The organism is Streptomyces sp. NPDC054783, from assembly GCF_053611725.1.
Window position 1 is genome coordinate 57,672 of the sequence record NZ_JBSHAY010000004.1, and the last position, 115,343, is coordinate 173,014.

Annotated in this window: 94 protein-coding genes, 3 tRNA genes and 1 pseudogene (2 of these 98 cut by a window edge); 50 read left to right on the forward strand and 48 right to left on the reverse strand. The window is 71.3% G+C overall.

Annotated features, from left to right (window positions below; translation table 11 throughout):
- The 3 genes in view from ACWGJ5_RS09835 to ACWGJ5_RS09845 are tightly spaced (at most 57 nt apart) and all read right to left on the reverse strand, a layout consistent with a single transcriptional unit that may run on beyond the window.
- Positions 1–1,282, reverse strand: partial view of a GH1 family beta-glucosidase gene (locus tag ACWGJ5_RS09835; protein WP_453309221.1) — the 5' portion only. It extends 41 nt beyond the left edge of the window; 1,282 of the gene's 1,323 nt are visible here — the first part of the coding sequence; its start codon is at positions 1,280–1,282; the stop codon falls past the left edge of the window.
- A gap of 57 nt (positions 1,283–1,339) precedes the next feature.
- On the reverse strand, positions 1,340–1,606 hold the full coding sequence (locus tag ACWGJ5_RS09840) for a protealysin inhibitor emfourin (protein WP_453309222.1): 267 nt from the start codon (positions 1,604–1,606) through the stop codon (positions 1,340–1,342).
- A gap of 36 nt (positions 1,607–1,642) precedes the next feature.
- Positions 1,643–2,713 carry a M4 family metallopeptidase gene (locus ACWGJ5_RS09845; RefSeq protein WP_453309223.1) on the reverse strand — a complete coding sequence of 357 codons (1,071 nt, stop codon included), beginning with the start codon at positions 2,711–2,713 and terminating at the stop codon, positions 1,643–1,645.
- A 358-nt stretch (positions 2,714–3,071) separates the two neighbouring features.
- Here ACWGJ5_RS09845 and leuA point away from each other — a divergent pair, with 358 nt between their 5' ends.
- From leuA to ACWGJ5_RS09875, 6 genes are all read left to right on the forward strand, one after another.
- Positions 3,072–4,793 carry a 2-isopropylmalate synthase gene (leuA, locus tag ACWGJ5_RS09850; protein ID WP_453309224.1) on the forward strand — a complete coding sequence of 574 codons (1,722 nt, stop codon included), beginning with the start codon at positions 3,072–3,074 and terminating at the stop codon, positions 4,791–4,793.
- 185 nt (positions 4,794–4,978) lie between these two features.
- The gene (locus ACWGJ5_RS09855; RefSeq protein ID WP_453309225.1) at positions 4,979–5,674 is read left to right on the forward strand and encodes a TerB family tellurite resistance protein; all 696 of its coding nucleotides are present in this window, start codon (positions 4,979–4,981) and stop codon (positions 5,672–5,674) included.
- A gap of 649 nt (positions 5,675–6,323) precedes the next feature.
- On the forward strand, positions 6,324–8,393 hold the full coding sequence (locus tag ACWGJ5_RS09860) for an MMPL family transporter (RefSeq protein ID WP_453309226.1): 2,070 nt from the start codon (positions 6,324–6,326) through the stop codon (positions 8,391–8,393).
- Positions 8,394–8,432: 39 nt separating this feature from the next.
- A complete protein-coding gene (locus tag ACWGJ5_RS09865; protein ID WP_453309548.1) occupies positions 8,433–9,626 on the forward strand; it encodes a sensor histidine kinase in 1,194 nt (397 codons plus the stop codon).
- On the forward strand, positions 9,623–10,288 hold the full coding sequence (locus ACWGJ5_RS09870) for a response regulator (protein ID WP_453309227.1): 666 nt from the start codon (positions 9,623–9,625) through the stop codon (positions 10,286–10,288). Before ACWGJ5_RS09865 ends, ACWGJ5_RS09870 begins: the two co-directional genes overlap by 4 nt.
- A complete protein-coding gene (locus ACWGJ5_RS09875; RefSeq protein ID WP_453309228.1) occupies positions 10,285–11,532 on the forward strand; it encodes a sialidase family protein in 1,248 nt (415 codons plus the stop codon). The genes ACWGJ5_RS09870 and ACWGJ5_RS09875 overlap by 4 nt, the downstream gene beginning before the upstream one ends.
- Positions 11,533–11,543: 11 nt before the next feature.
- Here the strand turns inward: ACWGJ5_RS09875 and ACWGJ5_RS09880 are convergent, their stop codons facing one another.
- From ACWGJ5_RS09880 to ACWGJ5_RS09900, 5 genes are read right to left on the reverse strand one after another with little or no spacing between them, the layout of a single operon-like run.
- The gene (locus ACWGJ5_RS09880) at positions 11,544–12,470 is read right to left on the reverse strand and encodes a dihydrodipicolinate synthase family protein (protein ID WP_453309229.1); all 927 of its coding nucleotides are present in this window, start codon (positions 12,468–12,470) and stop codon (positions 11,544–11,546) included.
- A gap of 1 nt (position 12,471) precedes the next feature.
- Positions 12,472–13,476 (reverse strand): oligopeptide/dipeptide ABC transporter ATP-binding protein, encoded by a 1,005-nt coding sequence (locus ACWGJ5_RS09885; RefSeq protein ID WP_453309230.1) that lies wholly within the window; start codon positions 13,474–13,476, stop codon positions 12,472–12,474.
- On the reverse strand, positions 13,473–15,431 hold the full coding sequence (locus ACWGJ5_RS09890; protein WP_453309231.1) for a dipeptide/oligopeptide/nickel ABC transporter permease/ATP-binding protein: 1,959 nt from the start codon (positions 15,429–15,431) through the stop codon (positions 13,473–13,475). Before ACWGJ5_RS09890 ends, ACWGJ5_RS09885 begins: the two co-directional genes overlap by 4 nt.
- Positions 15,431–16,387: an ABC transporter permease gene (locus ACWGJ5_RS09895; protein ID WP_453309232.1), complete on the reverse strand. Its 957-nt coding sequence runs from the start codon at positions 16,385–16,387 to the stop codon at positions 15,431–15,433. Before ACWGJ5_RS09895 ends, ACWGJ5_RS09890 begins: the two co-directional genes overlap by 1 nt.
- 4 nt (positions 16,388–16,391) lie before the next feature.
- Positions 16,392–18,026: an ABC transporter substrate-binding protein gene (locus tag ACWGJ5_RS09900; protein WP_453309233.1), complete on the reverse strand. Its 1,635-nt coding sequence runs from the start codon at positions 18,024–18,026 to the stop codon at positions 16,392–16,394.
- A 454-nt stretch (positions 18,027–18,480) separates the two neighbouring features.
- Between ACWGJ5_RS09900 and ACWGJ5_RS09905 the strand changes: the two genes are divergently transcribed.
- The gene (locus ACWGJ5_RS09905; RefSeq protein ID WP_453309234.1) at positions 18,481–18,669 is read left to right on the forward strand and encodes a hypothetical protein; all 189 of its coding nucleotides are present in this window, start codon (positions 18,481–18,483) and stop codon (positions 18,667–18,669) included.
- Here ACWGJ5_RS09905 and ACWGJ5_RS09910 read toward each other — a convergent pair.
- Positions 18,666–20,000 carry an AMP-binding protein gene (locus tag ACWGJ5_RS09910; protein ID WP_453309235.1) on the reverse strand — a complete coding sequence of 445 codons (1,335 nt, stop codon included), beginning with the start codon at positions 19,998–20,000 and terminating at the stop codon, positions 18,666–18,668. The genes ACWGJ5_RS09905 and ACWGJ5_RS09910 overlap by 4 nt on opposite strands.
- A 75-nt stretch (positions 20,001–20,075) precedes the next feature.
- Between ACWGJ5_RS09910 and recO the strand changes: the two genes are divergently transcribed.
- Genes recO through ACWGJ5_RS09930 form a run of 4 tightly spaced genes read left to right on the forward strand, consistent with a single transcriptional unit; the run spans position 20,076 to position 23,662 of the window.
- Complete coding sequence (recO, locus tag ACWGJ5_RS09915; protein ID WP_228620341.1) at positions 20,076–20,822, forward strand: DNA repair protein RecO; 747 nt, start codon at positions 20,076–20,078, stop codon at positions 20,820–20,822.
- Positions 20,823–20,863: 41 nt separating this feature from the next.
- A complete protein-coding gene (locus tag ACWGJ5_RS09920) occupies positions 20,864–21,712 on the forward strand; it encodes an isoprenyl transferase (protein WP_453309236.1) in 849 nt (282 codons plus the stop codon).
- A 40-nt stretch (positions 21,713–21,752) separates the two neighbouring features.
- Positions 21,753–23,084, forward strand: a complete 1,332-nt coding sequence (locus ACWGJ5_RS09925) for a histidine-type phosphatase (RefSeq protein WP_453309237.1) — start codon at positions 21,753–21,755, stop codon at positions 23,082–23,084.
- A 41-nt stretch (positions 23,085–23,125) separates the two neighbouring features.
- Positions 23,126–23,662 carry a YcxB family protein gene (locus tag ACWGJ5_RS09930; protein WP_453309238.1) on the forward strand — a complete coding sequence of 179 codons (537 nt, stop codon included), beginning with the start codon at positions 23,126–23,128 and terminating at the stop codon, positions 23,660–23,662.
- Between the two features lie 5 nt (positions 23,663–23,667).
- Here the strand turns inward: ACWGJ5_RS09930 and ACWGJ5_RS09935 are convergent, their stop codons facing one another.
- The 4 genes from ACWGJ5_RS09935 to ACWGJ5_RS09950 form a co-directional block, all read right to left on the reverse strand.
- On the reverse strand, positions 23,668–24,084 hold the full coding sequence (locus ACWGJ5_RS09935; RefSeq protein WP_453309239.1) for a Fur family transcriptional regulator: 417 nt from the start codon (positions 24,082–24,084) through the stop codon (positions 23,668–23,670).
- Between the two features lie 61 nt (positions 24,085–24,145).
- Entirely contained in the window at positions 24,146–25,048 is a 903-nt protein-coding gene (locus tag ACWGJ5_RS09940) for a metal ABC transporter permease (RefSeq protein WP_453309240.1), read from the reverse strand.
- Positions 25,048–25,818 carry a metal ABC transporter ATP-binding protein gene (locus ACWGJ5_RS09945; protein ID WP_453309241.1) on the reverse strand — a complete coding sequence of 257 codons (771 nt, stop codon included), beginning with the start codon at positions 25,816–25,818 and terminating at the stop codon, positions 25,048–25,050. Before ACWGJ5_RS09945 ends, ACWGJ5_RS09940 begins: the two co-directional genes overlap by 1 nt.
- An 11-nt stretch (positions 25,819–25,829) precedes the next feature.
- Positions 25,830–26,789: a metal ABC transporter substrate-binding protein gene (locus ACWGJ5_RS09950; RefSeq protein WP_453309242.1), complete on the reverse strand. Its 960-nt coding sequence runs from the start codon at positions 26,787–26,789 to the stop codon at positions 25,830–25,832.
- Between the two features lie 184 nt (positions 26,790–26,973).
- On the opposite strand from ACWGJ5_RS09950, the gene ACWGJ5_RS09955 reads away from it, so the two are divergent.
- Complete coding sequence (locus tag ACWGJ5_RS09955; protein WP_453309243.1) at positions 26,974–28,356, forward strand: glycine--tRNA ligase; 1,383 nt, start codon at positions 26,974–26,976, stop codon at positions 28,354–28,356.
- 67 nt (positions 28,357–28,423) lie between these two features.
- On the opposite strand, the gene ACWGJ5_RS09960 is transcribed toward ACWGJ5_RS09955, so the two are convergent.
- Together ACWGJ5_RS09960 and ACWGJ5_RS09965 are read right to left on the reverse strand one after the other, a co-directional pair.
- On the reverse strand, positions 28,424–29,539 hold the full coding sequence (locus ACWGJ5_RS09960) for an endonuclease/exonuclease/phosphatase family protein (RefSeq protein WP_453309244.1): 1,116 nt from the start codon (positions 29,537–29,539) through the stop codon (positions 28,424–28,426).
- 174 nt (positions 29,540–29,713) lie between these two features.
- Positions 29,714–30,757, reverse strand: coding sequence for a chitinase (locus ACWGJ5_RS09965; RefSeq protein WP_453309245.1), 1,044 nt, complete (start codon positions 30,755–30,757; stop codon positions 29,714–29,716).
- 168 nt (positions 30,758–30,925) lie between these two features.
- Here ACWGJ5_RS09965 and ACWGJ5_RS09970 point away from each other — a divergent pair, with 168 nt between their 5' ends.
- Complete coding sequence (locus ACWGJ5_RS09970; RefSeq protein ID WP_453309246.1) at positions 30,926–31,936, forward strand: aldo/keto reductase; 1,011 nt, start codon at positions 30,926–30,928, stop codon at positions 31,934–31,936.
- 26 nt (positions 31,937–31,962) lie between these two features.
- Positions 31,963–32,559 (forward strand): TetR family transcriptional regulator, encoded by a 597-nt coding sequence (locus tag ACWGJ5_RS09975; protein WP_453309247.1) that lies wholly within the window; start codon positions 31,963–31,965, stop codon positions 32,557–32,559.
- Here the strand turns inward: ACWGJ5_RS09975 and ACWGJ5_RS09980 are convergent.
- Positions 32,540–32,737: a hypothetical protein gene (locus tag ACWGJ5_RS09980; RefSeq protein WP_453309248.1), complete on the reverse strand. Its 198-nt coding sequence runs from the start codon at positions 32,735–32,737 to the stop codon at positions 32,540–32,542. The two genes, ACWGJ5_RS09975 and ACWGJ5_RS09980, sit on opposite strands and share 20 nt — an antisense overlap.
- On the opposite strand from ACWGJ5_RS09980, the gene ACWGJ5_RS09985 reads away from it, so the two are divergent.
- The gene (locus ACWGJ5_RS09985; RefSeq protein ID WP_453309249.1) at positions 32,736–33,086 is read left to right on the forward strand and encodes a hypothetical protein; all 351 of its coding nucleotides are present in this window, start codon (positions 32,736–32,738) and stop codon (positions 33,084–33,086) included. The two genes, ACWGJ5_RS09980 and ACWGJ5_RS09985, sit on opposite strands and share 2 nt — an antisense overlap.
- A 173-nt stretch (positions 33,087–33,259) precedes the next feature.
- Here ACWGJ5_RS09985 and ACWGJ5_RS09990 read toward each other — a convergent pair whose 3' ends face one another.
- Both ACWGJ5_RS09990 and ACWGJ5_RS09995 read right to left on the reverse strand, forming a co-directional pair.
- Positions 33,260–33,484: a hypothetical protein gene (locus ACWGJ5_RS09990; protein WP_228620312.1), complete on the reverse strand. Its 225-nt coding sequence runs from the start codon at positions 33,482–33,484 to the stop codon at positions 33,260–33,262.
- A gap of 125 nt (positions 33,485–33,609) precedes the next feature.
- Positions 33,610–35,037 (reverse strand): MFS transporter, encoded by a 1,428-nt coding sequence (locus ACWGJ5_RS09995; RefSeq protein ID WP_453309250.1) that lies wholly within the window; start codon positions 35,035–35,037, stop codon positions 33,610–33,612.
- A 101-nt stretch (positions 35,038–35,138) separates the two neighbouring features.
- Between ACWGJ5_RS09995 and ACWGJ5_RS10000 the strand changes: the two genes are divergently transcribed.
- Positions 35,139–36,035: a helix-turn-helix transcriptional regulator gene (locus ACWGJ5_RS10000; RefSeq protein WP_453309251.1), complete on the forward strand. Its 897-nt coding sequence runs from the start codon at positions 35,139–35,141 to the stop codon at positions 36,033–36,035.
- Between the two features lie 112 nt (positions 36,036–36,147).
- Here ACWGJ5_RS10000 and ACWGJ5_RS10005 read toward each other — a convergent pair whose 3' ends face one another.
- A complete protein-coding gene (locus ACWGJ5_RS10005) occupies positions 36,148–37,599 on the reverse strand; it encodes an MFS transporter (protein WP_453309252.1) in 1,452 nt (483 codons plus the stop codon).
- A gap of 160 nt (positions 37,600–37,759) precedes the next feature.
- Between ACWGJ5_RS10005 and dusB the strand changes: the two genes are divergently transcribed.
- Positions 37,760–38,893, forward strand: a complete 1,134-nt coding sequence (gene dusB / locus ACWGJ5_RS10010) for a tRNA dihydrouridine synthase DusB (protein WP_453309253.1) — start codon at positions 37,760–37,762, stop codon at positions 38,891–38,893.
- Positions 38,894–38,911: 18 nt separating this feature from the next.
- On the opposite strand, the gene ACWGJ5_RS10015 is transcribed toward dusB, so the two are convergent.
- The 3 genes from ACWGJ5_RS10015 to ACWGJ5_RS10025 all read right to left on the reverse strand — a co-directional run bounded on the left by ACWGJ5_RS10015 (position 38,912) and on the right by ACWGJ5_RS10025 (position 44,489).
- Positions 38,912–40,717: a CDP-alcohol phosphatidyltransferase gene (locus ACWGJ5_RS10015; protein WP_453309254.1), complete on the reverse strand. Its 1,806-nt coding sequence runs from the start codon at positions 40,715–40,717 to the stop codon at positions 38,912–38,914.
- A 134-nt stretch (positions 40,718–40,851) separates the two neighbouring features.
- Complete coding sequence (locus ACWGJ5_RS10020; RefSeq protein WP_453309255.1) at positions 40,852–42,789, reverse strand: amylo-alpha-1,6-glucosidase; 1,938 nt, start codon at positions 42,787–42,789, stop codon at positions 40,852–40,854.
- Entirely contained in the window at positions 42,786–44,489 is a 1,704-nt protein-coding gene (locus ACWGJ5_RS10025) for an MGH1-like glycoside hydrolase domain-containing protein (protein ID WP_453309256.1), read from the reverse strand. Before ACWGJ5_RS10025 ends, ACWGJ5_RS10020 begins: the two co-directional genes overlap by 4 nt.
- 131 nt (positions 44,490–44,620) lie before the next feature.
- On the opposite strand from ACWGJ5_RS10025, the gene ACWGJ5_RS10030 reads away from it, so the two are divergent.
- Together ACWGJ5_RS10030 and ppdK are read left to right on the forward strand one after the other, a co-directional pair.
- Positions 44,621–45,841, forward strand: coding sequence for an ROK family protein (locus ACWGJ5_RS10030; RefSeq protein WP_453309257.1), 1,221 nt, complete (start codon positions 44,621–44,623; stop codon positions 45,839–45,841).
- Positions 45,842–46,263: 422 nt separating this feature from the next.
- Positions 46,264–48,984 (forward strand): pyruvate, phosphate dikinase, encoded by a 2,721-nt coding sequence (gene ppdK / locus ACWGJ5_RS10035; protein ID WP_453309258.1) that lies wholly within the window; start codon positions 46,264–46,266, stop codon positions 48,982–48,984.
- A 330-nt stretch (positions 48,985–49,314) separates the two neighbouring features.
- Here ppdK and ACWGJ5_RS10040 read toward each other — a convergent pair whose 3' ends face one another.
- The 9 genes from ACWGJ5_RS10040 to ACWGJ5_RS10080 form a co-directional block, all read right to left on the reverse strand.
- The gene (locus ACWGJ5_RS10040) at positions 49,315–49,863 is read right to left on the reverse strand and encodes a DUF4232 domain-containing protein (protein WP_453309259.1); all 549 of its coding nucleotides are present in this window, start codon (positions 49,861–49,863) and stop codon (positions 49,315–49,317) included.
- 373 nt (positions 49,864–50,236) lie between these two features.
- Entirely contained in the window at positions 50,237–50,998 is a 762-nt protein-coding gene (locus ACWGJ5_RS10045; RefSeq protein WP_453309260.1) for an SDR family NAD(P)-dependent oxidoreductase, read from the reverse strand.
- Between the two features lie 73 nt (positions 50,999–51,071).
- Positions 51,072–51,656: a TetR/AcrR family transcriptional regulator gene (locus ACWGJ5_RS10050; RefSeq protein WP_453309261.1), complete on the reverse strand. Its 585-nt coding sequence runs from the start codon at positions 51,654–51,656 to the stop codon at positions 51,072–51,074.
- 53 nt (positions 51,657–51,709) lie between these two features.
- Positions 51,710–52,063: a nitrite reductase small subunit NirD gene (gene nirD / locus ACWGJ5_RS10055; RefSeq protein WP_453309262.1), complete on the reverse strand. Its 354-nt coding sequence runs from the start codon at positions 52,061–52,063 to the stop codon at positions 51,710–51,712.
- The gene (gene nirB / locus ACWGJ5_RS10060) at positions 52,060–54,666 is read right to left on the reverse strand and encodes a nitrite reductase large subunit NirB (RefSeq protein ID WP_453309263.1); all 2,607 of its coding nucleotides are present in this window, start codon (positions 54,664–54,666) and stop codon (positions 52,060–52,062) included. Before nirB ends, nirD begins: the two co-directional genes overlap by 4 nt.
- A complete protein-coding gene (locus ACWGJ5_RS10065) occupies positions 54,666–55,883 on the reverse strand; it encodes an NAD(P)/FAD-dependent oxidoreductase (protein WP_453309264.1) in 1,218 nt (405 codons plus the stop codon). Before ACWGJ5_RS10065 ends, nirB begins: the two co-directional genes overlap by 1 nt.
- Positions 55,884–56,021: 138 nt before the next feature.
- Complete coding sequence (locus tag ACWGJ5_RS10070; RefSeq protein WP_453309265.1) at positions 56,022–56,660, reverse strand: class F sortase; 639 nt, start codon at positions 56,658–56,660, stop codon at positions 56,022–56,024.
- A 186-nt stretch (positions 56,661–56,846) separates the two neighbouring features.
- Positions 56,847–57,353 carry a hypothetical protein gene (locus ACWGJ5_RS10075; protein ID WP_453309266.1) on the reverse strand — a complete coding sequence of 169 codons (507 nt, stop codon included), beginning with the start codon at positions 57,351–57,353 and terminating at the stop codon, positions 56,847–56,849.
- A gap of 311 nt (positions 57,354–57,664) precedes the next feature.
- Positions 57,665–59,317: a M4 family metallopeptidase gene (locus ACWGJ5_RS10080; RefSeq protein WP_453309267.1), complete on the reverse strand. Its 1,653-nt coding sequence runs from the start codon at positions 59,315–59,317 to the stop codon at positions 57,665–57,667.
- Between the two features lie 139 nt (positions 59,318–59,456).
- On the opposite strand from ACWGJ5_RS10080, the gene ACWGJ5_RS10085 reads away from it, so the two are divergent.
- Complete coding sequence (locus ACWGJ5_RS10085) at positions 59,457–59,906, forward strand: gamma-glutamylcyclotransferase family protein (RefSeq protein ID WP_453309268.1); 450 nt, start codon at positions 59,457–59,459, stop codon at positions 59,904–59,906.
- Between the two features lie 164 nt (positions 59,907–60,070).
- On the opposite strand, the gene ACWGJ5_RS10090 is transcribed toward ACWGJ5_RS10085, so the two are convergent.
- From ACWGJ5_RS10090 to ACWGJ5_RS10100, 3 genes are all read right to left on the reverse strand, one after another.
- On the reverse strand, positions 60,071–62,167 hold the full coding sequence (locus ACWGJ5_RS10090; protein WP_453309269.1) for a molybdopterin oxidoreductase family protein: 2,097 nt from the start codon (positions 62,165–62,167) through the stop codon (positions 60,071–60,073).
- Positions 62,168–62,265: 98 nt separating this feature from the next.
- Positions 62,266–63,735 carry a membrane-associated oxidoreductase gene (locus tag ACWGJ5_RS10095; RefSeq protein ID WP_453309270.1) on the reverse strand — a complete coding sequence of 490 codons (1,470 nt, stop codon included), beginning with the start codon at positions 63,733–63,735 and terminating at the stop codon, positions 62,266–62,268.
- Position 63,736: 1 nt separating this feature from the next.
- Positions 63,737–64,417 carry a SanA/YdcF family protein gene (locus tag ACWGJ5_RS10100; RefSeq protein ID WP_453309271.1) on the reverse strand — a complete coding sequence of 227 codons (681 nt, stop codon included), beginning with the start codon at positions 64,415–64,417 and terminating at the stop codon, positions 63,737–63,739.
- Positions 64,418–64,580: 163 nt separating this feature from the next.
- On the opposite strand from ACWGJ5_RS10100, the gene ACWGJ5_RS10105 reads away from it, so the two are divergent.
- From ACWGJ5_RS10105 to dnaG, 4 genes are all read left to right on the forward strand, one after another.
- Entirely contained in the window at positions 64,581–65,441 is an 861-nt protein-coding gene (locus ACWGJ5_RS10105) for a sirohydrochlorin chelatase (protein ID WP_453309272.1), read from the forward strand.
- 107 nt (positions 65,442–65,548) lie between these two features.
- Positions 65,549–66,823, forward strand: coding sequence for a deoxyguanosinetriphosphate triphosphohydrolase (locus ACWGJ5_RS10110; protein WP_453309273.1), 1,275 nt, complete (start codon positions 65,549–65,551; stop codon positions 66,821–66,823).
- Positions 66,824–66,927: 104 nt separating this feature from the next.
- Positions 66,928–68,193 (forward strand): NAD(P)/FAD-dependent oxidoreductase, encoded by a 1,266-nt coding sequence (locus ACWGJ5_RS10115; RefSeq protein ID WP_453309274.1) that lies wholly within the window; start codon positions 66,928–66,930, stop codon positions 68,191–68,193.
- 56 nt (positions 68,194–68,249) lie between these two features.
- Entirely contained in the window at positions 68,250–70,157 is a 1,908-nt protein-coding gene (dnaG, locus tag ACWGJ5_RS10120; RefSeq protein WP_453309275.1) for a DNA primase, read from the forward strand.
- Here dnaG and ACWGJ5_RS10125 read toward each other — a convergent pair.
- Entirely contained in the window at positions 70,154–71,023 is an 870-nt protein-coding gene (locus tag ACWGJ5_RS10125) for a nucleotidyl transferase AbiEii/AbiGii toxin family protein (protein WP_453309276.1), read from the reverse strand. The genes dnaG and ACWGJ5_RS10125 overlap by 4 nt on opposite strands.
- 68 nt (positions 71,024–71,091) lie before the next feature.
- Positions 71,092–71,718: a hypothetical protein gene (locus tag ACWGJ5_RS10130; protein WP_453309277.1), complete on the reverse strand. Its 627-nt coding sequence runs from the start codon at positions 71,716–71,718 to the stop codon at positions 71,092–71,094.
- Between the two features lie 128 nt (positions 71,719–71,846).
- Between ACWGJ5_RS10130 and ACWGJ5_RS10135 the strand changes: the two are divergent.
- Positions 71,847–73,125: pseudogene (locus tag ACWGJ5_RS10135) on the forward strand (RNA polymerase sigma factor).
- A 32-nt stretch (positions 73,126–73,157) separates the two neighbouring features.
- On the opposite strand, the gene ACWGJ5_RS10140 reads toward ACWGJ5_RS10135, so the two are convergent.
- The 4 genes from ACWGJ5_RS10140 to ACWGJ5_RS10155 form a co-directional block, all read right to left on the reverse strand.
- The gene (locus ACWGJ5_RS10140) at positions 73,158–75,086 is read right to left on the reverse strand and encodes an ABC transporter ATP-binding protein (RefSeq protein ID WP_453309278.1); all 1,929 of its coding nucleotides are present in this window, start codon (positions 75,084–75,086) and stop codon (positions 73,158–73,160) included.
- Positions 75,086–76,819, reverse strand: a complete 1,734-nt coding sequence (locus ACWGJ5_RS10145) for an ABC transporter ATP-binding protein (RefSeq protein ID WP_453309279.1) — start codon at positions 76,817–76,819, stop codon at positions 75,086–75,088. The genes ACWGJ5_RS10140 and ACWGJ5_RS10145 overlap by 1 nt, the downstream gene beginning before the upstream one ends.
- Positions 76,820–76,934: 115 nt before the next feature.
- A complete protein-coding gene (locus tag ACWGJ5_RS10150; RefSeq protein ID WP_453309280.1) occupies positions 76,935–78,374 on the reverse strand; it encodes an FGGY family carbohydrate kinase in 1,440 nt (479 codons plus the stop codon).
- A gap of 72 nt (positions 78,375–78,446) precedes the next feature.
- Positions 78,447–78,752 carry a YtxH domain-containing protein gene (locus ACWGJ5_RS10155; protein WP_351798025.1) on the reverse strand — a complete coding sequence of 102 codons (306 nt, stop codon included), beginning with the start codon at positions 78,750–78,752 and terminating at the stop codon, positions 78,447–78,449.
- Positions 78,753–78,912: 160 nt separating this feature from the next.
- On the opposite strand from ACWGJ5_RS10155, the gene ACWGJ5_RS10160 reads away from it, so the two are divergent.
- From ACWGJ5_RS10160 to ACWGJ5_RS10170, 3 genes are all read left to right on the forward strand, one after another.
- Positions 78,913–78,985: transfer RNA gene (locus tag ACWGJ5_RS10160), tRNA-Asn, on the forward strand.
- A gap of 6 nt (positions 78,986–78,991) precedes the next feature.
- A tRNA-Asn gene (locus tag ACWGJ5_RS10165) sits at positions 78,992–79,064 on the forward strand.
- Between the two features lie 177 nt (positions 79,065–79,241).
- Positions 79,242–79,318 (forward strand) — tRNA-Ile (locus ACWGJ5_RS10170).
- A gap of 147 nt (positions 79,319–79,465) precedes the next feature.
- Here the strand turns inward: ACWGJ5_RS10170 and ACWGJ5_RS10175 are convergent.
- Positions 79,466–80,404 (reverse strand): tyrosine-type recombinase/integrase, encoded by a 939-nt coding sequence (locus tag ACWGJ5_RS10175; RefSeq protein WP_453309281.1) that lies wholly within the window; start codon positions 80,402–80,404, stop codon positions 79,466–79,468.
- Positions 80,405–80,533: 129 nt separating this feature from the next.
- Positions 80,534–81,049 (reverse strand): hypothetical protein, encoded by a 516-nt coding sequence (locus tag ACWGJ5_RS10180; RefSeq protein WP_453309282.1) that lies wholly within the window; start codon positions 81,047–81,049, stop codon positions 80,534–80,536.
- 1,412 nt (positions 81,050–82,461) lie between these two features.
- On the opposite strand from ACWGJ5_RS10180, the gene ACWGJ5_RS10185 reads away from it, so the two are divergent.
- The 4 genes from ACWGJ5_RS10185 to ACWGJ5_RS10200 all read left to right on the forward strand — a co-directional run bounded on the left by ACWGJ5_RS10185 (position 82,462) and on the right by ACWGJ5_RS10200 (position 89,073).
- The gene (locus ACWGJ5_RS10185) at positions 82,462–83,010 is read left to right on the forward strand and encodes a hypothetical protein (RefSeq protein WP_453309283.1); all 549 of its coding nucleotides are present in this window, start codon (positions 82,462–82,464) and stop codon (positions 83,008–83,010) included.
- Positions 83,011–83,318: 308 nt separating this feature from the next.
- Positions 83,319–83,654: a hypothetical protein gene (locus ACWGJ5_RS10190; RefSeq protein WP_453309284.1), complete on the forward strand. Its 336-nt coding sequence runs from the start codon at positions 83,319–83,321 to the stop codon at positions 83,652–83,654.
- Between the two features lie 465 nt (positions 83,655–84,119).
- Positions 84,120–88,205 carry an SGNH/GDSL hydrolase family protein gene (locus ACWGJ5_RS10195; RefSeq protein ID WP_453309285.1) on the forward strand — a complete coding sequence of 1,362 codons (4,086 nt, stop codon included), beginning with the start codon at positions 84,120–84,122 and terminating at the stop codon, positions 88,203–88,205.
- 91 nt (positions 88,206–88,296) lie between these two features.
- Positions 88,297–89,073, forward strand: a complete 777-nt coding sequence (locus ACWGJ5_RS10200) for a hypothetical protein (RefSeq protein WP_453309286.1) — start codon at positions 88,297–88,299, stop codon at positions 89,071–89,073.
- A gap of 157 nt (positions 89,074–89,230) precedes the next feature.
- On the opposite strand, the gene ACWGJ5_RS10205 is transcribed toward ACWGJ5_RS10200, so the two are convergent.
- Positions 89,231–89,578 (reverse strand): hypothetical protein, encoded by a 348-nt coding sequence (locus ACWGJ5_RS10205; RefSeq protein ID WP_453309287.1) that lies wholly within the window; start codon positions 89,576–89,578, stop codon positions 89,231–89,233.
- 960 nt (positions 89,579–90,538) lie between these two features.
- Here ACWGJ5_RS10205 and ACWGJ5_RS10210 point away from each other — a divergent pair.
- From ACWGJ5_RS10210 to ACWGJ5_RS10290, 17 genes are all read left to right on the forward strand, one after another.
- Positions 90,539–90,709, forward strand: coding sequence for a hypothetical protein (locus ACWGJ5_RS10210; protein WP_453309288.1), 171 nt, complete (start codon positions 90,539–90,541; stop codon positions 90,707–90,709).
- A 302-nt stretch (positions 90,710–91,011) separates the two neighbouring features.
- Positions 91,012–91,941: a PqqD family protein gene (locus ACWGJ5_RS10215; RefSeq protein ID WP_453309289.1), complete on the forward strand. Its 930-nt coding sequence runs from the start codon at positions 91,012–91,014 to the stop codon at positions 91,939–91,941.
- A 16-nt stretch (positions 91,942–91,957) separates the two neighbouring features.
- Complete coding sequence (locus ACWGJ5_RS10220; RefSeq protein WP_453309290.1) at positions 91,958–93,325, forward strand: TldD/PmbA family protein; 1,368 nt, start codon at positions 91,958–91,960, stop codon at positions 93,323–93,325.
- The gene (locus ACWGJ5_RS10225; RefSeq protein ID WP_453309291.1) at positions 93,322–94,674 is read left to right on the forward strand and encodes a metallopeptidase TldD-related protein; all 1,353 of its coding nucleotides are present in this window, start codon (positions 93,322–93,324) and stop codon (positions 94,672–94,674) included. The genes ACWGJ5_RS10220 and ACWGJ5_RS10225 overlap by 4 nt, the downstream gene beginning before the upstream one ends.
- Positions 94,671–95,618, forward strand: a complete 948-nt coding sequence (locus tag ACWGJ5_RS10230) for an ATP-binding cassette domain-containing protein (protein ID WP_453309292.1) — start codon at positions 94,671–94,673, stop codon at positions 95,616–95,618. The genes ACWGJ5_RS10225 and ACWGJ5_RS10230 overlap by 4 nt, the downstream gene beginning before the upstream one ends.
- Entirely contained in the window at positions 95,615–96,412 is a 798-nt protein-coding gene (locus ACWGJ5_RS10235) for a hypothetical protein (protein ID WP_453309293.1), read from the forward strand. Before ACWGJ5_RS10230 ends, ACWGJ5_RS10235 begins: the two co-directional genes overlap by 4 nt.
- A gap of 3 nt (positions 96,413–96,415) precedes the next feature.
- On the forward strand, positions 96,416–97,210 hold the full coding sequence (locus ACWGJ5_RS10240) for an ABC transporter permease (RefSeq protein ID WP_453309294.1): 795 nt from the start codon (positions 96,416–96,418) through the stop codon (positions 97,208–97,210).
- Between the two features lie 26 nt (positions 97,211–97,236).
- On the forward strand, positions 97,237–98,517 hold the full coding sequence (locus ACWGJ5_RS10245) for a hypothetical protein (protein WP_453309295.1): 1,281 nt from the start codon (positions 97,237–97,239) through the stop codon (positions 98,515–98,517).
- Positions 98,518–98,561: 44 nt separating this feature from the next.
- Positions 98,562–99,503, forward strand: a complete 942-nt coding sequence (locus ACWGJ5_RS10250) for a hypothetical protein (protein WP_453309296.1) — start codon at positions 98,562–98,564, stop codon at positions 99,501–99,503.
- Positions 99,500–99,718 carry a (2Fe-2S)-binding protein gene (locus tag ACWGJ5_RS10255; RefSeq protein WP_453309297.1) on the forward strand — a complete coding sequence of 73 codons (219 nt, stop codon included), beginning with the start codon at positions 99,500–99,502 and terminating at the stop codon, positions 99,716–99,718. Before ACWGJ5_RS10250 ends, ACWGJ5_RS10255 begins: the two co-directional genes overlap by 4 nt.
- Positions 99,705–100,682: an acetylxylan esterase gene (locus ACWGJ5_RS10260; RefSeq protein ID WP_453309298.1), complete on the forward strand. Its 978-nt coding sequence runs from the start codon at positions 99,705–99,707 to the stop codon at positions 100,680–100,682. The genes ACWGJ5_RS10255 and ACWGJ5_RS10260 overlap by 14 nt, the downstream gene beginning before the upstream one ends.
- A complete protein-coding gene (locus ACWGJ5_RS10265) occupies positions 100,679–101,635 on the forward strand; it encodes a hypothetical protein (protein WP_453309299.1) in 957 nt (318 codons plus the stop codon). Before ACWGJ5_RS10260 ends, ACWGJ5_RS10265 begins: the two co-directional genes overlap by 4 nt.
- The gene (locus tag ACWGJ5_RS10270; RefSeq protein ID WP_453309300.1) at positions 101,632–102,285 is read left to right on the forward strand and encodes an MOSC domain-containing protein; all 654 of its coding nucleotides are present in this window, start codon (positions 101,632–101,634) and stop codon (positions 102,283–102,285) included. The genes ACWGJ5_RS10265 and ACWGJ5_RS10270 overlap by 4 nt, the downstream gene beginning before the upstream one ends.
- Entirely contained in the window at positions 102,282–102,947 is a 666-nt protein-coding gene (locus ACWGJ5_RS10275; RefSeq protein ID WP_453309301.1) for a hypothetical protein, read from the forward strand. The genes ACWGJ5_RS10270 and ACWGJ5_RS10275 overlap by 4 nt, the downstream gene beginning before the upstream one ends.
- Positions 102,944–103,663, forward strand: a complete 720-nt coding sequence (locus tag ACWGJ5_RS10280) for an HAD family hydrolase (RefSeq protein ID WP_453309302.1) — start codon at positions 102,944–102,946, stop codon at positions 103,661–103,663. Before ACWGJ5_RS10275 ends, ACWGJ5_RS10280 begins: the two co-directional genes overlap by 4 nt.
- Positions 103,647–104,123, forward strand: coding sequence for a CYTH domain-containing protein (locus tag ACWGJ5_RS10285; protein WP_453309303.1), 477 nt, complete (start codon positions 103,647–103,649; stop codon positions 104,121–104,123). The genes ACWGJ5_RS10280 and ACWGJ5_RS10285 overlap by 17 nt, the downstream gene beginning before the upstream one ends.
- A 546-nt stretch (positions 104,124–104,669) precedes the next feature.
- Positions 104,670–104,897 (forward strand): hypothetical protein, encoded by a 228-nt coding sequence (locus tag ACWGJ5_RS10290; protein ID WP_453309304.1) that lies wholly within the window; start codon positions 104,670–104,672, stop codon positions 104,895–104,897.
- A gap of 429 nt (positions 104,898–105,326) precedes the next feature.
- On the opposite strand, the gene ACWGJ5_RS10295 is transcribed toward ACWGJ5_RS10290, so the two are convergent.
- The 5 genes from ACWGJ5_RS10295 to ACWGJ5_RS10315 form a co-directional block, all read right to left on the reverse strand.
- Positions 105,327–106,364 carry a rod shape-determining protein gene (locus tag ACWGJ5_RS10295; RefSeq protein ID WP_453309305.1) on the reverse strand — a complete coding sequence of 346 codons (1,038 nt, stop codon included), beginning with the start codon at positions 106,362–106,364 and terminating at the stop codon, positions 105,327–105,329.
- A 163-nt stretch (positions 106,365–106,527) separates the two neighbouring features.
- Entirely contained in the window at positions 106,528–110,802 is a 4,275-nt protein-coding gene (locus ACWGJ5_RS10300; RefSeq protein WP_453309306.1) for an SAV_2336 N-terminal domain-related protein, read from the reverse strand.
- Entirely contained in the window at positions 110,792–111,826 is a 1,035-nt protein-coding gene (locus tag ACWGJ5_RS10305; protein ID WP_453309307.1) for an AAA family ATPase, read from the reverse strand. The genes ACWGJ5_RS10300 and ACWGJ5_RS10305 overlap by 11 nt, the downstream gene beginning before the upstream one ends.
- 35 nt (positions 111,827–111,861) lie before the next feature.
- Positions 111,862–113,523 carry a VMAP-C domain-containing protein gene (locus ACWGJ5_RS10310; RefSeq protein WP_453309308.1) on the reverse strand — a complete coding sequence of 554 codons (1,662 nt, stop codon included), beginning with the start codon at positions 113,521–113,523 and terminating at the stop codon, positions 111,862–111,864.
- On the reverse strand, positions 113,520–113,912 hold the full coding sequence (locus ACWGJ5_RS10315) for a CU044_2847 family protein (protein ID WP_453309309.1): 393 nt from the start codon (positions 113,910–113,912) through the stop codon (positions 113,520–113,522). Before ACWGJ5_RS10315 ends, ACWGJ5_RS10310 begins: the two co-directional genes overlap by 4 nt.
- Before the next feature lie 225 nt (positions 113,913–114,137).
- Between ACWGJ5_RS10315 and ACWGJ5_RS10320 the strand changes: the two genes are divergently transcribed.
- Positions 114,138–115,343 carry the start of a S8 family serine peptidase gene (locus ACWGJ5_RS10320; RefSeq protein WP_453309310.1) on the forward strand. Its footprint extends 2,463 nt past the window's final position, so 1,206 of the gene's 3,669 nt are visible here — the first part of the coding sequence; it begins with the start codon at positions 114,138–114,140; its stop codon lies off the right edge, out of view.

The window sequence follows — 115,343 nt, forward strand, 5'->3', positions numbered from 1 at the left end:
AGGCCTTGGGCGTGCGCTGCAGCGTCTCGTGGTCGACGTGCACCAGGCCGAAGCGCCGCTGATAGCCCTCGGCCCACTCGAAGTTGTCCATCAGGGACCACACGAAGTAGCCGCGCACGTCGACGCCCGCCTCCAGCGCCGTGTGCAGGGCGCGGATGTGCGAGTCCAGGTAGGCGATGCGGTCCTGGTCGTCGAGGCCGTCGTAGGAGCAGCCGTTCTCGGTGATGACGACCGGCGGGAGCCTGTCGCCGTAGGTCTCGCGGAAGCCGCACAGCAGCTCGGTGAGGCCCTCCGGGACGACCGGCCAGCCGAAGTCGGTCACTGGGCGGCCCTCGATCTCCCGGACGGAGAAGGGAAGTTCGGCGGGCAGCGCCAGACCGCCGTACTCGCTGTCGGTGCCGCCGGGTGCCCCCACCCGGGTCGGCGCGTAGTAGTTGATCCCGTACCAGTCGACCGGTTCGGCGATGACCTTCAGGTCCGCCGCGACGTCCCCCGGCATCAACTCGCCCATCCCGTCCGGGTATTCACCGAGGATGACCGGCTCGGCGAAGAGGCGGTTGAGCAGGACGTCGTAGAAGCCGGCCGCCTCCACGTCGGCCGGTTCGGCGGAGGCGGGCCAGGTGGGGCCGTGGGAGTTGGCGATGCCGATGTCCGTCGCCCCGGCCGCGCGCAGGGCCCGTACCGCGAGACCGTGGGCGAGGAGCTGGTGGTGGGCGACCGGGAGCGCGTCGAAGAGGAGCTGCCTGCCGGGGGCGTGGGCGCCGATGGCGTGGCCCAGGAGGGTGTGCTCGGCGGGTTCGTTGAGGGTGATCCACTTGGTGACGCGGTCGCCGAGCCGCTCGGCCACCACGGAGACGTACTCGGCGAACCGTTCCGCCGTGTCCCGCTGCAGCCAGTCCAGGGAGGCGGGCAGGTCCCAGTGGAAGAGGGTGGGCACGGGGCGTACGCCCGCCGCGCACAGCTCGTCCACCAGGCGGTCGTAGAAGTCCAGGCCGCCGGGTGAGTCGACCCGGGGCCAGGAGACGGAGAAGCGGTACGCGTCCACGCCGAGGCCGGCGAGGAGGGCGACGTCCTCCTGGTGGCGGTGGTAGTGGTCGCAGGCCACCGCCGCCGTCGAACCGTCCTTCACCCGCCCGGGTTCGGCCGTGAACACGTCCCACACGGATTGCTCGCGCTCCTCGGCCGCCCCCTCGATCTGATGGGCCGAGGTCGAGACACCCCACAGGAAGCCGTCCGGGAAGCGGGGTGTCGGGGGCGTCGGGTCGCCTGCGTCAGTCGCCATGCCCGGATCATCCTTACCCCCGGTAACGTAAGTCAACGCCCCCGCGGGAACCGGCGCTCACGCCCCTTCGTTCAGCACCCGGGACACCAACTCCCGGATTTCCTCGGTGAGTCGGGGGTCGGCCGCGTAGACCGTGCGGCCGTCCACGGTGATCTCGTACCGGAAGCCGTCGGGCACGCCGGCCGGCGGGGTCCCCCGGCCGGACGCGAGGACGCGTTCGGCCAGGGCGTGCCACACAGGGGCGTCGGACCGGCCCGAGGTGTCCACCTCGGCCCGGCGCTCGATGCCCGCGAACCCGCCCGTGCGCCTCACCTGAATCCGCATGGGCTCAGTGTCGCAGTACGACAGCGCGTCGCAGTGCTAGAGCGTCCGCACCCCGACCTGTTCCCACGCCTTCTGCACGGCCTGGAGCTCGTCCCCGGCGCCGTACCGCTCCCGCGCCGCCTTCACCGTCAGCGTGGCGAAGTCGGCGAACTGCGCGTCCTGCTTCAGCTCGCCGCCGGTGAGCACGTCGTACCAGACCTGCCCGGCCTTCTCCCAGGAGTGCCCGCCGATCGCCGTGGCGACCAGGCAGAAGGCGTGGTTGGGGATGCCCGAGTTGATGTGCACGCCGCCGTTGTCGCGGCCGGTGCGGACATAGTGGTCCATGGTCGCCGGCTGCGGGTCCTTGCCGAGGTTCGGGTCGTCGTACGCCGTGCCCGGGGCCTTCATCGAGCGCAGCGCGGTGCCGTGGACGTGCGGGGCGAGCAGGCCGGCGCCGATCAGCCAGTCTGCCTCGGCGGCGGTCTGGCCGAGGGTGTACTGCTTGATCAGCGAGCCGAAGACGTCCGAGACCGACTCGTTGAGCGCGCCGGACTGCCCGAAGTACTCCAGGTTCGCGGTGTGCTGGGTGACGCCGTGGGTCAGCTCGTGGCCGATGACGTCGACCGGGATGGTGAAGTCCAGGAAGATCTGGCCGTCGCCGTCGCCGAACACCATCTGCTCGCCGTTCCAGAAGGCGTTGTCGTAGTTCTGGTCGTAGTGGACGGTGGCGTCCAGCGGCAGCCCGTTGTCGTCGATGGAGTGCCGGCCGTACGCCTTCAGGTACAGCTCGAAGGTGGCTCCGAGGCCCGCGTAGGCGCGGTTGACGGTGGCGTCCGAGACCGGGTCGGAACCCTCCGCGCGGACCTTGGTGCCGGGCAGGTCCTGGGTGTGGTGGGCATCGCAGATCGTGCGGTGCGGCTGGTCGGCGGCGGCGCCCGCGGGCGGGGCGACGGAGGGCGCACCGATGACCGTGGTCAGGCGGCGCTTGGTGCGCTGGAAGGCGTCGTGCTCCAGGGACCGGCGGGCCGGGCCGGAGAGCGCGGAGTCCTCGGCCTGCGCGAGCCTGTCGAGGATGTGCGGCGGCACGATCGTGCAGAAGACGGGCTGGAAGCCCCCGTTGGTCGTCATGCCCCGCACCATCGCACTCTGTGACGTCCGTGTCACTAGCAGCCACCATGATTGGTGAAATACCGGGACAGCAAGGCAATGCTTCGTGACGCTGTGGTACGGATGCTGTGGTGCGACGCACTATTTATCCACTTTCTAGTGGGTTTATAGGTGCGGTCCCGCATACTGGGACACGCCCCCCGCGCCGGGGCGGCTCGGCTAGGCTGCGGAGCATCATGCGTTTCGGGCTGCTTCTCCTTAGCTGCCGCGGCGAGGGCCTGTAGACAAGGCCGACTCCCTCCCCGCGGAGCTTGGTGTTGCGTCGTCGGCCGTCCACCGGACCCGCCCACCCGCGGAACCCTCGAGGAGCCACGCAGACATGGCCAACCGCCAGCAGCCCAGTTCCATGCCGATCCACAAGTACGGTCGCTACGAACAGGTGGACATCCCGGACCGCACCTGGCCGGAGCAGCGCATCACCGTCGCCCCCCGCTGGCTCTCCACCGACCTGCGCGACGGCAACCAGGCCCTGATCGACCCGATGTCGCCCGAGCGCAAGCGCCGGATGTTCGACCAGCTGGTGAAGATGGGCTACAAGGAGATCGAGGTCGGCTTCCCCGCCTCCGGCCAGACCGACTTCGACTTCGTGCGCTCGATCATCGAGGAAGAGGGCGCGATCCCCGACGACGTCACGATCTCCGTGCTGACCCAGGCCCGCGAGGACCTGATCGAGCGGACCGTGGAGTCCCTGAAGGGTGCCAAGCGCGCCACCGTCCACCTGTACAACGCGACGGCTCCCGTGTTCCGCCGGGTCGTGTTCCGCGGCTCCAAGGACGACATCAAGCAGATCGCCGTCGACGGCACCCGCCTGGTGACGGAGTACGCCGAGAAGCTGCTGGGCCCGGAGACCGAGTTCGGCTACCAGTACAGCCCGGAGATCTTCACCGACACCGAGCTGGACTTCGCGCTGGAGGTCTGCGAGGCGGTCATGGACGTCTGGCAGCCCGGCCCGGGCCGCGAGATCATCCTCAACCTGCCCGCCACGGTGGAGCGTTCGACCCCGTCCACGCACGCGGACCGCTTCGAGTGGATGAGCCGCAACATCTCCCGCCGCGAGCACGTCTGCATCTCCGTCCACCCGCACAACGACCGCGGTACGGCCGTGGCGGCGGCCGAGCTGGCGCTGATGGCCGGCGCCGACCGCGTCGAGGGCTGTCTGTTCGGGCAGGGCGAGCGCACCGGCAACGTCGACCTGGTCACCCTCGGCATGAACCTGTTCTCCCAGGGCGTCGACCCGCAGATCGACTTCTCCGACATCGACGAGATCCGTCGTACGTGGGAGTACTGCAACCAGATGGAGGTCCACCCGCGCCACCCGTACGTGGGCGACCTGGTCTACACGTCCTTCTCCGGCTCCCACCAGGACGCCATCAAGAAGGGCTTCGACGCCATGGAGGCCGACGCGGCGGCTCGCGGGGTCACGGTCGACGACATCGAGTGGGCGGTGCCGTACCTGCCGATCGACCCCAAGGACGTCGGCCGCTCCTACGAGGCCGTCATCCGCGTCAACTCGCAGTCCGGCAAGGGCGGTATCTCCTACGTCCTGAAGAACGACCACAAGCTGGACCTGCCACGCCGGATGCAGATCGAGTTCTCGAAGCTGATCCAGGCCAAGACGGACGCCGAGGGCGGCGAGATCACGCCGAAGGAGATCTGGGCGGTCTTCCAGGACGAGTACCTGCCGAACCCGGAGAACCCGTGGGGCCGCATCCAGGTCAGGACGGGCCAGTCGACCACGGACACCGACGGCGTGGACACGCTCACGGTCGAGGCGACGGTAGACGGCGAGGACACCGTCCTGACCGGCTCCGGCAACGGTCCGATCTCGGCCTTCTTCGACGCCCTGGAGTCCGTCGGCGTCGACGTACGCCTGCTGGACTACCAGGAGCACACGATGAGCGAGGGCGCCTCCGCGCAGGCCGCCTCCTACATCGAATGCGCGATCGACGGCAAGGTCCTGTGGGGGATCGGCATCGACGCGAACACGACGCGTGCCTCGCTGAAGGCGGTCGTCTCGGCGGTCAACCGCGCCGCCCGCTGACCCGCTCTGACCGGGAGTTTCGGGGCCCCGGCCGCTGTATGCGGCGGCCGGGGCCCCGGCTGTTCTCGGCCATGGGGCCGGTCAGGTCACAGAAAGGTCTCTCACGGGGTACTGACTCAGCCTTGGTGATGTGGCTAACATCACGCCAGCGCCGCGATGTTGCGGCGTCGTTACGGAGGTGCGACGTGCTGCCAGTACGGGGACGAGACGGCCGTGCCACCAGAGCTGTGCGCATTCTGGGCAGCCGCACCGCATGGACACCCGTCGGGGACGGCGAGTTCTTCTGCCCCGGCTGCGGGGGCGACCGCAACTACCAACGGCTCACCGGGCGCCGCAGGCTCACCCTGCTCGGGGTGCCCCTGCTGCCGCGCGGGACGGCCGGGCCGGTCGTGGAGTGCGCCGCGTGCCGCCACCACTACGGCACCGACGTCCTCGACCACCCCACCACGCGCCGCTTCTCCGCGATGCTCCGCGACGCCGTGCACACCGTCGCCCTCGCCGTGCTCGCCGCGGGCGGCACCTCCTCCCGTGCGGCTCTGGAGGCGGCCGCCGGTGCCGTGCGCGCGGCCGGCTTCGACGGCTGCACCGAGGAACAGCTGTCCGCCCTGGTCGAGGCCCTCGAAGCCGACACCGGCCGGGTCCTCGGCGCCGAGTGCGGCACCAGCCTGACCATAGAGCTGCACGAGGCCCTGGACCCCCTCGCCCCGCACCTCGCCCCCGCCGGCCGTGAGTCCCTCCTCCTCCAGGCCGCCCGCATCGCCCTCGCCGACGGCCCCTACACCCCCGCCGAACGCGACGCCCTCACCACGGTCGGCGCGGCCCTGACGATCCGCGCCGACGACGTGACCCGCCTTCTGGCGGCGGCGCGCACACCGTCCTGACGACGCGGGGTGCGAACCGGCCCGGCGTGCGAGAAGGCCGCTGGATCTGAGAAGAGGTCACGGGACCGCGCGGCGCGGGGCTCATGGAGCCGAGGGCCGCGAGGCATGCGGGGGTGCGGGTCGCGAGGCCCACGGGGCACGAGGCGCACGGGGCCGGGGTGCGCGGGTCGCAGGGCGTGTGGGGCTGGGGTGCCTTGGCCAGCGGGGTCGGGGGCCGCAGGGCGTGCGTGACGGGATGCCTCGGCATGCCTGGGCCGGGGTGCGGGGCCGTGAGGGTGCGGGGGCCGGGGGCGCCGACACGCCGGGCCACGGCTGCCTGGAACTTAAGACGCGGGGCCGGAATCTGCGGGCCGGGGTGCGCGGGTCGTAAGGCGTGCGTGGGCCGGGGTGCCTCGGCGTGCGAGGTGGGGGCGCAGGGCGTGGGTGCGCCGATGGCTCGCGGGTGCGCCGGGACAGGTGCGCGGTACTCGAGGCGTGCGGGGGCGGGAGGTGTGGTGCGGGTGGGTACTCCCCGGGGAGTAGTCGGGCCCCCCGGTCACCTTGCGCAGTACCGTCGAACTCGCTCCCGCGCCCGACGATCGGCGTCCCTTTCGCCGGAAGTCTGGAAGCCGTATCCAGACATCCACTGCGGAGGGGAGGCCCGATTTCCATGGGGGCCGCGAAGACACGGAGGACCAGGGGGCTGCCCTGGCTGGTGGTCGGGCTGTGGGCGGTGCTGCTGGCCGTCGCCGGGCCGTTCGCCGTCAAGCTGGCCGACGTCCAGCACGACCGGGCCACCGACTACCTGCCGGCGTCCGCCGACTCCACCCAGGTCGCCAAGCTGCAGGACCGGCTGCCCGGCGGCGAGACCACCGAACTGGTCCTCGTCTACCACCGGGCCACCGGTCTCACCGCCGCCGACCGGACCACGGCAGGGACCCAGGTCGCCGGGATCGCCCACCGGCACCATCTGACCGGAGGCACCCCGCACGGCATTCCGTCCGCCGACGGCACCACCCTGATCTACCCGGTCACCAGCAACGAGCCCGGCACGGACGAGAAGAAGCGGAACACCTTCGTCGACGACGTCCGCCAAGTCGCCCGCGACCAGGGCGGGTTGAGAGTGAAGGTGGGCGGCCCGGCCGCGCTCGCCACCGACGCCTCCGGGGTGTACGCCTCGCTCGGCGGCCCCCTGCTCTACACCACGGTCGCCGTCGTCGCGCTCCTGCTCATCCTCATCTACCGCAGCCCCCTGCTGTGGCTCGTCCCCCTCCTCGTCGCCGGCCTCGCCGACTTCCTCGCCCGCGCCGCCGCCTACGGCCTCAACCAGGCCTTCGGCACCACCGTCTCCGGTCAGAGCGCCGGCATCATGACCATCCTCGTCTTCGGCGCCGGCACCGACTACGCCCTCCTGCTCGTCTCCCGCCACCGCGAGGAACTCCGCCGGCACGAGCGCCCGTACGACGCGATGCGCGCCGCCCTGCGCGGCTGCGGGCCCGCCGTCCTCGCCTCCTCCGGCACGGTCGCCGCCGGACTGCTCTGCCTGCTCGCCGCCGACCTCAACTCCAGCCGCGGCATGGGCCCGCTCGGCACGGTCGGCGTGCTGTGCGCGCTCGCCGCGATGCTGACCCTGCTCCCCGCCGTCCTCGTCCTCCTCGGCCGCCGTGTCTTCTGGCCGCTCGTCCCGGCGTACGGCAGCACGCCCAAGGCCCGCCGGTCCCTGTTCGCGGCTATGGGCTCCTCCGCCGGGCGCCGCCCCCTGACCGTCCTCGCCTCCGGCGCCGTCCTGCTCGGCGCGCTCGCGCTGGGCACCCTGAACCTGCCCGGCGCGATCAAGCAGCTGGACACCTTCGTGCACCGGCCCGAGTCCGTGACCGCCATGGAAACGGTCGCCAAGGCCTACCCCGAGCGGTCCGCGCAGCCCATCGAGGTCATCACCCCGGCCGGCCGCGCCGACAACACCCTCGCGGCCGTCAAGGGCACCAGGGGAGTGGCGGACGCCCGCGAGGTCCGTACTGGCGGCGGCTGGACCGAGATCACGGTGACCGCGTCCGCCCCGCCCCAGTCCGCCGCCGAGACCGCCACCATCGAGGCGCTCCGGCACCGGCTTCCCGGCTCCCACGTCGGCGGGCCCAGCGCCCAGCAGCTCGACCTGAGGGACACAGGCGCCCGCGACCGCCTGGTCGTCGTCCCGATCGTCCTCGCCTCCGTCCTGCTGATCCTGATCGTCCTGCTGCGCTCCCTGGTCGCCCCGCTGCTCCTGGTCGCCGCCGTCGTCGCCGTGTGGGGCGCCGCCCTCGGCCTCGGCGGGCTCGCCTTCGGGCCGCTGTTCGGCTTCCCCGGCACCGACCCCGGTCTCGGCCTGCTGTCCTTCGTCTTCCTGGTCGCCCTCGGCGTCGACTACGGCATCTTCCTGATGCACCGGATGCGGGAGGAGTCGGTCAAGGGCGCCGAACCGACGGCGGCCGCGCTGATCGCCCTGCGCACCACCGGCGGGGTCATCGCCTCCGCCGGGCTGGTGCTCGCGGCCACCTTCGCGGTGCTGACGAACATGGGTCTGGTGCCGCTGGTCGAGCTGGGCTTCGTCATCGCCGTCGGCGTCCTGCTGGACACCTTCCTCGTCCGCACCTACCTGGTGACCAGCGCGAGCGTCGCCCTCGGGCGCAGGGTGTGGTGGCCGGGCCGGCTGTCCCGCCCGGCGCCGGACGCCGACCGGACGCCGGAGCCGGTGAGCGCGTAGCGGAAGATGAATCCCGTGCAGGCAACCGTCACGAACCCCGTGCAGGCAACGATCACCGCGTCCCGGCCCGGCCGGACCCTCGCGTCCCTGGATCCCCTCCGGCAGGACGCGCTCCTGGCCGCCGCGCTCGCCGCGCTCGCCTCCGGCATCGCCGTCACCGTCGGCAGCGGCCGGCATCCGGGCGCGCTCGGCTGGGCCCTGCTGCTCGGCCTGCACGTACCGCTGGCCTGGCGCCGGCGGGCCCCGCTCACCGTGCTGGCCGTCATGATCACGCTGATCGCGGCCTACCACCAGCTGGACTACAACCACTCGGCGCCCACCGCCGCCTCGATGGTCGTCCTCTACACGGTGGCGGTGAGCAGCGGCCCCCGGCGCACGGCCGTCATCGGCGGTGCCGTCGTCGTGCTGATGCTGCTGCTGAAGATCGACGACGGCTTGGCCGGGCTCACGGTGAGCTTCCAGATCACCGGCTGGGTGGTGTCCATGCTGGTCCTCGGCGGCTACATCCGCGTCCACCGCGAGAACGCCGCCGCCGCCGTGGAACGCGCCGAACGCGCCGAGCGCACCCGCGAGGAGGAGGCCCGGCGCCGGGTCGCCGAGGAACGCCTGCGCATCGCCCGCGACCTGCACGACCTGCTCGCCCACACCATCACCCTCATCGGCGTGCAGACCTCGGTCGCCGCACACGTGCTGGAGGCCGACCCCGAGCGCCTGGACCGCACGGCCGTCGCGAAGGCCCTCGACGACATCGCCGGGACCTGCCGCACGGCCCGGGGTGAACTCCGTACGACCCTCGAGGTGCTGCGCGACCCCGGCACCCCGGACACCGCCCGCGGCCCGCTGCCCGGCCTCGAGGGCCTCGCCGAACTCGCGAAGTCGGCGGCCGCAAGGGTGGAGCTGACCGTGCCGGCCGACGAGGTGCCGCCGGCCGTCGGCGCCGCCGCCTACCGGATCGTGCAGGAGGCGCTCACCAACGCGGTACGGCACGGCGGCCGCACCGACCTGACCGTGCGCGTGGGCGTGTACGAGGAGCAGGGCGGCCTGCGCGTCCAGGTCACCGACGACGGGGTGGGCGGCGCCGGTGACGGTCCGCCCGGCTTCGGGCTCGTCGGGATGCGGGAACGGGCCCGCAGCGTCGGCGGCACGGTCGACGCCGGGCCGCGCGCCGACGGCCGGGGCTTCGAGGTGAGCGCCGTACTGCCGCTGGGGGAGAGCGCGGGGGACCAGAGATGATCCGGGTACTGCTCGCCGACGACCAGACCCTGGTGCGGGCCGCGTTCGCGATGCTCGTGGAGTCGGCGCCGGACATGGAGGTCGTCGGGCAGGCCGGCACCGGCCGCGAGGCCGTCGACCTCGCCCGCGCCGAGCGCGCCGACGTCGTGCTGATGGACATCCGCATGCCCGGTCTGGACGGCATCGAGGCGACCCGGCTGATCGCCGCCGACGAGGACCTCGCCGGGGTCAGGGTCCTGGTGCTCACCACCTACGACACCGACGAGCACGTGGTGGAGGCACTGCGGGCCGGTGCCTCCGGATTCCTGGTCAAGGACACCCGTCCGGCCGACCTCCTCGACGCGATCCGCACGGTCGCGGCGGGCGAGGCGCTGCTCTCACCGGGGCCCACGGCACGCCTGATCGAGCGGTTCCTGCGCAGCCCGTCCGCCCCCGTCACGGGCGGCCCCGAGTGCCTGTCGGACCGGGAACGGGAGGTGCTGACCCTGGTCGCGCGCGGCCTCAACAACGCCGAGATCGCCGAGGCGTTGGGGCTGAGCCCGCTCACCGCCAAGACCCACGTCAGCCGGATCATGGGCAAGCTCGGCGCCCGGGACCGCGCCCAGCTGGTGATCGTCGGCTACGAGTCGGGGCTGGTGATTCCTGGCAGCATGGGCGGGTGACACCGAAGAGCCGCACCCTGCTCACCGCCCTCGCGCTCCTCACCTCGCTCACCTCCTGCCTCGCCACGACGGCCTCCGCCCGGGCGACCCCCATGACCGGCGGGGCGGCCCGGGAGACACCCGCCCGCGCCAGGTCCGCACACGCCCGCCACGGGCAAGCCGGTCCCGGCTGCGTCTCGTCGGTGCCGTACGTCTCCGGTCGGGGCGGCTACGCCGCCTACCGCATCCCCGCGGTCGTGGAGACCCGGTACGGCTCCGTGCTGGCCTTCGCCGAGGGGCGGCGGGACGGCTTCGGCGACAGCGGTGACATCGATGTCGTCCTGCGCCGCTCCACCGACGGCGGCTGCACCTGGGGCCCGCTGACGGTCGTGGCCGCCGGAGACGGGGACACCCGCGGCAACCCGGCGCCGGTGGTGGACCCGCGCACCGGAGCCGTCGTCCTGGTCACCTGCGCCAACAGCGGGAGGGCGACGGAGGAACAGATCCAGCGAGGTGAGGCGGACCGCCGGGTGTTCGTGCAGCGCAGCTGGGACGACGGCCGGCACTTCACACTCCCGGCGGACATCACGGCCCAGGTGAAGCGGCCCGGCTGGCGCTGGTACGCCACCGGTCCCGGCCACGCCGTCGCCCTCACCCGGGGCCCGTACGCCGGCCGCCTGCTCGTCCCCGCCAACCACTCCGTCGCCCCGCCCGACGGTTCCTCCGGTCCCGGATACCGGTACGACGGCGGGCACGCGCTCTACAGCGACGACGGCGGCCGCACCTGGCACCTCGGCTTCGTGACCGACACCCGCGACGGCGTGACCAACGTCAACGAGACGACCGCCGCCCAACTCTCCGACGGCAGGCTCTACTTCAACGCCCGCGACCAGTACGGCACCGCCCCCGGCAACCGCCTGGACACCTACTCCGGCGACGGCGGCACCACCCTCGACCGCCCCTACGCCGTCCAGGCCACCCTGAACGACGTCCCGGTCGTCCAGGGCAGCCTCCTCCAACTCTTCGGCCGGAAAGCCCCGTTGCTGTTCTCCGGCCCCTCCGAACCGACCGCCCGCCGCGCCCTGGCGATCTGGTCCAGCACGGACTGCGGCCACACCTTCACCAGGCTGCTCACCCTCTCGGACCGCCCGGCCGCCTACTCCGACCTGGTTCAGCTCGGCCACGACACGATCGGCGTCCTGTACGAGACGGGCACCACCCACAGCTACGACACCCTGGAGTTCCGCAGACTGACCCTGAGCTGAGCCGGAAGGGACTACAGCAACCCCGCCGCCGCCAGGAACTTGCCGACCCTCTCGGCCTCCTCGCCCGACAGCGGAACCTGCGGCTCCGCCGTGACCGGGCAGTCGATGACGCCCCGCAGATGCAGCGCGGCCTTGAACGCGCCCAGCGCCGACGAGCTGCCGCCCATCCGCACCGGATCCCCGACCGTGACCATCCCGAACAGTGCGCACAGCCGTTCCTGCTCCACCCGCGCCCCCTCCCAGTCACCGGCGCGGCACATCCGGTACAGCCGGACGTACCCGTGCGGGTCGACGTTGGCCAGCCCCGGCACGGCCCCGTCGGCACCCAGCGCCAGCGCGGAGTCCACGATCAGCTCCGAGCCGGTCAGCACGCTGAACCCGGGGTGCGCGCGGGAGCCGGTGACGATCTCGCGGAAGGCGGCCAGGTCCCCGCTGGAGTCCTTGATCCCGGCCAGCACCCGGTCGGCGGCGAGACCCAGCACCACGTCGGCGGGGAGCTTGGTGTGCACGGCGACGGGGATGTCGTAGGCGATGACCGGCACCGTGGAGGCGGCGGCGATCCGGCGGTAGTGGTGGACGATCTCGGAGCGGTGGGTACGGGCGTAGAACGGGGCGGTGACGACGACGGCCTGCGCGCCCGCCGCCGTCACGGCCGTGACATGGTCCAGGACGCGCGGCGTGGTCATGTCGATGGCGCCGGCGAGGACCGGCACCTGACCGCCCACATGGGCCACCACCGCCTCCACCACCTGTCTGCGCTGCCGGTCGGTCAGGAACGCGGCCTCGGACGTGGACCCGAGCAGGAACAGCCCGTGCACCCCGCCCTCCACCAGGTGGTCGACCAGCCTGAGCAGCGAGCGGACGTCCACCTCGCGCTCCGGTGTCAGGGGCGTGCAGACGGGCGGGACGACACCGGTGAGCGGGGTGGGGAAAGGCATGTCAGGGCTCCTGGCGTGCTAGGTCGCGGGTCGATTCCTCCTCCTCGACAGGATGGTGGCACCGGTAGCGGTGTCCGGGCCGTGACGCGGCCGAGAAGTCCGGCATCGCCTCGGCACACAACCCGTCCGCCTTCCAGCAGCGGGTGCGGAACGGGCAGCCGCTGGGCGGCCGGGTCGCCGAGGGCACCGGACCGGTCAGCGGGATCGGGTCGATGGGGTCCAGCAGGCCGGGCGTGGCCGAGAACAGGGCGCGGGTGTAGGGGTGCCGGGCGGCGTCGGTGACCCGGCCGGACGGGGTCTCCTCCACGATCCGGCCCAGGTACATGGTGATCACCCGGTCGCTCATCCGCCGTACCGTCTGGATGTCGTGCGAGACGAACACCAGGGCCAGACCGAGTCGTTCCCGCAGGTCCAGCAGGAGGTTCAGGATCTGTGCGCGCACCGACACGTCCAGGGCGCTGGTCGGCTCGTCGGCGACCACCAGCGCCGGGTCCAGGGCGAGCGCGCGGGCGATGGCGACGCGCTGCCGCTGCCCGCCGGAGAGCTGCCCGGGCAGCGCGTCGGCCAGCGCCCGGGGCAGCCCGACCAGGGCCATCAACTCCCGTACCCGATCCTCCCGTTCGGCCCTGGTCCCACGATCGTGGACGTCCAGCGGGTCGCGCAGGATCCGCCGTACGGTCAGCCGCCGGTTGAGCGCGGTCGACGGGTCCTGGAAGACCATCCCGACGCCCGCGCCGACCGTGGCCCGGCGCTCGGCGGGCGGCATCGTCCACAGGTCCCGGCCCCGGAACGCCACCGTGCCCGACACCGGCCGCTGGATGCCCACCAGCACCCGCGCCAGCGTCGACTTCCCGCACCCCGACTCGCCGACCACGCCCACCGTCTCCCCGGCGGCCACGGAGAGGTCGGCGCCGGTCAGGGCGTACACCCGGTCACGGCGCAGCAGCCCGCCGCTGCGGGCCCTGTGCACGACATGGGCGTCCCGGACGTCGACGACGGCGTTCACCGGAGAGCCTCCTCGACGGGTACGGCCGGATGGTGGCAGGCGGCCGTGTGGGTGCCCGTACCGGCCAGGACGGGCGCCTGGGCGTGGCACACCTCGCTCGCCAGCGGGCAGCGGTCGGCGAAGCGGCAGCCCGCCGGGAAGTCGGCCGGGGCCGGTACGACCCCCTTGATCTGCGTCATCCGTTCCTCGGCCGACTCCAGCGAGAGCACGCTGCCGAGCAGTCCGCGCGTGTAGTGGTGGGCCGGCGCCGCCACCAGGTCGGCGGTCACCCCGCTCTCCACGATCTGCCCGCCGTACATCACCACCACCCGGTCGGTGACGTCGGCGACCAGCGCCAGGTCGTGCGAGACCAGGATCAGTGCGAACCCCAGCTCCTCGCGCAGCCGCAGCAGCAGCTCCATCACCTGGGCCTGCACGGTGACGTCCAGGGCGGTCGTCGGCTCGTCGGCGACGATCAGCCGCGGCTCACGGGAGAGCGCCATGGCGATGAGCACGCGCTGGCGCTGCCCGCCGGACAGCTCGTGCGGATAGCTGCGCAGGGTGCGCTCGGGGTCCAGGCCGACCAGCTCCATGAGCTCGCGCGGACTGCGCCGGCCGCCGCGCCGGACGAGCTGTTTCAGCTGCGCGCGGATGGTCATCGCCGGATTCAGCGAGGACAGGGCGTCCTGGTAGACCATCGCCATCTCGTGCCCGAGCAGCCGCCGCCTGGCCCGCATCGGCTCGGCGAGCAGGTCCCGCTGCCGGAACCGCACCTGGCCGCCGATGCGCGCGTCCCTCGGCTGCAGCCCCATGACGGTGAGCGCGGTCAGCGACTTCCCGCAGCCCGACTCGCCGACCAGACCGAGCACTTCACCGGGGTGCACCTCGAAGCCGACTCCTGCGACGATGTCCACGCCCCGGTGCCGGTCCGGGAAGCCGATGGTGAGGTTCTCCACGGCGAGCACCGGCTGCCCGCTCCGGTCGGGCAGCGGCCGGGCCCGGGACCGCAGCCGCCGCGCGGCCTCGGTCAGTCCGGGCAGTTGGAGCACCTCACCGGGCTCCGCCTTCTCCAGCCGGTCCTCGGCGGCTTCCGTTTCGCGGGCGGCCGGTGCCGCCCACGCGTCGGACACGCCCTCGGAGAGGATGTTCAGCGACAGCACGGTCAGCAGGATCAGCAGCCCGGGGAAGACGGTCGCCCACCAGCCGCCGGTCAGCACCATGTTCTTGCCGTCGGCGATGACACTGCCCCAGGACGGGTCCGGGGGCCGCACCCCGGCGCCGATGAAGGACAGCGACGCCTCGAACACGATCGCCTCGGCGACCTGGACCGTGCAGAACACCAGCACCGGGGCGGCGCAGTTCACGGCCACGTGCCGGGCCACGATGTGGGGCGTACGGGCGCCGATCACCCGTTCCGCGGTGACGTAGTCCTCGCCGTACTGGTCGAGGACGTTGGCGCGCACCACCCGCGCCACCGGCGGTGTGAACAGGAAGGCGATGGCGCAGATCAGCACGCCGATCCCCCCGCCGAAGACCGCGACCAGCACGGCCGCGAGCGCGATCCCCGGGAACGCCATCACCACGTCCAGGCAGCGCATCAGCGTCTCGTCGACCGCCTTGCGGGAGGTGGCGGCCACCGCCCCGATGACGGCCCCCACGACCAGCGCGAGCGCCGTCGCTCCCAGCCCGATCGCCAGCGACCACCGGGCGCCGTACATCAGCCGGCTCAGGATGTCCCGGCCGAGGCTGTCCTGCCCGAGCCAGTGCGCGGCGGACGGGTGCCCGCTGCCACCGGCCGGGTTCTGCTGGTCCAGCGGATCGTCGGGGGCGAGCAGCGGGGCGAGTACCGCGACGAGGACGACGAGGACCAGGAAACAGACGGCGGCCTTCGACAGCAGCGGCAGCCGGCGCCAGCCCCGCAGCCGCACGCCACCGGGCCGGGAGAGCCGCTCGGCAAGACTCGCGCGCGTGACCATCAGCCTGCCCTCAGACGTGGGTTGACCAGCAGATACAGGATGTCGATGACGAGATTGACGACGACGAACCCGGTGGCGGTCGTCAGCACCACCCCCTGCACGACCGCCGGATCGCCGTTCTGCACGGCGTCGATCATCAGCTTGCCCATGCCGGGCAGCGAGAAGATCGTCTCGATGACGACGGCTCCGCCGAGGAGGTAACCGACCCGCAGTCCGAGCACGGTCAGCGGATTGACCAGGGCGTTGCGCAGGACGTTCCGCCCGACGACGACCCGCGGCGGCAGCCCGCTCCCGATCGCGGTCCGCACATAGTCCTTGTCCAGTTCCTCCACCACCGACGTCCGCACGATCCTCGTCAGCTGGGCGGCGACCGGCAGGGACAGGGCGAAGGCGGGCAGCGCCATGGTCTTCAGCCAGCCCGTGACCGAGTCGGCCGGGTTGATGTAGCCGCCGGTCGGGAACCAGCCCCGGTCCACCGCCAGGTACTGGATCATCAGCAGCGCCAGCCAGAAGCCGGGCGCGGCCACCCCGACCAGCGAGACCACCCGGATGACCTGGTCCGGGATCCGGTCCCGGTACACGGCCGCCGTGACGCCACCCGTCAGCGCCAGCACCACCGCGAGGCCGAGGCCGAGGAAGGTCAGCTGGAGGGTGAGCGGCAGCGCGGTGGTGACCTGGTCGACCACCGGTGCCCGGGTCAGGGCGCTGGTGCCGAGGTCGCCGTGGAGCAGATCGCCGACGAAGTGGACGTACCGGACGGGGAGCGGATCGAGCAGGCCGTTCCGTTCGCGGAAGTCGTGCAGCTGTTGCGGGGTCGGGTTGGCGCCCTGGAAGAACGCGGACGCGGGATCGACGTCCGAGAACCGCATCACCAGGAACACGAACAGCACGATCCCCAGCATCAGCGGCACGAGCAGTGCGATACGGCGGAGCAGGATCCGTACGACAGCCGTCATACCGTCAGACCCACGTGGCCTGGAGGAGATTGATGCCGGGGTAGGGCTGCGCCCTTATGCCCGTGAGCTTCCGGGGGTCCCAGGCGGTCATCAGCTCGTTGTGGACGACCGGGTACAGCACGGCCTGCTCGGCGACGACGTCGATGTAGTCCTGGATGATCGCCTTCTTCCTGTCCGGATCCGGCTCCCGGGTCGCCCGGTCCATGTCCTTGAAGAGCTGCTTGGCGACGGGGTCGCCCCCCCACCGGGTGTACCCCATCCACAGGTTCTGCGGCCCGTAGTTGTAGTGCATGATCAGGTCGGCGTCGAGCCCGAACTGATTGGGATTGGAAGCCGCGGCGACGACCTGGTAGTCCTGCTTCTGGTCCATCTTGGTGAACACGGCCGTGGTCTCCTGCGGCGCCAGCGTCGTCTCCACGCCGATCGCGTCCCAGGAGGACTTGATGGTCGGCAGACAGTCCACGATCCAACTGACGTTCACGGCCAGGATGTTGACTTTGAGGTTGCCGACCCCGGCGGCTCGCAGCAGGGCCTTCGCCTTCTCGGGGTCGTAGCCGTACACGGTCCTGGCCCGCCGGTAGGCGGGGTTGCCCTCGTTCAGGAACGAGGAGGCGGGCTTCCCGTGCCCCTTGAGGGCGACCTGAACCATCTTCTCGGTGTCGATGGCGTAGTGCAGTGCCTGCCGCACCCGCACGTCGTCGAAGGGCTTGTGCTGGGTGTTGAACATCAGGAACAGGTTGTTCATCCCGGCGCCGCCGGCGACCTTGAGCCCGCCCTGCTCCAGCCGCGCGATGTTGGCGTACGGGATGTTGTCGGCGATCTGCGCCCCGGCGTCGGCACCGGAGATCTTCGCGACGCGGGGAGCGGCATCGACGATGGTCAGCCAGTTCATCCGCTTGAAGGCGGGCGGGCGGGGCCCGTTGTAGCCGGCGTACGCCTCGAAGGTGGTGTTGGACTTCGGATGGTGCGCGGTCTGCCGGTACGGCCCCGAGCCGACGGCCAGCCCCTTGATGGCGTCGTCCCAGGCACCGGGCCTGGAGAAGACGTGCTTCGGCATGATCTTGGCGAGGGTGAGCCGGGAAAGCCCGTCGGGGAAGGGGAACTTGAGCACGAGCTCGACGGTGCGCGAGTCGACTTTGCGGGCGCCGCTCAGCCAGCTCACGAAGAAACCCTTGGCGAGGGTCTGGGTCTTCGGGTCGAGGATCCGGTCGAAGACGAACACGACGTCGTCGGCGGTGACGGGCTTGCCGTCGTGGAAGGTCGCGCCCGAGCGGAGGGTGAACCGCCAGGTGGTGGCGTTGGCGTCCTTGGGTACCTCGGTGGCGAGTGCCGGATACGGCACCCGGGTGATCGGATCGGTGTCCAGCAGCCCCTCGTAGACATGGTTGTTGGCGGCCATGCAGAACGCCGACGCCGTCTGCGTCGGATCCCAGCTGCCGTCGTTGCCGTAGCCGATCACGGCGGTCAGCGTCCGGTCCTTGCCGCTGCCGCCGCTTCCGGTGTCGTTCGTGGACTCCGGTCCGGCGGAGCAGCCCGCCAGTACGGGTGGCAGAACTGCGGCCGCGCCCAGCGCACCCGTGTACTTCAGGAACGACCGGCGGCGCGGTGCCGGTACGTCGGGGTTCACGTCGTCGCGCACGGGTCCTCCAGCAAGTCGTCGGGGGGAGGGAGGGGAGGAGGGGTGGGAGATACGACGTCCTACGTCCTACGTCCGGTCGGTAGCGCGACCATAGGAGGGGGCGTGGGGGCGGTCAAGACGGCGCACACGAATGGGCTAGCCGCCAGAGGTCGGCACCAATGGCGACGCGGCGGGCGGTTTGTCCGCTGTCTGGCGAGAACCGTTGACCATGGGCAACTCCCTCGACCCGAACCGCAGTTGCAGGGTGCAGGCTCCGGCCGAATGTAGTGGCAGAGAGTCACCCATGGTGTGCGAAGAGTGAAAACCGGCAAGAGAGGGAGCGGATGGCCGGAACCGAAGAGGCGGAGGAGACCTTGAAGGAATTGCGGTCGGCTCTCGAACGGCGGCTTGCGAGGGCCGTGGCGGCGGGGTTCTCGCGGTGAGGCCCCCCGCGTTCCCGGTCGGCAGCCATGTCATGGACACCCGTACCGGGCGGGTCGGGATCGTCATGGGGGACGTGGGCCCGTACCTTCAGCTCAGACCTTACGGCGGAGGCAGGGAGTGGGACGCCGACCCCGGAGCCGTGCGGCCCGCCACCGCCGCCGAGCGGCTGAGGGCGGCGACCGACTGCGCCGACGCCCGCAGCCGTGGGGAGGTGCCCTAGCCGGCCACGATCAGGTTGCCCTCGGGGGTCAGGCGGGCCAGGTCTCCGGTGCGGTGGAAGCCGTCGGCGGTGAAGGCTCGGGCGTCGAGGTCGCGGGAGCGGTAGTAGCCGCGCACGGTGTACGGGCCTCGGACGAGGAGTTCGCCGGTCCCGCCCTCGGGGGCGTCGATGCGGATCTCGTCGGCAGGGGAGAGCGGACGGCCCTGGGTGGTGAGGACCACCTCCCGCGAGTCGTCCGGGCGGGTGGCGGTGAGCAGCCCCTCCGCCCTGCCGTGCACCCGCTGGAGCCGGCAGCCGAAACCGGGCTCGATCCGGGCGGCGAGGGCCTGGTCGAGGTGGGCACCGCCGATCTGCGTCACCCGCAGCGAGTCCAGGTCGGCCTTGGCGTCGTCCAGGGCGTCCAGCCAGAGGGCGGCGGTGCCGGGCGACAGCGAGGTGACGGTCACCCGTTCCTGTTCGATCGCGCGGAAGGCCGTGGCCGGCGCCGGGTCGTCGAGCAGGACCACGGTGCCGCCCACCGCCAGCGTGCCGAGGATGCCGGGGCAGCCGAGGGTGAGGGCGAAGTCCGCGGGCGGCGCCGCCAGATAGACGTCCTCGGGGCCGAGGGCGAGCGGTCCGGCGGCGGCGCGGAGCTGGCAGGCGTAGTCGTCGTGGGTGCGGGCGACGAGCTTCGGCGGTGTCGTCGTATCGCCCGACGGGAGGAGGAACGCCACGTCGGAGGCGTCCAGGCTGCGGTCCGGCAGGGGTGCCTCGTCCACCGTGTGCAGCGGGAAGGCGAGGGCCCCGCCCGGCAGCATCGAGAAGCCGCCCCGCTGCTCGCTGGGCGGAGCGAGGGTGAAGATGCGGCGCAGCGACGTCGAGCGGGCGGAGATCCGGGCGGCCATCGCCGCGTGGTCGACGCCGTGGTGCACGGTCGGGCCGACGTAACCGACGGCCTCGGTCGCGGCGACCAGGTGGGCGATCTCCGTCTCCCGGTGGGCCGGCGGCGAGAGCACGGGGATCGCCCCGGCCCGCATCAGCGCGAACACCGTGACGACGAACTCCGGGGTGTTCGGCAGCTGCACCACGACCCGCTTGCCGGGCTCGATGCCGCGCAGCCGCAGACCGGCGGCCATCCGGCTCACCCGGCGGTCCAGCCGGAAGTACGTCAGCCGGGTCGTGCCGTGCACGAGCGCGGTGCGCGGGCCGTGCTCGTGCGCCGTGTCGTGCAGCAGCTCGGGCAGGGGGCGGCCCTGCCAGTAGCCGGCGCGGCGGTAGGCGAGGGCGGTGTCCTCGGGCCAGGGAGTGAAGCCGTCGAGCGGCACGGGCTGCACCTTCTTCCACTTTTTCACGTCGCGTTAGCTGCCTGCCTTCAACATATTGTTTAAGGGTCCCTGCGGGGGAGCGCTTGGGCGAGAATGGTGCCCATGAGTCTGTTCCGCGACGACGGCATCGTGCTGCGCACCCAGAAGCTGGGCGAGGCGGACCGGATCATCACGCTGCTCACGCGCGGTCACGGGCGGGTGCGGGCCGTGGCCCGGGGCGTGCGGCGGACCAAGTCGAAGTTCGGGGCCCGGCTGGAGCCCTTCTCCCATGTCGACGTGCAGTTCTTCGCGCGCGGGAGCGAACTGGTCGGGCGGGGGCTGCCCCTGTGCACGCAGAGTGAGACCATCGCGCCGTATGGTGGCGGGATCGTCACCGACTACGCGCGGTACACCGCCGGGACGGCGATGCTGGAGACCGCCGAGCGGTTCACCGACCACGAGGGGGAGCCCGCGGTGCAGCAGTATCTGCTGCTCGTCGGCGCCCTGCGGACGCTGGCCCGGGGCGAGCACGCACCCCACCTCGTCCTCGACGCCTTCCTGCTCCGCTCCCTCGCAGTCAACGGGTACGCCCCGAGTTTCAGCGACTGCGCGAAGTGCGGGATGCCCGGTCCCAACCGGTTCTTCTCCGTGGCCTCCGGCGGTTCCGTCTGCGCCGACTGCCGGGTGCCCGGCAGTGTCGTACCGTCGCCGCAGACCCTGCTACTCCTCGGGGCGCTGCTTACGGGAGACTGGGAGACGGCGGACGCGTGCGAGGCGCGGTACGTCCGGGAGGGCAGCGGGCTGGTGTCCGCCTACCTGCACTGGCATCTGGAGCGCGGGCTGCGTTCGCTCAGGTACGTCGAGAAGTAACGCTCAGGTACGTCGAGAAGCAAGAGGGAGACGAGAAGCACATGGTCGTACGCGGGATCCTGGGGCGCCAGCGGCGCGAGTACAAGGCGCCGGAGCCGCACCCGTCCGGCGCCCGCGCGCCCAAGCTCCCCGGCGAGCTGGTCCCGAACCACGTGGCCATCGTCATGGACGGCAACGGGCGGTGGGCCAAGGAGCGCGGGCTGCCCAGGACCGAGGGGCACAAGGTCGGGGCCGAGCGGGTGCTGGACGTGCTCCAGGGCTCGATCGAGATCGGTGTGCGCAACATCTCCCTCTACGCCTTCTCCACCGAGAACTGGAAGCGTTCCCCCGACGAGGTCCGCTTCCTGATGAACTTCAACCGCGACTTCATCCGCAAGACGCGGGACCAGCTCGACGAGCTCGGGATCCGGGTGCGCTGGGTGGGCCGTATGCCCAGGCTGTGGAAGTCGGTCGCCAAGGAACTGCAGGTCGCCCAGGAGCAGACCAAGGGCAACGATCTCCTCACCCTGTACTTCTGCATGAACTACGGCGGGCGCGCCGAACTCGCCGACGCGGCGAAGGCGCTGGCCGAGGACGTCGCGGCGGGGCGGCTTGACCCGTCGAAGGTCAGCGAGAAGACCATCCAGAAGTACCTGTACTACCCCGACATGCCGGACGTGGACCTCTTCCTGCGGCCCAGCGGGGAGCAGCGCACCTCCAACTACCTGCTCTGGCAGAGCGCGTACGCCGAGATGGTCTTCCAGGACGTGCTGTGGCCCGACTTCGACCGCCGCGACCTGTGGCGGGCCTGCGTCGAATTCGCCTCCCGCGACCGGCGGTTCGGCGGTGCCGTGCCGAACGAGGAACTCCTCGCCATGGAGGAGGCCATGAGGGGCGAGTCCACCTCGTAGCCACCGGCGGTTCACACCGGTCGCCGAGGATGCGGGGTCCATGAGACGTCTCACGCCTGTCCTCGCCCTCGGCGCCCTGCTGCTCACCGCGCTGCCCGCGCACGCCGCCGACGGCCCCGCGCACCGCGAGAGTTACGGCACCAAGGCGCCGTACGAGCCCGGGCAGAACCCGCGCACCTACCAGCAGCCCCCGGCCGGATACACCGCCGTCTTCACCGAGAACGCCTCCCGGCACGGCTCCCGTGCGGCGACCGGCAGCGAGGACGGCGACCTGGTCCTCGGGCTGTGGGACAGGGCGCAGGCCGAGGGCCGACTCACCGGCCGGGGTGAGGAGTTCGGGCCGACGGTGCGGGTGCTGACGGCCGCCATGGAGAAGGTCGGGTACGGCAACCTCAGCGAGCGCGGGCGGCAGGAGATGCGGGACACCGCGACGCGGATGGAGCAACGGCTGCCCACGCTGTTCGCGAAGATCGCCGACGAGGGCGAGAAGATCGACGTGGTCAGCTCCGGGCAGGGGCGGGCCGTGGACAGCGCGGGCGAGTACACCGGCGCCCTCGCCGCCGCCGACCCCGCGCTGAAGCCGCTGATCGGTCCCACCCGCACCGACAAGGACCTGCTGTACTTCCACAAGGCGGCGGGCGGTGCCGCGTACCGCGACTACATCGCGAACGACCAGCGCCTCAAGGACACGCTGAACGCGATCACCGACCAGCCCAGGACGCAAAGGGCCGCGCACAGTGTGCTGTGCAGGATCTTCGAGGAACCCTTCGTCGACGGGATCACCGACCAGGTGGGCGCCGCGCAGGCGATCTACAACCTGTACGCAATAGCACCGGCCATGTCCGAGGAGAGCCCCGACCCCGACGGCAGGGGCTGGGGCATGGACCGCTACCTCTCGCGCTCGGACGCGGCCTGGTTCGGCTACCTCTCCGACGCCGAGGACTTCTACGAGAAGGGCCCCGGGTTCTCCGACAGCGACATCACCTACAAGATGGCCGGCGTCCTCCTGGACGACTTCTTCCGGCAGGTCGAGGCCAAGCGCGCCGGCACCAGCGACCTCGGCGCCGAGCTGCGCTTCACCCACGCCGAGGAGATCATCCCCCTCGCCGCGCTGATGGGCCTGCCGGGCAGTACCGAGCCGGCGACGCCGGGGGAGCCGTACACCTACGCCGACAACTCCTGGCGGGGCGCGTCGGTGGCGCCTCTGGGTGCGAACATCCAGTGGGACGTGTACGAGAAGGACGGCCGTTACCTCGTCCGCATGCTCTACAACGAGCGGGAGACGCCGTTCAAGGCGGGCTGCCGTCCGATCACCGAGGGCAGTGCCTTCTACGACCTGGACGAGCTGGAGCGCTGCTTCGGGCGGGCATAAGCGCGGGCACCGGATGATCGGCTTCTGTACGATCCCGCCTCATGGTCATGGACATGGGGCGGGATGCGGTGCAGGACGTCGTGGAACTGAGATACCGGCCGGAGGCGGCGGACTTCACCTCGGCGCTGCGGGCGCGGCTGCGGGTGAGCCGGCTGGGGTGGATCTACCGGTGGACGCCCTTCGTGATGGGGTGCGGCGCCCTGGTGGAGATCATGTCGCTCGCGCGCGGGGACAAGCACTTCTCGCCCGGCATGCTGGTGTCGATGGTCGTGGCCACCGCTGTGCTGGCGCTGTCTCCGTGGTTGCAGGCCCGCGCCTTCCAACGGCTGGCCGAACAGCGGGGCGTGTTCCGGGTGGTGGTCACCGAGAGCGGCGTGTCCGTGGCGACCGACCACACCACGGCGTCGGTCGCCTGGGCCGCACAGCCACGCTACCGGGAGACGGCGCGCGTGTTCGTCCTGTTCAGCGCCGACAAGAACGCCACCACGTTCACGACGCTGCCGAAGAGAGCCTTGGCCGACCCGGCGGACGCGGACCGGCTGAGGGCGATCCTGGACCGCCACCTCAGCCGCGTGTAGCAACGTCAGCCGTTCTGCGCCGCGCAGTCCGCACACGTACCGAAGATCTCCACCGTGTGAGCCACGTTCACATACCCGTGCTCCGCCGCGATCGCCTCGGCCCACTTCTCCACCGCCGGGCCCTCCACCTCCACCGCCTTGCCGCAGGCACGGCACACGAGGTGGTGATGGTGTTCGCCGGTGCTGCAGCGGCGGTAGACGGACTCGCCGTCGGACGTGCGCAGAACGTCGACCTCGCCGGCCTCGGCGAGGGACTGGAGGGTGCGGTAGACAGTGGTCAGGCCGACCGAGTCGCCCTTGTGCTTGAGCATGTCGTGCAGTTCCTGCGCGCTGCGGAACTCCTCGGCCTCGTTCAGGGCCGCCGCCACGGCTGCACGCTGGCGGGTCGCGCGGCCCTTCACGGGCGGTCCAGCGGTCGTCACCGTTGTCTCCTCACGTCGCTTCTGCCCGGGCGGCCATTGTGCCAGCCCGGGCTGTCAGCGGTCAGACGATGATCTCGTCCCCGGCCTCTCTCGTGGCCGGAATCGTGCACTCCGCCGGATCCCCGGCGGGCTGTGCGGCGGCCGCCGCGCGGGCGCGTCGGCGGGCCAGTGGCGTGGCAAGGACCGTCAGTGCGGCGAACGCGGCGATGGTCAGCAGGACGATCGTCGCGCCGGGCGGCACGTCCTGGTAGTAGGAGGTGATCGTGCCGCTGACGGTCACGGCCACCCCGATCGCGACGGCGATCACGAACGTGGCGGTGAAGCTGCGGCTGAGCTGCTGCGCCGCCGCCACCGGCACCACCATCAGCGCGGACACCAGCAGCAGCCCGACCACGCGCATGGCGACCGTGACCGTGACCGCCGCCGTGACCGCCGTGAGGAGGTTCAGCGCGCGCACCGGCAGGCCCGTGACCCGCGCGAACTCCTCGTCCTGGCTGACCGCGAACAGCTGGCGGCGCAGGCCGAGGGTGACCAGCACGACGAACGCGGCCAGCAGACAGATCGACAGGACGTCCGACTGCGACACCGTGGACAGCGAGCCGAACAGGTACGTCGTGAGGTTCGCGTTGGATCCCGTCGGCGCGAGGTTGATGAACATCACGCCGCCGGCCATACCGCCGTAGAAGAGCATGGCGAGGGCGATGTCGCCGCGCGTCCTGCCGTACCAGCGGATGAGCTCCATGAGGACCGCGCCGAGCACCGAGACGGCGGTCGCCATCCACACCGGGGAGGTGGACAGGAGGAAGCCGAGGCCGACGCCCGTCATCGCCACGTGTCCGATGCCGTCGCCCATCAGGGCCTGGCGGCGCTGGACCAGGTAGATGCCGACGGCGGGCGCGGTGATGCCGACCAGGACGGCGGCGAGCAGCGCCCGTTGCATGAAGGCGTAGTTCAGGAGGTCCATCAGCTCAGCAGTCCCGTCCGCAGAGGTTCGGTGCCCGCCGGCGCGTGCGGGTGTACGTGGTCGTGGCCGGGCAGCGCGTGCCGGCCCACGGCCTGCGGGGGCGGGCCGTCGTGGAGGACGCAGCCGTCCCTGAGTACGACCGCCCGGTCGATCAGGGGCTCCAGGGGGCCCAGTTCGTGCAGGACGAGCAGGACCGTCGTACCGGAGTCGACCTGCTGCTCCAGCGTGCGGGCGAGCACCTCCTGGCTGGCCAGGTCGACGCCGGCCATCGGCTCGTCCATGATCAGGAGTTCGGGTTCGGCGACGAGGGCGCGGGCGATCAGGACGCGCTGGTGCTGGCCGCCGGACAGGGCGTTCACCGAGTCCTTGGCGCGGTCGGCCATCCCGACCAGCTCCAGGGCCCGGTGCACGGCTTCCCGGTCGGCCCTGCGGAAGACGCCGAAGCGGGTGCGGGAGAGCCGGCCGGACGACACGATCTCGGTCACCGTCGCGGGCACGCCCCCGGCGGCCGTCGTCCGCTGCGGTACGTAACCCACGCGCGCCCAGTCGCGGAAGGCGCGGCGCGGGGTGCCGAACAGCTCGATCGCGCCGCCGCTGACCGGGACCTGGCCGATGACCGTGCGGATCGCCGTGGACTTGCCGGAGCCGTTGGCGCCGAGCAGCGCGACGACCTCGCCGCGGTGGACCGTGAGGTCGATGCCCCGGAGCACGGGGCGCGCGCCGAGTTCGGCGGTGACCCCGCGCAGGGACATGACGGGTTCGCTGGTCATCTCGTGTCCCCTCACTTCGAGCCGAGGGCCTGCTGGAGCGCCTTGAGGTTGGCTTCCTGGACGGAGAAGTAGTCCCTGCCGCGGGACTTGGCGGTGATGCCCTCGATCGGGTCGAGGACGTCCGTCTTCAGGCCGGCGTCGCTCGCGATGGTCTTCGCGGTCCGGTCGCTGACGAGCGTCTCGTAGAAGACGGTGGTGACGCCGTCGGCCCCGGCCATCGTCTCCAGGTCCTTCACGCGTGCGGCGCTGGGCTCGGACTCGGGGTCGAGGCCGTTGACGGCCTCCTCGGTCAGGCCGTAGCGCTCGGCGAGGTAGCCGAAGGCGGCGTGGGTGGTGATGAAGACCTTGGTCCTCGTGTGCGCGAGGCCGTGCTTGAACTGCTGGTCCAGGTCGGTCAGCTGCCTGACCAGGGCCGTGGTGTTCTTCCGGTAGTCGGCGGCGTGCTCGGGGTCGGCCTTCTCGAAGGCCTTGCCGACGCCCTGGGCGACCTGGGCGTAGCGCACCGGGTCGAGCCAGATGTGCGGGTCCTCGGCCGAGGACTCCTCGTTCTTGTGGGTGTCGTGCGCGGCCGCGTGCCCGCCGACCTCGTTGCCGTGCTGCTCCAGCGTGGTCAGGGAGGCCGCGTCGATCTTCGTACCGACCGGGGACTGGGCCACCGCGTCGTCGACGGAGGGCTGGAGGTTCTTCAGGTACAGGACGGCGTCGGAGTCCTGGAGGGAGGCGATCTGCCGGGGGCTGAGCTCCAGGTCGTGCGGCTCCTGGCCGGGGGAGGTGAGACTGGTGACGTGGACGTGGCTCCCGCCGATCCGCTCGGCGAGGAAGGCCATGGGGTAGAAGGACGCGACGACGTCGAACTTGCCGGTGTTCGCCGCCTCCGCCTTGTCGCCGGAGCAGGCCGTGAGGGTGCCGAGGCCGAGGGCGGTCGCGGCGGTGATCGCGGCGGCGGGTATGAGGCGTCGTCGTACGTTCATGACAGTCATTTTCAACAAACATGGAAACCGTTGTCAATAAACGCCGGTAAGGGCCCGTGAGGGGCTGGGGGGGCGGGCTTGGGGAGGGGGCCGATTTGGTCCGGGGGGAGCCTGCGCCGGTAACCTGAATCATTCGCTGGAAGCATCTCGCTTCAACGCCCGTCGTCGTAATGAAGAGAGCACCGTGGCCGCCGACAAGATCGACACCATCGTCAGCCTGAGCAAGCGCCGTGGCTTCGTTTTCCCGTGCAGTGAGATCTACGGCGGACAGCGTGCCGCCTGGGACTACGGACCGCTGGGTGTCGAGCTCAAGGAGAACATCAAGCGCCAGTGGTGGCGCTACATGGTGACGTCGCGCGAGGACGTGGTCGGTATCGACTCGTCCGTCATCCTGGCCTCCGAGGTCTGGGTCGCCTCCGGCCACGTCGCCACCTTCACGGATCCGCTGACCGAGTGCACCGCGTGTCACAAGCGGTTCCGCGCCGACCACCTGGAAGAGGCGTACGAGGAGAAGAAGGGTCACGTCCCGGCGAACGGCCTGGCCGACATCAACTGCCCGAACTGCGGCAACAAGGGCCAGTTCACCGAGCCCAAGCAGTTCTCCGGTCTGCTCTCGACGCACCTCGGCCCGACCCAGGACAGCGGCTCCGTCGCCTACCTGCGCCCGGAGACCGCGCAGGGCATCTTCACCAACTTCGCCCAGGTGCAGACCACCTCGCGCCGCAAGCCGCCGTTCGGCATCGCCCAGATGGGCAAGTCGTTCCGCAACGAGATCACGCCGGGCAACTTCATCTTCCGTACCCGTGAGTTCGAGCAGATGGAGATGGAGTTCTTCGTCAAGCCGGGCGAGGACGAGACGTGGCACGAGTACTGGATGGAGCAGCGCTGGAACTGGTACACCGGCCTGGGCCTGCGCACTGAGAACATGCGCTGGTACGAGCACCCGAAGGAGAAGCTCTCCCACTACTCCAAGCGCACCGCCGACATCGAGTACCGCTTCCAGTTCGGCGGCAGCGAGTGGGGCGAGCTGGAGGGTGTCGCCAACCGGACCGACTACGACCTCGGCGCCCACTCCAAGGCCTCCGGCCAGGACCTCTCCTACTTCGACCAGGAGGCCGGCGAGCGCTGGACGCCGTACGTCATCGAGCCCGCGGCGGGTGTCGGCCGGACCATGCTGGCCTTCCTGCTCGACGCCTACGTCGAGGACGAGGCGCCGAACGCCAAGGGCAAGATGGAGAAGCGGACGGTGCTGCGCCTCGACCACCGTCTGGCTCCGGTGAAGGTGGCCGTGCTGCCGCTGTCCCGCAACCCCGAGCTGTCCCCGAAGGCGAAGGGCCTCGCCCAGGCGCTGCGGCAGAACTGGAACATCGAGTTCGACGACGCCGGCGCGATCGGCCGCCGGTACCGCCGCCAGGACGAGATCGGTACGCCGTACTGCGTGACCGTCGACTTCGACACGCTCGAGGACAACGCGGTGACGGTGCGGGAGCGCGACTCGATGAAGCAGGAGCGCGTGTCGCTGGACCAGATCGAGGGTTACCTCGCCGGCCGCCTGCTGGGCTGCTGACGCAACTCCGGCCTTTTCCGCCCACCCACCGCCGGACTCGTCCGGCCGGTGGGTGGGCGTTTTTCGGCTACAGGTCCAGGTCCACGTACAGCGCCGCGTGATCGGATGCCTCGTCGGTCTTCGCCGTCACGCTGCCGAAGTGGTTCGGGTGCGCGAAGATGCCCCGCGTCTCCAGGCCCACCTTCTGCACTTTCGACCACAGAGCCGGCGGAAGCAGGATGTAGTCGAGCTTGTCCCGCTTCTCGTGGCAGGTGCCATGTGTGCCGGGATCACCCTGGTAGGAGGGATGGCCCATCACATCGCGCAGTTCGGGGGTGCTGCCCAGCAGCACCCCGACGGGCTTGCTGTCCGGCGAGTCGTTGAGGTCTCCGGCGACCACGACGTTCTGGGTGCGCTTCTGGGCGGCCCGGTAGATCTCCGCGACCCGTTCCGCCTGGGCCAGGCGCAGCTCGGGATCGTCGTTGAACTTGCTCTTGAGGTGGTTGCCGAGGATCACCAGCGTCTCCCCGTTGCCGAGCTGGATCTCGTACTCGGGGCAGTCGCGGCTGAACAGGCGCTTCGTCGGGTCCGCCGGGTCGGGGTCGAAGATGTGCGGCCGGACGGAAACGATGGGGAAGCGGCTGAGGATCCCGATGTCGATGCCCCGCGGGTCGTTGCCGTCGATCAGCATGTTGAAGGGGTACGGCTGTCCGCCCAGCCCCAGGACGTGCTCGTTGAAGCGCTCCAGGGTGAGCCGGTCCTCGACCTCGGGCACCAGCAGGACGTCGGCGTCGACCTCTTCGATCACTCGCCCGGTGTTGCTGACCGCGGTCATGTCCAGGTCGGCCTGGCCGAGCTCGGCCCAGCCGGCCCATGCGCCGCGGCCGGCGGCGCGGATGACGAGCTGCGTCGGCTGTGACCCCGGCGGAGGCGTGTCGAAGAGCCCGCTGTTCTTCCCGGGGCGGTTCTGGTTGACGTAGATCGGCGGGGGGTTGTCCGGGTCGCTGCTGTACGCCCGGTGCTTCAGGACGAGCGCCGAGATCTCCTGCTTGTCCGCGTCGGTGTACGTCTCCTTGTCCAGGAGAGTGACCAGCCGGTCGAAGTCGTCGAGGATCTGCTTGCGCTCGGCCGCGTCCGAGAGGCGGAAGACGGATGGGCGGCGGAAGAGGTTCTCGGTGTTGAAGGTGGCGATACGGACGGCCATGGCGAGCCTCCCTCGGGCGGCGCTGGAGCACCGCACGGCCGGCGGCAGGCGCCGCCGAAGTGACTGCTCGCCGACAACCCCCATTCTCCGAGGGGTGGCGAACCGTGTCCACCGGAGCCGAACCCGCCACCGTGCCGCACGTGCCGGCCACCGCCATCGGACTCGCCGCCCTGCTCAACGGCCCTGCAGGGCCTTGACGTTGTCGCCGAAGGTCCAGTTCTTCGATCCGTCCCAGTTGATCGACCAGGTCATCAGGCCCTTGAGGGACGTGCCGTAGTGGTTCAAGGCCTGGGCGACGAGGGACGGTGACATGTAGCCGCCGCCCGCGCCGGGCTGGGCGGGCAGACCCGGGACCTGCTTGTCGTACGGCACCTTGATCGTGGTGCCCTGGACGACCAGCCCCCTGTTCAGGCAGTCGGTCTGCGCGGTGAAGCCCGCGACCGTGCCGGCCTCGTAGGAGTCGCCGGAGCAGCCGTACATGCTGCCGTTGTAGTACTGCATGTTCAGCCACCACAGCCGGCCGTTGTCGGCGTACTTCTTGATGATCGGCAGGTATGCGCCCCAGATGGAGCCGTAGGTGATGCTGCCGCCGGTGACGTACGCGGTCTCGGGGGCCATCGTCAGGCCGAAGTTCGACGGCATCTGCGCGAGGATGCCGTCGATGATGCGGATCAAGTTGGCCTGGGACGTGGACAGTTGGCTGATGGTGCCGCTGTTCGTCAGGCCGGTCTCGATGTCGATGTCGATGCCGTCGAAGTCGTACTTCTTCAGGATCGGGACGATCGTCGCGACGAAACGGTCGGCCACGGCCGTCGAGTTCAGGTCGATGCCGGCCGCCGCGCCGCCGATGGACAGCAGGATCGTCTGGCCCGACGCCTTCGCCGCGCACATCTCCGCGGGCGTCGCCACCTTCACGCCGGTGTCCATGCCGTCCTCCCACAGGGCCGTGCCGTCGGAGCGGATGACCGGGAAGGCCGCGTCGATCACGTTGTAACCGTGCGCGGGGATGCGGGAGTCGGTGATCGGGGTCCAGCCGAAGGGCGGATGGACGCCGTTGGCGGAGCCGTCCCAGTTCTCCCAGTACCCCTGGAGCACCTTCCCGGCCGGCCGGGACTTCACCGCGCAGGTGTCGGCCGCGGAGGCGGTGGGGGCGGTGGCGATTCCCAGAGGGATGAGGACGGCCGTGGTGAGCGCGGTGGCGAGCAGACGTCTGATCATGCGAGGCCTCCCGGTGGGGGTGCGGTGAGGTGTCGTAGGCATGACAATGCTCTGGTCCAGACCTCTCGTCAATAGGTCTGGACCAATCGACAGCCCGCGGACTGCCCGAATGTCAAAGTTGGACTGACAGATATTGAAATCTGTCAGCTGTCATGCAACAGTGGAGCCATGACGATGCGAACCCGAACCCTCGGAACCACCGGCCCTGTGACCTCCCCCCTCGGCCTCGGCTGCATGGGCATGTCCGCGCTCTACGGCGACGCCGACCGCGCGGAGTCCGTCGCGACCATCCACGCCGCCCTGGAAGCGGGCGTCACCCTGCTGGACACCGGCGACTTCTACGCCATGGGGCACAACGAGATGCTGATCGGCGAGGCCCTGCGCACCGCCCCGGCCGCCCTCCGCGAGCAGGCGCTGACCAGCGTGAAGTTCGGCGCCCTGCGCGACCCGGACGGCAACTGGAGCGGCTACGACGGCCGCCCCGCCGCCGTGAAGAACTTCGCCGCCTACTCCCTGCAGCGCCTCGGCGTCGACCACATCGACGTCTACCGGATCGCCCGCCTCGACCCGGCCGTGCCGATCGAGGAGACCGTCGGCGCCATCGCCGAACTGATCGAGAAGGGCTACGTCCGGCACGTCGGCCTGAGCGAGGTCGGCGCCGAGACCGTCCGCCGGGCCGCCGCCACCGCCCCGATCGCCGACCTGCAGATCGAGTACTCGCTGATCAGCCGGGGCATCGAGCAGGAGATTCTGCCCACCACCCGCGAACTGGGCATCGGCATCACTGCGTACGGCGTGCTCTCCCGCGGCCTGATCTCCGGCCACTTCTCCCGCGACCGGCAACTGGCCGCGAACGACTTCCGCGCCCACACGCCCCGCTTCCAGGGCGAGAACCTCCAGCACAACCTGAACCTGGTCGAGGCCCTGCGCAAGATCGCCGAGCAGAAGGGCGTCACGGTCGCGCAGATCGCCATCGCCTGGGTGCTCTCGCGCGGGGAGGACATCGTGCCGCTGGTCGGCGCCCGCACCCGTGAGCGGCTGGGCGAGTCGCTGGGCGCGCTGGACGTCTCCCTGGAGGCGGCCGACCTGGCGGCGATCGAGCAGGCGGTACCGGCGGACGCGGCGGCCGGCGACCGCTACCCGACCGCGCAGATGGCACACCTCGACAGCGAGCGCTGACCGTGGCTCCAGGTACGGTCTAGGGCATGGCACCGCCCACCGAGCCCCTGACCGCCGAGCGCATCCTCGAAGCGACCGAGGAGGTGCTGCGCCGCCACGGCCCGGCCAAGGCCACCGTGGTCGACGTGGCCCGCGCGCTCGGCGTCAGCCACGGCAGTGTCTACCGGCACTTCAGCACCAAGGCGGCACTGCGCGAGGCCGTCACCAAGCGCTGGCTGGACCGGACGTCGGAGAAACTGGCCGTCATCGTCACGGCGGACGGCACTCCCGACGAGCGGCTGCGGGCCTGGCTCGCGGCGCTGTTCGAGGCCAAGCGGCACAAGGCGGGCGACGACCCCGAACTCTTCGCCACCTACACGGTGCTGACCGACGAGAACGGCACGGCGGTCGGCGAGCACATCGCCGACCTGACCGCACAGTTGACCCGCATCATCGCGGACGGGGCCGGGCCGGGCACCTTCCCGGTGCCCGACCCGGCCGCCGCGGCCCGAGCCGTCTTCCAGGCCACCGGCCGCTTCCACGACCCCTGCTACGCCCGGGAGTGGAAGGCTCCCGGAGTCGACGAGGAGTTCACGGCCGTCGTGGACCTGCTGATACGGGGTCTCAGCTCACCGTCACGGTGACCGGCGAGGACTGGAGGGTGCCGGACGTGGTCGTCACCCGCACGTGATGGGTGCCCTTGTTGGTGAAGGTCCGCTTGATCGTGTAGCGGCCGCTCCTGCTGGCGACGGCCCTGTAGTTGAGCGTGGTCCACTTGCCGTTTTCCAGGTGCTGGAGCACGAGCGTGGAGCCGCCCCTCATGCCCGTGACCCGACCGGTGAACACCACGCTGTTCCCGACCTTGATGGCCGTGCGGCTGGCCGCGATGGTGATCGAGCCCATCATGGGCCGCGTGCGCGACGGTCTCATGCTCGGCATGCCGGTGCGGGTCATGGAGGGCCTGGTGGTCGGCATGCCGGTGCGGGTCATGGAGGGCCTGGTGGTCGGCATGCCGGTGCGGGTCATCGAGGGCCTGGTGGTCGGCATGCCGGTGCGGGTCATCGAGGGCGTGGGAGTGGGGGTCGGCGTGCTGGTCGCGGCGAATGCTCCGGTCGTACCGCCGGAGAACAGCGCCACGGAGAGAACCCCGGCGCCCAGCGCGCGGCCGTAGCGGTGATGGCGGAGTACGGAGGTCATGTTCATCTCCTGTCGCTCGATCGGACGTCTCCCAGGCTGACCCGACTTCGCTCCGTCGGCCACTCGGGACGCTGCGTAACCGCCGATCCGATCAAGTAAGAGCGCAGGTCAGTGCGGATGGCCGGGTCCTTTTCCGGACCCGCGCGCTCAACGGGAGGGCTGCCGGTCCGCCGCCGGATCGACCGTCGCCTGATGGGCCTCGGCCAGATGCTCCTCCGCCTTCAGCCACGGCAGGAACTGGGCGCCTCTGCGCCAGCCGCACGTGTCGCATCTGATCGTGCGCTGCACCCCCGTGCGCTGCACGCGCACGACGTGCTCCCGGCCGTGCTGGTCCCAGCGGCTGACCTTGCTCGTGCTGTTGCCCTGCGGCATGACGCCTCACGTCTCCTCGACTCCTGTGGCACACCCCGGCCGGGACAGGAGTGTGCAGCAAGACGAACATCAACAGGGGGAGCTTCACATGGAGTTGTCCAAGCCGTGGCCGGAGCCGCCCCGGCTCAGCCGACCTCGCGCGGCAGCCGCAGGCTGAGCAACCCGGTGAGCACGACCCCGGCCAACTGCACCAGCAGCGTGGTGACCAGCGCGTCCCGCATGCCCAGGCGCGGCACGAGGGTGAGGAACAGGGTGCCGAGCGTGGCCACGCCGAGGGCGAGCGCGGACTGCTGGGTGGTGACCATCACACCGCTGCCGACACCGGCCCGGGCGGGCGGCACCTCGGACATCACGATCCGGAAGACGTTGGGCAGTTGGAGCGCCTGCCCGGCACCGGCCACGGCGGCGCCCGGCAGCAGCGAACCGAAGTCCAGGTGCGGCCAGTCCCGCCAGGCGGCCAGCACGATCAGCAGCACGCCCACGCCCTGGACCACCGAGCCCGCGGTGACGACCCGGGTGCCGTGACGGGCCGTCAGCCTGGGACCGGCGAGGGAGGTGAACAGGAACACCACGGCCATCGGCGCGAGCGCGAGCCCGGCCGAGACCGGGCCGAGCCCGGCGCCCTGCTGCAGCGCGAGCGCGATGACGAACATGAAGCCGCTGAAGCCGACGGAGAACGGCAGGATCAGGATCAGACCGCGCCGCAGCGAGGCCAGCGCCAGCAGACTCGGCGGCACCAGCGGGGTCCGCCCCGACCGGTCGGCCCGCCGCTCCACGGCCCAGAAGGCACCGGCGGCGAACGGGAACGCGGCCAGCGACAGCCACGTCCACAGCGGCCAGCCCGCGGCCCGGCCCTCGGTGAGCGGGGCGAGCAGCGTCAGCAGGGACGCCGCGAGCAGGACCGTGCCGGGCCCGTCGACGGGCTCGGGGTGCTGCGACCGGGTCTCCGGCACGACCCGCACGGCGAGCAGCAGGCCGAGGGCGACCACGGGCACGTTGACGAGGAACACCGCGCGCCAGCCGGTCCCGGCGACATCGGCGGCGACGAGCACCCCGCCGAGTATCTGCCCGGCGACCATGGACAGTCCGGCGGTCGCGCCGTACAGGCTCATGGCCCTGGCGCGGCGCGCGCCGTGGGTGGTGGCCTGGATGGTGGCGAGCACCTGCGGCAGCATCGCGGCGGCCGAGGCGCCCTGCGCGATCCGCGCCGCGACCAGGCTCCAGGCGTCCGGCGCCAGTCCGCAGGCCAGCGAGGTCAGGCCGAACGTGGCCATGCCGCCGAGGAACAGCCGGCGCCGGCCGAACAGGTCTCCGAGCCGACCGCCGAGCACGAGCAGCACGGCGTACGCGACGCCGTACCCCGCCACCACCAGCTCCAGCACGGCCTCGCTCGCGGCGAGGTCGGTGCCGATGGTCGGCAGGGCGACGTTGACGATGAAGAAATCGACGAGCGGCAGCGCCGCGGCCAGCAGTACGGTGAACAGCCCGAGCCCGCCGAGTGCGGGCGGTGCGGCCGTCGTTCGGACGGCCCGGGTGGTGACGGTTTCACTCATGACCCCGAGCCTGCGCCACCGCGCAGACTGGTACCAGAGTGTCCTGATCCTGGTAGAACAAGTACCTGGCAACAGGATGACGGTCAGGGCACCCTGGAACCATGACGACCATGGCCTCGGACCGGCAGACCGCCCCGCAACCGACCGCGCGGGGCTCGGAGATCCGGCGGCACGAGCTGGCCGCGTTCCTGCGCAGCCGCCGTGAGCGCATCAGCCCCGAACAGGTGGGCCTGCCCCGCGGGGCCCGGCGGCGTACGCCCGGACTGCGCCGGGAGGAGGTCGCCCAGCTCTCCGCGGTCGGCGTCACCTGGTACACCTGGTTGGAACAGGCCCGCGACATCCAGGTCTCCGTGCAGGTCCTGGACGCCCTGGCCCGCACCCTGATGCTGGACGCCAGTGAACGCGCCCACCTCTTCCGGCTGGCCGGCGCCACCGATCCGACGCCCGCCGCGAGCTGCCCGAGCGTGACCCCGGCCCTGCGGCAGATGCTGCGCCAGCTGGAGCCGATCCCGGCCTGCATCCAGAACAGCCGGTACGACATCCTCGCCTACAACCGCACCTATGGCCTCCTGCTCTGCGACCTGGACGCGGTGCCGGCGGAGGACCGCAACTGCATGCTCCTCGTGTACACGAACGAGGACTGGCAGGCCTCGGTCGTCCACCTGGAGGAGACCCAGCGCCTGATGGCCGCCCGGCTGCGCGCGTCCCTGGCCGGCCACCTCGGCGAGCCGGCCTGGAAGATGCTCATCAAGCGGCTGGAGACGGAGTCCCCCGACTTCCGTGAGAACTGGGAGCGTTACGAGGTCGTCGCCGCCCGCACCAAGACCAAGGAGTTCCTCAACGCCCACGTGGGCCGCCTCAAGCTGGAGCACACGGACCTGTGGCTGGGCCCGGAGCAGGGCGCCCGCATGGTGACGTACGCCCCGGCCGACGAGGAGACCCGCGAGCGTCTGGAGGGGCTGTACGACATCGCCCGTGCCGCCACCGCGAGCGTCTGAGAAGGCCCGGGGGAGGGGGAGCGGTGGCGCTGCCCCGCGAGGGGGCCCGCGCCATGCCCCGCTGGACCCCGGCGAACCCGGGGTCGCCGTTCCGTCCGGGCGAGGGTGGCGGCTAGCCGCGCCCCGACGCTCCCACGGTCTGGCGGATCTCCGCGGACTCCAGGGTCTCGGCCGTGCGTTCCGCGGTGCGGTGGGCCCAGCGGCCGCTGGTGAGGAGGCCCAGGAGGAGGACGGCCAGGCCGCAGGCGGTGAGGATCCACCAGCCGGGCCGGGCCGCCTGGACGAAGGCCTGCTTCATGGGTGACGAGCCGATCCCGGAGGCCAGGACCGCGCCGACCACCGCGACGCCGAGCGTCTGGCCCAGCTGCCGGCTCGTGGAGGCGACCGCGGCGGCGACTCCGGCCTGGGCGCGCGGCATGCCGGAGACGGCCGTGTTGGTGATCGGCGCGTTCACGAAGCCGAAGCCGATACCGAACAGGATGTAGCCGGCGAGCAGGGTGGCGTTCGACGTCTCCGCCTCGAAGGCCGCGAAGAGGACGCCGCTCGCCGTCATCGCCGTACCGGCGATCAGGAGGGGCAGACGGGGACCGCGGCTGCCCACCAGGCGGCCGGACAGCGGCGCGCACAGGAAGGTCGGCGCGGCCATCGGGAGCATCCACAGGCCCGCGTGCAGGGCGTCGAGACCACGGACGTTCTGCAGGTAGAGCGTGGAGAGGAACAGGAAGCCGCCGAGCGCCGCGAACGCGCTGATCGCGATCACCGTGGCGCCGCTGAACGGAGCCGAGCGGAAGAAGCGCAGGTCGACGAGGGGTTCGGCGCGCCGGGGCTCGTACCAGAGAAGGCCGAGCAGGGCCGCGAAGGCGATCGCCATGAACGGGGCCACCGCGGCCGCGCCCGAGTCCGGCGCCTCGATGATGCCGTACGTCAGCGAGCCGAACAGGGCGATGACCAGGAGCTGCCCGACCGGGTCGGGGCGGCGGGCCTTCGGTGCTCGGGACTCGGGGACGAAGCGGAGGGTGAGCAGGAGGGCCGCGAGGCCGACCGGCAGGTTGATCCAGAAGATCGAGCGCCAGCTCACCGACTGGACCAGCAGACCGCCGACCAGCGGACCCGCCGCCATGGATATGCCGACCACCGCGCCCCAGGCGCCGATCGCGCGGGCCCGTTCACGGGCGTCGGTGAAGGTGTTGGTGATGATCGACATGGCGACCGGGTTGAGCATCGAGCCGCCGACCGCCTGCACCATCCGGAAGACCACCAGCAGGGACAGGTTCGGGGCGAGCGAGCACAGCAGTGAGCCGACGGAGAAGACCACCAGGCCCGCCATGAAGACCCGCTTGCGGCCGATCCGGTCGGCCGTCGAGCCCGCGAGCATCAGCAGCGAGGCGAGCACCAGTGTGTAGGCGTCGATCGTCCACTGCAGTCCGGAGGTGGTGGCGTGCAGATCGCGCTGCATGGACGGCAGCGCCACGTTCAGCACGGTGTTGTCCAGGCTCACGATCAGCAGGCTCATACAGCAGATCGCGAGCACGAGAAGACGGCGGCGATGGCTCAACTCGGGCATGGAGGGAATCGTACGCCCATTTCGATAGTGCGTCTAACTAATAGTGTGTCTAATTGATGTGCCCTACACGATCATTGTGAATCTGGTTGGCAGAGCGGTCGGCCGAGTGAGGGACAATGGGTGCTTGCCCTGTGCTGTACGTCCGTACCGGAGTCGTCTGATGCCCCACCCGCTCTCCATCGGCCCGCACGCCGTGACGCCGCCCGTCGTGCTCGCACCCATGGCGGGCATCACCAACGCGCCCTTCCGCACCCTGTGCAGGGAGTCCAGCGGCGGCAAGGGTCTGTTCGTCAGCGAGATGATCACGACCCGGGCGCTGGTCGAGCGCAACGAGAAGACCATGCAGCTGATCAGGTTCGACGCGAGCGAGCAGCCGCGTTCGATCCAGCTGTACGGCGTCGACCCGGCCACCGTCGGCAAGGCCGTCCGCATGATCGCGGAGGAGGGCCTGGCCGACCACATCGACCTGAACTTCGGCTGCCCGGTCCCCAAGGTGACCCGCAAGGGCGGCGGCTCGGCCCTGCCGTACAAGCGGAACCTGCTGCGGGCGATCCTCCGGGAGGCCGTGAGCGGTGCCGGTGACCTCCCGGTCACCATGAAGATGCGCAAGGGCATCGACGACGACCACATCACCTACCTCGACGCCGGCCGCATCGCCGTCGAGGAGGGTGTCACGGCGATCGCCCTGCACGGCCGTACGGCCGCCCAGCACTACGGCGGCACCGCCGACTGGGACGCCATCGCCCGGCTGAAGGAGCACGTCCCGGAGATCCCCGTGCTCGGCAACGGCGACATCTGGTCGGCCGAGGACGCGCTGCGGATGGTGCGGGAGACCGGCTGCGACGGGGTCGTCGTCGGGCGCGGGTGCCTGGGGCGGCCGTGGCTGTTCGCGGACCTGGTGGCCGCGTTCGAGGGGCGCCTGGACGATGTGGCCCGGCCGTCGCTGCGTGCGGTGGCCGACGTCATGGTCCGGCACGCGACCCTGCTCGGGGAGTGGATCGGCGACGAGTCCAAGGGCGTGGTCGACTTCCGCAAGCACGTCGCCTGGTACCTGAAGGGCTTCGCGGTCGGCTCCGAGATGCGCAAGCGGCTCGCGATCACCTCCTCGCTGGCCGAGCTGCGCGCCGGGCTGGACGAGCTCGACCTCGACCAGCCGTGGCCGGCCGGCGCGGACGGGCCGCGCGGCCGTACGTCCGGCAACAACCGGGTGGTGCTGCCGGACGGCTGGCTGAAGGACCCGTACGACTGCGCGGGGGTCGGCGAGGACGCGGAGCTGGACACCTCCGGCGGCTGAGCAGCCTCCAGGGTCTCGTCAGCCCTTCTTCGGATGCGGCGTCGAACCGTACGCCGTCAGGAAACGGTCGCGGAACGCGCTCATCTTCCACACCGGGGCGTTGTGCGCGGGACGCAGGCCGTCCGTCCAGCCCCAGTCGGCGATCTTGTCCAGCACCTTCGGGTCCTTGGCGACGATCGAGACCGGCACGTCACGGCTGGCGTGGTTGCCGCTGACCCGGGCGATGGGCTGGTGGTCGCCGAGGAAGACCAGCACGGTGTCCTTGCTGCCGTAGCGCTCCAGCCACTCGGTCAGCGCCGTCACCGAGTACTGGATCGTCTTGCCGTACTCCTGGCGGGACTTGGTGGTGTCGGCGATGACGTCGGCCGGCTTGTTGCCCGCCGCCTGGATGCCCTTGAACACCGAGCCGTCGCCCAGCTGGTCCCAGCCGACCATCTTCGGGATCGGCGCCCACGGCTGATGGCTGGAGGTGAGGATCAGCAGCGACATCCGCGCCTTGCCGTCGGCGGGCTTCTTGCTGTGCACCCGGTCCTGGTACTGCTGCAGCGCGTACTGGTCGGGCATGGTCGACCAGCTGAACTTCGGTCCCTTGTAGCCGAGTTCGAAGGCGTTGTAGACCTTGTCGAGGCCGTACCACTTCTGCTCCGGCCACGCCTTCTGCACGCCCGGCATGACGCCGACCGTGTCGAACGCGCCGGTCTTCTTGAACGCCTCGGTCAGGCTGAGGTGGTCGCTGGCCATGACCGTGCGGTACCGCTGCTGGTTGCTGATCCACAGGCCCGACATGGTGGTGGAGTGGCCGAGCCAGCTGCTGCCGCCGTAGGTCGCCGAGGTCAGCCAGCCGCTCTTGGCGTGGAAACCGGCCTTGGCCAGCGCCTTGGTACGGGCGTCGAGCGTCGCGTCCACGCCGGGCGCCATGATCGGGTCCTCGACCGCGCTGCGGCCGTAGCTCTCGATGAACGTGAAGACCATGTCCTTGCCGCGCAGATCCGGGACCAGCTGGCTGCCCGGGGTGTTCCCGAACGCGTCCACCTTGGCGACCTTCCGGAACTCCGCCTCGTCCTTGAGCGTGGCCGAGATCATGTGGACCTGGGTCTTCAGCGCGGTGGCGGTGTTGTCGGAGGCGAGCGGCACGCCGGACATCTGCAGGCCCAGGGAGGAGCAGGTGATCCAGGCGACCCCGGCGACCAGCGTGCCCCGGGTCGCGATGCCGGTGTGCCGGGCGAGCAGATTGCTCAGCCGGACCATGGACAGCGCCAGCAGCACGAAGAGGAGCAGGACGACGGCGATCACCCCGGCCACGGCCACGAGGGTCTCCGTGCGGCCGAGGGAGTCCTCCAGGTACGACTCCGCGTCGCCGAACAGGCTCCAGTCGAGGACCACGTTGAAGGGCCGGCCCAGGTACTGGTTGAAGCCCATGTCGAGCATGTTCACCACGGTCATCGCGGCCAGCGCGACCCCGGACACGGCGGCCAGCACCACCCGCGGCCGACGCGGCAGCGCGATCATCACCGCCGCGCCGATCACGGCCTCCGCCGGTATCCGCAGGAACTCGGAAGGCCCCAGCCGCACCACGGAGTTCGGCATCACCAGCGCGGCGATGACGAGGGCGGCGGCGAGCACGGTGACGGTGACGGACAGCGCCCGAGCGCCGGCCGGATGCTCCGCCCGCCACCTTCCCGCCCACGCGGACCACGCGGTCCGGGGACGCCGCAGCCAGGCGGGCCACGGCCGCCGGGAGGGCTGCGGGCCGGGTATGGGCTCCGGGGACTCCTCCGGCTCGGCCGCTTCGGCTTCTGCTGCGGCTGATTCGCGCGTGCTCATGTCCTGGGACAACCCGGCGTCCTTCCGTACGAGACCCGATCTGCCGTCCCGTACGGTCATCGGCCGACCCCTGTTCAGGGGCACTGAGCAAACACCGGGCAAATACAGCGCCCCGAAGACAACGGCGGCAGGCCCTAGGCACCCCCGACCGCTGTCAACAGCGCGAGCGGCACCGCGGCCGACCTGGACTCCCGCACACACGCATGCGGATACGGCACCGGCTCCGGATGCGTGTCCCTCCCGTACCCGGCCAGAACCTCCGGCAGCCGATGCCCGGCGACGGTCGCCGCGTCCACCAGCGCATGCGCCACCGCACGCGCCTCGTCATGCAGCCCGTACCGCGCAAGACCCAACGTGATCAGCGCGTTGTCGTGCGGCCACACGGAACCCCGGTGATAGGACAGCGGATGGTACGCCGACTGCCCGGAGGCCAGCGTCCGCACACCCCACCCGGAGAAGAAGTCCGGCTCCAGCAGCCGCCGGCCCACCACCTCTCCGTACTCCTTGTCCAGCAGCCCGGACCACAGCAGATGCCCGGCGTCGGACGCCAGCGCGTCGACCCGGCGGCCCTCGCCGTCCAGCGCGAGCGCCGGGAAGGAGTGCTCCCGCATCCAGAAGTCCCGCTGGAACCGGTCCCTCAGATCGGCGGCGGCCTGCTCCAGCAGGGCGGCGTACGTCTCGTCGCCCCACGCCGTCCGCGCCAGCCACGCCGTGCGGCGCAGCGCGTCGTACGCGTAGCCCTGCGCGCCCGCCGCCATCACCGCGCCGGTGGGCCGGGTGCCGTCGGCGCAGCAGATCGCGCCGGGGGAGTCCTTCCAGTTCTGGTTGGCGAGGCCGCCCTCGTCGGCGCGGTAGACGAGGTAGCCGCGCGAGGTCAGGCCACCATGGTCCAGCATCCAGCCGACGGCGGCACGCGCGTGCGGCTCCAGGCGCCGGGCCGGGCCGGTGTCCCCCGTCTGCTCGACGTACGCGCCGAGCAGGATCAGGAACAGCGGGGTCGCGTCGACCGAGCCGTAGTACCGCCCGAACGGCACCTGCCCGAAGTGGGCCAGCTCGCCGTGCCGGACCTCGTGCACGATCTTGCCGGGCTGGGCGAGCGGGGACGGGCCGCTGCCGGTGGCCTGGGTCGCGGCGAGCGCGGGCAGCGTGGCGGCGGCCAGTTCCGGGCGGTACGGCAGCGCGAACAGGGAGGTGAGCAGGGCGTCCCTGGCGAGCAGGGTGAGGAACCAGGGGGCGCCGCCGGCCGGGACGCGCACTTCCTCGCCGTCGGGCCCGCGCGCCGGCACCTGGAGCGCGGCCAGGTCGGCGAGGCCCCGCGCGCAGGCCGCCGCCAGTTCCGGCCAGCCGGTCGGGAAGGCCACGCCCTCCACGAAATCCCCTTCCAGCGCGCGGAGTTGTCCGCGCACGGACGCCGGGTCGCGGGGCACGCGCAGCGCACGCTTCTCGCCGTGCGGGCGGGCCATCACCCGGAGCACCAGCTCGGTCGTGCCGTGTGGCGCCAGGTCGAGGGTCCACACCAGGCGGCGGGCGCCCGTGCCGGTCTCCTCCACGGCGTCGGGGGCCGGGTCGGCGGTGATGGTCGTACGGGACTGCCACTCGGCGCGCCGGTAGGTGAACTCGATGCCGTCGTCGAGGACCTCGCGGGAGCGTACGGCGCCGGGCTTGGCGTAGGTGCGGTGGTCGGAGCGGAGTTCGAACTGGTCGGTGAAGTCGGCGTCGGCGGTGATGGCGAGCCGGACGGTGGTCGGCACCGGGCGGTTGCTGGTCACCCGCAGCGATTCGACGAACGAACTGTCGCCGACGGCCTGTTGGCGGAAGAGGGTGTGCGCCGGAGGCTCCTGCCGGCCGCCGCGCGGGACCAGTACACAGCGGGCCGCGTCACCGTCGGTGACCGGGGTGAGCACCTCGGGCACGGCGCCGTCGACGGTGAGCTGCCAGCGGCTGAGGTGCCGGGCGTCCCGTACGAACAAACCGTCCGGGGAGCCGCTGCCCCTGACCCCGCTGATGTCGCCCCGGTCGCCCACGGCGGCGAACGTCGCCCCGTGCACGAGCAGATGATGCCGGTCCGTCATCGCCGGTCCCCTCCTTCGTCACTTCTGTCGAACGTGCCGGTGGCCGCCTCGGACACGCCCTCGCGGGCGCCCTTGAGAAGGTCTTTGTGCAGCTCGTGGTGCAGGTCGAGGGCGAGGGCGGCGGTCCAGCCGAAGCCGGTCGCGCCGCAGGCCTCGCCGGTGCGGGGGTCGACGTACTCCGCGAAACCGGTGGTTTCGGCGAGCCGCAGCACGGCCGCGCGCAGCGCGTCGGCCCGCTCCCGCTCGCCGTGCATCCGCAGCCCCCGTTCCAGCAGCCAGCTGGTGTTGAACCAGGCCGGGCCGCGCCAGTACCGGTGCGGATCGAAGGCCTCGCCGAGCAGGTCGTAACTGGGCACGAGTCGGCTTTGCCCGCCGAGCCCGAAGTGCGGACCGCACATCGTGCGCACGAGTGCGGCGACGACGTGGCGGGGCAGCCCGGGCAGCACAAGCGGCACCAGCCCGGACACACTCCGCTCCCGGACCAACCCGGAAAGGTCCTGTCGGCGGACCGGGGCGGGGGCGCCTTGCTGGTGAGCTGCGCCGGGGGCACCCTGTGTGTGGGCCGAACCGGGGGCGCCCGGCGTGGGGATTCGCCCGGAGGCGCCCGGTGCCGGGGTCCGGTCGGGCGGCCCCGGTGCCGGGGTCCGGTCGGGTGGGTCCGGTGCCGGGACCCGGGCGGAGGTGTCCCGGGTGTGGATCGGTTCGTCGGCGTGCAGGTCCCGGCACAGGAACATCCCGGATGCCGGGTCCCAGAGGCGCTCCACCAGTACCTGGGTCAGCCGTTCGGCGCGTGCATGCCGGGCGGTGCCGGGCGCGCCCAGTTCCTCGGCGATCCGGGCCAGCGCGTGTTCGGAGGCGATGAGCAAGGCGTTGAACGCCGGGTCCTCCACGGCGAATCCAGCGCCGCCGCCCCCGTTCCTCCCGACCGTCCCGTCCCTGTACCCGGCGTCCCGGTAGTCGGCGGCCAGCCGTACGTACCGTCCGTAGTCCAGATCCGTCGGCCGGTCCTCGGGCGCCCCGTGGGCGAGGTCGGCGCGGCGGAAGGAGCGGGTCGGGGCGGGGGTGATCCGGGCGAGCGGGGCGTCCCAGCAGGGGCTGTTGTCCATACCCTGCTCCCAGGGGTGGACCACGGACACCAGCCCCGCGCCGCCCAGGTCCCGGCGGTGCAGCAGATAGCGGTGCCAGGCGGCCAGCCGCGGGTACATCCGTGCCAGGAAGCCGTGGGCGCGCGACAGTCCGGGGTCGGCGCGGTGCACCAGCCAGGCCGCGAGCGCGTGTACCGGTGGCTGCACGATCCCCGACGTCTGTACGGTGCGCGGGGCGCCCGCCGCGCGACCGGCGATGGAGGAGCGCCAGAAGTCGGGGCTGGGGAAGTAGGCGTCGAGGGGTACGGAGGGGTTGAAGACGATGTGCGGGACACGCCCGTCGGCCCACTGCGCGGCCAGCAGTGTCTCCAGCTCGGTCTGGGCCCGCAGCGGCGAGACGTGCCGCAGACCGATCGCGATGAACGCCGAGTCCCAGGACCACTGGTGGGGATACAGGCTCCGGGAGGGGACCGTCGAAGCGCCCGTCCAGTTCGCGTCGAGCACCTGGGCCGCTCTGACCCGCAGCGACGTGCCCGAGGCCGGCGGATCGCACGCCGTCTCGTACGCCGCGGGCTCCGCGGGACGGACGGTGAGCTGCGTGCTGCTGCGATCCACTCGGGGCTCCCCGAAGACGAAGACGCCCGGCCGGTCCGACCGGGTTTGGCGTTGACCGTCGTAGAGTTACGTCTATTTAACACGCAAAACTCAATATGTAATGCAGGCTTGGGAAACACAAGGGGGTGCGCATGACCGAAGGCCCGGGAAGAATCGGGAAGGCCGGCAGTCCGGCGGGTGCCGGAGAGCTGCTCGAACTCGTCCGCAGCGGACGGGCGGTGACACGTGGTGCGCTCCAACAGGCGACCGGACTGTCCCGCGCGACCGTCGGCCAGCGCCTGGACCGCCTCTTCCGCGCCGGCTGGCTGCGCGAGGGCGCCGGCGGCCCGGTCGGCTCACCGCTCGGCGGCCGCCCCTCCATCACCCTGGAGTTCGACGACTCCCACGCCGTCGTCCTCGCCGCCGACCTGGACACCCGGCACGCCCGCGCGGCCGTCCTGTCGCTGACCGGCGAGATCCTCGCCGAGCACTCGGGAACGCTCGTGATCGGCGACGGCCCCGAGGCCGTACTGCCCGAACTGGCCCGCTGGTTCGGCGAGTTGCTGGAGAAGTCCGGGCGCCCGGCGGCGGAGGTCTGCGGCATCGGAATCGCCGTGCCCGGCCCGGTGGACACCGGGACCGGCCGCGTGGTGCAGCCGCCGATGATGCCGGGCTGGGACGGCTACGACACAACGGGCCGCCTCTCCCGCGCCTTCACCGAGCACACCGGCGTGGGAGCGGTCCCGGTCCTCGTGGACAACGATGCCAACCTCATGGCGTACGGCGAGCAGCGCGCCGGACACCCCGACTGCGCGGCCTTCGTACTGGTCAAGGTGTCCACGGGCATCGGCGCCGGGGTGGTCGTGGACGGTTCGATCTACCGGGGGATCGACGGCGGCGCCGGCGACATCGGGCACATCCGGGTCGGCGCGGACGCGCTGTGCCGCTGCGGTTCGCACGGCTGTCTCGCGGCCGTCGCGAGCGGGGGCGCCGTGGCCCGGCGGCTGGCCGAGAGCGGGGTGCCGGCCGCCTCCGGCGCGGACGTACGGGATCTGCTGGCCGCCGGGCATCCCCAGGCGGCGGCGCTGACCCGGGAGGCCGGGCGGCGGGTCGGCGACGTACTGGCGACGGTGGTGACCCTGTTGAACCCCGGGGTGCTGATGATCGCGGGCGATCTGGCCGGAACCCCGTTCCTCACCGGCGTCCGGGAACTCCTCTACCAGCGGGCGCTGCCGCGCTCCACGGCCCACCTCGACGTCGTGACCTCCCGGCTGGGGGAGCGGGCCGCGCTCATAGGAGCGGGGGCGCTGGTCGTGGAACACCTCTACGCGCCGGAGCGGGCCGAGGAGCGGCTGCGGGCGCTGGGCGTCTGACCTGGGCGTGTGACGTGGGTGTTTCCGGGTACCGGGAAGCGGTCCGCATGGTGAAATCCGGCGGGCTGTGGCAGCGTGATTCTCGCCACCCTTGATAAGGGTTGCGCTCAGATGAGCGGATCATGGGCGACTGCACTTCTCCAAGGGGTGGCACTGGGTGCCACCCCTTGCACGTTCACGGACTGAAATCAGACGTGCAGGATCCCTGCTCATGTGAGCGAAAAACTCGTCCTCTGGAGGCGTATGCGTTCAAGAAGTGAAGACATTTGCCGGTGCTGGCTTGCCAAGCCTTGACTTTCGATCCGCTGGCGGACGGGTGGTTACGGGCTCATGACGCACAAGTAGACGTACCCATGCGCCTTCGATCTGGGTATGTTCCTCGCCGTCAGGGCAGCCACCGTGGCCTCAAGGAGTCGAGACCCGTGTCGGAAAACAAAGAACCCCACGTAGTGAAGTTCGTTTACGACTTCACCGAGGGCAACAAGGACCTCAAGGACCTCCTCGGCGGCAAGGGTGCCAACCTCGCCGAGATGACCAACCTCGGTCTGCCGGTCCCTCCCGGCTTCACCATCACCACCGAGGCCTGCAAGGTCTACCTGGAGAGCGGCGAGGAGCCCGCGGCACTGCGTGACGAGGTGAGTGCGCACCTCGACGCCCTCGAGTCCCGCATGGGCAAGAAGCTCGGCCAGCCCGACAATCCTCTCCTCGTCTCCGTCCGCTCCGGCGCCAAGTTCTCCATGCCCGGCATGATGGACACGGTCCTCAACATCGGCCTCTCCGACAAGTCGGTGCAGGGCCTGGCCAAGCAGGCCGGCGACGACAGGTTCGCCTGGGACTCCTACCGCCGCCTGATCCAGATGTTCGGCAAGACCGTCCTCGGCGTCGACGGCGACCTCTTCGAGGAGGCCCTCGAGGCATCCAAGGAGGCCAAGAAGGTCACGGTCGACACCGACCTCGAGGCCGCCGACCTGAAGAAGCTGGTCACCACCTTCAAGAAGATCGTCAAGAAGGAGGCCGGCCGGGACTTCCCGCAGGACCCGCGCGAGCAGATGGACCTCGCCATCAAGGCGGTCTTCGACTCGTGGAACGGCGACCGGGCCAAGCTGTACCGCCGCCAGGAGCGCATCCCGCACGACCTCGGTACGGCCGTCAACGTCTGCTCGATGGTCTTCGGCAACCTGGGCCCCGACTCCGGCACGGGCGTCGCGTTCACCCGTGACCCCGCCTCCGGCCACCAGGGCGTCTACGGCGACTACCTCCAGAACGCCCAGGGCGAGGACGTCGTCGCCGGCATCCGCAACACGGTCCCGCTCGCCGAGCTGGAGTCGATCGACAAGAAGTCGTACGACCAGCTCATGCAGATCATGGAGACGCTGGAGAACCACTACAAGGACCTGTGCGACATCGAGTTCACGATCGAGCGCGGTCAGCTGTGGATGCTCCAGACCCGCGTGGGCAAGCGCACCGCCGGTGCCGCCTTCCGCATCGCGACCCAGCTGGTCGACCAGGGCCTGATCGACGAGACGGAGGCCCTCCAGCGCGTCACCGGCGCCCAGCTGGCCCAGCTGATGTTCCCGCGCTTCGACGAGCAGGCGAAGGTCGAGCAGGTGGCTCGCGGCATCGCGGCCTCCCCCGGCGCGGCGGTGGGCAAGGCGGTCTTCGACTCCTACACGGCCGTCAAGTGGTCCCGCTCGGGCGAGAAGGTCATCCTGGTCCGCCGCGAGACGAACCCGGACGACCTGGACGGCATGATCGCGGCCGAGGGCATCCTGACGTCGCGCGGCGGCAAGACGTCCCACGCGGCCGTGGTCGCCCGGGGCATGGGCAAGACGTGCGTGTGCGGCGCGGAGGAGCTGGAGGTCGACACCAAGCGCCGCAGGATGACGGTCCCCGGCGGCCACGTCGTCGAGGAAGGCGACGTGATCTCCATCGACGGCTCGTCGGGCAAGGTCTACCTGGGCGAGGTCCCGGTGGTCCCGTCCCCCGTGGTGGAGTACTTCGAGGGCCGGATGCACCCGGGTGCGGACGACGCGGACGAGCTGGTCGAGGCGGTCCACCGCATGATGGCCTTCGCCGACCGCAAGCGCCGCCTGCGCGTGCGCGCCAACGCCGACAACGCCGAGGACGCGCTGCGCGCCCGCCGCTTCGGCGCCCAGGGCATCGGCCTGTGCCGCACGGAGCACATGTTCCTCGGCGAGCGCCGCGAGATGGTCGAGAAGCTGATCCTCGCGGACACCGATAGCGAGCGCGAGGCGGCCCTGACGGAGCTGCTCCCGCTCCAGAAGAAGGACTTCGTCGAGCTCTTCGAGGCGATGGACGGCCTCCCCGTGACGATCCGTCTCCTGGACCCGCCGCTGCACGAGTTCCTCCCCGACATCACCGAGCTGTCGGTCCGCGTGGCCCTGGCCGAGTCCCGCCAGGAGCCGCACGAGAACGAGCTCCGCCTGCTCCAGGCGGTGCACCGCCTGCACGAGCAGAACCCGATGCTGGGCCTGCGCGGCGTGCGCCTGGGCCTCGTCATCCCGGGCCTGTTCACCATGCAGGTCCGCGCGATCGCGGAGGCGGCCGCGTCCCGCAAGTCGGCGAAGGGCGACCCGCGCGCGGAGATCATGATCCCGCTCGTCGGCACGGTGCAGGAGCTGGAGATCGTCCGCGAGGAGGCCGACAAGGTCATCGCGGAGGTCGAGGCGGCGACGGGTACGCAGCTGAAGCTGGCGATCGGCACGATGATCGAACTCCCCCGAGCCGCCCTCACGGCGGGCCAGATCGCCGAGGCGGCGGAGTTCTTCTCCTTCGGCACGAACGACCTGACGCAGACGGTGTGGGGCTTCAGCCGTGACGACGTCGAAGCCTCCTTCTTCACGGCGTACCTGGAGAAGGGCATCTTCGGCGTCAGCCCGTTCGAGACGATCGACAAGGACGGCGTCGGCTCCCTGGTGAAGTCGGCGGCGGAGGCGGGCCGGCGTACCCGCCCCGACCTCAAGCTCGGCGTCTGCGGCGAGCACGGCGGCGACCCCGAGTCGGTCCACTTCTTCCACGAGGTCGGCCTGGACTACGTCTCCTGCTCCCCCTTCCGCATCCCGGTGGCCCGCCTCGAGGCAGGCCGTGCGGCGACGCAGTCGGCGGGCAGCGACCACCGCTAGGCCCTCCCGGGCCCCGTGAACCCCGGAGCCGCCGCTGGTCCCCGACCCTCACCGATCGGCGGCGGCTCCGGCGCACCAAGAGGAGAGGCGGCACCCTGTGCGGGGGTACCGCCTCTCCGGCGTTTCCCGCGCCCGATTCGCACCCCCCGTCCGTCTGCCGCCAAGCCGCCCCGGCGTGCGGCCGGCCCCCGGCGGTTCCGATCACGCCATCCGAGCCCACGGAGCGCCGGACCAGCTGCCGGTCCACCAGGCCCGCAACCCGCCGGACGTGGAGGGGGCGGCCCTTGCTCCGGGGAGCCACCCCTTCCCATGGGCCCTCTCTGCCGCCCCTCAGAACGCCCCCTCCACATTCACCGGACCAACCTGGAAGATCCCGGAGCAGATCGTCCACGGCGCCGGGAGCAGGGTTGCGGCGCGGGAGGCCGGCGGGTAGACCCGCAGGTAGGTGCCGGTGCGCAGGCAGGGGCCGCCGATCGGGCCGTTGGTGGTGCGGACGACCGCCGAGGCCGTGTGGGCGGGGGCGAGCGTGACCGTGCCGTACGAGCTGCCGCTGTGGGTGGCGGCCGGGCCGATCCGGTGGTGGGCGGTGTCCAGCACGCTGACGCCCGGGTAGCCGCGCAGGGCGCAGCTGGTCGCGCCGGTGTTGGTGAACCGGAGCGGCCAGTACAGCGACCCCGCCGCGCCTTCCTTGCTGCCCATGGAGAGGTACAGGTCGCTCACGGCACAGGTCCGGACAGTGGTCGAGGCCCGTGCCGCCGGGGTCGCGCTCCACGCGGCGCCCGCGGCCGTGAGGCCCAGGAGAGCGGCGGTCAGTACGGCGGCCGGGCCGCGCCTGGGGAGCGTCCGGAGGAGTCTCAGGGGGTACGGAAACTGGAACATGACGGATCCGCCTCCATCGGGCGAATGGGTGGATGAAGGTCAGTCACTGTGTTGGATGCACCCCGGGACGGAAAAGTTGTGCATCGTGCCCGACGTCCCGCCCGACGTCCCGCCCGGTGTCCCGCCCGGTGTCCCGCCCGGCGTCCCGTCCGGGACATTCCTGCCGGGTGCCCGCCGCCCCCTGCTGACACACGGCCGCATTGACCCTTTGCGGGCGAGTTGAGGTGGGGGAAACGTCCGGAAGCTGTTCGAGGACCCGTCCGTACCGTTCGCCCGCTCGCTGCTGAACTCCGCGCCGATCGCCGGCGCGACCACGCTGGGCACCCTGCTCCCGGCGTCCCTCGCCGGTCACGGATCGACTGACCCCGAGCGTTCACAGCGTGGCGCCGCTGTCCACCACCAGATCGGTGCCGACGACCGGGGCCGCGTCGTCCGAGGCCAGGTAGAGGACGGCGGCGGCGACCTCCCGGGTGGTGGCGACGCGGCCGAGCGGGAGGGTGGCCCGCGCACGTTCGGCCCGGTCCGCCTCGGTCTCGCCGGAACGCAGGGACATGGAGGTCTCGGTGGCGCCGGGGCTGACCACGTTGATCCGGACGCCGTCCCGGATGTGGTCCAGCGCGGCGCCCCGGCTGAGCGCGGTCACGGCGGCCTTGGTCGCGGAGTAGGCGGCGGCTCCGGGGGAGGCGGTGTGCAGGCCGAAGGTGGAGGAGACGTTCACGATCGCGCCGCCCGCCGGCTGGGTGCGCATCCGGCGGATCTGCGCCTGGAGGGCCAGGAAGACGCCGGTGACGTTGGTCGCGAGCTGGGTGTGCCAGTCCTCCTCCGGGAGGTCCGTGATCGGCTGCCCGCCGCGGAAGACGCCCGCGTTGTTGACCGCCACGTCGAGCGAGCCGAAGGCCTCGACCGCAGCCCGGACCAACGTCTCCGCGTCCTGCGCGCGCGAGACGTCGGCGCTCACCGCGAGGGCCTTGCCGCCCTGCTCCTCGATCAGCCGGACGGTCTCCGCCAAGGGCTCGCTCCGCCGGCCGGCGACGACCACCTGGGCCCCTTCGGCGGCGAAGGCGAGGGCGACGGCCCGGCCGATGCCGGATCCGGCGCCGGTGACGAGGGCCGTCCGGCCGGTGAAGCGAGCCATGGGGATCTCCTTTATTGGAACGATCGGTTCAGTATGAGGACATGAAAAACGCCCTCCGGACGGAGGGCGTACGTCAGTCGAGCAGCGCCAGCGCCTGCTCCGCCGCGTCCCGCACCCGGGCCGGGTCCGAGGACGCCTTGCCGACCACCCGCAACCCCTGCATCAGCACCAGCAGCATGCGGGCGAGGACGAGCGGGTCCCGGTCGGCGGGCAGCTCACCCTGGGCCTGGGCGCGGGTGAGCGCCGAGTGCAGCGCGGTCTCGATGTGGTCCCAGTTGCGCTCGACGCGCCGGGCGGCGGCCGGGTCGTGCGGGGCCAGTTCGGCGGCCGTGTTGGTGATCAGGCAGCCGTTCAGCCGCAGCCGCTCGTCGGCGGCCTCCGCCGCGTACCGCCGTACGACCGCCCGCACGGCCGGCAGGGCGGCGCCCGGCCGGGACAGCTCCCGCACGATCCGGCCGAGCCCCGACTCCTCGTAGCGCTCCAGCGCCTTCAGGTACAGCTCGTGCTTGTTGCCGAAGGTCGCGTACAGGCTCGCCCTGCCGATGCCGAGGTGCTCGACCAGGTCGGCCATCGACGTCGCCTCGTAGCCGCGCCGCCAGAACAGCTCCAGGGCTGACTGCAGCGCGGCGTCCGGATCGAACTCCTTGGTCCTGGCCACGTACCGCAGCCTAGGCTTTTCTGGAACGATCGGTCAAGCAACCGAGGCAGGGGCTAGGCCGCCCGCACCTCGTACGCGGCGACCCGCACCTCCTCGTCGTCCAGACACTCCCCGCTGACCAGGTCGAAGCGCTGCTTGAGCAGGGGCGAGGCGACGAACGGGCGGTCCCGGTGGGTGCCGGTCAGGCCGCGGGAGAGGACGGCCGCGCCGGTGAAGGGGTCGCGGTTGTCGACGGCGTACAGGCGGTCGGCGCGGTCCCGGAAGAGGGCCACCTGGCGGCCGTCCGGCAGCAGGGCGGCCACCCCGCGGCCCGGGGTGAGCGCGCTCAGGTCGCAGGCCGTGAACCAGTCGTCGTCGGCGAGCCGGAGCTGGACCTTCAGGTCGGTGGTCTCGACAGCCAGGGTCATCGGGCGCTTCCTTCCAGGACGTCGTCGGCGGGCCGCAAACCGATGTTCAGCAGCGGCAGGTCGGGCTTGATCTGGTCGCGCTCGGGGACGAAGGCGACGACCGGGTCCGGGGTGTCCGGGGCGTTCACGAAGGACACGAACCGGGCGAGCTTCTCGGGGTCGTTGATGGTCTCCGCCCACTCGTCGCGGTAGTGGGAGACGTGCGCCCGCATCAGCTGCTCCAGGTCGTCGCAGATGCCGAGCGAGTCGTGCACCACCACGTCCCGTACGTGGTCCAGGCCGCCCGGGATCCGCTCCAGCCACACGCTCGTGCGCTCCAGGCGGTCGGCCGTGCGGATGTAGAACATCAGGAAACGGTCGATCAGGCGGATCAGTTCGGCGTCGGAGAGGTCCTGGGCCAGCAGGTCCGCGTGGCGCGGGGTGGCGCCGCCGTTGCCGCCGACGTACAGGTTCCAGCCGCCCACGGTGGCGATCACCCCGAAGTCCTTCGACTGGGCCTCGGCGCACTCGCGCTGGCAGCCGGAGACCGCCGACTTCAGCTTGTGCGGGGAGCGCAGGCCCCGGTAGCGCAGCTCCAGGTCGATCGCCATCCTGACGGAGTCCTGGACGCCGTAGCGGCACCAGGTGGAGCCCACGCAGGACTTCACCGTGCGCAGCGCCTTGCCGTAGGCGTGCCCGGACTCGAAGCCGGCGTCCACCAACCGGGCCCAGATCAGCGGCAGCTGCTCGACCCGCGCACCGAACATGTCGATGCGCTGACCACCGGTGATCTTCGTGTAGAGGCCGAAGTCCCGGGCGATCTCGCCGATCACGATCAGCTTCTCGGGCGCGATCTCACCGCCGGGGATGCGCGGCACGACCGAGTACGAGCCGTTCTTCTGCAGGTTGGCCAGGAAGTGGTCGTTGGTGTCCTGCAGGGCCGCCTGCTCGCCGTCCAGGACATAGCCGCTCGCGCCGATCGACGGGGCGAGGGAGGCGATGATCGAGCCGACCGCCGGCTTGCAGGTCTCGCAGCCGTCGCCGTCCCGGGCGCCCTCGCGGCCGTAGCGGTCCAGCAGCTCCTGGTACGACGTGATGCGCAGCGCGAGGACGATCTCGTACAGCTCCTCGCGGGTCTGGGCGAAGCAGCCGCACAGGCCCTTGTCGACCTCGACGCCGGACGCCTCCAGCTCGGCGTTGACGAGCTGGCCGAGCACCTTGACGCAACTGCCGCAGCCGGTACCGGCCTTGGTGCACTTCTTCACCTCGGGCACGGTGGTGCACTCGTGCTCCGTCACCGCGCCCCGGATGGCGCCCTTGCTGACGTTGTGGCAGGAGCAGATGATCGCCTCGTCCGGCAGTGCGGACGGGCCGAGCTGGGCCCCCGAGTCGGCTCCGACGGGCAGGACGAGCGACTCGGGGGAGATGGGCGGCACCGAACCGGTCAGGGCGCGCAGGGTGCCGTACGCGTCCGCGTCGCCGACCAGGATGCCGCCGAGCAGCGTGCCGTCCGGGCCGATGACCAGCTTCTTGTACAGGCCGGCGCGGGAGTCGGAGTAGACGACGTCCAGGCAGTCCGCGGTGGTGCCGTGGGCGTCGCCGAAGGACGCCACGTCCACGCCGAGCAGCTTCAGCTTGGTGGACAGGTCGGCGCCGACGAAGGCGGCTTCGTCGGAGGCGATCGTCGCCGCGGCCGTCTGCGCCTGCTCGTACCCGGGCGCCACCAGGCCGTACACCCGGCCGTCCGCCGCCAGCGCGCACTCGCCGATCGCGAAGACGTGCGGGTCGGTCACGGTGCGGCACTGCTCGTCCACCGTGATGCCGCCGCGCTCGCCGACCGTCAGGCCGCAGTCCCGGGCCAGCTGGTCGCGGGGGCGGACTCCGGCGCTGAACACGACCATGTCGGTGGGCAGTTCGGAGCCGTCGGACAGCTTCATGCCGGTGACCGCGCCGGAGCCGTCCGTGACGATCTCCTGCGTGCCCACGCCCGTGTGCACGCTCAGGCCCATGCCCGCGATGGTCCGCAGCAGCGCCGCGCCACCGCCCTCGTCGACCTGCACCGGCATCAGGCGCGGCGCGAACTCCACGATGTGGGTGGCCAGTCCGAGTCCCTTCAGCGCACCGGCCGCCTCCAGGCCGAGCAGGCCGCCGCCGACCACGGCGCCGGTCGTCGCCCTCGTCCTCGCGTACTCCTCGATGGCGAGGAGGTCCTCGATGGTCCGGTAGACGAAACAGCCGGTGGCGTCCTTGTTGGGCACCGGCGGCACGAACGGGTAGGACCCGGTGGCCAGCACGAGGGTGTCGTACGCGAAGACCTGGCCGGACCTGGCGGTGACCGTCCTCGCCTCGCGGTCGATCGTCTCCGCCGGGTCGCCGACGTACAGCTCGATGCCGTGGTCCTCGATGAACTCCATGTCGGTCATGGAGAGGTCCTCGGCGGTCCTGCCCGAGAAGTACGAGGTGAGGGCGACACGGTCGTACGCGGGACGCGGCTCCTCGCACAGCACGACCACGCGGTGCGTGGCGGTCAGGCCGCGCTCGGCGAGCGCTTCGAGGAAGCGCTGGCCGACCATGCCGTGGCCGACGAGCACGATCGTGGGGGTGGCCCCCGGGGCGGTGGTCATCAGGAGCCTCCGTCATTGGTGAGCAGGTGGAGCAGGGGGCCGCCGTCGGAGGGGAGCGGCTCTGCTCCCTCCCAGGCGCGGGCGAGCGCGCCGACGGTGCCGAGTTCGCCGACGAGGACCCCGCCGACCAGGCGGTCCTCGCGGACGACGACCTTGCGGTAGGTGCCGCGGGTGGCGTCGGCGAGCCGTACGACGTCGTCGCCGGGGCGCGCCTCGGTCTCGCCGAACGCGGCCAGGTCGAAGGGGGAGCCCGGGCCGGTGAGGGTCAGCCGGGTCAGGGAACGGGTGCCGGAGTAGCGGGCGCCGGGGTTGCCCGCGAGCAGCTCGGCGAGGGCGTCGGCCTGTTCCACGGCGGGTGTGGCCAGGCCGTAGACCGTGCCGTCGTGCTGGACGCAGTCGCCGACGGCGTGGATGTGCGGGTCGGAGGTGCGCAGTTCGTCGTCGACGAGGATGCCCTGGTGCACGGCGAGACCGGCCTGTTCGGCGAGTCCGGTGCGCGGGCGCACCCCGCAGGCGAGGACGACGAGGTCGGCGTCGAGGGCGTATCCGTCGGCCAGCTCCACCGAGCGGACGGCGCCCGCGACGCAGCGCACGTCCCGTACCCGGCACTCGGTGTGCACCTCGACGCCCAGGTCGGTCAGGTGCCGCAGCACCAGCCGGGAGGCGTCCGGGTCGAGCTGGCGTTCCATGATCCGCTCGGCCTGCTGGGCGAGGACCACCTGGGCGCCGCGCGCGGCGAGCGCGCGGGCGGCGGACACGCCGAGCAGCCCGCCCCCGATGACGACGGCGCGCACACCCGGCCGGACCGCCTTGGCCAGCCCCAGGCAGTCGTCCATCGTGCGGAACGCGTGGATGCCCTCGGGGAGTTGGTGGTCCGGGGTGAACAGACCGCGCAGGGGCGGCAGCACGGGGTTGGAGCCGGTGGCGAGCACCAGTGTGTCGTATGCGATCGAGGAGCCGTCGGCGCACTCGGCGGTCCGGGCCCCCCGGTCGATACGGGTGACCCGGGCGCGCAGCAGGCCATCGGGCGCCGGCAGGCCGATCACCTCGGGGGCGTACCGTCCGGCCAGCACCTCGGCGAGCAGCATCCGGTTGTACGGCGGGTGCTCCTCCTCGCCGACGAGCAGCGCGGGCGTGCCCAGCTCGCCGAGCCGCAGGGCGAGCCGTGCGCCCGCGAGGCCGGCGCCGATCACCACCACACGCGTATTCGAGGTCATGCACTTGAGCGTGCGGTCCCGACGTTACCCGGTCGCATCACGCCTGTTTCCCGTGAGGAACGCTGCCCTCAGCGGGGCCGTGCAGGGGGTGTGAGGGGTCCGTGCGGGCGCCGGGGCGGGCTGTGAGGTCGCGAGTCGTCAGCGGCTCCCGGTCAGGTGGGCGAACACCACCACGTTGCCCTGGTAGCCGGTGGCCTTCGAGTAGCCGCCGCCGCAGGTGATCACGCGGAGTTCGGGGCGGGGCGCCGCGCCGTAGACCTTCTCGTCGGGGAAGTTGTTCGCCGCGTACACCTTCACCGCGTCCACGGTGAACACGGCCACGGAGCCGTCCCGGCGGTCCACCTCTATGCGGGCGCCGCGTTTCAGCGCGCCCAGGTCGTAGAAGACGGCGGGGCCCTCGGCGTTGTCGACATGGCCGGCGACGATCGCGGTGCCCGTCTCGCCGGGTATGGTGCCGGCCTCGTACCAGCCGGCCAGGTTCTTGTTCTGGGCCGGGGGTGCGTCCAGGCTGCCGGAGCGGGTCAGGGCCAGGCTCGTCAGCGGGGCGTTCACGCGGATCGCGGGGATGCGGATGCGGGTGGGCATGGAGGGGGCGAGGGCGGGGGCCGCGAGCGGCTCGCGCCCCGGTTCCGGGCGCCCCTCGGCCACGGCGGGCTGTGGCGGTGCGTGCGTCCCGGCACTGCCGCCGAGCAGCCACACCCCGGAGCCGAGGGCCACGACGGTGACCGCGGCTATCGCGGTGTCGCCGAGCCTGTCGCGCTTGGTTCTGCTGCGCATACGAACCCTTCTCCCAGGGGCCGGACCCCGAAGACCGGGGGGAGGCCCCGAACACGCCGGGGGGTGGACCCCGAATATCCGGGGCTGGGTCGCCCTTGACCCCCTCCCCCTCCGGGTCGCGAGGGGCATCGGACCCGGAGGGGGCGGGATGTGCGGTACCGGCTGACGGACAGCGGAGGGTGTCCGTCAGATCCCGTCGCCGCTCGCCCGGCGATGCAGGAGCCAGGTACCGCCCGCGGCGGCGACGGCCAGCGCCGTCACACCCGCCGCGGTTTTCACGGGGTCGGTGCCGAGTGCGCCGCCGACCCCCGTCTTCACGCTTCCTCGCGGCTGCACCTGCTCGTGCGCCGCGCTCAAGGCCACCACCAGGTCGCCGGTCACCTGCCGCTTGCCCTCGGCACACTTGGCGACGATCTCGTACGTCCCGGGCTGCGCGCTCTCCGGCACCTGGAACTGCCCGATCGCCTCGCCGTTGTGCGAGCTGGGCGCCAGCGTGAAGGTGCCGGCGCCGAGCGCGCTCGCGTCCCCGACCGCCGAGCCCCTGTCGCCGCACGCGGCGGTGTTCGCCGAGACCTGGGCGCCGGGCACCACGCTGGAGGGGTACAGGTCCAGGCTGCCGGTGCCGGCCCAGGCGGGTGCCGCGGCTGCCACGACGAGCGCGGTACCGGCCAGCAGACGGGCGATGCGTCGCATGGTGCTCCCCAGGTCTCGCGTCTCGGTCCGTTCCTTACCGAGGTAAGTCGCAGTCCGGGAGTCGCGCTCCCTGATGACCCGTCAGAATTGCGGTGAACGGGTGTCCTGCCCGGCCCCCACACGGCCTAGCCCGCGCCGGATTCCGTCAGGTCACCGGCGTACGCGGACCCCGGAGGGATGACCGGTATGAAGAAAACACGAATGGAGCGACGCTGCCCGTTGAACGGGTGACGGCAGGGGTGGCGCAGCAGACCGCGGCTGCCCCGGAACCATCACCGGGGCGGCCGCGGCCTGGCGTACCCGATGCGGGCTCAGTTCACGTTGACGGCGCTCCAGGCCGCCGCCACCGCGTTGTACTCCGCGCTGCCCGCGCCGTACAGGTCCTTCGCGGCGTTCAGCGTCGCCGACCTCGCCCCCGCGTAGTTCGTGGAGGAGGTCATGTAGACCGTCAGCGCCCGGTACCAGATCTTGCCGACCTTGTCCCGGCCGATGCCGGTGACCGTGGAGCCGTTGGAGGTGGGGGAGTCGTAGCTGACGCCGTTGATGGTCTTCGGGCCGCTGCCCTCCGCCAGCAGGTAGGCGAAGTGGTTGGCGACGCCGGAGGAGTAGTGGACGTCGAGGTTCCCGACCGACGAACTCCAGTAGTCCGCCGAGTTGCCGTCCTTGGACGGCTTGTCCATGTAGCGCAGGGCGGTGTGGCCGAAGCCGGACTTCACGATCTTCTCGCCGATGAGGTAGTCGCCGGGGTCGGACGGGTTGTTCGCGTACCACTCCACCATCGTGCCGAGGATGTCCGAGGTGGCCTCGTTGAGCCCGCCGGACTCGCCGGAGTAGGTCAGCGCGGCCGTCTTGGAGGTGACTCCGTGGGTCATCTCGTGCCCGGCGACGTCGAGGGCGACCAGCGGCCCGAAGGTGGTGCCGTCACCGTCGCCGTACGTCATGCAGAAGCAACTGTCGTCCCAGAAGGCGTTGTTGTAGTTGCTGCCGTAGTGGACACGGTTGTACGAGCCCTTGCCGTCGCCCGCGATGCCGTTGCGCCCCTGGACGTTCTTGTAGTAGTCCCAGGTCGTGTTGGTGCCGTACTGGGCGTCGACGGCGGCCGAGGCGCGGTCGGAGGTGGTGCCGGTGCCCCAGTGGTTGTCGGCGTCCGTGAACAGGTCCGCGGGCGCCCGGCTGAAGCAGATGCCGAAGAAGCACAGGTCCGTCTTGCCCTCGGCGTCACCGGTGTAGGTGTTGCCGCGCGTCGGGTCCTTGAGCTGGTACGACGATCCCGACTGGGTCGTCTCCAGCGGCACCGTCCCGCTGTACAGCGACTTTCCGTCGCCGGCGGCGGTCTCGATGCTGTCCCAGGCGTCGATCTGGCGGCCGGTGCGGGCGTCGGTCAGCACGGTACGGGCGACCGGGTTGCCGAGCGAGTCGAGGCCGACCGCGTTGGTGCGCCAGGCGAGCCTCGGGGTGCCGTGCAGGGCGTCGACGATCAGCTCGGGCTTGGCCTTGACCTGCTGGAGCGCGTCCCCGAGGTTGGCGGCGCGCAGGGCGTTCACGGCGAGGTCGGCTGCCTTGGGGGCCGAGATCTCCGGGAGGATGGAGCCGAGGGATATCGGGCTGCGGGTGGCCCGGTTCGCGCTGCGGTAGGTGCCGTTCGGGGCCAGGTGGACCACGAAGTCGCCGCCCAGCACGGGCAGTCCGTGGTAGGTGCGGTCGTAGCGGACGTGCTGGGTGCCGTCCTTGTCCACGATCACGTCGCGGACGCTGGTGTCCTCGGCGGAGGTCAGGCCCAGGCCGGCGGCGTGGGCCAGGAGTGCCGACGCCGCGTTCTGGATCGCGGTGGCCCTGGTCGGTCTGGCGTCGGCGTGGGCGGCGGGGGAAAGGGCCACGGACAGCAGGGTCGCGGTGGTGACGGCGACGCCGGCGGTGGTGGCGAGACGACGGGATCCTCGGACGTGCTGGCGTATCCGGCTCATGGATCTCCTCGGGGAAGCGCCCGTCAAGGCGTGGGGGCGGCGCTGATGTCCCCAGTGATTTAAGGGGCCCTGACATGTCATGTCCATAGCCCCTTCATGGAGATGTGTGTGGAGCCGAAGGGGGTAGAGAATCGTTTCCGTGATCACCGAGGAGAACGAGAACGACCCTGAGGAGCCCGGAACCCCACTGCCCTTCTTCGTCTACGGCACCCTGCGCCCCGGCGAGGCCAACCACGACCTCTTCCTGCGGGGCCGCACCACGTCGGAGGAACCGGCCCGACTCCCTGGTGCCGTGCTGTACGACGGACCTGGCTACCCCTATGCCGTCGAAGAGCCCGGGGGAGAGGTGTACGGCGAGTTGGTGACCTGCCGGCCGGAGGCGTACGAGGAGCTACTGGCCGCCCTCGACCGGCTGGAGGAGTGCACGCCGGGCGATCCGCGCAACCTGTACGAGCGCGTCGCCCGGGACGTCGTACGCACCGACGGCACCACCTCCCGGGCCTGGGTGTACCTGGCCGCATCGCGCGTGGCGGTCCGGCTGCGGGACCAGGGCCGGCCGATCGACGGCGGGCACTGGGGCGGGCGCTGATCAGTCCAGCAATGTGTTCGTTCCGTACGGCACGGGCGCACTCGCCAACTGCTTGCGCTGGAGGCGCTCGGGTACACGCGGAAGTCGTACCGGAGCTTCACACCGGAACCGGCAGGTGGCGTGGATGGCTCATGCGGGGGAGATCGTGGCGGTCTGCCGATCTCCTAACTCCGCACGACCTCCACCCGCACCGCGCACGACTTGAACTCCGGCATCCGGGACGTGGGGTCGAGTGCCGGGTTGGTCAGGGTGTTGGCGCGGCCCTCGCCGGGCCAGTGGAAGGGCATGAAGACGGTGTCCGGGCGGATGGCGGAGGTGATCCGGGCGGGGGCGGTCGCCCGGCCCCGGCGGGAGGTCACGGTCACCGGATCCCCGTCGGCGGCACCGATCCGGGCCGCGAGCCGGGGGTGCAGTTCCACGAAGGGGCCGGGAGCGGCGGCGTTCAGCTCGGTCACCCTCCGGGTCTGGGCGCCCGACTGGTACTGCGCGACCACCCGGCCGGTGGTCAGCAGCAGCGGGTACTCGGCGTCCGGTTCCTCCGCCGTCGCCCGGTGCGCCACGGCGACGAACCGGGCGCGGCCGTCGTCGGTGGCGAACCGGTCGAGGAAGAGGCGGGGGGTGCCCGGGTGGGCCTCGTCCGTGGCGCCCTCCGACGGCTCCGGGCACGGCCAGAACACCCCGTTCTCCCTGGCCAGCCGCCCGTACGTGATCCCGGAGTAGTCCGCCGGGCCGCCCGCGCTCGCCCGGCGGAGTTCGTCGAAGGCCTCCTCCGGTTCGATCGGGAAGCCCTTCTCCACGCCGAGGCGCGCGGCCAGCTCGTGCAGGACGTACAGGTCGCTGTGGACGCCGGGCGGCGGGGTGACCGCCTGGCGGCGCAGCAGGACCCTGCCCTCCAGGCTGGTCGTCGTGCCCGACTCCTCCGCCCACTGCGTCACCGGCAGGACCACGTCCGCCAGCTCGGCCGTCTCCGACCGTACGACGTCACAAACGGCCAGGAAGTCGAGGGACTTGATGCGCTCCTCCACGTGGGCCGCGCGTGGCGCCGACACCACCGGGTTGGAGCCCATCAGCAGCAGCGCCCTGATGTCCGTGCCGAGGGCGTCGAGGAGTTCGTACGCGCTGCGTCCGGGGCCGGGGAGCGCATCCGGGTCGACGCCCCACACTCCGGCCACATGCGCCCGTGCCGCCGGGTCGTCCAGCTTGCGGTAGCCGGGCAACTGGTCGGCCTTCTGGCCGTGTTCGCGCCCGCCCTGCCCGTTGCCCTGCCCGGTCAGACAGCCGTACCCGGACAGCGGGCGGCCCGCCCGGCCGGTCGCCAGGCACAGGTTGATCCACGCGCCCACCGTGTCCGTCCCCTTGGACTGCTGCTCCGGCCCGCGTGCGGTGAGCACCATCGCCGACTCGGGCTCGCAGAACAGCCGTACAGCCTCGCGCAGTTGCGGAACGGACACCCCCGTGATCCGCTCCACGTGCTCCGGCCAGTGCGCCATCGCCGCCGCGCGCGCCTGCTCCCAGCCCGTCGTCCGCTCCCGGATGTACTCCTCGTCCGTCCGCCCCTCCGCCACCACCAGGTGCAGCAGGCCGAGGGCCAGGGCGAGGTCGGTGCCGGGGCGGGGGGCCAGGTGCAGGTCCGCCTGCTCGGCCGTCCTCGTCCGGCGCGGGTCGACGACGATCAACGTGCCGCCGTTCTCCCGCAGTTCGGTGAAGAAGCGCAGGGACGGCGGCATGGTCTCCGCGAGGTTCGACCCGACGAGGATCACGCACCCGGTCTTCGGGATGTCCTCCAGGGGGAAGGGGAGGCCCCGGTCGAGACCGAACGCCTTGGTGCCCGCCGCCGCGGCCGAGGACATGCAGAACCGGCCGTTGTAGTCGATCTGCGAGGTGCCGAGCACCACCCGGGCGAACTTCCCGAGCGCGTACGCCTTCTCGTTCGTCAGCCCGCCCCCGCCGAACACACCCAGCGCGTCCGCGCCGTACTCCTGCCGTATGGTCCCGAGCCGCTCGGCGATCCGGTCCAGCGCCTCGGCCCAGCCCGCCTCGACCAGCCGGCCCCCGGACCGCACCAGCGGCGAGGTCAGCCGTACCGCCGGCGACAGCACCTCGGCCGCCGTACGGCCCTTGCCGCACAGCGCGCCCCGGTTCACCGGGAAGTCCGTCCGCTCGGTCACCTCGACGCCCCCCTGCGGCAGGGGCATGATGTTCATCCCGCACTGCAAGGCGCAGTACGGGCAGTGGGTGGGCGTCGAGGCGATCGGTTCCATGCCGCCAGCGTGCGTCGGGCGTGTTACGGCCCCGACCGCTTCCGGTTACACGCCCGGCACGGCGGCCTCCCCGCCGGGCCGGTGACGCCGTGAGGTCCCTACTGCCGGCTCAGCGAGCGGCTGACGCCCGCCGCGATGGTCGTCGCCAGCACCCAGCCGGTGACGATCAGCAGATACGACAGCCACTGGTACCACCCGCCCGGCGCGTACGCCCCCTCCTGGCCGAAGTCGATGATCGGCAGCAGCAGGTCGAGCGTGTAGAAGAGCGGGTTGAACGCGGGCGCCTCGGCGGGCTTGAGCGCGGGCGGATGGTGCAGGGCGAAGGCGAGCGTGCCGGTGCACAGCAGGAGCAGCAGCCAGCCCGCGGCCCGCATCGGGCGGAAGCCGTAGCCGACGGCCGCGTCCTGGAGGAAGCCCCACAGCCGGGCGTACGGCGGCAGGGTACGGCGGTGCCGGCGGAGCTTGGCCAGCTGGACGGTGCGCGCGGCGGCGTCGTCGCCCACCGTGCGGTAGGCCGTGGTGAGCTGCTCGTAGGGCTGCGGAAGGTAGCCGTCCGGCTCGCGTTCCAGCAGCGGAAGACGCTGCTCGGCGGTCAGGTGCGGGGTCAGGACGCGGTAGCCGAGCCCGTCGAGCCGGACCTGCCGGGGCCACACCTCGGGCGGCACGTGCAGCAGGTCGAGCTGGGCCCGGCGCAGATTGACCGCTCCCTCGATGGGAGCGGCCTCGCGCAGCCACAGCTCGCCGATGACACTGCTGCTGGCGCGCAGGGCCTGCCCGCCCGGGTTGGACAGGCGGGCGTGGGCGAGGTTGAGCTGACGGGGAATCCTGGCACCGGCCAGATTGACCCGGCCGTGGGTCCGCAGCCGCATGGCGTGCAGGTCGGTGCCGACCGTCAGGACCTCGGCGTGCAAGGCGGAGCCGCCGGGGGCGTTCAGCTCGGCGTCGTTGAGATTGACCTGCCCGCCGACGACCGCCCCGTTCAGGTGCACCTTGCCGTGCGCCACCAGCCCCGGGGCCCACACGTCGGTGGCCACCTCGGCGTGGTTGAGCTGGAGCACGGGCTCCTCGGGGACCTCGCCGGGACTGCCGAGCCGCGCACCGCCCGCGAAGAACGCCCCGGACAGCTTCGCCCCCTGGAGGCGTACCGGCCCCGTGATCCGGCAGCAGCTGATCCGCACGACCCCTTCGGCGCGCAGGTTCCCGGCCGTCAGCCCCGGCAGCACCGAGTCGCTCAGGACCAGCGCGACGACCCGCGCCCCGTACAGTTCGGGCGCCTCCTCGAAGTGGCAGAAACGCAGCCGGACCGGATGGCCGACGGTGCCGTACCTGAGGTCCAGCCGCCCGGTGATGCGCGCCCCCCACACCTTCAGCCCGGCGATCCGGTCGTTCCGCACCGGCCCGTCCAGCAGCAGCTCCCGCAGCACCTCCGCCCGCAGCGTCCGCTCCGGACCCCATGACGTGCCCCGCTCGGGGTCCTCGTCGTCGCCCTCCCGGAAGTCGACCCCTTCGCCGAGCGGGAAAGCCTCCCGGACGCGCCGCTCCGCGGGCGTCAGGTCCGTGAGCTCCATGTCAGCCCCGCGCCTGAGCCAGCGCCTTGGTGACCCCGTGCTCCCGCGGCCCGAGGAAGGTCGGATCCGGGCGGAACACCGCGTCCAGCACCGCCTTGCCCGCCGCGAACACCTCGCGTGTCCCGCCGTAGTACCAGGTCACGTCGTGCTTGGCGTCGACCCCGACCCCGTACGAGTCCACGCCCGCCGCCTCGCACAGCGCCACCGCACGCCGGATGTGAAAACCCTGGCTGATCAGCACCGCCCGGTCCACACCGAAGATCTTCTTGGCCCGCACACAGGAGTCCCAGGTGTCGAACCCGGCGTAGTCACTGACGATCCGCTGGTCCGGCACCCCGTGTTTCTTCAGGTAGGCACGCATGGCGTCGGGCTCGTCGTAGTCCTTGCGGCTGTTGTCCCCGGTGACGAGCACGACCTTGATCCGCCCCGCCCGGTACAGCCGCGCCGCAGCGTCCAGCCGGTGCGCCAGATACGGCGACGGCTCCCCGTTCCACAGCCCCGCGCCGAAGACGACCGCGACGGGTGCCGACGGGGCGTCCGCCGTCGTGCGCAGCCGGTCCGCCGTGGACACGAACAGCCAGGTCGCCGGCAGCAGCGCCAGCACACACCCGGCCATCACGGCCTGCACCAGCCGCCGCTGCCCCGTGCGGGTGCGCGGCAGCCGCGGTCGACGGATCTTCATACGGCCCCCCAGGGATCGGTTCCGACCGGTTCCGACCATGGAGGACGCCACCGGCAGCCGTCCGGTTCGCCTCACATCGAGCATCCGTACGACGTGAAGCACCGGAAAACGCCCGTGACGGCCCGGCAACGGCCACGCAACCTGGCGCCGTCAGGATCCTTGCATGACGGCGTCGCAACCTCCCCGCTCCGAGTCCCGCGTCCACCTCGACAGCACGGCGCACCTCATGGACAGCATCAGCAGCCAGCTCGCCGACCGGCTCCGGCTGGTCTCGCCGCTCGGCCACCGCCGCACGGCCCCGCCCGCCCTTGTCCTGGTCGCCCACGGCAGCCGCGACCCGCGCGCCCTGGAGACCGTACGGACGCTGACGGACCGGGTGCGCGAACTGCGCCCCGCCCTCCCGGTCCACCTGGGCCACATCGAGCTGAACGCCCCGCTGCTCCCGGACACCCTCGCCGCTCTCGGCGACACCCCCGCCGTCCTGGTCCCGCTGCTCCTCTCCCGCGGCTACCACGTCAAGCAGGACATCCCCGAGATGGCCGCCGCCGCACCGGCACCCACCCGCCTGGCCGTCCCGCTCGGCCCGCACCCGCTCCTGGTGGAGACCCTCTACGACCGTCTCCTCGAGGCCGGCTGGCCCCCGGCCCCGGACTCGGCCACCCGCCGCGCGAGCGCGGTCGTCCTGGCCGCGGCCGGCTCCCGCGACCCCGACTCGGCCACCGACACCCGCCGCACGGCCCGCCTCCTGGCGGAACGGCTGGGCGTGCCGGTCGTCCCCGCCTACGCCTCGGCGGCGACCCCGACCGTCCCGACGGCGGTACGGGCCCTGGCGGCACGCGGCCGGCACCGGGTGGCGATCGCCTCCTGCTTCACGGCTCCCGGGCGATTCGCGACGCAGTGCGCCAAGGCGGCACCGTGGATGGCCTCGGCTGCCCTGGGCGCGCATCCGGCGATGGCCCGCCTGATCCTGCACCGGTACGACCAGGCACGGGTGACGAGGCAGGCGGAACTGGCTTCGGCTTGAAAGAAACAGCGGGGCACGCACCCGTACCCACGGAACGACACACCCCGGCAGACGATTGGGCGCACCGCCAACGCCCTTTTGTCACTGCCGACGCTTACTGTCGAATCATGGAAGGCGCACCCAACGGAACCTACGACCCCACCGCAGCGGAGCGTTGGGCCCCCGAGCCGGACAAACGCCCCGGCCGCACCGCCTTCCAACGCGACCGCGCCCGCATCCTGCACTCCGCCGCGCTCAGAAGACTCGCCGGCAAGACACAGGTCGTCACGCCGGGCGAGCGCAGCGCCAGCGCCTGGGACGCCAGCCCCAGAACGAGGCTCACCCACTCACTCGAATGCGCGCAGGTGGGCCGGGAACTGGGCGCGGCCCTCGGCTGCGACCCCGACCTGGTGGAGGCCGCCTGTCTCGCCCACGACCTCGGCCACCCGCCCTTCGGTCACAACGGCGAACAGGCCCTGAACGCCTTCGCGGACGACTGCGGCGGCTTCGAGGGCAACGCCCAGTCCCTCCGGCTCCTCACCCGCATCGAGCCCAAACGGTTCACCGAGGACCGCTCGGTCGGCCTCAACCTCACCCGCGCCACCCTCGACGCCGCCACCAAGTACCCCTGGCCGCGCGGCGCCCACCCCACCGACCCGGCATCGCGGAAGTTCGGCGTCTACGAGGACGACCGCCCGGTGTTCGACTGGGTCCGAGCGCACGCGCCCGGCACCCGCACCTGCTTCGAGGCGCAGGTCATGGACTGGTCGGACGACGTGGCGTACTCCGTGCACGACGTCGAGGACGGCCTGCACGCCGGTCACATCGACCCCAACTGTCTGCACGCCGAACCCGAGCGGCAGGCGGTGTTCGGGGTCGCCATCGGCCGGTACGTACCCGCCGGCACCGACCCGGCCGAACTCTCCGCCGCCCTCGACCGCCTCCAGGACGAGGAGTGGTGGCCGCACGGCTACGACGGCACCGCGGTCGCCCAGGCCCGCCTGAAGGACGCCACCAGCCAGCTCATCGGCCGGTTCTGCCTGGCCGCCGAGGGCGCCACCCGCGCCGCGTACGGCACCGGCCGGCTCACCCGCTACGACGCCGAACTCGTCGTACCCCGCGAGGCCCGCATGGAGTGCGCGGTGCTCAAGGCCGTCGCGGACCGGTACGTGATGCAGCGCGCCGAGCAGGAGAGGCTGCGCGCGGACCAGCGGGTCGTCGTGGCGGAGCTGGCGGAGGCGCTGACCGCCCGCGCGCCGGACGGACTGGATCCGCAGTTTCGGGCCCTGTTCGACGGGGCAGGCGACGACCACGCACGCAAGCGGGTGATCGTCGACCAGATCGCCTCGCTCACCGACGCCTCCGCGCGCTCGCTGCACGCGAGACTTACGGGGCATATGTGAGAGGAACATGACCCTCCGTGGCCTGATCGGGTCACTCCCTCTTCCCGCAGCACGCACGGTGCGGGACGCTCGCACATGGCGGCACCCTTACGAGGAGGCATCAAGTGGTCGACGCGGATCAGACATTCGTCATCGTCGGGGGCGGTCTCGCCGGCGCGAAGGCGGCCGAGACGCTCCGGGCGGAGGGCTTCACCGGCCGGGTGATACTGATCAGCGACGAGCGCGACCACCCCTACGAGCGACCGCCGCTGTCCAAGGGCTATCTGCTCGGCAAGGCCGAGCGCGACAGCGTCTTCGTGCACGAACCGGCCTGGTACGCGCAGAACGACATCGAGCTGCACCTCGGCCAGTTCGTGGACCGCATCGACCGCGGCGCGAAGACGGTCCGCTTCGGCGACGACGGCACCCTCGTCCGCTACGACAAGCTGCTGCTCGTCACCGGCGCCGAGCCCCGTCGCCTGGACATCCCGGGCACCGACCTGGCGGGCGTGCACCATCTGCGCCGGCTCGCGCACGCCGAGCGCCTCAAGGGCGTCCTCACGGCCCTCGGCCGGGACAACGGGCACATCGTGATCGCGGGTGCCGGCTGGATCGGCCTGGAGGTCGCGGCGGCGGCCCGCGAGTACGGCGCGGAGGTGACCGTGATCGAGCACGGTCCGACCCCGCTGCACGGCGTCCTCGGCCCCGAGCTCGGCGGCGTCTTCGCGGAGCTGCACCGCGAGCACGGCGTCCGCTTCCACTTCGGGCGGGAACTCACCGAGATCGTCGGCCAGGACGGCATGGTGCTCGCGGTCCGCACCGACGACGGCGAGGAGCACCCGGCGCACGACGTCCTCGCCGCGATCGGCGCGGCCCCGCGCGTCGGCCTCGCCGAGGCGGCGGGCCTGGAGATCGCCGACCGGGCGAACGGCGGCGGCATCGTCGTCGACGAACGGCTGCGCACGTCCGACCCGGACATCTACGCGGCCGGCGACGTGGCGAACTTCCCCCTCGCCCTGTTCGACACCCGGCTGCGGGTCGAGCACTGGGCGAACGCGCTGAACGGCGGCCCGGCGGCGGCCCGCGCGATGCTGGGCCAGGACGTGACGTACGACCGCGTGCCGTACTTCTTCACCGACCAGTACGACCTGGGCATGGAGTACAGCGGCTGGGCGCCGGCCGGGTCGTACGACGAGGTGGTGATCCGGGGCGACGCCGGAAAGCGGGAGTTCATCGCGTTCTGGGTGAGGGAGGGACGCGTGCTGGCCGGGATGAACGTGAACGTGTGGGATGTCACAGAGCAGATCCAGAAACTGGTCCGTTCCAAGGCCCGCGTGAACACGGAGGCCCTGGCCGACCCGCACGTCCCTCTGGACGGCCTCGCTTCCTGACCACCGGGAACAACGGGAACACCGGGGCTGTCGGTGCACCCCCGTAGAATTCACGCGTGGCAGGACGGATCAACGACGAGGACGTGAAGGCGGTACGGGACGCGGTCCCGATCGACGCCGTGGTCTCCGAGTACCTCCAGCTGCGCAACGCGGGCGGCGGCAACCTCAAGGGACTGTGCCCGTTCCACGACGAGAAGTCGCCGTCCTTCCAGGTCAGCCCGAGCAAGGGACTCTTCCACTGCTTCGGCTGCCAGGAGGGCGGCGACACCATCACCTTCGTGATGAAGGTGGACCACCTCTCCTTCTCGGAGGCGGTGGAGCGGCTCGCCGCCCAGGCCGGCATCACGCTGCGTTACGAGGAGGGCGGGTACAACCCGGCCCACCAGCGCGGCGAGCGCATCCGCCTGGTCGAGGCGCACAAGATCGCCGCGCAGTGGTACGCCGAGCAGCTCGCCACCAGCCCCGAGGCCGAGACCGGCCGGGTCTTCCTCGCCGAGCGCGGCTTCGACCAGGCCGCCGCCGTCCACTTCGGCGTCGGCTACAGCCCCCAGGGCTGGGACCACCTCACCCGCTACCTGCGCGGCAAGGGATTCTCCGACAAGGAGCTGCTCCTGTCCGGTCTCTCCCAGGAGGGCCGGCGCGGCCCCATCGACCGCTTCCGGGGCCGCCTGATGTGGCCGATCCGGGACATCGGCGGCGAGGTCGTCGGCTTCGGCGCCCGCAAGCTGTACGAGGCGGACAACGGCCCGAAGTACCTGAACACGCCCGACACGGCGATCTACAGGAAGAGCCAGGTGCTGTACGGCATCGACCTGGCGAAGAAGGAGATCGCGAAGAGCAGCCGCGCGGTCGTCGTCGAGGGCTACACCGACGTCATGGCCTGCCACCTGGCCGGAGTGACCACGGCCATCGCGACCTGCGGTACTGCCTTCGGCGGCGACCACATCAAGATCCTGCGCCGGCTGCTGATGGACAACGGCAGCGCACGCGTCATCTTCACCTTCGACGGCGACGCGGCCGGCCAGAAGGCGGCCCTGCGCGCCTTCGAGGACGACCAGAAGTTCGCCGCCGAGACCTACATCGCGATCGCGCCCGACGGTATGGACCCGTGCGAGCTGCGCCTGGCCAAGGGCGACGAGGCGGTGGCGGACCTGGCCGAACCGCGAACCCCCCTCTTCGAGTTCGCGCTCCGCCAGATCCTGAGCCGGTACGACCTGGACACCCCGGCGGGCCGGGCGGCGGCGCTGGACGAGGCCGCGCCGATCGTCGCCCGCATCAAGAACAGCGGCGCCCAGCACGAGGTCGCCGTCGAACTGGCCGGCATGCTCGGCATCCTCGATACCCAGTTCGTGGTCCGGCGCGTGGCCCAGCTGGCCCGCTGGGCGCGGGAGGGGGGCAAGGGCCCGCAGCAGCAGGGCCGGTCGCGCGGCGCGGAGCAGCAGTGGGCGGCGGCACCGCGCCCGGCCGGCAGCGGCCCGGCACTGACCCTGCGCAACCCGGTCTACGCCGCCGAACGCGAACTGCTCAAACTCGCCCTGCAGCGCCCCGAGCTGGTCTCCCCGGCCTTCGACGCGTACGGCACGGACGAGTTCACCGCGCCGCCGTACGCGGCCGTGCGCCAGACGATCGCGGAGGCGGGCGGCGCGGAGTACGGCGTCCAGGACCCCCAGGAGTACCTGGTCCGCGTCCGCGAGGCCGCGCCCGACGACACCGCCCGCGCGATGGTCACCGAGCTGGCCGTGGAGCCGATCCTGCGCCGCACGGTGGACGAGACCTACGCCGGCACGGTCCTGGTCCAGATCCGCCGCCGCGCCGTCGAACGCCGCATCCACGACATCCAGTCCCAGCTGACCCGCCTCGCCACCGGCGGCGACCCGGCCCAGCTGGCCGCCGTACAGAACGAGATGTGGGTGCTGCAGCAGTACGACCAGGCCCTGCGGGAGCGGGGCGCGGAGGCGCTCTAGCGGCCCGTGAAGGTCGGTGTCACCGCCTGCACCAGCCGCTTCGCGAACTCGCGCCCGCGGTCGGCGAACCGCGGGTACTCGGTGACGAAGTGGTCCCACTCGGCGTACCCCGCGGCCTGTTCCACCTCCCGCAGGGTGACCGACTCGCGGTCCCGGCCGGACGAGTCGGCGCTGCCCGACAGCTGGAAGACCCGCAGCAGCAGGTCGTAGGGGAGCGGGTGGGATTCGGCCAGCAGTACGGCGTCGTACAGGTCCTTGCCCTGGGGATGCATGTCGTCGATCAGCCACATCAGCTTCCAGGCCAGCGACAGCGCGGGGGACGCGGCCAACAGCACGGCTCGGCCGGGCAGTTCGACCGGCTCGGGCTGCTCGGGCAGCTCCTCGTCGAAGACGAAGTCCAGCTGCACGTGCCCGCCGGGCAGGCCGGGTGCCGACCAGGGCAGGAGCATGCGGCGGCCGGGCACACGGTCGTAGGTCCAGATGTCCTCCACGATGGTGCTCCGGGCCGCGAACCTCACTCCCGCCGCGTCCGCCGCCCGCGCCTGCGCCGCCTCCGCGATGCCGTCGAGCATCCGGGTCGTGCGCGCCTCCTCGATCCCCCAGTCCGCCGGTACGACGACGAAGTCCAGGTCACCGGGCTCGCGGGCCGCCTCCCCGAACCACAGCGACATCAGCAGACTGCCGCGCAGCACCAGGGACTCGGCCCACTCGGAGTCCCCGATCGCGGCCAGGACCAGGTGCAGCGCCTGCCGCCGGGCCGCACGCCACGCCTCGCCGCGCGCCGGGTCGGCGAAAGCGGGGTCGGTGGCCCGGTAGGCGTTCTGGTGCTGCTTCAGGGCCGGTTCGAAGACGGGGCGCTGGGTCACGTCGTCGCCCGGTATCCAGGTCAGTGTCCGAGGCACATCCCTGGTCGGCCGTTCCCGATCCGTCCCACTCATCCCCGCACCCCCTGAACCATCGGCTCCTCGATCCATCCGTCGTCCACCGACTCGTCGGTGTCGTACAGCACGAACTCCCGCTCCACGGACAGGACTTCGAACCCGTCGAGCTCCGAGAGCAGCAGACGCAGAGCTTCTTCGGCCTCCGCGTCACGGACACTCCGGCAGCGCTGCGTCACGAACCGCTCGTGCCGTCCGCCCTCGCCCGCCCTGTGTGCGTTCCACGACAGGTGCGCGCCGTGCGGGACGACCCGTGCGGTCAACGAGGCCAGGTCGGTCTCCGCGTCCAGGAGCAGCTTCACGTGGTGCTCGAAGTACCGCCCGCCCCCGCACGGCCCGTCCGGCACCTCCGGTGCCCACGGCGCCGACTCCGTCTTCACCCGGACCGGCGTGAATCCGGCCGACCGCAGTGCCGCCACCGTCCCCTCCGCGCGCGCCGACTGTTCGGCGTACGTGGCCGAACCGGCCAGGGTCAGCATCGGCTGGTCCCGCATCCGGCCGCGGGCCAGCACGATGTGCGTCAGCTTCAGCCCGGCCGTGTCCGCCCAGCCGCGCAGCCGCTCCGTCTCGGCGGGGTCGGCGCAGCGGACGGTGACATGGGTTTCGTACAGGAGTCCGGACACCCGGGGATCCTCCCAGATCAAGGCCGGATACGGCGCCCGGATTTCCGCCGCGGATCACCAACCGGTCACGAACCGGACGCAAAAAGTCACCGCAAGCCCCTCGTGGCGGGGATGTGTCGTACTCCACACTGGGTCCGGTGCCCGAGTCCCTGGGGCCTGTCCCAGGAGCGCAGGCCGTCGACTCTCCGCTCCCGAAGTACCGCTGCCGCACAACCTTCAGCAGCGATCATCCTGGAGGTCGCCCCCGTGCAGACCCAGACCCTCAGCCAGACCGACAGCGCGACCAGTGCCACCAGCACCACCGCCATGACCGCTGACGAGCCGGACGCGGAGACGGACGTACTCGTGGCCGTGCCCCCGCAGAGCCGCGCCGCCCTGCACCCGGAGGCGGTGCCCGCCGAACCCACGGAACCACCGGCGGAAGCGCTCGTGGAGGAGCCCGAGGAGGCCGCCGAGCCCGTCGAGACACCGGTCTCGGCCCGGGCCGACACCGGCGGGCCCTCCGCCGACCTGTTCCGCCAGTACCTGCGCGAGATCGGCCGTATCCCGCTGCTCACCGCCGCCGAGGAGGTCGAACTGGCCCGCAGGGTCGAGGCCGGCCTGTTCGCGGAGGAGAAGCTCGGCAGCACGCCCGACCTGGACAGCCAGTTGGCGCTCGACCTGGACCGGCTCGTGGTCATGGGACGGATGGCCAAGCGGCGGCTCATCGAGGCCAACCTGCGGCTCGTCGTGTCCGTCGCCAAGCGGTACATCGGCCGCGGCCTGACCATGCTCGACCTGGTGCAGGAGGGCAACCTCGGGCTGATCCGGGCGGTGGAGAAGTTCGACTACGCCCGCGGCTACAAGTTCTCGACGTACGCCACCTGGTGGATCCGCCAGGCCATGTCCCGGGCCCTGGCCGACCAGGCCCGCACCATACGGGTCCCGGTGCACGTGGTCGAGCTGATCAACCGGGTCGTGCGCGTCCAGCGGCGCATGCTCCAGGAGCGGGGGTACGAGCCGACGCCCGACGAGGTCGCCGCGCACCTCGACCTGCCGCCCGAGCGGGTCTCCGAGGTGCTGCGCCTGGCCCAGGAACCGGTCTCGCTGCACGCCCCGGTCGGCGAGGAGGACGACGTCGCCCTCGGCGACCTGATCGAGGACGGGGATGCCGCGAGCCCGGTGGAGTCGGCGGCGTTCCTGCTGCTGAGGGAGCACCTGGAGGCCGTCCTCTCCACCCTCGGCGAGCGCGAGCGGAAGGTCGTACAGCTCCGCTACGGGCTCATCGACGGCCGGCCCCGCACGCTGGAGGAGATAGGCCGGCTGTTCGGGGTGACCCGGGAGCGGATACGGCAGATCGAGTCCAAGACCCTGAACAAGCTCCGGGACCATGCCTTCGCGGACCAGTTGAGGGGTTACCTGGACTGAACGGGGGCCGCCCGCCGGCGGCCCCCGCTCGGCTAGTCCACCTCGGCCACAGCCTGCGCGAACTGGGCCTTGTACAGCCGGGCGTACGCACCGTCGGCCGCCAACAGCTCGGCGTGCGCGCCCTGTTCCACGATCGACCCGTTCTCCATGACGAGAATCGTGTCCGCGTCCCGGATGGTCGACAGCCGGTGCGCGATCACGAACGACGTCCGCCCCGCCGCCAGCTTCGCCATCGCCTTCTGGATCAGCACCTCGGTGCGGGTGTCGACCGAACTCGTCGCCTCGTCCAGCACCAGGATCGTCGGGTCGGACAGGAACGCCCGCGCGATGGTGATGAGCTGCTTCTCACCCGCGCTGACGCCCGTGCCCTCGTCGTCGATCACTGTGTCGTACCCGTCGGGCAGGGTGCGGATGAAACGGTCGGCGTGGGCCGCCCGTGCCGCCTCCTCGATCTCCCCGCGGGTGACCTCCCTGGACGCCCCGTACGCGATGTTCTCCGCGATCGTGCCGCCGAACAGCCAGGTGTCCTGCAGCACCATGCCGATCCCGGACCGGAGTTCGTCCCGGGACATCTTCCGGATGTCGACCCCGTCGAGGGCGATCCGGCCGCCGGAGACGTCGTAGAACCGCATCAGCAGGTTGACCAGCGTGGTCTTGCCCGCACCCGTCGGGCCGACGATCGCCACCGTGTGACCGGGCTCCACCGTGAGCGAGAGGTCCTCGATCAGCGGCTTCTCCGGGTCGTACCGGAAGGACGCGTGCTCCAGCCGCACCCGCCCGCGCAGCTCCGCGGGCCGCTCGCCCGGCACCGGATCCGCCTCCTGCTCCTCCGCATCCAGGAGTTCGAAGACCCGCTCGGCCGAGGCGACACCGGACTGCACCAGGTTCGCCATCGACGCGACCTGCGTCAGCGGCATCGAGAACTGCCGCGAGTACTGGATGAAGGCCTGGACGTCGCCGATGGACAGGGCACCGGACGCGACCCGCAGACCGCCGACCACCGCCACCAGGACGTAGTTCAGGTTCGACACGAACATCATCAGCGGCTGCATGACGCCACTGTTGAACTGCGCCCTGAACGCGGCCTGGTACAGCGCCTCGTTCTGCTCGGCGAAATGCTGCGCCGACTCCTGCTGCCGGCCGAACACCTTCACCAGGGTGTGCCCGGTGTACATCTCCTCGACGTGCGCGTTCAGCTTGCCGGTGGAGCGCCACTGCTGCACGAAGTGCGGCTGCGAGCGCTTGCCGACCCGGGTGGCCACCAGGAACGACAGCGGCACGGTGACCAGGGCGACCAGCGCCAGGATCCAGGAGACGTAGAACATCATCGCGAGCACGCCGATGATGGTCAGCAGCGAGTTGATCAGCTGGCCCATCGACTGCTGGAGCGTCTGCCCGATGTTGTCGATGTCGTTGGTGGCGCGGGAGAGCACCTCGCCGCGCTGGCGCTTGTCGAAGTACGACAGCGGCAGCCGCGACAGCTTCGCCTGCACCGACTCGCGCATCCGGTACATCGTGCGGTTCACGGCCCGGTTGACCAGCCGGGTGGCCACCGCCATCAGCAGGCCGGCGGCCAGGAACGTACAGAGCGCGAGCAGCAGGACGTTGCCGACGGCACCGAAGTCGATGCCCTTGCCGGGCGTGAAGTCGGTGCTCTTCAGCATGTCCGCGATGGAGCCCTTGCCATGGGCCCGCATCTGGTCGAGGACCTGCTGCTTGGTGGCCCCGGCCGGCATCTGCCGGCCGATGATGCCGGCGAAGACCAGGTCGGTGGCCCTGCCGAGGATCTTCGGGCCGATCACGCTGAGGGTCACGCTGACGACCACGCACAGCAGCAGGCCGTAGATCGTGAGCCGTTCGGGTTTGAAGAGGGAGACGAGCCGTTTGCCCGACCCCTTGAAGTCCATCGAGCGCTGGTCGGGGCCGCCCCCGGCCATCATGCGTCCCATGGGCCCGGCCATCAGGCAGCCTCCGCTTCCGTCAGCTGGGAGAGCACGATCTCCCGGTAGGTCTCGTTGCCCGCCATCAGCTCCCGGTGCCGGCCGGAGCCGACCACCCGGCCCTCGTCCAGCACGATGATCCGGTCCGCGTCCCGGATGGTCGCCACCCGCTGGGCGACGATGACGACGGTCGCCTCGGCGGTCTCGCGGGCGAGCGCGGTGCGCAGGGCCGCGTCGGTGGCGTAGTCGAGCGCGGAGAAGGAGTCGTCGAAGAGGTAGATCTCCGGCCGCTGGACCAGGGTGCGCGCGATGGCGAGGCGCTGACGCTGACCGCCGGAGACGTTCGTACCGCCCTGCGCGATCGGCGCGTCGAGGCCGCCCTCCAGCTCGCTCACGAAGTCTCTGGCCTGCGCCACCTCCAGCGCGTGCCACAGCTCATCGTCGGTGGCGTCCGGGTTGCCGTAGCGCAGGTTGGTGGCGACCGTCCCCGCGAACAGGTACGGCTTCTGCGGCACCAGTCCGACCGTTCGCGCGAGCAGCTGGGGTTCGACCTCCTGGACGTCCACGCCGTCGACCAGGATCCCGCCCTCGGTGGCGTCGAAGAGCCGCGGGACCAGCCCGAGCAGGGTCGACTTGCCGCTGCCGGTGGAGCCGATCACGGCGGTCACCTCACCGGGCCGGGCCACCAGGTCGATGGACTTCAGCACCGGCTCCTCGGCACCCGGATAGCGGAAGCCCGCGCCCCGGATCTCCAGATGCCCGTGCCGGCGCAGCTCGGTGACCGGCGCGGCCGGCGGCACCACGCTGGAGTCGGTCCCGAGGACCTCCTCGATGCGCTCGGCACACACCTCGGCGCGCGGCACCATCATGAACATGAAGGTGGCCATCATCACGGACATGACGATCTGCATCAGATAGGCGAGGAACGCGGTCAGGTCGCCGATCTGCATCCCGCCGCTGTCGATGCGGTGGGCGCCGAACCACACCACCGCGATCGACGACAGATTCACCACGGTCATGACGATCGGGAACATCAGCGCGAGCATCCGACCGGTGGCCAGCTGCATCTCGGTCAGGTCGCCGTTCGCCTTTCCGAAACGGCCCATCTCGTACTCGTCGCGGACGAACGCGCGGATCACCCGGTTGCCGGTGATCTGCTCGCGCAGCACCCGGTTCACCGTGTCCAGGCGGACCTGCATCGACCGGAACAGCGGCCGCAGCCGGCGCACGATCAGCGTCACGGAGATGCCGAGCACCGGGACCACCGCCACCAGCACCCCGGACAGCGGCACGTCCAGGCCGAGCGCCAGCACGATGCCGCCGACACACATGATGGGCGCCGACACCATCAGGGTGAACGTCATCAGGGCCAGCATCTGGACCTGCTGTACGTCGTTCGTCGTACGGGTGATGAGCGAGGGCGCTCCGAAGTGACCCACCTCACGCGCGGAGAAGGACTGCACCCGGTCGAAGACGGCACCGCGTACGTCCCGGCCGACCGCGGAGGCGGTCCGCGCGCCGTAGTACACGGCGCCGATGTTGCACACGACCTGTGCGAGCGAGATGCCGATCATCAGGGCGCCGAAGGACAGGATGTAATCCGTGTCCCCCTTCACGACACCGTTGTCGATGATGTGCGCGTTCAACGTGGGCAGGTAGAGGGTGGCGCAGGTCTGCAGGAACTGCAGCAGCACCAGGAGGGCTATGGGTTTCTTGTAGGGCCTGAGATAGGTCCGCAGGAGTCGTATGAGCACGCTGGGTCTCTCGGAGTCGGCGGGTGGGGGCTGGTCGGTTGCCCCTGGCCCCTATCGTCGGACACTCCACCCGCGTTACCTCAACCGATTAATCCGGCGGACCGGCCCACTTGAGCTAAGAGCGGAACGCCCCCGGGTGGGTCTGCTCCCGCACCGCCGTGAACTGCTGGCGCACCGCCTGCCCCACGGCCAGCTCGTCGCCCGGCTCCAGCACCTGCGCCGCCGCACCCTGCCAGGCCGGCGGGGTGCGCGGATCGAGGGTGCCCTGTGACACACCGAGTGCCCAGGCCGCCTGCCGGGCCGCGCCGATCGCCGCGTAGTCCGCGGGCTGCGGTACGACGACCTGCGCGCCGAACAGCGAGGGCGCCGAGGCCTGTACGGCGGGCAGCTCGGCGGCCGGGCCGAGCAGGAAGATGCGCCGCACGTCCACGCCCCGCCCGCGCAGCACGTCCAGCGCGTCGCCGAGGCCGCACAGCATGCCCTCGAACGCCGCCCGCGCCAGATGCTCGGGCTTCATCGACTCGCGCCTGAGGCCCGCGAGGGTCCCGGCGGTGTGCGGCAGATTCGGCGTCCGCTCCCCCTCCAGATAGGGGAGCAGGACCAGCCCGTGCGCGCCCGGTGTGGACTTCATCGCCAGCTCGGACAGGCTCTCCAGGTCCGGCAGCCCGAGGAGTTCGGCGGTCCCGCGCAGGGCCCGTACGGCGTTCAGGGTGGTCACGACCGGCAGGTGCATGCCGGTGGCGTCGGCGAGCGAGGTGATCATCCCGGACTGGTCGGCGAGCGCCTCGGGGTGCACGGCCATCACGGACCCGGAGGCACCGAGGGACACCACCGCGTCCCCGAGCCCGATCCCGAGCCCGAAAGCGGCGGCCATGGTCTCCCCGGTCCCGGCGGAGATCAGCAGCCCCTCCGGGGTCGTACCGGCCGCGTCCGACGGGCCGATCACCTCCGGCAGCATCGCCTGATGGCCGAGCGCCAGCTCGACCAGGTCGGGTCGGTAGCCGCCGGTGGCCGCCGACCAGTACCCGGTGCCGGAGGCGCCACCGCGGTCGGTGGTCCTGCGCACCGGCCGCCCGAGCAGCTGCCAGACCAGCCAGTCGTGCGCCTGGAGCAGTACGGCCGTCCTGCGGGCGTTCTCGGGTTCGGTCTTGGCGAGCCAGCGCAGCTTGGTGACCGGCTGGGCGGCCTGCGGCACACTGCCGACGGCCTGCGCCCAGGCCTCCCGGCCGCCGAGCGCGTCGATCAGGTCCGCCGCCGCGACCTGCGCCCGCTTGTCGCCGCCGACCAGCGCCGGGCGCACGGTGTTGCCCTGGGCGTCCAGCGGGACCAGCGCGTTCTGCTGGGCCGACACGCCGATGGCCTGCACGCCCTCGAGGAGGCCGCCGCCGGCCGCCTCGCCGAGGGAGAGCAGCCAGGCCTGCGGGTCCACGTCGCTGGGGCGGCCCTCCGTCGGATGCGGGGCGTACCCCTGCCTTAGTACGGCACCGGTGTCCGTGTCGCAGACCACGATGCGTGTGAAGTCCGGTGAGCTGTCCAAGCCGGCGACTATCCCCATGCCCTGAATTTTGCAGCATTCCTGTGGATGCGGTGGCCGAGGGCGTCCATGCGAGTGGGGATGCGTGTGCCGCTACGTGTTGCTGGTGCCCCAGTCGTCCTCCGGCGTGCCGTTCAGGTTCCGCTCGCGGAGGGAACGTACGCGCTGGGCGACGGTCTCGGGAACGCGGTCGCCGACCCTGTCGCTGACCGTGTGGAAGGCCTTGCCGGCGTACTGGCGGCCCTGCTGGGCGGCGGTCTCGGCCGTGTTGCGGACGGCCGGGTTCTGCGCGATCCGCCGAGCGGACTTCTTCAGCTGCTCGTAGCGCTCGCGACCGGCCCTCGTGCCGAGTACGTAACCGAGGGCCAGTCCGGCGACGAACGTGAGCCGGTAGCGCATGGCTGCCACCCTTCCCTTGCCTGGGTCTGCTGGTGCGACGTGGGCGCCGGGGGGAACCGATTGGCGGAGCACCCCCCTGCTTGCGCTAATGTATGTGTCGCAGCGAGCGCCCGCCCCCTGGCGAATACCCAGGTAGGTACGTTCGATGCAATCGAGGCGATCCTCCGTAGCTCAATTGGCAGAGCAGCCGGCTGTTAACCGGCAGGTTACTGGTTCGAGTCCAGTCGGGGGAGCTTCGGTCCTCCGTAGCTCAATTGGCAGAGCAGCCGGCTGTTAACCGGCAGGTTACTGGTTCGAGTCCAGTCGGGGGAGCGCTATGAACGAGGACCCCTTGGGGGTCCTTTTTCATGCCCGCGGGAACCGCCGTGCCTGCGTCGATGTCCTCAAGGTCATGAGCAGCGCAGAAGCCGACCATCCTGAAGCAGGAGATCGTATGAGCGGCTATGCTGCGGCAGCAGGCGCGCACACTTGTACGCGACACGCCGCTATGGGGCGGTAGCTCAGCCGGTTAGAGCAGCGGACTCATAATCCGTCGGCCGTGGGTTCGAGTCCCACCCGCCCCACCAGGCGCCAGAAGTGCAGAAGCGTTTCTACCTGCGGAAACGTATGAAGGAGGGCCGCCACGCCAGCGTGGCGGCCCTCCTTCACTCCCTCAGCCCAAGATCCAGGGGACACGCAGGGGACACGGGACCGGTCCAGGGGGCAGACGGCCCTCAGGCGGCCTTCCGGCGCCTGCTCGGCGCTCGGCGGGCGGTCCGGGATGCTGGGGGCGGCAGACCCGTCGGCAGCGCCCGGCCGGCCAGGGTCGGGGACACGGGCCGGGCGATCGTGAAGTGGGTGAGCGAGAAGTCGGCTCGCTGGTCCTCGGGGTACCGGTCGTTGAAGTTCTCGACCCGGACCAGCTCCAGGTCGTGGGCCGTGCGGTGATCGCGTATCCGCTTCACCTTCGCGTTGGCGGCGTCGTCCTGTCCCCGGCCCGCGAGGATGACCACCCCGCGGAGATCGGTGTCGGGTTGGGTCTGTGCTCCAACGGCCCGCTTCTCCCCTGGCTGCCGCGCGCCGTGGGCGAAGAGGACGGGGATGCCGCCCGGCCAGGCCGTCTCGGGGATCTCCAGCGGGATGCGTACCCGGAAGGGCAGGTCGCGGGGGACGACGGCCATGACCGACTCGGCCTCGGCCCGCGTCATCTCGGGCAGCACGCTGGTGGAGGTGTCGGACGTGATCTGGCGCGAGGAGTGCCCCAGCTTCTCCTGGACGACCCTGATGTCGTTGCCGGCGAGCAGGGACGGCGTGTTGGCGAGGTGGCGGAGATCGTGGAGGCGGACCGGTCGCAGGCCGGACAGCTCCACGAGGCGGGTGAAGCGTCGGGAGATCCAGTCGGGGTGGAACGCCTCGCCGTCTGGTGCGAGGTCGTGCGCTTGAAGACGCCCGGACCGGCAGCCTCGTCCAGCTCTCGAGGCTGGGTGGCCGGCGGTAGGACGTAAAGCGCGCTGTGGGTAGTGCTGTCGAGCGCCTCCACCGTGCTCACCGACCAGCTTGAACTCAAAGCCGGGGAACTGCTCGTGCGCGGCCCGGACGAACGCGGCGATCTCCTCGTGACCGCGCACGTCGCCCCGCGGGTCGGTGGAGGTGCCGTGCCCGGACCACGCCACGGCAACCGCCTTGCCGAGCACGCCGACGTCAGCGGCGTTCCACGCCTCGAAGTAGCCGCTCAGCGGCGAACGACGGCGCGCGGAGGGAGGGACGCGGCGTGCGCTGCTCCGCGCCCCTCCGCTTACCCGTCAGCCGTGGACCAGGGGCGAACCCTTGAGTTCCTTGGTGACCGGCCCCTTGCCGTCTCCCGCGATGTCGTAAACGACTGTCGAGTCCGATGACCACCACACGTCACCGTCATAGAGCTCCGACGGTACGGTGCACGTGTTGACCGGCTCGTCGAGGAACCACGTGTAGTGCTCATTGACCAGCTTGGTCAGGTCGCACGTCTTGGTCGCATCGATCGCATCCGGGCTGTCTTTGCCAGGACGGCCCTCGAGTCTCGTGGTGATCACGAAGCTGGTGAACCGCTTACTGAGGTCCACCACCTGATCGTCGAGAATCTGCCAGCTCACATGTGACGTCGCGGAGATGCGCCCGTTGACCAGCTTGGCCTCGTTCGCCACGTAGTACGTCGTCGCCGGCCTCTTGTCCGGGAAGGTGACGGTGAAGTCGCTGGTGTTCGTCGCAGCCGAAGCCGGCCCCGACAGCGCGAGCGTGCCGGCCGCGGCCAGGCACACCGCAGTGATGAGCGTCTTGCGCATAGAACGTCCTTTTCTCAGGTGCGATTGATCTGGAAGATGTCGGCCTTGTCGGTCCAGCCCCCGCCGCCCCGTACGGCAGGTCTTTGAAGCTGGGCCCTCGCTTGGGCGAGGCGAGCTGGCGCTGACGGGCCTCCAGTGGCCGGGAGAGGAAGTCCAGGAGGGTGGCCGCCCCGTAGTCGGGGTCCCATTGGCCGAGTCAGTAGAAGACCGAGCTGAGCTGGTCGCGAACCCGTAGTCGCCAGGTTCATCTTGCCGTCGCTGGAGAACTGCAGCCGCCTGCCTTTGTGGCGTGGTGCCCGATGCTTGCCAGCCTGTGCAACCGGCAGCCTTCAGCTGTGACATGACGCACGGCGGCAACAGGGGCGTTGCTGGAACTCGCCGACAATCCGAGGTAGCGAAGCGGCCAAGTGGTGCCAAACGGGCAAACGCTGCTACGCCATTGACGAATTCCGCGCCTGCAACACCATCTGGTCGGCCATCAGCACCCCTCCGCTTTCAGGCAGGGGGCAGTCACACAGTGGTGCGAGCGGCCCCCGTTGCCGTTCCGATGCCCCCTTCTTCGAACGCGCTGGTCAGCCGCGTTCGAGAGCGAGCGGGGTCACTGTAAGCAGGCGAGGGACGGGCGACGCAACAGACAATCTCCGGACCGGGACTTCCGGGTGGCGTGAAAGCGATACCTCAGTCAGACAAGCCGACACCCTCGTTCTGTGCAGTTATGGCGAAGCTTTCGCGAAAACCCATGGTGGACCGAAGCGTTGGCGTATGTGAAGTAGGCTGAAAGTAGGCCCTGTGGAACCACCTGTGTGCCCGGTGGCAGGGCGCCGGTGTTGCGATCGCCCCTCGGCGTGCTGATCCGGCGTCGACCGCGGCGCCTTCGACTTCACTTCGTCCCATGGGCGTTGGTGGATCACGTGACCGTCGTCGTCCTCAGTGGATCCATGACGTAGTCGCGGTCGGCTCGAATTTCCCCACCCCGGTTCAGCTTCGGGCTGGCCAGTTCGGAAAACCGTCCCCTGAGCAGTTGGACCCAGTCCGTCGCTCTCATGGGCGGCCCACCCAGGGTGATCCCGGTAGCCTCCGCCGACCACAGATGAATTTCCGCCGTCGGTTCGCCTGGGCCCGGGTTCCGTTTCTCGCAGCAGATGGTTGGGGCACATGCGTGCCCCCTGATTCCGCTTACCTGTCGGCAGGCATCGTCCCTTGGTCATGTCGAGTCTTATGGTCTTGCGCCTGCTGGTGGCTGTGTGCTTAGAGTGACGACCTGCCCCCGGTCAGTTGGGGAACTGCCTGCCCGCATCGTTCGGGCGGGACGGGGGCGGACGACCAACACACGCTCAGCGCAACGGGGACCACACACGCGCGTGCCGCAACGGCCTGGTCCCCTTGTGCCTTCAACACGGGGGAACTTCGCCATGCGTAAATGGCTGCCTGCCCTTGCCCTGTCCTCAGCTTTCGTCACTTCGGTTCTGGTAGCCCCACAAGCCCTGGCCGCGGACTCGAAGCCGGTTGCCGAGAAGGTGCCCGGCACCAGCGTCGAGTTTTCACCGAGTGCGGCGCGCAATCCGCAGACGCGTGCCCTCGCGGCGGCCAACCCCGCAGCGGTACAAGCCGGCGGCTTGTTGTGTGGAAGTGGATACAAGCTGGCACTTGTGGAGCCCCTTCCGGATTCACGCCGGTTCGGAACCCTGTTCACGTACATCAAGGAAGTCACGCGGCCGGCAAAGTCGGGGGCATGCGCCGTGTTCGACAACAACCTCGGGGCCAAGAAGCACATGAAGCTGAAACTGTGCTGGACCACGTGCAAGGTTGATGAAGGCTCGTTCTCCGACTATGCAGGTCCCGTCAAGTACGAGAGCAACGATTCAAACTTCCAACCCCGCTGTGCCGTGGTGAACGCCCTGATGTGGGAGGGCGACGTCGCGATCATCGACCGCCAGACCCACGTCGACGCCTGCGACTGACCATCACCCGCCGCTCTCTTTCTCCGAGGCAGATATCCATGTCCGTGCGTACGCCGGTGTCCCGTCGGCTCCTCGTCCTGCTCGTCGCTGCTTCAGCGATGACCGCAGCGTGCGGGCATGATCAGGAAAGCCGTCGGCCGGCCACCGCAGCAGTCCAGGACACATCGCCGGCTTCCGTTACGCCGTCGGCTGCCGCGAACCCGTCGACTGGCACTCCGGGACCTGACAGCACAGAGGCGGCCAGACAGAAGGCGGAAAGGGAGCGCAGGCAGGCTGCACCGCCTGGAGTGACCATCACGCCGTCCCCGGTGACCGGCATCGCCAAGGGCAGCGAGCACTTCGGAACTCCGGTCATCCGCCAAGGAGACGTGACCGTTTACACGGCCAAGCGGGCCAAGGATGGGCTGACGGTGCCCGTGGAGGTGGTCAACAGCGGGACCAAGCGCGCTTTCTACCGGTTCCGTATCCGGGTGACGGGGTCGGGCGGTTTCGATGCCACGGTCAGCGCCTCGATGGACGTCGTCGGCCTGTATCCGGGTACTTCGTGGCCGACTGAGCTGACGGTGGGCGACCCCGGTCACACGCCTCCAGCGCATCCGCACATCACCATCGAGAGCGTCGAGCGGAACGAATACAAGTCCTAGAGAACGGCGCCCTCCACTCTCTTCCCGGCCACCATCCATAACGGCCCCTTCGCGCTGGCTGTTTGGTGAGTCGGTTCGGGGCGCGGCCGGCCCCCATGCGGGACGCACACGCTGATGCGTGCCTCCGTCCATGGGGGCCGGCACCGACGGAGCCTCTCGGGGCGCCGCCCACCACATTCAGTGACTCTCCCGAGTCCGTGGCCGGCTGGTTCACCAGCTCTGGCATGAACGCGTACTTGACCGTTGCCGCCACGCTTCCGGGGCAAGCGGACCCGGCTGTAGAAATCCGGGTCCGCCGTCCGCGCCGTTGCCGCCTCCACCGCCGGCCAACCCACTTCGCACTCGCGTCCACCCTCTGGCCCACTCGCCGGGGGTGGGCGGCCGAGCCCTGCCCCGACCAGGCAGGGGGCACCTCTCAACCAGAAACGGGGAAGCTCTCTCTTGAGACGCAGAAAAAGAGCCCATGTGCCCATAGCTGCCCTGGCAGCCTGCGCCGCCTTGACCGGCGGCCTGCTGCAGGCAGCGCCTGCCGCTGCCGCACCGCGCTCCGGCCACGGGCAGCAACACGGCACACCGGTACCACCGGCACCGCCCACCAGCATCGCGCATCCGGACAGCAAGCTTGGCAAGGGCTGGAAGAGCAGTGGGGACCGCGCCGTGACCGCGGCCGCCGACACGGGCGGGCTGAAGATCCTCGTGGCGGACAGCGGCAAGGCGTACGCGTGGAAGACGGCCGCCGAACTGTCCGAGCCGGGTCTGACGGCGGACTCGTGGATCGGCAACCAGTGCGTGATGGACCGCGACCACGTCGCGGCCGTGTACGCGCCGCGCACCTTCACGAACAAGCCGGACCTGATGCAGGGCGGCGCGTTCGCCGCCATCGTCGACACGGCCACCGGGCACGTGACGAAGCTGCCGTTCACCGTGTCGCTGGCCTACTTCGACCCGTCCTGCAACACCCGGACGCACACGGCCGCGTTCACCGCCTTCCGGGACGTCAACGACCCGGCCCTGACGAAGACCCGTGTGGTGACCGTCGACACGGCCGGAAAGCCCCTGGGCAGGGCGGCTCTCAAGGGTGAGATCACCAGCGCCGTGCCGGTCGAGGACGGGGCGGTGGCCGCGCGCGGCCACAACCTGGTGCACATCGACCGTGCCGGCGAGGTGAAGGACCTCGCCACCGGGGACAGCGTCCCGTTCGACATCCGGCCCGCACAGGACGGCAAGATCGCCTTCGTCGACCGCAAGGACACGAAGACCTCACAGGCGAAGGTGTGGTCCGGGCACGGCAGGCCGGCCCTCGTCGCCACCGGGAAGCTGGGCGACCTCGACCTGATGCCGGGCGAGGCGGGCCGGGTGTTCCTCACCGGTCACCCCAAGGGAACCGCCAAAGTGCGAGGCACCGGCATCACCCGGATCGTCGCCCCCGCCGACACCGACATCTCCACGCGAGGACGCCTCGCCGTCGAACCGGTCCTCACACCGGGCATCCGCGCGGGTCTGGCACACATCAAGAGCGCGGGCAAGGGGTTCACCAGGAACGAGCCCGCCCCGCAGGACACCAGGCCGGCCCCTGAGACCGTGGCCGGGGACCAGCCCGTGACCGTCACCAGCACGGCCACCGCCACCGGTGAGAAGGTCACCCAGTCGGTCGCGGACACGACGGCACCGAGCGGGAAGAACCCCAGCCCCGCTCTGCCCATCACGGGCGGCAGGGGCAAGGGGTCCTCGGTGGCGCGGGTCAACGACCCCACCACGGCGGTGGACCCGCGGGACACCGACCGCATCTGCGCCGTCTCCCGCAACGACGTCAACGCGCAGGCGCTGCAGCCGACGCCGAACCAGGTCGAGTGGGCCGTCGACATGGCCGTACGCGGCCAGCTGCGCTCCCAGTACCTGCGGCAGGGCGGCTACCGCAGCCAGAGCGGTCTGGGCACGATCGACCCCCAGGGCCTGTTCTCGGTGCCGAGGCTGGCGGGTGGTGACGGCAAGGGACGTATCCCGGCGAACGTGCTGCTCGGCATCATGGCGCAGGAGTCCAACCTGTGGCAGGCCGAGGGCGGTTCGATCCCCGGCCAGATGGGCAACCCGCTCGCCGCGATGGACGGCTACTACGGCCGCAAGGCCGTGGAGAACGACCCGGACGCCTACTGGAAGATCCACTGGGACAAGTCCGACTGTGGGTACGGCGTCGGTCAGGTCACCGACGGTATGCGCCTGGCCGGCCACGAGAAGACGGACGCCAACGGGCACAAGGAGAAGGCGCTGGACCCGGGCCTGCAGAAGGCCATCGCCGTCGACTACGCCACGAACATCGCCGCCGCGATGCAGATCCTGGCCGACAAGTGGAACGAGGTCCACGCCGCCGGGCAGACGGTCACCGTCAACAACGACGACCCGTCCATGGTCGAGAACTGGTTCACCGCCGTGTGGAACTACAACCTCGGCTTCAACCCGGCTGCGGACGCGGGCAAGAACGCCGGCCACTGGGGTCTGGGCTGGTACAACAACCCGGCCAACCCGCTCTACAAGAAGAGCTGGGGCCATCCGTTCATGGACACCGACGTGGACGGCCCGACCGCGAACAAGGACGCCGCGCATCCGCAGGACTGGCCCTACGAGGAGAAGGTGATGGGCTGGGCCGCCTGGTCCATCGACACCGGTTTCTCCTACGGCACCGACGGCAAGCAGGACTGGCCCGGCGACTCCGGATTCAACTCCGCAGGTTTCCAACCCGCGTGGTGGGTCACCAAGGACGCCCGCAGCCATGTCTCCCCGCCGCTGGACGCATTCTGCAACACCAAGAACAACTGCGACCCGAACGTTCCGCCGAACTGCCCGAACATCGACTGCTACAAGCAGTACTGGTGGAACCAGCCCAACGTGACCTGGAAGGACGACTGCAAGCTCACCTGCGGGCACGAGAACATCAAGTACCAGACGCTGATCTCGGAGCCGGGGCAGGGGCATCGTCTGCAGGACGGCACCCCCATCTGCACCGGAGCCCCCTCCGGCGCGAAGGTCGTGGCCTCGGTGGCGGACGGCACACCGACATGGTCCGACTGCGGCAACACCAGATCCGCGGGAACCTTCGGCTTCCGCTTCTTCCCTGACTCCGACGGCCACTACGAGGGCAAGGAGGACCTGCACCAGGTCGGCGGCGGATACGGCGGCCACTACTGGTACGCCCACACCCGCAACGCGGACCACCTCGGCGGTGACGGCGGCCGTATGGCCATCAACGGCGTCTGGACCCTCGGGCAGGATCTCGGCTGGGCCCGGGTCCTGGTGCATCTGCCCGACACCGGCGCGCAGACCAGGCAGGCCAAGTACCACGTCCTCAACACCGACAGCACGAGCCCCGCTCGGTCCGTGCAGCAGCGTGCGGGACGCTGGGTGAGCCTGGGCGCGTTCCACTTCACGGGGCGGCCGGCGGTCATGCTGTCGAACGTCACCGACGACGGCACGGCCGACGAGGACATCGCCTGGGGTTCGGTCGCGTTCCAGCCGCTGCCGGGCAAGCCGAAGAACGTGGTCGTCGCCATGGGTGACTCGTACTCCTCCGGCGAGGGCGCCTCCGAGGGCGACCGGGACTACTACCCGGAGACCAACTACCGCAGCAAGCTCGACGACAACGCCCGCAACGCCTGCCACCGCTCCACCCAGGCGTGGTCGCGTCAGGCCACGATGCCCGGTGCGTCGCAGTCGATCGGCCGGCTGGACGACTCGCTGGACCCGAGCATGGACTACCACCTGATCGCCTGCTCGGGTGCGCGCACCTACAACATTCTGCCCAAGGACGTGGGGGCCGACAGCGTTCTGTCGAAGGGCGAGAGCCAGAACGGCGAGGAGCCCCAGATCGACAAGGGCTATCTGGACAAGAACACCACCCTCGTCACGATCTCCATCGGCGGCAACGACTCCCGGTTCTCCCAGATCGTCCAGAAGTGCCTGCTGTCCATCGGTAACGGCAGTTGTAAGGGCGAGACGTTCGACAAGACGGACGACAGCGTCAACGGCCGGGACAAGCAGTTCCTCGGACAGCCGCTGGAGACGGCCGTTCCGGGCCTCATGAACCAGGTCGTCCGGCCGGACATCACACGGGTCCTGAAGGAGATCCACAAGAGGGCGCAGAACGCGAAGATCGTCCTGATGGGGTACCCACCCCTGATCTCCGACAAGGGATCGTGCCTGAACATCGGTTTCAGCGGCATGGCCATCGGCCTGTCCGAGGCATCCGCGGGCTGGCTCGACGACACCGCCGACACACTGGCGGCGGCGATGCAGGGCGCGGCCGACGACGCCAAGGCCTCGGGCATCAACGTGTGGTTCTCCAACCCGAAGAGCGACTTCGCGGGCAAGGGCGTGTGCGGTGACCCGGAGCAGGTCCACGGCATCGTCAAGACCCTGACCAAGTCCGACGATCCGATCAAGGACTGGCCGCTGATCAACCAGTACGGCCTGTCGGCCCAGTCGTTCCACCCGAAGATCGGGGGCGCGCGCCTGTACGCGAACGCTCTCGAGCGCACGATGACAGGCATGAGCCTGTAGCCGTCTGAGTACGGGTACTCATGCCCGGCCCGGCCGTCCTGGTGGACAGTGACGGTCGGGCCGGGCGTACGACGATGAGAGGCGGACAAGCATGAGGGCCTTCGCGCGGCGTGCCGCCGGCTCGAAGAGCGTGTGGGGATCGTTGGCGGTGGTCGTCCTGTTCGCCATGTCGGCCTGTTCCACGACCCCGGACCGTGCCGTCAGCGACAAGCAGCTGCGCAAGCTCGGGGAGAGCGGCCAGGCCGTGCAGGCCCGGCAGCGGGCGGAGCAACAACTCCGGGACGTGGCACGGGCGTACGCCGACCGCACGCCCTTGTCGCTCGGCCTGATCGTGGTGCACGACGTGTGCGTGCCGGGATCGGGACCGGGCTGGTTCTTCCAGCAGAAGACCGACGACTACAAGGTCGTCTGCTCGATGAACATCACCGCCTACTACGGCGCCGACCCCAGGCACATGGGCGACACCCTCGACGGGATCCTGACCGCAGGCGACCACGCCCGTACCGGGCCGGCCGGAACCGCACGCCCCATCCCGTTCACGCACGACGACCACGGAAAACGGCTCGTCGCCTACTACCGGGGGCACGGCCCGAACCCCCAGGGCCCGCAGGCCGCGGAGCCGACCCGGCTGGCCGTCACCGGACAGACGCTGACCTGGGACACGACACGCGGCGGCGCCCCGCGCCGACTGGTCGAGGAACCCTACGCCGGCCTCGTCGACGATCCGCCGGTGTCCCGCGTGGTCCGTGACCCGAAGACCGCCACAGTCGCCGCCATCCGGAAACGGTACGGCCTGGTGTTCAAGCTGGAACTCCCCTACAGCGACTATTACGGAGTGCTCAAGGACGGTCGGACGCGCACGCAGTGACGCCGGTGCCGGCCGGGCACGGCTCCATCGGCTCCCGTACGCACAGGCGCAGCCAGGTGTGCGCGGCATCGCCGGGGGCGATGCCGCGCATCCACGCGATGCGCACCGCTGCATTTCCCCTTGAGCACGGCCTGCGTCAAGGGCAATCATGACGCCCTCACCGGCCCGCCCACCGCATCGAGCGCGCCCGATGCGCATCCATCCGCACGGTGGTGCGGCTACCGGTGCAAAGCCACCACGGAGTCCACCGCCGCCGGGCCCGCTCCACGTGCTCACCGCGCAATGCCTGCAGAGTCTGGATGACGTCGGTCGGTGCGTCGGGGAGGTCCTGGCTGACGAAATGCGCGATGGTGCGGGCGGTCCCCGAGCCGGCGCAGGGGTCGGTGTCGTCGGACAACGCGGTCACGGGGGAGACGATCAGTTCCGCGATGCCCGGCAGCAGCCCCGGCAGCCGCTCCAGCTCGGGCGCGAGCCGCGCGGCCTGGACGTCGTCTCCGGCCTCCACCCCAGGCTCACCGCCGGCGGCCGTCAGACCGCGGACAAGGGTGTCCCGTGCACGCTGCTCCCTCGATCACCGTCCGCCCAAGGGCGGTCCGAAACGAAGGAGCCACCGCGATGACCACGCACCGAACACCGGCAGGCGCCCGGTGCGCCCGCCTCGATCGCAGGCCCGACCAGCACCGGGCAAGCCGCCACGGCCTTCTACGGCACGCACTTGGGATGGCACTTTGGCGCCCAGCACCGAGCAGGATGGAAAACCCGCAGCTCACCGCGTAGATACGATCGCCCGCCGCGCCGTCACAGCCCTCTTCTCTCCTCCTGAACTTCTGTGTGCCGACGCCCAAGCAGCCGCCCAGGCCGCTGTCGACGCACCCGACGGGGTGGGCACCATCGCGTCGTACTGGACCGAGGTTCCGCTGCCCGACACGAAGCGCTTCTCACCGGGGCCGAGATCCATCGAGATCTCGGCCGCGTGTCCGTCTACCGTCCCGAGCGGAACCTCAACAGAACCTCAAATGGCCCGCCCCTGAATGATCCGTGTCTCGCCAAAAGGGACATACGGTTGATCTTTGCCTCTCGAGTGAACTGGAGGGCAACTTGATGGCAAAAGGATCTTGACGGCCCCGACCGCGCGCGGATAAGTTCTCTGCGTGCCTTCGGGGGAAGGCAGAAAAGAACCGGGGGGTTTTCTTGACTCGGATGCTGGCCGCGACAGGGCCGACGAGTTTCTGATTCTTCTGCGCATTTCTGCGCGGCTCTTTCGATTGGCACGCCTCACTGGTTGAAATCGGTCGTCCGTCCTGAGGCGACGTCCGGCCAGTTTGCGCGAAATTTTCCATCAAAGCTTCGGCAATCTGTTGTCGTGCACCTGTCAGTTGCACGGGATTGCCGAAAGGAGTCCTTAGCGCATGGGCTCCTGCCGCGCCCCCTCAGGGCGACACCACAGCGGGAGGAGGTGGAAAACATGGAGAACGTCGACGTCATCGAGCTCGAGGACGACATTGTCGAGTTCGAGTCCGCCGAGGACAACACGGCGAACGTGGCGAACGTGGCCAACGTCGCGAACGTTGCCAACGTCGCCAACGTCGCGAACGTTGCCAACGTGGCGAACGTCGCCAACGTGGCGAACGTCTGATGAGGCTGGGTGGCGGGGAAATTCCCCGTCACCCCGTCTTCCCCCGTACACACACACACGCCGGAAACGATGGCGGGAAACACTGGTGAGTCTCCCGCGACCCTGCTGAAAGGTAAAACCGTACTGTGGCGCGCTCGGTGATTGAAGAAAAGCTGCAAGCGGCCCGCGTGTTGGCGGAGGCGCTTGCCGCTGACGACAATGGATCAATCGATTCGATGTATATCGCGGGAAGCCTGACGGCAGGCCTCGGAAATCCCACGAGTGATGCCGATCTTTTCGTTCTCTACGCCGACGACTCCGCCATGGGCGACGACGTCACGCAGTACAACGTGAACGGCCACCGGGTCGATGTGGAGCGTTACACGCTCGCATTCGTCGAGGACGCGGTGAACACGATCACTTCCTTCGCGCTGCAGCGTGACAACCTGACAGACCTCCACAAACTGCCCGACAAGCTGGACTTCGTCTGCCGTCTGTACACCTCCGAGATCGTCGCGCCCTCGCCCTCCCTCGACGGTTTCAAGCAGCGGATCGACTCCTCCGTCGCCAACATCCGCCAGGTCGCGGTCAATTACTCCGCCATCGCGGTCAACGGCCACCTCGAGGACTTCCTCGGCGCCTCGGTGGACGGTGACTTCGAGACCGCGGCACTAGTCGGCCAGGAGCTGACCGCCTATGCCGGCAAAGCCGTCGCTGCAGCCTCCGGCGACCTCTACTACAGCAAGAAGTGGGTCTACAAGCAGCTCGACCGCACTCCTGTCGCAGGGTTCCCGAAGGACACCTTCATCGACTTCCAGCGCGGCAACTGGACCGGCCGCGGCCCTGGCGCCGCCGAAGAGCTCGTCTTCTTCGTGCAGACCTGCGTCGCGGCGAGCCAGCTGCTCAGCCGCCACGATGTCTCCCTCGACGCCTGGCCGTGGGCTCCGCCGGCCGGACCGACCACCGAGGGCCTGTGGCGCAACCCCTCGTACAACGTCCTCGGGCAGCGGGACGGAATCCTGCTCCACTGGGAGCTGCGCCGCCAGTTGATGCTGCGCGATCCCGCCGCCTTCGTGTGGGCCCTGTGCGACGGCCGCAGCCGGCAGGGCGTCATCGACGCCGTGCAGCAGCTGGCCGAACACGTCCCCGCGCTCAAGGCCATGACCCCCGAGCGCATCGAGCGGCTGCTCGAGTCGCTGCGCTCACGTGACCTCGTGGGCGGCGAACCGTACTCCGTCCTCGACACCATCTGATCGGGCAGCGGGATCCATGGCAGTGACGACGACCCAGCAGACCACCCGGCCGACCGGCATCGAGGGCCTGCTCGAGGCGGCCCAGTGGGCCGTCGAGCGGCTCGGCGCGTCGGCGGACTATGTGCAGGCCTACGCGGAGCGCACCGTCGAGGTACGCGTGGAGTGCCTCGACGGCGAGGTGCTCGCCACCTGCGTCGAGCCCCGCGAGGGACTCGCGTGCATGGTCCGCCAGGACGGGCGCTGGCGCCACCGGGCCTTCTCGGTCACCGAACTGCCCTCGCTGCCACGGTGGCTGACGCCCGGCCAGGCATCACCCACCGTCGACAGCCCCGCGTGGCAGGACGCCCCGGCCATGGACTTCGAGGCCGTGGCCGCGCGGGACTGGCAGGTCCAGGGCCCGGCCCCGGCACACTCCCTGCGCACCATGGAGGACTTCACCCTCCGCAGCGTCGCCGTCGTCGACACCGACGGCGTACGATCGGCCGCCACTTCCCGCTTCGTGCGGCGCCGCGTGGAGGCCACCGTCGCGCACGACGGGAACCGCTACCGGGGGCTCAGCCGCTGGCTGGAGCGCGGTCCGCAGGCCGGTACCACCGACCGCGACGCCGTACCGCACGACGTGGCGCGGATCGCCGTGGAGCACGCGCACAACTCCGCGCGCGCCCGTCTCGGCGGCCGCCACCGCACCCCCGTGGTCTTCGGACCGTCCGCCGCGGTCGGCCTGCTGCACGAGCTGGTCGGCCACGCCCTCGAAGGCGACAACTTCGCCATGCAGAGCGACTACCTCACCAAGCTCCGCAAGCCGGGCGCCGTTCCCGCCTCGGTGACGCTGTACGACGACGCCACCATCGCCGACGGCTACGGCTCGTACGACATCGACGACGAGGGCATCGCCGGCGGCATCACCATGCTGGTGTCAGACGGCGAACTCGGCACCCCGCTGTCCAGCGTCCGCACAGCACAGCGCCACGGCTACCGGCCCACCGGCAACGGCCGCCGCCGCGACTACCGCGCCCTGCCGCTGCCGCGCGCCAGCAACACCGTGGTCCCGCGCGGCACCGACGACCCGGACGCCCTCATGGCGCCGTCCACCGAGGGCCTCCTGCACGTCGGCTGCCTGGGGGCCGGGATGATCCACCTCAGCACCGGAGAGTTTCACTTCGCCGCGCTGAACTGCACCTACGTCACCCCTGACGGCCACCGCGTCCCGGTACGCGACGTCAGCCTCTTCGGTGACGCCCTCGCGACCCTCGCCCGCATGGAGGGCATCGGCACGGACTTCGGCGGGGACAACGTCACCTGCGGGAAGCAGGGCCAGATGATCGGCATCGGCCTGTTCTCCCCCTCGATGCGGTTCTCCGCACTGGATTGGAGCGCAGCGTGAAGACCCTTCACCAGCGGGCCGACCAGGCGTTCGCCACGGCCGAGGCGGTCCAGTCGGCCCTGCGCCCGGCGGAGAGCGCGGCGACGTTCCTGGAGCGCACGGCACGGCGCCGGCTGGTCTGCGACGCCACCGGCAAGAAGCAACTCGCCGTCGAGGAACCGGCCTTCAGCGGTTTTGTCCGGCTGGAGCGCGGCGGCCGGGAGCTGTACCTCAACGCCAACCAGCTCACCGTGCCGGCCGCGGCCCGGCTGCTGGCGACCGGACGCCCCCTGTTCCACCTCGGTAGCCCCGCCGGGGACGGCGGCCGGGCGCACGCCCACCCCTCCGTGCAGTCCGCCGACGGCGGCTGGCACACCACGCGCGACCACCTCGACATGTCCGTTGCGGCCTCCCGCACCGGCGAGTTGATGGCAGCCATCGGCGCACACCTTCGCCCCGGCCAGAGTGTGGCCGGTCTGCACGTGAGTGACATCCTGCGCGAGTCCGTCTTCCTGGACAGCTTCGGGGCCCGTCTGAAGGACCAGTGCTACGGCGTCGAACTGACCGCAGTCGTCACCGACGACGCCGGCTCGCACGTGGTGTCGGCCACGCGCTACGCCACCGCGCTCGACGACATCGACCCGGCCGGGCTGGGCCGTGAACTGAGCCTGATCCACACCGGCATGGGAGCCGCCGAGCACACCTTCACGGGCAGCCGCGTCGTGTTCGCCCCGTCCGCCGCCGCCCAGCTGCTGCGCGCCCTGGTGAACACGATCCTGCTCAACCCCGTCGCCCACCCCGCGCCGCTGGTCACCTCCCTCGTGGACGAGGGCCCGCGCACGCAAGGCTGCTGTGCCCGCTCCTTCGACTGCGAGGGCACCGCGACCGGGGCCACGCAACTGGTCGGCCGCGACGGGCGGCAGCGCGCCCTCGCCACCCGCAAGGTGGTGCGGGCGCAGAACGAGCCACAGGCGCCAACGCCCCTGACCGGCCACGCGTGGTGGAACCCGCTGAAGAACTTCCCCCAGATGACGGCCGGCAACGTACGGCTGACCCCCACACCGGACACCACCGCCGACGCCCTGTTGGACGGCGAGCGCTGCGTGGTCGCGGACGCCCGCACCCTGGGCGTCGAGGAGTTCCGCTCCGGCGGCCAGCTCGCGTTCCGGCTCCTGGCCGCCCGCACCGTGGACGGTGTCCCGCAGGAGGCCTGTGCCCCGATGTCCGTCGAGGGATCGGCCATCGACTTCCTCGCGTCGGTCACGGCCGTCGGCGACACCGTGTCCTACTTCCCCGGCCAGATCTCGGCGGGCGGGGCCTACCTGGAGATGGACATCACCCGGATCACCTCGAAGGCAATGGGATCATGATCGTGAAAAGTGGAGGGCTCGAAGCCCGTGGACTCGTACGCGAGTTCACGACGAAGGACGGCTCCGTACGGCGAGCGGTCGACGACGTGACGCTGGTCGTGCGCCCCGGTGAACTCGTCTCCGTGCTCGGCCCCAACGGCGCCGGCAAGACCACCACGGTCAAGATGCTGACCGGCCTGCTCCTGCCGACCGCCGGCCAGGTGCTCGTCGACGGGCACGACGTGGTGCGTGCCCGCCGCCGCGCGGCCATGGCCTGCGGCTTCAGCCTGGGCGGTGACACCGGCCTGTACCCGAGGCTGACGGCATATCAGAACCTGGAGTTCTTCGGACTGATGTACGGCCTGCGCGGCTCCCGCCTCGCGCAGCGCGCCCACGACCTGCTGGAGGAGGTGGACCTCTCCGACCGGTCCGGCGACCTCGTGGGTTCCTTCTCCCGGGGCATGAAGCAGCGGCTCCACCTCGCCCGGGCACTGCTCCACGAGCCGTCCGTCCTCATCCTCGACGAGCCCTCCGCAGGTCTCGACCCGCAGTCCGCCGCCGCGATGCGCGCCCTCGTCGCCCGTCTGACGGGCGAGGGCCGCAGCATCCTGCTGACCACCCACGACATGCGGGAGGCCGAGGAACTCAGCAGCCGCATCGTCCTGATGAAGGGCGGCCGGATCCATGTGGAGTCCACGGCCGGCGAACTGAGACGGAACGCGGCGAACCGGCTCGGCCACGTCGTCAACGCGGTCTTCTCCGCCGCCCAGGCCCCCGACGCGGTGCAGGACTGCCCCGGTGTCATGCACGTGGAGCACGACGGCTCCGCCGTCACTCTGAGGGTCTCCGACGGCGCGGCCGCCGTGCAGTGGCTGCTGGCCACCTTCCCCGGACAGACCACCAGCGTCGCCGTCACCCCACCCACCCTCGAAGAGGTCTTCCTGGACATGGTGGCCGCGTCATGACCACCGTACGTACCGACACCGCCCCCGCGGCGCGGCGGCGCACCGGTTCCGCAGCGACCTTCGCCCGCGCGGTCGTGGACCAGCTGCGGATGCATGCGACCAGCCCCATGGCCATCTTCTCCACGCTCGCGATGCCCTGCGTCTTCGCCTTCGTCGTGCACGCCAACGCCACGAGCGGCTTCTCGCACGACACCACCAGCGACATGGCCGTCGGCTCGGCGGGCATCGGCATGCTCGACTCGATCATCGTGCTGGTCCTGTTCAGCATGCTCGGCGAGAAGCAGTGGAAGACGCTGTACGCCGCGCTCGGCAGCCCCGGCGGCCTCGTCCCCGTGGTCCTGGGCAGGCTGACCGGAACAGCCCTGCAGTCGCTCACCGCGCTGCCCGGCACGCTGATCGTCCTCGGCCTGCTGTTCGGCATCGACGGCGGATTCGACTGGATCCGCTGGCTCGTCGGCGGAGTTCTCCTCGCCTTCGCCACCGCCTCCATGATCGGGCTGCTCGGCCTCGCCGTGCTGCGTTTTCCCTTCTCGGCGGGCATGACCAACGGACTGACCGGCCTGATCATGGCACTCAGCGCGCTGATCGTGCCCCAGTCCGCCCTCCCTGCCCCCGTGCAGAAGCTCGCCCTCATCGTGCCGCAGTCACACGTCATGGCCTGGATCCGGGGCGCAGGCCCGGGCCGGCTGCTCGCGGCGGTGGCCCTCACCGGCTTCTTCTGCGCACTGGTCGTGCTCGCCGTCCAGCGGCTCGAGCACACCGTTCGCCGTACCGCTCTACCGCTGGAGGCCTGACCGATGCAGACTCCCGCCCCAGCTCCCCGAGCCGGTTCGGCACGTGCCGCACTGCGCGGCGCGGCACTGTCCTACCGGGCCCTGTTCACCTGGTTCAACCCGTTGGGATACCTCAGCTCACGCATCGTGCGCCCCATCGGCATGGCCATCGCCTTCACCTCCCTCGCGACCCACTACGGAGCCGGAGCCGACCGCATGATGGTCGCCTCCAGCCTGCTGGCCGGCGCCGGTGCCGTCGTGTACGGAATGGCCCTGTCGATCGGCAACGAGCGCTCGTTCCACACACTGGGCCTCTGGCTCGCCTCACCCCAGAACAAGGTCGCCGCAGCCTGCCAGCGCGCCCTGCCGCACATCGTGGACGGCTTCGTCGGCGGCCTGTGCACCTACCTCGTGTGCAGCCTGCTGTACACGACACTGCCGATCGGCATCACGCAGTACGCCGCGCTCCTGGCCGTCAGCGTGCTGACGACCGCCGGGTTCGGGCTGACCCTTTCGGCCCTTGCCCTGCTCCTCGAGGACCTGTTCGTCGGCCCCAACATGGCCGAACTCGTCCTCATGGTCCTGTCGGGGACCTTGGTGCCCCAGAACCGGCTCCCCGCATTCCTGGTCCCGCTGAGCGAGGTGATGCCGCTCAGCCATGTGATGCGGGCCGTCGACGGCCTCCTCGCCGGGCGGGCGCACAGTGCGCCCCTGATCGTCGAACTGGCTGTCGGCGCCGCCTGGGCCCTCGCCGGTGTGCTCTTCGTGCACCTGGCCGCCCGCCGCGCAACGGCCCGCGTCGCGCTCGGCAACGCCTGAACAGCCCCGGAAGAGAAAGAAGACAAGTGAGCAACAGTCTGGCATCCACCTGGTCCGCGAACGCCTGGATCGACCCGCGCGGCACCTTCTCCGGCCCGGTACAGCACAAGGACGGCCTGATCACTCCCGGCTCGCTGACCGCCGCCCCGCTCGGCGACACCGAGCCGTACCTGGTTCCGTCGCTCCCCGTCGAGGTGCACTGCCACGGCCTGGGCAGCGTCGACTTCTCCAATTTCGCGGAGATCGACCTCTTCGAGGTCGACAAGCACGCCGCCTCCGAGGGCCTGCTGTGCATCCCGACCCTCTACCTGCGCCAGGAGCGCCTCGACGGATTCGTCGAGTTCATGCGGGGCTTCGCCGCGCTGAAGGCCGACGGCAAGCTGCCCTTCGTCCCGGCCATCGCCCTGGAGGGCCCGCTCGTCGCCAGCTTCGGCGGCACGCCGGCCAGCTCCGTGTGGGCCCCCTCCAAGGAGGAGTGGGAGAAGCTGGCCGGCTGCGGTCCGCTGGGCCTCGTCTACATCATGCTGTCGCCGGACGCCCTGCAGTCCAGCTCCTACCTGGCCGCCCAGTTCACCCCGGACCACCCGTCCCTGGAGTGGATCGTCACGCGCCTCGTCGAGAACGGCATCCGGCCCGCGCTCGGGCACTTCGCCAAGGAGAACCCGCAGCTCGGCGCCGACTGCATCGAGGAGGTCCTGGCCGCGGCCGAGGCCGCCGCGTGCCCGCACGACGGCGTCCGGGTCGTCACCGACCACCTCTTCAACGAGATGCCGCTGCTGATCAAGCACGCGTTCCGCACGTCCAAGGCGCGCGCCAACCGTGACGCGCTGCTGGCGAGCTACGACCTGCCGTCGTGGAACCTGGCCGACCTGCACGAGCAGGTCGGGCCCGTGCCGGCCGCCATCATGCGCGGTGCCCACGCCGGCCGCATCGCCGCCTGCCTCAACTTTGACGGCGAGCACGTCGACTTCGCCATCGCCAAGCGGGCCATCGAGATCGTCGGCCCGCAGAACATGATGCTGATGACGGACCGCAGCGACGTCGCCCGCCTCGCCGGTCAGGACCTGCACCAGGAGCCCGGCAGCGACCTGTGGTACCAGGAGCAGGGTGTGGTCGCCGCCGGAACCCAGCCCATCGACCAGCAGATCGCGAACGTCCGCGCCCTGGGCGTCGCCGAGGCCGACATCTGGCACCTCGTCTCGTTCACCGCGTACCGCACCTTCTTCCCGGAGCTGGACCTGACCGCGGCCTGGTTCACCCAGGGCTGCCACGTCGACGCCGAGCGGCAGCGCCGCGCCCTCATCTGAGCGCACTCACCCGGAGAGACAAGGCGAACATGAGGAGCACAGGAATGGAGACGCAGCGTTCCGCCGAGCGCCCCCACGACATACCGCCCGGCCTGCTGGCCGCCGTCACACGGTCGCCTGTCAAGGCGCACCTGTTCGGTATGGACACCTACACGCGGGAGGCTGCCTGGACGTTCGGCGACCACACGGCGGATCTGCTGCGCACCGCCCTCTGCGTCCTCAAGCCCGATGCCGCTGCAGCGCGGCGCTACGGCGCCGTCCTGCAGGCACTGCAGGACAACGGCTTCCGTCCCGTCGACGCCCTGCGCTTCCGGCACAACCGGCTGACGATCCGCGAGACCTGGCGCTTCCAGCTCAACTTCGCCGACCGCGAGCGCATCGCCACCATGGAGCTCTATCTTCGCTCCCTGGACTGCGTCCTGCTCGTCCTGCGCGACGAGCGCCACCGGCCCGGTGCCGTACCGGCCTCCGTCCGGCTCGCCTCCCTCAAAGGTCCCGCGACCGCCGAGCTGCGCAGACCGGAGCACCTGCGGGAGCGACTGGGCGCGCTCAACGGACTGTTCAACTTCGTCCACACCACCGACGAACCCATCGACGTGATGCGCGACCTCGGGCTGCTGCTCGAACCCCGGCGCCGCGAACTCGTACGCGACCGCGTCGTGTCCGGTCACGACGCGTCCGACGAGGTGGCACGGATCCGCGAGGACGTCGAGGAGTCCGTCGCACCGCACGACCTCGACCCCGACCGCAGCTGGCGGCGGCTGGCAGAGTCCGGCTCCCCCGCCGGGGCACTCGCCCGCCTGCGCGCCCAGGGATCCACCGTCACCGCCGCCGAACTGCTCCAGGCGGCAAACCACCCGGACGCCGACCCCGGCGACCTGTGGGACCTGCTGGCGGTGCTGACCGCCACCGTGCGCTTCAACACCCCCGGCATCGAGCGCATCTATCCCAACGTGCTGCTCAGCGCCTGGCAGGAACAGACATGAGCGGCGGCAACATCTGCGTGTGCTACCAGGTCACCGAAGACGAGATCGTCGGCTGGATCCGCCGGGGCGTCACAACCGTCGAGGGCCTGGGAGAGCGCTGCAACGCCGGGCAGGGCTGCGGCGACTGCCAGGAGATGCTCGAGGAACTGCTCGAGGACTTCGGCGAGGAGACCGGCAGCGACGTCATCCCGGCGGTGAGCCATGCACAGCAGTGACGAGGAGATCACCCGGTTCTGGCGCACCACGCTCGCGGAGGCCGCCGAGCTGCCCCTCGACGTGCGGCTGACCGAGCAGCACACCCCGCTGGCCGGAGCCACCGCGTACGACCTCTCCTTCGCCGGAGCACACAGCCACCGCATTGCGGCCTGGCTGATCCTGCCCCGGGGCGGCGCGGACGACGGCCCGTTGCCGTGCACCGTCCAGTTCCTCGGCTACGGAGAGGGCCGCGGTCATGTCCTGGACAGCCCGCTGTGGCCGGCGCTCGGTTATGCCACGCTCGTCGTCGACACCCGGGGCCAGAGCGGCGCCGGCGGCCGCGCGGGCGCCACCGCGGACCCCGTCGGCCTCACGCACCCGCAGGTGCCGGGCTTCACCACGCGCGGCATCCTCGACCCGGCCACGTACTACTACCGGGACGCGTACGTCGATGCGGTGCGCGCCGTCGCCGTCGCGGCCGGACACCCCGCGGTGGACGCCCACCGCGTCGCCACCACCGGCCGCAGCCAGGGCGGACAGCTGGCCCTGGCCGCTGCCGTCCTCAGCCCCGAGGTCGCTGCCGCGCTCGTCGAGTCCCCCTTCCTCGCCGCGCTTCCGGACCTGACGCGGGTCCCCGACCGGCAGCCCTACCGGGAGCTGCTGCGCTTCGCCGAGTCCTACCCGAACCTCGCGCCGCGCGCGTCGCGGACCCTCGGCCTCTTCGACGTCGCCGAACTGGCCGCGCACGGGCGCTGCCCCGCGCTGTTCTCCGTGGCCGGCCGGGACCAGCGCTGTCTGCCGGAGACCGGTTACGCCGTGCACGCCCGCTACCCGGCGCCCAAGCGGCTCCTGACCTGGCCACTGGCCGAGCACGCCGCGCCCAACACCCCGCTCCGCCTGGCCGAGGCGGAGTTCCTGGCCGACGTCTTCTCCCAGGCCGCCCCGCACGCCCCCGCGTTCTGGCAGGAAGGACACGACAGATGAGACGCCTGCATCCGGACAGCCCGCCTATTGCGCAGCTGACCGAGATAGCCGCCGACGTCCTCGACACCGTCAGCTGGTCGGAGCACAAGGCCGATCTCTATGCGGTCGACCAGTACTTCCGCGAGGCGATCTGGACGTTCGGGGACATCGTCGAGCAGATGCTCGGCATCGCCGTGTGCATGCTCAAGCCCGAGGCCACCGCCGGGCGCAGGCTGCGGCCCGCGCTGCGCGTCCTGAGGGAGGCGGGCTTCCACCCCGTCGACGCGGTGCGCTTCCGGCACGATCGCCTGACGATCCGTGAGGTCTGGCGCTACCAGTTCAACATCGCCAGCCGGCGGCGCATCGAGGCCATGGACGTCATCCTGCCCAGCACCGAGACAGTGGCGCTGGTTCTCAGGGACGAGCGCTGGCGGCCGGGGACCGTCCCTGCCGCCGTACGGCTAAACGCCCTCAAGGGCCCGGCCGAGCCGAGCCTGCGCAAACCTGAGCATTTGCGTCACCAACTGGGCGTTGTCAGCGGGCTGTTCAACTTCACGCATATTTCGGACGAGCCCGCGGACGTACTGCGCGAACTCGCCGTCATCTGTGACGAGCCCCGGCGCGCACTGATCCGTCGCCGCATCCTGGAGAACCACGACGCCCGCCCCGAGGTCCTGAACATCTTCCAGGAAATGGAGGACCAGCACCCGGAGCACGACTTCGATCTGGAAGCCAGCTGGAGGCGGCTCGCCGCGGCCCCCGGGCCCCTCGGGGAGGCGGGGAAACGACGCCCCGGTCTGAAGGAGATGCTCGACCTGACCCACCGCACACCGCTGGACGGTGCGCACCGCTGGGACCTGCTGACCGTCGTCACCCACCTGCTGACCGAGATGAACGTCGACGGCGTGACACCCACCGTCCCCAACGTCACCGAAGCCTGGGCGCCGTGGCCACTTGACGGGGGTGCCTCGTGACCGCCGTACTCGCCACGCTCAACCTCGGTGTCGAACGACAGGGCCCCTGGACCAGCGTCGGGCGCAGCGGGATCGACAAGAGGCCCGTCGACCACCGGATCATGGCCCGCAGCTGGGGGCTCGAAGGCGACCTGATCGCCGACAAGCGCGTCCACGGAGGACCCGACAAAGCGGTGTACGCCTTCGCCCGTGAGGACGCCGGCTTCTGGGAGGAGGAACTCGGCCGCGAGTGTGCGCCGGGCAACTTCGGCGAGAACTTCTCGACCGTCGGTCTGGACATCACCGGAGCCGAGGTCGGGGAGCAATGGGCCATCGGCGATGCGGTGTTCGAGGTCATCCGTGCCCGCAAGCCCTGCCGCGTCTTCGCCGGCTTCTGGGACATCCCGGACCTGATCAAGCGCTTCATCGCGCACGGGGCCCCGGGCGCGTATCTGCGCGTGCTGAAGGAGGGCACCGTCGGGGCAGGCGATCCCATCGAGATCATCAAACGACCCGGCCATGGGGTGACCATCGGATACATGCTCAGGGCGCTGACCACCGAGCCGCACCTGATGCCCCGTTTTCTCGACGCCCCGGAAATGCTGCCCAAACACCACGAGAAGGCCCGCAAGTGGCTGGCCACGCACCAACAGGAGACACCCGCCAGATGACGACCACCGCATCGCAGCCCCTCATCGACCCGGCCCGGCTGGCCGCGCTGGACTGGTCCGACATGCCCACCCTTCACCAGCCGATGGAGGAACTCCTCGAAGAACTGGTGTCCCACCCCACGTGGCTCAACGACGCCTTCGACCACGTCCTGGCCACTCCGGAGCTGCTCAACCAGTGCGAGCGGCTGCAGGAGCTGGACCGCGTCGTCCTGGTCAATGACAGGGCCGGCGACGTGCGGATCCGGCTGCACGTCTTCACCGGCAGCGACTTCGACCGCCCGCACAACCACCGCTGGAGCTTCGGCTCCCGCATCCTTCACGGCAGCTACCAGCACCACCTCTTCGGCGACTACGAAGAGCTGGACACCGACACCCGTATCGGCACCCCGGCACTGGTACGCGAGGAGGTCGCCGGCTCGGGCTACGTGATCCGTCACACGATGGTGCACACCGTCAGCTCCGCCCCCGACACCACCTCCCTCATCGTCCGCGGCCCCTCCGAGAAGGACCGCTTCGTCGTGATGAACCGCGACACCGGTGAGGCCTGGTGGCAGTACGGCCAGAAGGACGAGAAGCCCGAGGACCAGGCCAGGCGCCGGCTCGGCGCCGAGCGCGTCGAGGAGATCAGGCAGCTGCTGATCAGCCAGGGCTCCATCCGTTGACCGGGATCGCCACCTACGCGGAGCCGATCGAGCTCATCGTCTTCGACTGCGACGGCGTCCTCGTCGACAGCGAGCCGATCGCTGTGCGGACGCACGTCGCCCTGGGCGCCGAACTGGGCTGGCCACTGAGCGAGTCCGACGTGATGAACCGCTTCGTCGGCCGCTCGACCACCTCGATCGGCGAACAGATCGCCGAGCGTCTGGGCGACGAGACCGCCCGCATCTGGGACGAGCGGTTCCGGCAGATGCACGCCAAGGCGGTGGACGAGAGCCTGGCCCCGGTCGACGGCATCGTCGAAGCCCTGGATGGTCTGGACGCGGCGGGCCTCGGAGCACAGCACTGGTGCATCGCCTCCAGCGGCAGCCACGAGAAGATGCGCCACACCCTCGGCAGGGTAGGGCTCTACGAGAGGTTCGAGGGCCGCGTCTTCAGCGCCCACGAGGTCGAACGGGGCAAGCCGGCCCCGGACCTCTTCCTGCACGCCGCACGGCGCATGGGCGTCGATCCGTCCCGCTGCGCCGTCGTGGAGGACAGCAGGTTCGGCGTCCAGGCGGCCACCGCGGCCGGGATGCGCTCCTTCGGATACGCGGGGGGTCTGACTCCGGCCAGCTGGCTCAAGGGTCCGACGACGGTCGTCTTCGCCGACATGCGCCGGCTGCCCGCCCTGGTCATGGCACGCGGACGGGAGGAGGTGACCGATGCCGCTGGAAATTGAGCGCAAGTTCCTGTTGAAAGGTGATGCCGTGCCGCCCGCCGTGGCAACCGAACCCATCGAGCAGGGTTACATCGCAGTCACCGACGACGGTACCGAGGTGCGTCTGCGCCGCATCGCGGGCCAGCATGTCCTCGGAGTCAAGCGTGGAAACGGCGGGCTCTCCCGAATCGAGGTCGAACTCCCGCTCAGTGAGGCGGAGTTCGCGGAACTCTGGCCCGCTACGGTAGGCGCCCGGCTCATGAAGACCCGCTACTCGGTGCGCCTCCACGACACTGTCGCTTATGTGGACGTGTATGCGCAGGATCTGTCCGGCCTGCGCACGGTCGAAGTGGAATTTTCGTCCGAGGAGACAGCCAGGGCCTTCACGCCTCCGGACTGGTTCGGCCCCGAGATCACCGGGGCCCAGGAGTACAAGAACCGCCGTCTTGCGGCCGAGGGAATTCCCAGTACCGCGGCCTGATCCCAGGGGCCGTCGACGCACGCCTGGGCGTGACCGCACAGGGCCACGCCCAGGCATGAGCACAAGTAGCGGCCGAACAGGCCCTGGGCGACGACGTGACCGGCGCCGCCGACATGTCGCGCTGGGCGCGGTGCTGGTCGCGGCGGCGGGCGGCAGCGCCTGGGGCGCGGGCACGCCGATGGGGCTGATGTGCCGGTCCGTGCACGAACCGCCGAACCTGGCCGCCGTCCCCGCCCCGCTCGCCGGCCTGGTCGCGCGCTGCCTGGCGAAGGACCCGGCGGCCCGGCCGACCGCCGCCGAACTGCTGGACCTGCTCACCGAGGAGACACCGGAGCCGGATCCGGCACGGGCGCCGTACACGCCGACCCCGACCGCGCCCCCGCAGCCGGCCCCACTGCCGCGGCCCGCGCCCGTCCAGGCCCCGCTCCCGCCCTACCCGGCGACGCCCCGCAGCAGGCCGTCCCGGGGTTCGGCCCACCGGTCCCGTACGTCGCCCCGTACGTCGTCCCGGAGGTCGAACTCGCCGACGGGGACTGCCGTGTCGTCGTGCCCGCCACCGGGATCGTCGTCGAAGTGGCGGGCACGGCCGCGGACTTCGTGTGGGCGGAGAACGCGCACGTCGGACGCACCCGGCGCGGGCACCGTCTCACGGTGGTCGTCCGGCTGTGGGACGGCGGCGTGTACGACTGCGAGCTGAACGCCCGGCGGTCCGCCCGGCTCGGCGAGTGGCCGGCGCGGCTCGACCACGTCCTCGGCCGATACGCCCCTCGGTAGCGTCCTGGCCACCCTGTTCGCCGACAGCGGTATCCGGCCGACTGCTTGACCCGTACATGCTTGAACGGCCCGTGTCCTGGGCACCCACCTCCTACCGGCGTCGATCGCCGGGCCGCTTCGGCAGAGGGAGGGCGTCATGGACCGTCGCATCCGGGTACGCGTCATCCGACGCCCCGCCCCGCGCGACCGGGAGATCGACCGCAGGACGCCGTCAGGGCGGGTACTGCCGTACTGAGGGCCGTGTGCGGCGCCTCGCCGTGGGGCACTTCGCCCTCGCCGGGCGCGGGCCCGTCGTGGCTGCTCGCGCGGTTCCCCGCGCGTTCGGCCTCGCCCGGGCGGGGCGCTACCGGGCCGTGAGGGCGACTGGGGGGATGCGCTCGGTCAGGGGCGGTTCGACCAACTCACCCTCCGTCGGCTCCCGAGCCCCGCTCAGGCGGCCAGTGGGTTCAGTACCAAGGGCTCGATCCGGCCCTCCAGCATCGCGCCGAGGCCCTGGGCCGCGCAGATGTCGGGCCGGTCGGCGATGTGCACCGGCATCCCGGTGGCCTGCCGCAGCATCTGGTCGAAGCCGGGCAGCAGTGCCGAGCCGCCGACCATGATGATCCCGCGGTCGGCGAGGTCGGCGACGAGGTCGGGCGGGCACTCGCGCAGCACCTTGCCGATGCCGTCGAGGACGGCTGTCAGCGGGGTCTGGATCGCGTCCCGCACGGTGGCGGTGTCGACGTGCACGCTGCGGGCGAGCCCGGTGGCGACGTCCCGGCCGTGGATCTCGGTGGTCTCCGGGCCCTGCGGGGTCAGTCCGTTGCCGGACAGGGCCAGTTGCAGCGGCCGTACCGACTGGCTGGGCAGCATCAGCTCGTGTTCGTGCCGCAGGAGCTGCACGATGGCGTGGTCCACGGCCTCCCCGCCCACCGGGATCCGCTCGGCCGTGACGATGGACCCGAGCGAGAGGACGGCCACCTGGGTGGCGGCGGCCCCGCACACCATGATCATCGTGGCCTCGGGGAGTTCCACCGGCAGCCCGCACCCCACCGCGGCGGCGATGAGCGTGTCCACCAGCTCGACCCTGCGCGCCCCCAACCCGACCAGAGTTTCGATGGTCGCCCGCTGGGCCAGCGGATCGGCGTCGTGCGGGGTGCAGGCCGCCGCGCGCAGACGGAGATTGCGGCGCAGGGTACGGCGCGTCTTGTCACCGAGCAGCTGCCGCAGCATGCGCTGGGCCATCTCGATGTCGACCACCGTGCCGCCGGAGATCGGCCGGACCACCCGGATGTACGCCGGCGTCCGTCCTGTCATCTTCTCCGCGAACTCGCCCACCGCTATGAGCGCCCCGGTACGGGTGTTCACGGCGGCGACCGAGGGCTGGTCGACGATGAGCCCGGCGCCCTTCACATAGACCCGGGTGCGGGCCGCGCCCAGGTCGACGGCGAAGTGGCAGCGGCGCAACTGCTCCAGACTGACGGTCACGGCGGATCCTTCCGAGTGCGCGGCCCTTGGGCGCCCGCCGCTCGGCGGGTGTCCTCCTCTCACTGCATCCTGCGCGGTGCCCGGGGGCGTGCGCCTTCTGGAGGGGGCCGGGCGGGGTGCGGCCGAACGGGGGTTTCCGGCGGCGGCGCGGTGTGTCGCCTGGTCAGGCCCGGGCCCGCGTGATGCGCAGCTCGCAGCGGACCGTGCAACCGGGTACGTCCTCGGGCCGGACGGGTGGGAGTGACACGCGAGGTCCTGCCGCGGCGTCCGGACGGGTGCTCGCCAGGTGCCGCAGCCGCCCGCGCACGGCCTTCCTGATGAGCTCGGGGAACATCGAGGCGTCCGGGTGCACGGCCTGGAGCGGGTCGCTGACGCGCCAGATCGCCGTGCCGGTGGCCCGGAAGGAGGACTCCGTCTCGTCCAGCTCCAGGCGGCGCTCGGTGAGGTCGACCTCGAAGTAGCCAGTCGCTCCGGGGCGCCGGGTGCGGCTGAGTTCGCCGGCGTCGGTCCGGTAGACGACGGTCCTGGTCTCGCCGGTCCCCTCGGGGAAGACGTCGCCGGGCGGCAGCGGGTGAGGGCCGATGACGGGCGGCAGCGCGTGCGTGCCGTCGAAGAGCAGACGGGCCAGGCGGCACAGCCGGTACCAGCCCGCGTCGGTCCCCGGCCGCAGGGACTGCAACCAGGGGGCCAGGCCGGAGTCGTCGTCGAGTTCGTCCCGGAGCGTCCGCGGCACCGCCACGATGCCCCGCCGGTCCTCTGCGGCGTCCAGCGTCCGGCGGACGGCCACCGTGTTCGGTCTCTCCACATGGCTGTCGGACAGCAGACACTCGAAGGTCACCAGCCAGCGGAGCCCGCCCAGCATCACCACCTCGTCCTCGAAGTGCCGCATCGTGGCCTGCAGCAGCGGCAGGCCCGGCACGTCCCGCGCCGTCACCACCGTCCAGCCGGTGTCCCGCGCGGTGGGTCCCAGAAAGCAGCCGGTCCACCCGCTTGCCGTCAGCAGCCGGGTCACCGCCCGGCCGAGCGCGGCCACGGTGTCCGGGTGCTGGGCGCCGTCGGCGAACTCGTACGTGGCCATGGTGCGGTAGGTGGGCGGGGGCGGCTCGTCGCCCAGGGCGTCGTACAGATCGTCGTAGCCGTCCTCGTCCTCGTCCTCGTCAGGCCGCTCGTCGTACGGCCCGTCGGGCTCCTCGGCGAGCGGGTCGTCCACGGCGAACAGGCTGTCCGGCACCACGTTCTGCGGCAGCGGCGCCTCCACGGCCGACTCCCGCTCCTGCATCTCGAAGATCGACGGCAGCGACTCCTCGGTGGGGAAGCTGCCCTCCGGCAGTCCGTCGGGCTCCGGGACCGGGTTCTGCGAGAGCGGGGCGGGGCCGTAGCCGTCGAGGGCGGCGCCGGTGTCGTCGGAGGGGTCGTCGTACTCCCCGCGCAGTTCGTGCCCCAGGGCGAGCAGCTCCGGGTTCCGGCCGCCGGAGAGCTCGTAGTCCTCGTACACCTCCAGCGCTTCCTCGATACGGCCCAGGCGGCGCAGGGTGATCAGCAGCAGGAGGCGGAAGTCCTCCCGGGACGGGTACTGCCGGACCAGATCGGTGAGTTGTGCGCCGGCACGGTGGTACTCGCCGAGATCCAGGTGCAGTTCGGCGATCTTGCGATGCAGCACGAGGCGGAGCTCGAGGAGCCGACTGCGCGCCTTGCGGGCCGCGGGGCCGGGGACGTTCGCGAGTGGGTCCCCGTCGCGCCACAGGGCGCGTGCCATGTCGAGGTATGTGCCCGCCTCCCCGAGGGGGCCCATCATGGTCCTCTCCTTGGCCGTCCGCTCGTAGTCCTCGTGGCGGGTCAGGTCCACGATGTCGGCACTGGTGTGCAGGGCGTACCCGGTGGGAAGCACTGCCACTGCGCCGGGTCCCAGCGCGGCGCGCAGCCGGGACGCGATCAGGTCCACGGCCGCCGTGGCGTTCTCCGGCTCCTCGTCCCGGGCCCACACACCGGCCCGCAGGTCGGCGCGGGTCACCTCGCGGCCGTTCCGCAGCAGCAGCATGGCGAGTACCGCCGCTTCCTCGGGCGCGAGCTCCACGGCGCGGTCGGCGTGGTCCTCCGGGTACACGGTCACCGGGCCCAGAATGCGGTAGACCCATGGCTCGTATTCCCTCCGGGCGTGCAGCCGCAGCGCCTTGTCCAACAGCAGGTCCCTGCCCCGCGCCTGGTCGTGAGGTGTTCCGGAGAGCAGCAGGCCGAGGGCGCGCGCATACGGTTCCCGCAGGCTCTCCGGGAGGTGCCGGAGCCGGTCCGGGGCGAAGGGCGGCGCCGACCGTGCGCTCCCCGTGGCCAGGCGCTGCACCAGCCTGCCCAGTTTCGCCAGGTCCTGCGCCTGCCCCTCCGGGCCGGCGGTCCGGCCCGGTGCGAAGCCGCTGAGCTTGACCGTGCCGTCGGGCCTGAGCATCACCCGGGACAGGCCCAGGTCCCCGTGTGTGATGCCGGCCTCGTGGACCGTTGCGATCGCTTGTGCCACCTGCGTCCCGACCGACACCACCAGGGGAGCCGGGATCCGGTAACCGTCGGGAGACGCAAGGGCGTTGAGGTTGACGCCCGGCACGTACTCCATGACGAGGTACGGTCGTCCGTCCGCGATGCCGAAGTCGCTGACGTGGGCGAGGTTCCGGTGCGCGAGGGCCCGCAACCGCTCGGCGTCCCGCAGGAACGCCTCGCGCCGCGCGCTGTCGCGAAACGGTCGGTACAACCGCACCGCCACCTGGCGGTCCGTCTCCGGGTCCCAGGCGAGCCACACGGCGCGTCCGGACGGAGTGAACCGCTGCAGCAGCCGATAGCGGCCGATCAGGTCCTCCGGTGCCACGGCCCCGGTCCCCGCCCCGCCGCCCGTCAACCGCCGCACACTCTCCGGCCGCACGGTCGCGAACGCCTCCCCGTCCGCAGCCGCCCCCGCGCCGTCGGCCCCGGGCGTCACCGCGCGGAACTCACCGGGCGCCGCCCCGGCCCGCTCCTCGATCAACCCGCCCACGCGGGCGAGCAGTTCGACCGTGGCGCCGCGCGCGGAGCGGGGCAGGCCGCGCAGCAGCAGTGCGCGCGCCCCCGGGCGGAAGGCGTACGACCCCGGCGGCCCCGGGACCGTCGTCAGGACGCCGCTGAGGATCACCTCGGCCAGATGCTGCGGGCGCGGGACCGGTTCGATCGCCCGCTGCACCAGTCGCATCACGGGCAGGTCGGGCCGGCCGAGGGCGAGGTGGCCGGCCAGCCGGAAGGCCTCCGGGGAGGCTGTCGCCCGGAAGCGCAGCACCAGTTCCTCGGCGGTGAGCCCGGCGAGGTCGGTGCGCTCCCCGGACTCCTCCGGCCCCGGCGGCGGGCCCAGCAGGGCGGCCGAGCCCGGAAACGCGGATCCGCCCATGGACGCCACCAGCCCCGCCCAGTGCGCGAGCCAGCGCGGACCCGCTTCGAGCACGGGCAGCGCCACCGTCCCCTGCGGCGCCTTGGTCTGCCATTCCTCGTACGGCGTGAACCCGAGCGCGGCCGTCGGCGCGGCCGGGAACGGGGCCGAGAACACCCCCGGCGCGGCGGGCAGCGCGGTGCCGCGCCACAGGTGTTCGGGCAGCGGCTGGACCACGGCCAGCGGCATCCGGTGCGCCCAGCGGCGCAGGGTGCCGTACCAGCGACCGCCCGCCTCGCCCTGCCACCACTGGGGGCCCATGCAGTCGCTGATCAGCAGCGTGACCGTGCGGCCGTCGCCGGGACCGTACGGTCCGTCGCCGCCCACCGTGCCGTCGGGGTCGGCGCGGTGCACGCTCACCGTGCGGAACACGCCCGACTGGGCCAGCGCCTGATGCAGTTCGCGGACCAGGGGACGCCAGACGGGCATCGTGGGGCCGGCGTCGTACACCAGGTGCAGCCGCAGCCAGCGTTCCCGGGCCGGGCGCAGCACCGGCAGCCACCACTGCGGTCCCGCGCCGAGCCGGGCGATGCGGTCGGCGGTGGCCTGCTCGTCGAGGCGGTGGCCGACCGGGGCGTCCGTGTGCCGCTTGAGCGGGCGCAGGGCGCGCTGGAGGCCCAGGGGGTGCCGCAGCATCGGAGGTGCGGGGGCGTGCAGGGCGGTGTACGGCCCCGCCGCGGGGGTGGGTGAGGGCAGGTGGAGCGGGGCACGCGGGGAGGCCCGGCCGGGGGATTCGACACCTTCGGCGCGGTCCGGGGCGGGAGCGGGGCCGGCGGGCTCCTGTGCGGGCTGCTGCGGCGGGGCGCCCGGTTGCTCCGTCGGCGCAGGAGGCCCCGAGTGCTCGCCCGTGCCGTCCGCCGGGCCCAGCTGCCGGGCCAGCCAAAGGAGTTCGGCCAGTTCCAGGGGGGTCGGGCGGGCACCGCCCGCCGCCTTGGCCAGGACGTCGGCGAGGCGGGCGTAGCGGGCGGGGGCCGCCGCGGCGGGGTGGTCAGAAGGCATCTGCCTGGGGGGCCTCGCCGAGGTACGGCATGAGCTGTTCGGCGAGTTCGTCCAGGGACTCGGCGCCCAGGTCGGCGGAGCGGGACAGGTAGATCGCGTTGAGGAGCTGATCGGTGGCCAGGTCGCCGTGACCGGCCCGGGACAGGAAACGGGTGATCAACGACTGGGCGTAGGCGTCCGGTTCACCCAGGTGAGCGCGGACGATCCCGGCGAGGTGGCGGTCGTCGGGCTGCCGCAGCCGCAGGGTCACGCAGCGGCGCAGGAACGCCGGCGGGAACTCGCGTTCGCCGTTGCTGGTCAGCACCACGAACGGGAAGGCCCGGCAGCGGACCCGGCCGCGGGTCACGGGGACGCGGTCGTGGGTGCCGTCGACCATCACCTCGGCGACCGGGGTGTGACGGGCGGCGCGGACCAGCTCCGGGATCTCGTACTGGCCCTCCTCCAGCACGTTGAGCAGGTCGTTCGGCAGGTCCAGATCGCTCTTGTCGATCTCGTCGATCAGCAGGGCGCGGGGGCGGGCGTACGGCAGCAGGGCGGTGCCCAGGGGGCCGAGGCGCAGATGGTCCTCGATGCCGGACGCCGGGGCGGGCGCGGCGGGTGCGTCCGGGTCCTGCGTCGCCGCCTGCCGGCGGGCCGCGTAGAGACGGGAGAGGGGGTCGTACTGGTAGAGGCCGTCGTGGAGGGTGCTGCGGCTGGTGATGTTCCAGCGCAGCACCGGGCCCAGCCTCAGCTCCCGGGCCACCGCGTAGGCGAGCGACGACTTGCCGGTGCCGGGCGGGCCCGTCACGAGCAGCGGGCGGCGCAAGTAGAGCGCCGCGTTGACCAGTTGGACGGTCCGGTCGGTCGCCTGGTAGGTGGCGGCGCGATGGGTGCGGTCGGGGGAGGTGGCCGAGGCGTCGTCGGTGTCGGCGGGCGTCGGCAGTTCCGGGCCGCCGTCGAAGGCCCGCCAGGGCGGGGGCGGGGGCAGCAGTCCGATGCCGTCGTGCGGCTCCTTCGTACCGGTGTAGACGGGCCACAGGGGCATGGGGTCCTTCTTCTCCATCGGGTGCGGTGCCGGGTTCAGGCGACGGGTGAGCGGAGGCCGGCGGTCGGCTCGGGGAAGCAGTGGGGGGCGTCCCACAGGACCTGGATGTCCTTCGCCCAGTGCCGGTCGGGGTAGTCGTCCGCGGCTGCCTCCTCGCGCAGGGACCGGATCCGGCGCGGGAGCTCGGTGGCCGGGACGCCGCCCAGGGCCGGGCCCAGCGCCTGCAGGAAGGCCGCTCCGGCACAGGGGTCGGCGGGGTCGTGGCCGGAGCCGGCGCAGCCGCTGCGCGGCCACAGCAGCACCGGCACCGGGACGTTGAGGCCGGCCTCGAAGTGGCCGGGCAGGGCGGTGGGCGGGGCGGCGAAGCCCACCAGGTCGGCGTGCTCGTCCCGGAGGCGTTTGCGCAGGCTGGGCGGGCGCTCCGGGCTCGCGCAGTCGACCCGGTGCAGCGTCGTGGTCCCCGGCCCGGTCTCCAGCCTCCGCCACTTCTTGGCCAGGTGGTGGCGCAGTCGGGGGCTGCGGTGCCGGGAGCGGTCGGTGACGACGAGCGGGTGGGCGCAGCCGAGCGGGGTGGAGTCCTCCGGGCCGCACTCCCACTGCGCGACCGGCTCGTTGAGCCACTCACGGGGCAGCACGAACGCGAGCAACGCCTCGGCGCCCTCGGCCAGGTGGACGAAGGCGCGGTCGACGCGCTGCTGCACGTGGGCCCGCACCTCACCACGCGGCAGCCGGCTCGTGTCCACCGGGCGCCGCTGTCCGTCGCGGTAGGCCGACACCCGCACGGTGACCTGGTCCTGATCCTCGCCGCTGCGCTCCAGCTCCACGACGATGGGGGACCAGGCGGCGGCCTCGGGCGCGGGCGGACCCGCGAGCAGCTCCGCCAGCCGGTCGGCGAACCGGGGCACCGCCTCGGGATCGTCGACCTGCCACTGCACATAGGCCGCTGCCGCCGACAGCGAGGCGAACCCGCCCGGGGGCAGGTCCGGGCCGAAGGGGCCCACGGCATGCCCGTACAGCCGGTTCGGATCGCAGTCCAGGCCGGTGGCCTCCGCGCGCCGCACCAGCGCGTGCAGCCGCCCGGTCGCCTCGGGGGTGCCGGCGCCGGGGCCGGGGACCAGGGCGCCCAGGCCGTACCAGTAGCGGGCCATGACCTCTGTGGGCAGCATCCGCCCGACCCGCACGTCCGGCTCCCCCGCGACCTGCGCCACCATGCCGACCACCCGGTCGTCGGGCAGGGTCACCGCCGCCCCGCTGAACCCACCCGCGAGCGGCTGCCCGTGTCCTGAGGTCGCCTCCAGCTGCACCCACTGGTCGGCGACGAGTGTCCGGGACACGGCACGGTACCGGGCCAGCACACCCTCGTCGTAGCCCTCGGGGAAGCCGTACGCGAGCAGGGACGGGCTGCCCTGCTCCGCGCCGGGCGGCGCGAACCTGGCGGGCACCACGGGTACGTCGCGGTCCAGTTCCAGTACGGCGAGGTCCCCGGGGTCGGTGGCGCCGCCCGTCCAGCCGCCGGGCACGGTCACGGTCGCGGGCAGCCCGGCCAGCTCCGGCCGGTTCGGGAAGCTCACCGTCACCGCCGGATCGCCCAGTACGACGTGGGCACAGGTCAGCACCGTGCGGGGGGTGACGAGGAAGCCCGCCCCCACCACCATGCCCCCGCACTCGATCCGGGCGTGCCAGGAAGCGCCCCTCATGACCGGGACGTCGGCTCCGGGATGCCCGCCGCCGACGGGGGCGCCGCCTCGGCCGGCCCGGCACCCGGACGTTGCGACGACCACCCCAGGCGCACCACCAGCTGCCCCTCCGCCGCTCCCTTGGCGATGACCGCACCGGCCTCCGCGGTCAGCTTCACGCCGAACTCCAGCTCCACCGAGTCGGGAGACAGGCTGCCGTCGCGGAACACGCGCAGCGCGGACTGGGCCGCCGAGCGCACCCCGTCCAGGGCGCCCTCGAAGGTTCTGGACGCCTGGGCCGCCGGGCCACCGTCGCCGCGGCCGACCAGGCGGGTCCCGGCCCCGGGCTCCACGCTCTCCACGACGACCACGGCGCCGTCGTCCGTGGTGAACTCCAGCAGTCTGCCCATGGTGTCCATCGCCCCCGTGCGCTCGGTCTACGGCCAAGTCCATTGTGACGGCAGCTCCCTGACGGTGTCTCGGGATGCGCCGGACCAGGTCGTCAGCCCTGGCGGAAAGCCGCCAGGGCGCGTTTCCGCCGTCGACGGTCAACACCCGGGCAACAAGCGGCACATGACACTCGTCACAGCACGCGAGCCACTCGGACCGACACCCCCCGACGAGAAGAGGCGTGGATGACCAGAGGACCAGTCGGACGCGGAGCGGCACTGCTGGTGGCGGGGCTGGTCGGCGCCCTGCTCCCGGCGGGACCCGCGGCGGCGGGGGGACACACCGCCCCGCACTCCCCGGGGCCCGCGACCACGGCCACCGCGGTCACGACGGCCGCCGCGGCCACCACGGCCACCACGGCCACCACCGTCACCCTCGTCACCGGCGACAAGGTGACCGTCACCGACCTCGGGCACGGGAAGAAGGCGGTCACCGTGCAGCGGCCCAAGGGGGCCACCGGAGCCGTGCGGACGCAGCAGAGCCGCGGCGGGATCAGCGTCGTACCGGACGAGGCGCTGCCGTATCTGCGGGCCGGGACGCTGGACCGGCGGCTGTTCGACGTGAGCGGACTGATCCGGCAGGGACTGACCGATGCCAAGGCAGCCGCGACCCCTCTGATCGTGACCTACGGCAGGGGCGCGCGGGCCGCCGCCCCGGCCGGCACCGAACGCACCCGCAGCCTGCCCAGTCTCCGCGGGGCCGCCGTCGAGGCCGGCAAGGGGCTGGGACGTACCTTCTGGCGGTCGTTCACACACCGCGACGGCGTCGCCGAGGTGTGGCTGGACGGCAGGGTCAAGGCCGACATGGCCGAGAGCAACGCGCAGATCGGCACGCAGGCGGCCTGGGACGCGGGGCTGACGGGCAAGGGGGTCACCGTCGCCGTCCTCGACACGGGAGTCGACCTCGGCCACCCCGACCTCGAGGACCGGGTCACCACGACCAAGAGCTTCATCGACGGGGAGGAGGTCGCCGACCGCAACGGGCACGGCACGCACGTCACCTCCACCGTCGGCGGCAGCGGCGCCGCCTCCGACGGCAAGGAGAAGGGGGTCGCGCCCGACGCCACCCTCGCCGTCGGCAAGGTGCTCAGCGACCAGGGCTCGGGCAGCGAGTCGCAGATCATCGCCGGGATGGAGTGGGCGGCACGGGACGTGCACGCCCGGATCGTGTCCATGAGCCTGGGCTCCACCGAGCCCAGCGACGGCACCGACCCGATGGCCGAGGCGGTGAACACGCTCTCCAAGGAGACCGGCGCGCTCTTCGTCGTCGCCGCGGGCAACACCGGCGCCCCGTCCTCGATCGGCTCGCCGGGCTCCGCCGACGCGGCCCTCACCGTCGGCGCGGTCGACTCCGCCGACCAGGCGGCCTACTTCACCAGCGCCGGCCCCCGT

Excerpts from the sequence above, each read along its gene's own strand:
- ACWGJ5_RS10220 (WP_453309290.1), top strand. The coding sequence starts at position 91,958 with ATGGCAGTGACGACGACCCAGCAGACCACCCGGCCGACCGGCATCGAG.
- ACWGJ5_RS10210 (WP_453309288.1), top strand. The coding sequence starts at position 90,539 with ATGGAGAACGTCGACGTCATCGAGCTCGAGGACGACATTGTCGAGTTC.
- ACWGJ5_RS10255 (WP_453309297.1), top strand. The coding sequence starts at position 99,500 with ATGAGCGGCGGCAACATCTGCGTGTGCTACCAGGTCACCGAAGACGAG.
- ACWGJ5_RS09975 (WP_453309247.1), top strand. The coding sequence starts at position 31,963 with ATGGCACCGCCCACCGAGCCCCTGACCGCCGAGCGCATCCTCGAAGCG.
- ACWGJ5_RS10015 (WP_453309254.1), bottom strand. The coding sequence starts at position 40,717 with ATGAGCACGCGCGAATCAGCCGCAGCAGAAGCCGAAGCGGCCGAGCCG.
- ACWGJ5_RS10180 (WP_453309282.1), bottom strand. The coding sequence starts at position 81,049 with ATGCGCAAGACGCTCATCACTGCGGTGTGCCTGGCCGCGGCCGGCACG.
- ACWGJ5_RS10285 (WP_453309303.1), top strand. The coding sequence starts at position 103,647 with ATGCCGCTGGAAATTGAGCGCAAGTTCCTGTTGAAAGGTGATGCCGTG.
- leuA (WP_453309224.1), top strand. The coding sequence starts at position 3,072 with ATGGCCAACCGCCAGCAGCCCAGTTCCATGCCGATCCACAAGTACGGT.
- ACWGJ5_RS10300 (WP_453309306.1), bottom strand. The coding sequence starts at position 110,802 with ATGCCTTCTGACCACCCCGCCGCGGCGGCCCCCGCCCGCTACGCCCGC.
- dusB (WP_453309253.1), top strand. The coding sequence starts at position 37,760 with ATGCCCCACCCGCTCTCCATCGGCCCGCACGCCGTGACGCCGCCCGTC.
- ACWGJ5_RS09945 (WP_453309241.1), bottom strand. The coding sequence starts at position 25,818 with ATGACCAGCGAACCCGTCATGTCCCTGCGCGGGGTCACCGCCGAACTC.
- ACWGJ5_RS10070 (WP_453309265.1), bottom strand. The coding sequence starts at position 56,660 with ATGCGCAGCAGAACCAAGCGCGACAGGCTCGGCGACACCGCGATAGCC.
- ACWGJ5_RS09920 (WP_453309236.1), top strand. The coding sequence starts at position 20,864 with ATGGTCGTACGCGGGATCCTGGGGCGCCAGCGGCGCGAGTACAAGGCG.
- ACWGJ5_RS09940 (WP_453309240.1), bottom strand. The coding sequence starts at position 25,048 with ATGGACCTCCTGAACTACGCCTTCATGCAACGGGCGCTGCTCGCCGCC.
- ACWGJ5_RS09840 (WP_453309222.1), bottom strand. The coding sequence starts at position 1,606 with ATGCGGATTCAGGTGAGGCGCACGGGCGGGTTCGCGGGCATCGAGCGC.
- ACWGJ5_RS10080 (WP_453309267.1), bottom strand. The coding sequence starts at position 59,317 with ATGAGCCGGATACGCCAGCACGTCCGAGGATCCCGTCGTCTCGCCACC.
- ACWGJ5_RS10235 (WP_453309293.1), top strand. The coding sequence starts at position 95,615 with ATGACCACCGTACGTACCGACACCGCCCCCGCGGCGCGGCGGCGCACC.
- ACWGJ5_RS09970 (WP_453309246.1), top strand. The coding sequence starts at position 30,926 with ATGACGATGCGAACCCGAACCCTCGGAACCACCGGCCCTGTGACCTCC.
- ACWGJ5_RS09990 (WP_228620312.1), bottom strand. The coding sequence starts at position 33,484 with ATGCCGCAGGGCAACAGCACGAGCAAGGTCAGCCGCTGGGACCAGCAC.
- ACWGJ5_RS10005 (WP_453309252.1), bottom strand. The coding sequence starts at position 37,599 with ATGCCCGAGTTGAGCCATCGCCGCCGTCTTCTCGTGCTCGCGATCTGC.
- ACWGJ5_RS10315 (WP_453309309.1), bottom strand. The coding sequence starts at position 113,912 with ATGGGCAGACTGCTGGAGTTCACCACGGACGACGGCGCCGTGGTCGTC.
- ACWGJ5_RS10045 (WP_453309260.1), bottom strand. The coding sequence starts at position 50,998 with ATGGCTCGCTTCACCGGCCGGACGGCCCTCGTCACCGGCGCCGGATCC.
- recO (WP_228620341.1), top strand. The coding sequence starts at position 20,076 with ATGAGTCTGTTCCGCGACGACGGCATCGTGCTGCGCACCCAGAAGCTG.
- ACWGJ5_RS10040 (WP_453309259.1), bottom strand. The coding sequence starts at position 49,863 with ATGTTCCAGTTTCCGTACCCCCTGAGACTCCTCCGGACGCTCCCCAGG.
- ACWGJ5_RS09860 (WP_453309226.1), top strand. The coding sequence starts at position 6,324 with ATGGGGGCCGCGAAGACACGGAGGACCAGGGGGCTGCCCTGGCTGGTG.
- ACWGJ5_RS10250 (WP_453309296.1), top strand. The coding sequence starts at position 98,562 with ATGGAGACGCAGCGTTCCGCCGAGCGCCCCCACGACATACCGCCCGGC.
- ACWGJ5_RS10090 (WP_453309269.1), bottom strand. The coding sequence starts at position 62,167 with ATGGAACCGATCGCCTCGACGCCCACCCACTGCCCGTACTGCGCCTTG.
- ACWGJ5_RS10140 (WP_453309278.1), bottom strand. The coding sequence starts at position 75,086 with ATGGCCGGGCCCATGGGACGCATGATGGCCGGGGGCGGCCCCGACCAG.
- ACWGJ5_RS09960 (WP_453309244.1), bottom strand. The coding sequence starts at position 29,539 with ATGGCCGTCCGTATCGCCACCTTCAACACCGAGAACCTCTTCCGCCGC.
- ACWGJ5_RS09950 (WP_453309242.1), bottom strand. The coding sequence starts at position 26,789 with ATGAACGTACGACGACGCCTCATACCCGCCGCCGCGATCACCGCCGCG.
- ACWGJ5_RS09965 (WP_453309245.1), bottom strand. The coding sequence starts at position 30,757 with ATGATCAGACGTCTGCTCGCCACCGCGCTCACCACGGCCGTCCTCATC.
- ACWGJ5_RS10305 (WP_453309307.1), bottom strand. The coding sequence starts at position 111,826 with ATGCCCCTGTGGCCCGTCTACACCGGTACGAAGGAGCCGCACGACGGC.
- ACWGJ5_RS09870 (WP_453309227.1), top strand. The coding sequence starts at position 9,623 with ATGATCCGGGTACTGCTCGCCGACGACCAGACCCTGGTGCGGGCCGCG.
- ACWGJ5_RS09905 (WP_453309234.1), top strand. The coding sequence starts at position 18,481 with ATGGACACCCGTACCGGGCGGGTCGGGATCGTCATGGGGGACGTGGGC.
- ACWGJ5_RS10100 (WP_453309271.1), bottom strand. The coding sequence starts at position 64,417 with ATGAAGATCCGTCGACCGCGGCTGCCGCGCACCCGCACGGGGCAGCGG.
- ACWGJ5_RS10310 (WP_453309308.1), bottom strand. The coding sequence starts at position 113,523 with ATGAGGGGCGCTTCCTGGCACGCCCGGATCGAGTGCGGGGGCATGGTG.
- ACWGJ5_RS09980 (WP_453309248.1), bottom strand. The coding sequence starts at position 32,737 with ATGAGGGGCGGCTCCACGCTCGTGCTCCAGCACCTGGAAAACGGCAAG.
- ACWGJ5_RS10020 (WP_453309255.1), bottom strand. The coding sequence starts at position 42,789 with ATGACGGACCGGCATCATCTGCTCGTGCACGGGGCGACGTTCGCCGCC.
- ACWGJ5_RS10000 (WP_453309251.1), top strand. The coding sequence starts at position 35,139 with ATGACGACCATGGCCTCGGACCGGCAGACCGCCCCGCAACCGACCGCG.
- ACWGJ5_RS10215 (WP_453309289.1), top strand. The coding sequence starts at position 91,012 with ATGGGCGACGACGTCACGCAGTACAACGTGAACGGCCACCGGGTCGAT.
- nirD (WP_453309262.1), bottom strand. The coding sequence starts at position 52,063 with ATGACCCTGGCTGTCGAGACCACCGACCTGAAGGTCCAGCTCCGGCTC.
- ACWGJ5_RS10150 (WP_453309280.1), bottom strand. The coding sequence starts at position 78,374 with ATGGGGATAGTCGCCGGCTTGGACAGCTCACCGGACTTCACACGCATC.
- ACWGJ5_RS10075 (WP_453309266.1), bottom strand. The coding sequence starts at position 57,353 with ATGCGACGCATCGCCCGTCTGCTGGCCGGTACCGCGCTCGTCGTGGCA.
- ACWGJ5_RS09985 (WP_453309249.1), top strand. The coding sequence starts at position 32,736 with ATGCCCGTGACCCGACCGGTGAACACCACGCTGTTCCCGACCTTGATG.
- ACWGJ5_RS10265 (WP_453309299.1), top strand. The coding sequence starts at position 100,679 with ATGAGACGCCTGCATCCGGACAGCCCGCCTATTGCGCAGCTGACCGAG.
- ACWGJ5_RS10260 (WP_453309298.1), top strand. The coding sequence starts at position 99,705 with ATGCACAGCAGTGACGAGGAGATCACCCGGTTCTGGCGCACCACGCTC.
- ACWGJ5_RS09925 (WP_453309237.1), top strand. The coding sequence starts at position 21,753 with ATGAGACGTCTCACGCCTGTCCTCGCCCTCGGCGCCCTGCTGCTCACC.
- ACWGJ5_RS09895 (WP_453309232.1), bottom strand. The coding sequence starts at position 16,387 with ATGACGGCTGTCGTACGGATCCTGCTCCGCCGTATCGCACTGCTCGTG.
- nirB (WP_453309263.1), bottom strand. The coding sequence starts at position 54,666 with ATGACCACCGCCCCGGGGGCCACCCCCACGATCGTGCTCGTCGGCCAC.
- ACWGJ5_RS09880 (WP_453309229.1), bottom strand. The coding sequence starts at position 12,470 with ATGCCTTTCCCCACCCCGCTCACCGGTGTCGTCCCGCCCGTCTGCACG.
- ACWGJ5_RS10200 (WP_453309286.1), top strand. The coding sequence starts at position 88,297 with ATGAGGGCCTTCGCGCGGCGTGCCGCCGGCTCGAAGAGCGTGTGGGGA.
- ACWGJ5_RS10240 (WP_453309294.1), top strand. The coding sequence starts at position 96,416 with ATGCAGACTCCCGCCCCAGCTCCCCGAGCCGGTTCGGCACGTGCCGCA.
- ACWGJ5_RS10275 (WP_453309301.1), top strand. The coding sequence starts at position 102,282 with ATGACGACCACCGCATCGCAGCCCCTCATCGACCCGGCCCGGCTGGCC.
- ACWGJ5_RS10030 (WP_453309257.1), top strand. The coding sequence starts at position 44,621 with ATGACCGAAGGCCCGGGAAGAATCGGGAAGGCCGGCAGTCCGGCGGGT.
- ACWGJ5_RS10065 (WP_453309264.1), bottom strand. The coding sequence starts at position 55,883 with ATGACCTCGAATACGCGTGTGGTGGTGATCGGCGCCGGCCTCGCGGGC.
- ACWGJ5_RS10155 (WP_351798025.1), bottom strand. The coding sequence starts at position 78,752 with ATGCGCTACCGGCTCACGTTCGTCGCCGGACTGGCCCTCGGTTACGTA.
- ACWGJ5_RS10230 (WP_453309292.1), top strand. The coding sequence starts at position 94,671 with ATGATCGTGAAAAGTGGAGGGCTCGAAGCCCGTGGACTCGTACGCGAG.
- ACWGJ5_RS09890 (WP_453309231.1), bottom strand. The coding sequence starts at position 15,431 with ATGGTCACGCGCGCGAGTCTTGCCGAGCGGCTCTCCCGGCCCGGTGGC.
- ACWGJ5_RS10110 (WP_453309273.1), top strand. The coding sequence starts at position 65,549 with ATGGAAGGCGCACCCAACGGAACCTACGACCCCACCGCAGCGGAGCGT.
- ACWGJ5_RS09930 (WP_453309238.1), top strand. The coding sequence starts at position 23,126 with ATGGTCATGGACATGGGGCGGGATGCGGTGCAGGACGTCGTGGAACTG.
- ACWGJ5_RS10095 (WP_453309270.1), bottom strand. The coding sequence starts at position 63,735 with ATGGAGCTCACGGACCTGACGCCCGCGGAGCGGCGCGTCCGGGAGGCT.
- ACWGJ5_RS09845 (WP_453309223.1), bottom strand. The coding sequence starts at position 2,713 with ATGACGACCAACGGGGGCTTCCAGCCCGTCTTCTGCACGATCGTGCCG.
- ACWGJ5_RS10185 (WP_453309283.1), top strand. The coding sequence starts at position 82,462 with ATGCGTAAATGGCTGCCTGCCCTTGCCCTGTCCTCAGCTTTCGTCACT.
- ACWGJ5_RS09995 (WP_453309250.1), bottom strand. The coding sequence starts at position 35,037 with ATGAGTGAAACCGTCACCACCCGGGCCGTCCGAACGACGGCCGCACCG.
- ACWGJ5_RS10105 (WP_453309272.1), top strand. The coding sequence starts at position 64,581 with ATGACGGCGTCGCAACCTCCCCGCTCCGAGTCCCGCGTCCACCTCGAC.